98 protein-coding genes, 1 tRNA gene and 2 pseudogenes (1 of these 101 only partly in view) are annotated in these 113,820 nt (G+C 66.5%); 43 read left to right on the forward strand and 58 right to left on the reverse strand.

Translation table 11 applies throughout. The annotated features are described in order from the left end of the window. Window positions 1-412: 412 nt before the first annotated feature. Window positions 413-841: a nuclear transport factor 2 family protein gene (locus HB681_RS11510; protein ID WP_213954965.1), complete on the reverse strand. Its 429-nt coding sequence runs from the start codon at window positions 839-841 to the stop codon at window positions 413-415. 79 nt (window positions 842-920) lie between these two features. Continuing rightward, a complete protein-coding gene (locus tag HB681_RS11515) occupies window positions 921-1,847 on the reverse strand; it encodes an aminotransferase class IV (protein WP_345944660.1) in 927 nt (308 codons plus the stop codon). A gap of 101 nt (window positions 1,848-1,948) precedes the next feature. Here HB681_RS11515 and HB681_RS11520 point away from each other — a divergent pair, with 101 nt between their 5' ends. From HB681_RS11520 to HB681_RS11530, 3 genes are all read left to right on the forward strand, one after another. Then, entirely contained in the window at window positions 1,949-2,743 is a 795-nt protein-coding gene (locus HB681_RS11520; RefSeq protein WP_213954966.1) for a TetR/AcrR family transcriptional regulator, read from the forward strand. A gap of 165 nt (window positions 2,744-2,908) precedes the next feature. After that, a complete protein-coding gene (yccS, locus tag HB681_RS11525; RefSeq protein WP_213954967.1) occupies window positions 2,909-5,065 on the forward strand; it encodes a YccS family putative transporter in 2,157 nt (718 codons plus the stop codon). A gap of 134 nt (window positions 5,066-5,199) precedes the next feature. After that, on the forward strand, window positions 5,200-6,357 hold the full coding sequence (locus HB681_RS11530; protein WP_345944661.1) for an alpha-hydroxy acid oxidase: 1,158 nt from the start codon (window positions 5,200-5,202) through the stop codon (window positions 6,355-6,357). 31 nt (window positions 6,358-6,388) lie between these two features. Here the strand turns inward: HB681_RS11530 and HB681_RS11535 are convergent, their stop codons facing one another. The 3 genes from HB681_RS11535 to HB681_RS11545 form a co-directional block, all read right to left on the reverse strand. Continuing rightward, complete coding sequence (locus HB681_RS11535) at window positions 6,389-6,790, reverse strand: hypothetical protein (RefSeq protein ID WP_213954969.1); 402 nt, start codon at window positions 6,788-6,790, stop codon at window positions 6,389-6,391. A gap of 534 nt (window positions 6,791-7,324) precedes the next feature. Further along, the gene (locus HB681_RS11540; RefSeq protein WP_213954970.1) at window positions 7,325-8,176 is read right to left on the reverse strand and encodes a class I SAM-dependent methyltransferase; all 852 of its coding nucleotides are present in this window, start codon (window positions 8,174-8,176) and stop codon (window positions 7,325-7,327) included. Between the two features lie 157 nt (window positions 8,177-8,333). Further along, window positions 8,334-8,894, reverse strand: coding sequence for a putative glycolipid-binding domain-containing protein (locus HB681_RS11545; protein ID WP_213954971.1), 561 nt, complete (start codon window positions 8,892-8,894; stop codon window positions 8,334-8,336). A 59-nt stretch (window positions 8,895-8,953) separates the two neighbouring features. On the opposite strand from HB681_RS11545, the gene HB681_RS38055 reads away from it, so the two are divergent. From HB681_RS38055 to HB681_RS11555, 3 genes are read left to right on the forward strand one after another with little or no spacing between them, the layout of a single operon-like run. Next, complete coding sequence (locus HB681_RS38055; protein WP_256353892.1) at window positions 8,954-9,088, forward strand: hypothetical protein; 135 nt, start codon at window positions 8,954-8,956, stop codon at window positions 9,086-9,088. Window positions 9,089-9,124: 36 nt separating this feature from the next. Next, the gene (locus HB681_RS11550; protein ID WP_213954972.1) at window positions 9,125-10,390 is read left to right on the forward strand and encodes a DNA polymerase IV; all 1,266 of its coding nucleotides are present in this window, start codon (window positions 9,125-9,127) and stop codon (window positions 10,388-10,390) included. Window positions 10,391-10,397: 7 nt separating this feature from the next. Next, the gene (locus tag HB681_RS11555) at window positions 10,398-11,084 is read left to right on the forward strand and encodes a TIGR02117 family protein (protein WP_213954973.1); all 687 of its coding nucleotides are present in this window, start codon (window positions 10,398-10,400) and stop codon (window positions 11,082-11,084) included. Here the strand turns inward: HB681_RS11555 and HB681_RS11560 are convergent. Next, entirely contained in the window at window positions 11,029-12,192 is a 1,164-nt protein-coding gene (locus tag HB681_RS11560; protein WP_213954974.1) for an acyltransferase, read from the reverse strand. The two genes, HB681_RS11555 and HB681_RS11560, sit on opposite strands and share 56 nt — an antisense overlap. A gap of 175 nt (window positions 12,193-12,367) precedes the next feature. Here HB681_RS11560 and HB681_RS11565 point away from each other — a divergent pair, with 175 nt between their 5' ends. After that, complete coding sequence (locus tag HB681_RS11565) at window positions 12,368-13,519, forward strand: DNA topoisomerase IB (RefSeq protein ID WP_256734918.1); 1,152 nt, start codon at window positions 12,368-12,370, stop codon at window positions 13,517-13,519. On the opposite strand, the gene HB681_RS11570 is transcribed toward HB681_RS11565, so the two are convergent. The 8 genes from HB681_RS11570 to HB681_RS11605 all read right to left on the reverse strand — a co-directional run bounded on the left by HB681_RS11570 (window position 13,465) and on the right by HB681_RS11605 (window position 25,785). Further along, window positions 13,465-14,145 (reverse strand): hypothetical protein, encoded by a 681-nt coding sequence (locus tag HB681_RS11570; protein ID WP_213954975.1) that lies wholly within the window; start codon window positions 14,143-14,145, stop codon window positions 13,465-13,467. The genes HB681_RS11565 and HB681_RS11570 overlap by 55 nt on opposite strands. Continuing rightward, entirely contained in the window at window positions 14,142-14,507 is a 366-nt protein-coding gene (locus HB681_RS11575; RefSeq protein ID WP_345944669.1) for a response regulator, read from the reverse strand. The genes HB681_RS11570 and HB681_RS11575 overlap by 4 nt, the downstream gene beginning before the upstream one ends. 77 nt (window positions 14,508-14,584) lie before the next feature. Then, the gene (gene queF / locus HB681_RS11580) at window positions 14,585-15,442 is read right to left on the reverse strand and encodes an NADPH-dependent 7-cyano-7-deazaguanine reductase QueF (RefSeq protein ID WP_213954977.1); all 858 of its coding nucleotides are present in this window, start codon (window positions 15,440-15,442) and stop codon (window positions 14,585-14,587) included. Further along, complete coding sequence (locus tag HB681_RS11585) at window positions 15,439-16,338, reverse strand: alpha/beta fold hydrolase (protein ID WP_213954978.1); 900 nt, start codon at window positions 16,336-16,338, stop codon at window positions 15,439-15,441. Before HB681_RS11585 ends, queF begins: the two co-directional genes overlap by 4 nt. An 11-nt stretch (window positions 16,339-16,349) precedes the next feature. Next, window positions 16,350-17,195, reverse strand: a complete 846-nt coding sequence (locus HB681_RS11590; RefSeq protein ID WP_213954979.1) for a 2OG-Fe(II) oxygenase — start codon at window positions 17,193-17,195, stop codon at window positions 16,350-16,352. Next, window positions 17,192-17,977 carry a peroxide stress protein YaaA gene (yaaA, locus tag HB681_RS11595; RefSeq protein ID WP_213954980.1) on the reverse strand — a complete coding sequence of 262 codons (786 nt, stop codon included), beginning with the start codon at window positions 17,975-17,977 and terminating at the stop codon, window positions 17,192-17,194. Before yaaA ends, HB681_RS11590 begins: the two co-directional genes overlap by 4 nt. A gap of 153 nt (window positions 17,978-18,130) precedes the next feature. Next, window positions 18,131-24,094 carry an Ig-like domain-containing protein gene (locus HB681_RS11600; protein WP_213954981.1) on the reverse strand — a complete coding sequence of 1,988 codons (5,964 nt, stop codon included), beginning with the start codon at window positions 24,092-24,094 and terminating at the stop codon, window positions 18,131-18,133. Between the two features lie 128 nt (window positions 24,095-24,222). Then, window positions 24,223-25,785 carry a TolC family protein gene (locus tag HB681_RS11605; protein ID WP_213954982.1) on the reverse strand — a complete coding sequence of 521 codons (1,563 nt, stop codon included), beginning with the start codon at window positions 25,783-25,785 and terminating at the stop codon, window positions 24,223-24,225. Window positions 25,786-26,394: 609 nt separating this feature from the next. On the opposite strand from HB681_RS11605, the gene HB681_RS11610 reads away from it, so the two are divergent. Together HB681_RS11610 and galU are read left to right on the forward strand one after the other, a co-directional pair. Next, window positions 26,395-29,280: a valine--tRNA ligase gene (locus tag HB681_RS11610; protein ID WP_213954983.1), complete on the forward strand. Its 2,886-nt coding sequence runs from the start codon at window positions 26,395-26,397 to the stop codon at window positions 29,278-29,280. Between the two features lie 257 nt (window positions 29,281-29,537). After that, the gene (galU, locus tag HB681_RS11615; RefSeq protein ID WP_213954984.1) at window positions 29,538-30,425 is read left to right on the forward strand and encodes a UTP--glucose-1-phosphate uridylyltransferase GalU; all 888 of its coding nucleotides are present in this window, start codon (window positions 29,538-29,540) and stop codon (window positions 30,423-30,425) included. A gap of 39 nt (window positions 30,426-30,464) precedes the next feature. On the opposite strand, the gene HB681_RS11620 is transcribed toward galU, so the two are convergent. From HB681_RS11620 to cysM, 4 genes are all read right to left on the reverse strand, one after another. Next, window positions 30,465-31,547, reverse strand: a complete 1,083-nt coding sequence (locus tag HB681_RS11620; RefSeq protein WP_213954985.1) for an SGNH/GDSL hydrolase family protein — start codon at window positions 31,545-31,547, stop codon at window positions 30,465-30,467. Window positions 31,548-31,616: 69 nt separating this feature from the next. Further along, window positions 31,617-31,844: a sulfurtransferase TusA family protein gene (locus tag HB681_RS11625; RefSeq protein WP_213954986.1), complete on the reverse strand. Its 228-nt coding sequence runs from the start codon at window positions 31,842-31,844 to the stop codon at window positions 31,617-31,619. Between the two features lie 84 nt (window positions 31,845-31,928). After that, complete coding sequence (locus tag HB681_RS11630) at window positions 31,929-32,474, reverse strand: NUDIX hydrolase (RefSeq protein WP_213954987.1); 546 nt, start codon at window positions 32,472-32,474, stop codon at window positions 31,929-31,931. Between the two features lie 5 nt (window positions 32,475-32,479). Then, entirely contained in the window at window positions 32,480-33,382 is a 903-nt protein-coding gene (gene cysM, locus HB681_RS11635; RefSeq protein WP_213954988.1) for a cysteine synthase CysM, read from the reverse strand. A 43-nt stretch (window positions 33,383-33,425) separates the two neighbouring features. Here cysM and HB681_RS11640 point away from each other — a divergent pair. Next, window positions 33,426-33,510, forward strand: a tRNA-Leu gene (locus HB681_RS11640). A gap of 27 nt (window positions 33,511-33,537) precedes the next feature. On the opposite strand, the gene HB681_RS11645 is transcribed toward HB681_RS11640, so the two are convergent. Continuing rightward, window positions 33,538-34,473: an SDR family oxidoreductase gene (locus HB681_RS11645; protein WP_213954989.1), complete on the reverse strand. Its 936-nt coding sequence runs from the start codon at window positions 34,471-34,473 to the stop codon at window positions 33,538-33,540. Window positions 34,474-34,508: 35 nt separating this feature from the next. Between HB681_RS11645 and HB681_RS11650 the strand changes: the two genes are divergently transcribed. Continuing rightward, a complete protein-coding gene (locus HB681_RS11650) occupies window positions 34,509-35,573 on the forward strand; it encodes a CDP-6-deoxy-delta-3,4-glucoseen reductase (protein WP_213954990.1) in 1,065 nt (354 codons plus the stop codon). Between the two features lie 131 nt (window positions 35,574-35,704). After that, window positions 35,705-36,676 (forward strand): tripartite tricarboxylate transporter substrate binding protein, encoded by a 972-nt coding sequence (locus HB681_RS11655; RefSeq protein WP_213954991.1) that lies wholly within the window; start codon window positions 35,705-35,707, stop codon window positions 36,674-36,676. 52 nt (window positions 36,677-36,728) lie between these two features. Here HB681_RS11655 and HB681_RS11660 read toward each other — a convergent pair whose 3' ends face one another. The 5 genes from HB681_RS11660 to HB681_RS11680 form a co-directional block, all read right to left on the reverse strand. Beyond that, window positions 36,729-37,493: an ABC transporter ATP-binding protein gene (locus HB681_RS11660; RefSeq protein WP_213954992.1), complete on the reverse strand. Its 765-nt coding sequence runs from the start codon at window positions 37,491-37,493 to the stop codon at window positions 36,729-36,731. Window position 37,494: 1 nt separating this feature from the next. Further along, window positions 37,495-38,265: an ABC transporter ATP-binding protein gene (locus HB681_RS11665; RefSeq protein WP_213954993.1), complete on the reverse strand. Its 771-nt coding sequence runs from the start codon at window positions 38,263-38,265 to the stop codon at window positions 37,495-37,497. A 19-nt stretch (window positions 38,266-38,284) separates the two neighbouring features. Next, window positions 38,285-39,478 carry an ABC transporter ATP-binding protein gene (locus HB681_RS11670; RefSeq protein WP_213954994.1) on the reverse strand — a complete coding sequence of 398 codons (1,194 nt, stop codon included), beginning with the start codon at window positions 39,476-39,478 and terminating at the stop codon, window positions 38,285-38,287. A gap of 12 nt (window positions 39,479-39,490) precedes the next feature. Continuing rightward, on the reverse strand, window positions 39,491-40,420 hold the full coding sequence (locus HB681_RS11675) for a branched-chain amino acid ABC transporter permease (RefSeq protein ID WP_213954995.1): 930 nt from the start codon (window positions 40,418-40,420) through the stop codon (window positions 39,491-39,493). Between the two features lie 243 nt (window positions 40,421-40,663). After that, the gene (locus HB681_RS11680) at window positions 40,664-41,977 is read right to left on the reverse strand and encodes a replication-associated recombination protein A (protein WP_213954996.1); all 1,314 of its coding nucleotides are present in this window, start codon (window positions 41,975-41,977) and stop codon (window positions 40,664-40,666) included. Between the two features lie 14 nt (window positions 41,978-41,991). Here HB681_RS11680 and HB681_RS11685 point away from each other — a divergent pair, with 14 nt between their 5' ends. Further along, entirely contained in the window at window positions 41,992-42,234 is a 243-nt protein-coding gene (locus tag HB681_RS11685) for a hypothetical protein (RefSeq protein ID WP_213954997.1), read from the forward strand. Window positions 42,235-42,355: 121 nt separating this feature from the next. Here the strand turns inward: HB681_RS11685 and lolA are convergent, their stop codons facing one another. From lolA to HB681_RS11700, 3 genes are all read right to left on the reverse strand, one after another. Next, entirely contained in the window at window positions 42,356-42,991 is a 636-nt protein-coding gene (lolA, locus tag HB681_RS11690; RefSeq protein ID WP_213954998.1) for an outer membrane lipoprotein chaperone LolA, read from the reverse strand. 39 nt (window positions 42,992-43,030) lie between these two features. Then, window positions 43,031-45,424, reverse strand: a complete 2,394-nt coding sequence (locus tag HB681_RS11695) for a DNA translocase FtsK (protein WP_213954999.1) — start codon at window positions 45,422-45,424, stop codon at window positions 43,031-43,033. A gap of 101 nt (window positions 45,425-45,525) precedes the next feature. Further along, window positions 45,526-46,200 carry a Crp/Fnr family transcriptional regulator gene (locus HB681_RS11700; RefSeq protein ID WP_213955000.1) on the reverse strand — a complete coding sequence of 225 codons (675 nt, stop codon included), beginning with the start codon at window positions 46,198-46,200 and terminating at the stop codon, window positions 45,526-45,528. A 162-nt stretch (window positions 46,201-46,362) separates the two neighbouring features. On the opposite strand from HB681_RS11700, the gene trxB reads away from it, so the two are divergent. The 3 genes from trxB to rpmG all read left to right on the forward strand — a co-directional run bounded on the left by trxB (window position 46,363) and on the right by rpmG (window position 48,061). Further along, window positions 46,363-47,313 (forward strand): thioredoxin-disulfide reductase, encoded by a 951-nt coding sequence (gene trxB, locus HB681_RS11705; RefSeq protein WP_213955001.1) that lies wholly within the window; start codon window positions 46,363-46,365, stop codon window positions 47,311-47,313. A gap of 329 nt (window positions 47,314-47,642) precedes the next feature. After that, window positions 47,643-47,876 (forward strand): 50S ribosomal protein L28, encoded by a 234-nt coding sequence (gene rpmB, locus HB681_RS11710; protein WP_007830293.1) that lies wholly within the window; start codon window positions 47,643-47,645, stop codon window positions 47,874-47,876. 11 nt (window positions 47,877-47,887) lie between these two features. Next, on the forward strand, window positions 47,888-48,061 hold the full coding sequence (rpmG, locus tag HB681_RS11715; RefSeq protein ID WP_007830291.1) for a 50S ribosomal protein L33: 174 nt from the start codon (window positions 47,888-47,890) through the stop codon (window positions 48,059-48,061). 294 nt (window positions 48,062-48,355) lie between these two features. Here the strand turns inward: rpmG and HB681_RS11720 are convergent, their stop codons facing one another. The 3 genes from HB681_RS11720 to HB681_RS11730 form a co-directional block, all read right to left on the reverse strand. Continuing rightward, window positions 48,356-49,570 (reverse strand): fatty acid desaturase, encoded by a 1,215-nt coding sequence (locus HB681_RS11720; protein ID WP_213955002.1) that lies wholly within the window; start codon window positions 49,568-49,570, stop codon window positions 48,356-48,358. A gap of 140 nt (window positions 49,571-49,710) precedes the next feature. After that, complete coding sequence (locus tag HB681_RS11725; RefSeq protein ID WP_213955003.1) at window positions 49,711-50,982, reverse strand: RsmB/NOP family class I SAM-dependent RNA methyltransferase; 1,272 nt, start codon at window positions 50,980-50,982, stop codon at window positions 49,711-49,713. 54 nt (window positions 50,983-51,036) lie between these two features. Then, window positions 51,037-52,893 carry a M48 family metallopeptidase gene (locus HB681_RS11730; protein WP_213955004.1) on the reverse strand — a complete coding sequence of 619 codons (1,857 nt, stop codon included), beginning with the start codon at window positions 52,891-52,893 and terminating at the stop codon, window positions 51,037-51,039. A 21-nt stretch (window positions 52,894-52,914) separates the two neighbouring features. Between HB681_RS11730 and HB681_RS11735 the strand changes: the two genes are divergently transcribed. After that, a complete protein-coding gene (locus HB681_RS11735; protein WP_213955005.1) occupies window positions 52,915-53,151 on the forward strand; it encodes a DUF1653 domain-containing protein in 237 nt (78 codons plus the stop codon). Between the two features lie 129 nt (window positions 53,152-53,280). Here the strand turns inward: HB681_RS11735 and purN are convergent, their stop codons facing one another. Then, window positions 53,281-53,865 (reverse strand): phosphoribosylglycinamide formyltransferase, encoded by a 585-nt coding sequence (gene purN, locus HB681_RS11740; RefSeq protein ID WP_213955006.1) that lies wholly within the window; start codon window positions 53,863-53,865, stop codon window positions 53,281-53,283. A 162-nt stretch (window positions 53,866-54,027) separates the two neighbouring features. Between purN and HB681_RS11745 the strand changes: the two genes are divergently transcribed. The 3 genes from HB681_RS11745 (at window position 54,028) to HB681_RS11755 (ending at window position 57,880) form a co-directional block, all read left to right on the forward strand. Next, a complete protein-coding gene (locus tag HB681_RS11745) occupies window positions 54,028-55,209 on the forward strand; it encodes an acyl-CoA dehydrogenase family protein (RefSeq protein ID WP_213955007.1) in 1,182 nt (393 codons plus the stop codon). A gap of 13 nt (window positions 55,210-55,222) precedes the next feature. Then, complete coding sequence (locus HB681_RS11750; RefSeq protein ID WP_213955008.1) at window positions 55,223-56,338, forward strand: acyl-CoA dehydrogenase family protein; 1,116 nt, start codon at window positions 55,223-55,225, stop codon at window positions 56,336-56,338. Window positions 56,339-56,500: 162 nt separating this feature from the next. Continuing rightward, entirely contained in the window at window positions 56,501-57,880 is a 1,380-nt protein-coding gene (locus tag HB681_RS11755; RefSeq protein WP_213955009.1) for an alpha/beta fold hydrolase, read from the forward strand. On the opposite strand, the gene HB681_RS11760 is transcribed toward HB681_RS11755, so the two are convergent. Next, window positions 57,881-58,438: an HNH endonuclease gene (locus HB681_RS11760; RefSeq protein WP_213955010.1), complete on the reverse strand. Its 558-nt coding sequence runs from the start codon at window positions 58,436-58,438 to the stop codon at window positions 57,881-57,883. Between the two features lie 172 nt (window positions 58,439-58,610). Here HB681_RS11760 and HB681_RS11765 point away from each other — a divergent pair, with 172 nt between their 5' ends. The 4 genes from HB681_RS11765 to HB681_RS11780 all read left to right on the forward strand — a co-directional run bounded on the left by HB681_RS11765 (window position 58,611) and on the right by HB681_RS11780 (window position 64,898). Then, window positions 58,611-59,621 carry a bifunctional riboflavin kinase/FAD synthetase gene (locus HB681_RS11765; RefSeq protein ID WP_213955011.1) on the forward strand — a complete coding sequence of 337 codons (1,011 nt, stop codon included), beginning with the start codon at window positions 58,611-58,613 and terminating at the stop codon, window positions 59,619-59,621. Window positions 59,622-59,730: 109 nt separating this feature from the next. Further along, window positions 59,731-62,574 (forward strand): isoleucine--tRNA ligase, encoded by a 2,844-nt coding sequence (gene ileS, locus HB681_RS11770; protein ID WP_213955012.1) that lies wholly within the window; start codon window positions 59,731-59,733, stop codon window positions 62,572-62,574. After that, the gene (gene lspA / locus HB681_RS11775; protein WP_213955013.1) at window positions 62,574-63,083 is read left to right on the forward strand and encodes a signal peptidase II; all 510 of its coding nucleotides are present in this window, start codon (window positions 62,574-62,576) and stop codon (window positions 63,081-63,083) included. The genes ileS and lspA overlap by 1 nt, the downstream gene beginning before the upstream one ends. A 150-nt stretch (window positions 63,084-63,233) precedes the next feature. Further along, a complete protein-coding gene (locus HB681_RS11780) occupies window positions 63,234-64,898 on the forward strand; it encodes a Na/Pi cotransporter family protein (protein WP_213955014.1) in 1,665 nt (554 codons plus the stop codon). Between the two features lie 92 nt (window positions 64,899-64,990). Here HB681_RS11780 and HB681_RS11785 read toward each other — a convergent pair whose 3' ends face one another. The 3 genes from HB681_RS11785 to HB681_RS11795 form a co-directional block, all read right to left on the reverse strand. Continuing rightward, window positions 64,991-66,028, reverse strand: coding sequence for a bile acid:sodium symporter family protein (locus HB681_RS11785; RefSeq protein ID WP_213955015.1), 1,038 nt, complete (start codon window positions 66,026-66,028; stop codon window positions 64,991-64,993). Between the two features lie 71 nt (window positions 66,029-66,099). Further along, window positions 66,100-66,492: a response regulator gene (locus HB681_RS11790; RefSeq protein ID WP_213955016.1), complete on the reverse strand. Its 393-nt coding sequence runs from the start codon at window positions 66,490-66,492 to the stop codon at window positions 66,100-66,102. A 104-nt stretch (window positions 66,493-66,596) separates the two neighbouring features. After that, window positions 66,597-67,583 carry a quinone oxidoreductase gene (locus HB681_RS11795; RefSeq protein ID WP_213955017.1) on the reverse strand — a complete coding sequence of 329 codons (987 nt, stop codon included), beginning with the start codon at window positions 67,581-67,583 and terminating at the stop codon, window positions 66,597-66,599. A gap of 53 nt (window positions 67,584-67,636) precedes the next feature. Here HB681_RS11795 and HB681_RS11800 point away from each other — a divergent pair, with 53 nt between their 5' ends. Together HB681_RS11800 and HB681_RS11805 are read left to right on the forward strand one after the other, a co-directional pair. Beyond that, window positions 67,637-67,816 carry a hypothetical protein gene (locus HB681_RS11800; RefSeq protein ID WP_213955018.1) on the forward strand — a complete coding sequence of 60 codons (180 nt, stop codon included), beginning with the start codon at window positions 67,637-67,639 and terminating at the stop codon, window positions 67,814-67,816. Next, window positions 67,813-68,335: pseudogene (locus HB681_RS11805) on the forward strand (nucleoside/nucleotide kinase family protein); the annotation flags it as partial. The gene HB681_RS11800 and the pseudogene HB681_RS11805, both read left to right, overlap by 4 nt. A 41-nt stretch (window positions 68,336-68,376) precedes the next feature. Here HB681_RS11805 and HB681_RS11810 read toward each other — a convergent pair. Both HB681_RS11810 and HB681_RS11815 read right to left on the reverse strand, forming a co-directional pair. Then, window positions 68,377-68,487 (reverse strand): annotated as a pseudogene (locus tag HB681_RS11810) (AraC family transcriptional regulator); the annotation flags it as partial. 117 nt (window positions 68,488-68,604) lie between these two features. After that, entirely contained in the window at window positions 68,605-69,408 is an 804-nt protein-coding gene (locus HB681_RS11815; protein WP_213955019.1) for an SDR family oxidoreductase, read from the reverse strand. 249 nt (window positions 69,409-69,657) lie between these two features. On the opposite strand from HB681_RS11815, the gene HB681_RS11820 reads away from it, so the two are divergent. The 3 genes from HB681_RS11820 (at window position 69,658) to HB681_RS11830 (ending at window position 76,583) form a co-directional block, all read left to right on the forward strand. Beyond that, complete coding sequence (locus tag HB681_RS11820) at window positions 69,658-75,291, forward strand: discoidin domain-containing protein (RefSeq protein WP_213955020.1); 5,634 nt, start codon at window positions 69,658-69,660, stop codon at window positions 75,289-75,291. Between the two features lie 279 nt (window positions 75,292-75,570). Next, window positions 75,571-76,017 (forward strand): hypothetical protein, encoded by a 447-nt coding sequence (locus HB681_RS11825; protein WP_213955021.1) that lies wholly within the window; start codon window positions 75,571-75,573, stop codon window positions 76,015-76,017. After that, window positions 76,014-76,583: an SCO family protein gene (locus tag HB681_RS11830; RefSeq protein WP_213955022.1), complete on the forward strand. Its 570-nt coding sequence runs from the start codon at window positions 76,014-76,016 to the stop codon at window positions 76,581-76,583. The genes HB681_RS11825 and HB681_RS11830 overlap by 4 nt, the downstream gene beginning before the upstream one ends. 189 nt (window positions 76,584-76,772) lie before the next feature. On the opposite strand, the gene HB681_RS11835 is transcribed toward HB681_RS11830, so the two are convergent. From HB681_RS11835 to HB681_RS11845, 3 genes are all read right to left on the reverse strand, one after another. Further along, window positions 76,773-77,648 carry a DMT family transporter gene (locus HB681_RS11835; protein ID WP_218628198.1) on the reverse strand — a complete coding sequence of 292 codons (876 nt, stop codon included), beginning with the start codon at window positions 77,646-77,648 and terminating at the stop codon, window positions 76,773-76,775. A 128-nt stretch (window positions 77,649-77,776) separates the two neighbouring features. Then, a complete protein-coding gene (locus tag HB681_RS11840) occupies window positions 77,777-79,390 on the reverse strand; it encodes a gamma-glutamyltransferase family protein (protein WP_213955024.1) in 1,614 nt (537 codons plus the stop codon). Window positions 79,391-79,620: 230 nt separating this feature from the next. Continuing rightward, the gene (locus tag HB681_RS11845) at window positions 79,621-80,583 is read right to left on the reverse strand and encodes a tripartite tricarboxylate transporter substrate binding protein (protein ID WP_213955025.1); all 963 of its coding nucleotides are present in this window, start codon (window positions 80,581-80,583) and stop codon (window positions 79,621-79,623) included. A gap of 132 nt (window positions 80,584-80,715) precedes the next feature. Between HB681_RS11845 and HB681_RS11850 the strand changes: the two genes are divergently transcribed. Further along, window positions 80,716-81,618, forward strand: a complete 903-nt coding sequence (locus HB681_RS11850) for a LysR family transcriptional regulator (protein WP_213955026.1) — start codon at window positions 80,716-80,718, stop codon at window positions 81,616-81,618. Window positions 81,619-81,769: 151 nt separating this feature from the next. Here the strand turns inward: HB681_RS11850 and HB681_RS11855 are convergent, their stop codons facing one another. The 5 genes from HB681_RS11855 to HB681_RS11875 form a co-directional block, all read right to left on the reverse strand. Beyond that, window positions 81,770-83,287, reverse strand: a complete 1,518-nt coding sequence (locus tag HB681_RS11855) for a tripartite tricarboxylate transporter permease (protein ID WP_213955027.1) — start codon at window positions 83,285-83,287, stop codon at window positions 81,770-81,772. Between the two features lie 13 nt (window positions 83,288-83,300). Beyond that, window positions 83,301-83,789 (reverse strand): tripartite tricarboxylate transporter TctB family protein, encoded by a 489-nt coding sequence (locus HB681_RS11860; protein WP_213955028.1) that lies wholly within the window; start codon window positions 83,787-83,789, stop codon window positions 83,301-83,303. A 180-nt stretch (window positions 83,790-83,969) separates the two neighbouring features. Then, window positions 83,970-85,772 (reverse strand): GspE/PulE family protein, encoded by a 1,803-nt coding sequence (locus HB681_RS11865; protein ID WP_213955029.1) that lies wholly within the window; start codon window positions 85,770-85,772, stop codon window positions 83,970-83,972. A gap of 112 nt (window positions 85,773-85,884) precedes the next feature. Next, the gene (locus HB681_RS11870) at window positions 85,885-86,640 is read right to left on the reverse strand and encodes a spermidine synthase (protein ID WP_213955030.1); all 756 of its coding nucleotides are present in this window, start codon (window positions 86,638-86,640) and stop codon (window positions 85,885-85,887) included. Next, entirely contained in the window at window positions 86,637-87,182 is a 546-nt protein-coding gene (locus tag HB681_RS11875; protein WP_256353885.1) for a DNA-deoxyinosine glycosylase, read from the reverse strand. The genes HB681_RS11870 and HB681_RS11875 overlap by 4 nt, the downstream gene beginning before the upstream one ends. Before the next feature lie 57 nt (window positions 87,183-87,239). Between HB681_RS11875 and HB681_RS11880 the strand changes: the two genes are divergently transcribed. Continuing rightward, window positions 87,240-88,085 carry a mechanosensitive ion channel family protein gene (locus HB681_RS11880; RefSeq protein WP_213955209.1) on the forward strand — a complete coding sequence of 282 codons (846 nt, stop codon included), beginning with the start codon at window positions 87,240-87,242 and terminating at the stop codon, window positions 88,083-88,085. Window positions 88,086-88,139: 54 nt separating this feature from the next. On the opposite strand, the gene HB681_RS11885 is transcribed toward HB681_RS11880, so the two are convergent. Together HB681_RS11885 and HB681_RS11890 are read right to left on the reverse strand one after the other, a co-directional pair. Next, complete coding sequence (locus tag HB681_RS11885) at window positions 88,140-88,697, reverse strand: hypothetical protein (protein ID WP_213955031.1); 558 nt, start codon at window positions 88,695-88,697, stop codon at window positions 88,140-88,142. Window positions 88,698-88,902: 205 nt separating this feature from the next. Continuing rightward, window positions 88,903-89,742, reverse strand: coding sequence for a TatD family hydrolase (locus tag HB681_RS11890; protein ID WP_213955032.1), 840 nt, complete (start codon window positions 89,740-89,742; stop codon window positions 88,903-88,905). Between the two features lie 88 nt (window positions 89,743-89,830). Here HB681_RS11890 and HB681_RS11895 point away from each other — a divergent pair, with 88 nt between their 5' ends. The 5 genes from HB681_RS11895 to HB681_RS11915 all read left to right on the forward strand — a co-directional run bounded on the left by HB681_RS11895 (window position 89,831) and on the right by HB681_RS11915 (window position 94,951). Then, entirely contained in the window at window positions 89,831-90,817 is a 987-nt protein-coding gene (locus HB681_RS11895; RefSeq protein ID WP_213955033.1) for a trypsin-like peptidase domain-containing protein, read from the forward strand. Window positions 90,818-90,832: 15 nt separating this feature from the next. Next, complete coding sequence (locus tag HB681_RS11900) at window positions 90,833-91,828, forward strand: MoxR family ATPase (protein ID WP_213955034.1); 996 nt, start codon at window positions 90,833-90,835, stop codon at window positions 91,826-91,828. A gap of 100 nt (window positions 91,829-91,928) precedes the next feature. Then, window positions 91,929-92,912, forward strand: a complete 984-nt coding sequence (locus HB681_RS11905) for a DUF58 domain-containing protein (protein ID WP_213955035.1) — start codon at window positions 91,929-91,931, stop codon at window positions 92,910-92,912. Continuing rightward, window positions 92,909-93,952, forward strand: a complete 1,044-nt coding sequence (locus tag HB681_RS11910; RefSeq protein WP_213955036.1) for a VWA domain-containing protein — start codon at window positions 92,909-92,911, stop codon at window positions 93,950-93,952. The genes HB681_RS11905 and HB681_RS11910 overlap by 4 nt, the downstream gene beginning before the upstream one ends. A 240-nt stretch (window positions 93,953-94,192) precedes the next feature. Continuing rightward, window positions 94,193-94,951 carry a glucose 1-dehydrogenase gene (locus HB681_RS11915; RefSeq protein WP_213955037.1) on the forward strand — a complete coding sequence of 253 codons (759 nt, stop codon included), beginning with the start codon at window positions 94,193-94,195 and terminating at the stop codon, window positions 94,949-94,951. An 8-nt stretch (window positions 94,952-94,959) separates the two neighbouring features. On the opposite strand, the gene HB681_RS11920 is transcribed toward HB681_RS11915, so the two are convergent. Next, complete coding sequence (locus HB681_RS11920) at window positions 94,960-95,922, reverse strand: tripartite tricarboxylate transporter substrate binding protein (protein ID WP_213955038.1); 963 nt, start codon at window positions 95,920-95,922, stop codon at window positions 94,960-94,962. A gap of 422 nt (window positions 95,923-96,344) precedes the next feature. Between HB681_RS11920 and yjjJ the strand changes: the two genes are divergently transcribed. Next, a complete protein-coding gene (yjjJ, locus tag HB681_RS11925) occupies window positions 96,345-97,733 on the forward strand; it encodes a type II toxin-antitoxin system HipA family toxin YjjJ (protein WP_213955039.1) in 1,389 nt (462 codons plus the stop codon). Window positions 97,734-97,781: 48 nt separating this feature from the next. Here yjjJ and HB681_RS11930 read toward each other — a convergent pair whose 3' ends face one another. From HB681_RS11930 to HB681_RS11965, 8 genes are all read right to left on the reverse strand, one after another. Continuing rightward, the gene (locus HB681_RS11930) at window positions 97,782-99,239 is read right to left on the reverse strand and encodes a D-aminoacylase (protein WP_213955040.1); all 1,458 of its coding nucleotides are present in this window, start codon (window positions 99,237-99,239) and stop codon (window positions 97,782-97,784) included. After that, window positions 99,236-100,168 carry a MurR/RpiR family transcriptional regulator gene (locus HB681_RS11935; RefSeq protein ID WP_213955041.1) on the reverse strand — a complete coding sequence of 311 codons (933 nt, stop codon included), beginning with the start codon at window positions 100,166-100,168 and terminating at the stop codon, window positions 99,236-99,238. The genes HB681_RS11930 and HB681_RS11935 overlap by 4 nt, the downstream gene beginning before the upstream one ends. Window positions 100,169-100,173: 5 nt before the next feature. Continuing rightward, on the reverse strand, window positions 100,174-101,472 hold the full coding sequence (locus HB681_RS11940; protein WP_213955042.1) for an amino acid deaminase: 1,299 nt from the start codon (window positions 101,470-101,472) through the stop codon (window positions 100,174-100,176). Beyond that, entirely contained in the window at window positions 101,469-102,449 is a 981-nt protein-coding gene (locus tag HB681_RS11945) for an ABC transporter ATP-binding protein (protein WP_213955043.1), read from the reverse strand. The genes HB681_RS11940 and HB681_RS11945 overlap by 4 nt, the downstream gene beginning before the upstream one ends. A gap of 139 nt (window positions 102,450-102,588) precedes the next feature. Beyond that, a complete protein-coding gene (locus HB681_RS11950; protein ID WP_213955044.1) occupies window positions 102,589-103,620 on the reverse strand; it encodes an ABC transporter ATP-binding protein in 1,032 nt (343 codons plus the stop codon). Between the two features lie 403 nt (window positions 103,621-104,023). Then, window positions 104,024-104,863 carry an ABC transporter permease gene (locus tag HB681_RS11955; protein ID WP_213955210.1) on the reverse strand — a complete coding sequence of 280 codons (840 nt, stop codon included), beginning with the start codon at window positions 104,861-104,863 and terminating at the stop codon, window positions 104,024-104,026. 8 nt (window positions 104,864-104,871) lie between these two features. Next, window positions 104,872-105,819 (reverse strand): ABC transporter permease, encoded by a 948-nt coding sequence (locus HB681_RS11960; protein WP_213955045.1) that lies wholly within the window; start codon window positions 105,817-105,819, stop codon window positions 104,872-104,874. Window positions 105,820-105,822: 3 nt separating this feature from the next. After that, window positions 105,823-107,388, reverse strand: coding sequence for an ABC transporter substrate-binding protein (locus HB681_RS11965; RefSeq protein ID WP_213955046.1), 1,566 nt, complete (start codon window positions 107,386-107,388; stop codon window positions 105,823-105,825). Between the two features lie 148 nt (window positions 107,389-107,536). Between HB681_RS11965 and HB681_RS11970 the strand changes: the two genes are divergently transcribed. The 3 genes from HB681_RS11970 to HB681_RS11980 are packed head-to-tail and all read left to right on the forward strand — an operon-like array spanning window position 107,537 to window position 108,677. After that, complete coding sequence (locus HB681_RS11970; RefSeq protein ID WP_213955047.1) at window positions 107,537-107,929, forward strand: RidA family protein; 393 nt, start codon at window positions 107,537-107,539, stop codon at window positions 107,927-107,929. Between the two features lie 17 nt (window positions 107,930-107,946). Further along, on the forward strand, window positions 107,947-108,267 hold the full coding sequence (locus HB681_RS11975; RefSeq protein ID WP_345944662.1) for a type II toxin-antitoxin system prevent-host-death family antitoxin: 321 nt from the start codon (window positions 107,947-107,949) through the stop codon (window positions 108,265-108,267). Beyond that, window positions 108,264-108,677 carry a type II toxin-antitoxin system VapC family toxin gene (locus tag HB681_RS11980; protein WP_256353935.1) on the forward strand — a complete coding sequence of 138 codons (414 nt, stop codon included), beginning with the start codon at window positions 108,264-108,266 and terminating at the stop codon, window positions 108,675-108,677. The genes HB681_RS11975 and HB681_RS11980 overlap by 4 nt, the downstream gene beginning before the upstream one ends. An 8-nt stretch (window positions 108,678-108,685) precedes the next feature. Here the strand turns inward: HB681_RS11980 and lolD are convergent, their stop codons facing one another. Further along, complete coding sequence (gene lolD, locus HB681_RS11985; RefSeq protein ID WP_213955049.1) at window positions 108,686-109,405, reverse strand: lipoprotein-releasing ABC transporter ATP-binding protein LolD; 720 nt, start codon at window positions 109,403-109,405, stop codon at window positions 108,686-108,688. Then, entirely contained in the window at window positions 109,398-110,654 is a 1,257-nt protein-coding gene (locus HB681_RS11990) for a lipoprotein-releasing ABC transporter permease subunit (protein ID WP_213955050.1), read from the reverse strand. Before HB681_RS11990 ends, lolD begins: the two co-directional genes overlap by 8 nt. A 149-nt stretch (window positions 110,655-110,803) precedes the next feature. Here HB681_RS11990 and HB681_RS11995 point away from each other — a divergent pair, with 149 nt between their 5' ends. From HB681_RS11995 to HB681_RS12005, 3 genes are all read left to right on the forward strand, one after another. Then, window positions 110,804-111,775, forward strand: coding sequence for a hypothetical protein (locus HB681_RS11995; RefSeq protein ID WP_213955051.1), 972 nt, complete (start codon window positions 110,804-110,806; stop codon window positions 111,773-111,775). Next, on the forward strand, window positions 111,772-113,529 hold the full coding sequence (gene recJ / locus HB681_RS12000; RefSeq protein ID WP_213955052.1) for a single-stranded-DNA-specific exonuclease RecJ: 1,758 nt from the start codon (window positions 111,772-111,774) through the stop codon (window positions 113,527-113,529). Before HB681_RS11995 ends, recJ begins: the two co-directional genes overlap by 4 nt. 127 nt (window positions 113,530-113,656) lie before the next feature. After that, window positions 113,657-113,820, forward strand: the 5' portion of a protein-coding gene (locus tag HB681_RS12005; protein ID WP_213955053.1) for a Spy/CpxP family protein refolding chaperone. It continues 334 nt past the right edge of the window; the window shows 164 of its 498 coding nt (coding positions 1-164); its start codon is at window positions 113,657-113,659; its stop codon lies off the right edge, out of view.

A 113,820-nucleotide genomic window follows, 5' to 3' on the forward strand; every position in this document is an offset into this window, starting at 1 on the left:
CGCCCCCCCCCCCCCCCCACCCCCCACCCCCACCCCCCCCCCCCCCCCCCCCCCCACCCCCGCCCCCAGCCACCGCGACCGCCACCGCCACGGCCACGGCCACGGCCACGGCCGCAGTCGCAGTCGCAACCACGACGCGGCGCTGTGATCTATCCGCTCACAGGCATCACTGCCCGTTGATCAACCCCGCAGCCCGGCATGCGGTGCGCGACGGATGCCGCCTCTGTGCCGCTGAAGCGCGCAGCGTTTGGCGGACAAGGGCCATGTGCTGTTTGAGCGAAGCGAGTTCACATGGACCCCGCCGAACGCGAGCACTGGAAGGGAGTCGCGAAGCGACCGGCACAGTGAAGGCAGCCGGCGCGCACCGCATGCCGGGCGGACCCCGCAGCGCACCGAACATGAAACTATCGACTCATGAAGCCCGCGCCCAACGAAACTTCCGATCCGCTTCCGCAATCGGCTGGTCGTTGATGCTTGCGTAGCGCTTCGCCATCAGCCCCTGCGCGGTGAACTCCCAGTTCTCGTTGCCGTGACTGCGAAACCACTGCCCCGAGTCGTCATGCCATTCGTACTCGAAGCGCACCGCGATGCGGTTGTCCATGAAGGCCCAGAGCGTCTTCCTGAGCCGATAGTCCAACTCGCGTGCCCATTTGCGCTGCAGGAACTCGACCACCTGCTCGCGACCGTGGATGAATTCCGCGCGGTTGCGCCATTCGGTGTCCGGCGTGTAGGCCAGGCTGACGCGAACCGGATCGCGCGTGTTCCAGGCATCTTCGGCCGCCTGTACCTTTTTCGTGGCGGATTCGAGGGTGAAGGGAGGTAGGGGTGGACGTGATTCCATGATCGGCTTTCGTGGCGGGGTGTGGGCACGCCGGCTGAATGTGCCACACCGCCATGCCCCGTGTCTTGCCCCTGCGCGCTCAAGCCCCGCTGCCGTAGTCCACCGGGTCGTTGTACGCCGGGTCATCGTGCAGCGCCCAATAGCCGTCATGGAGCCGCGTGGTCACGGGCCCGGGGAACGGCGGCAGCGGCTGGCCATCGATCTTGCCGATGGGCAGCACGCCACCACCGCTCGACGTGAGGAACACCTCGTCGGCATTGCGCAGCGCATCGACCGACAGCGGCCCCACATGCAGGGGAATGCCCAGCGTGCCGCACAGTTCCAGCACGGTGCGCCGGGAGATGCCTTCCAGCACGCCCTTGTCCGCCGTGAAGACCTGCCCGTCCTTCACCGCGAAGACGTTGAAGCCCGGCCCCTCGGTGACGTTGCCCTCTGCATCGACCACGCAGCTGGTGTCGTGCCCCCGGTCGTAGGCGTCGAACATCGATTGCACCAGGTCGATCCAGTGGTAGTTCTTGACCGTCGGATCGACCGACGCGGGCGAGATGCGCTGGCGCTCGCTGATGTGCAGGTCGATGCCGGCCAGCTGCTTCTCGCGCGACGCAATCCACACATAGGGCAGCGCATAGGCATAGAAGCGGTTCTGCGCCAGGCGCGGGTCGCGGGCGCCGCGCGGCGGCACGCCGCGCGTGCAGACCATCGCGACGTAGCCGTCCTGCAGGCCGCCCGCGCGCACGCAACCATGCAGGATCTCGCGCAGCTCTGCGCGCGAGTACGGGATGCCCAAGTGCATCTTCTGCAGGCTGTGGAAGAAGCGGTCCATGTGCGCGTCGAGGCGGAAGAAGCTGCCCTTCCACGTCGTGGCGACGTCATAGGTCACGTCGGAACGGGTGAAGCCCCAGTCGAACAGGGAGACTTTTGCCTCCGACAGCGGCGCGTACGCGCCATCGATGAAGACGCAACCGCCGTCGAACTGGCCGACGGGCGGGGTGGCGGGAATGAGCACTTGGAACTCCTCGAAAAAGGGGCGCGGAAGGACGGGTGAAAAATTAATTGTACGTTGTTCAATTAAAATTGAACACCGGACAAGACGCCTAGAATCCGCCGATGCCGAGTCCGCGACCTCCTCCCGCCTCCCGCAAGGCGTCACCACCCGCGCGACCTCGCCCGGGCCGTCCACGCAAGCAGGACGCAGCCAGCGGTGGCAACGCGGCACTGGGACGCGAGCGCATCCTGCAGGCGGCCCTCGACCTGATCGATCGCAAGGGCCTGCCAGCCTTCAATATCCGCCAACTCGCGGCCAACCTCGGCGTGTTTCCGGCCGCGATCTACTGGCACGTTCCGAGCCGCGATGCCTTGGTCTCCGGCGCCATCGCGCTGGCGCTTGCGGAAGTGGCCACCGGCCTGCCCGATGGCACCTGGCAAGTGCGCCTGCGTGCGGTACTGCAGGGGTTTCGGGAGGCGCTGCGCCAGCATCCGCACCTGGCGCCGGCCGTGGCCAGCGAACTGTCCTGCAACGCTGCCTTCGATGCGCCGCTGTTGCAGCATGTGGTCGCCGCGCTGGAGGATGCGCGCTTCGAAGGCGATGCACTGGTCGACGCCTTCAATGTCGTCATTGCCGCGATGTGCGGCTTTGCCACGCTGGAACTGTCGAGCGCGCCCGCGGACGACACGGCCGCCTGGGAAGCCGCCTGCCGCGCGCAGATCGACGCGGTGGATCACGCACGACACCCCCACCTGGGCCGCAACCTCGACGCCTTGCGCAACCGCGCCTTCCTGCTGCGCTGGTCGAGCGGCAAGACGCAGCCGCTCGCCAGCGGCTTCGAAGCCTGGGTGGACGTGGTGCTGCGCGGGCTGGAGTCCCGCAGCCGGGCATTGCGGGCCGCGGAGCGGCGCGGATGAGCGCCGCCCGGCCGCTCCGAAGGCGCTCGCACCGTAGCGCGCAGCGCGAAGGTTACCCGGTGAGCGCCGCCCGGCCGCCCGAAGGCGCTCGCACCGAAGCGCGCGGCGCGAAGGTTACCCAGTGAACGTCGTGGCGCTGCGGCACGATCGTTGCAGCGCAACACCATGTTCTCGCTGAATGTCTCCGCCACGTTGCGCCGCCTGTGGGCGTTCAACAGCTTCGCCTACAGCGTTCGCGTGGGGATTGCGCTCGGGGTGCTCGTGGGCGGCTGCTGGTCGCTCGACCAGATGCCGCTACTGGTGCCCTTGTTGCTTGGCGTGGTGGCCAGCGCGCTGGCGGAGACCGACGACAACTGGCGCGGCCGCGCCCGGGCGCTGCTGCTGACGCTGGCCTGCTTTGCGACGGTGGCGTTCGCGGTGCAGGCCGCGTTCGCCCATCGCGCGGTGTTCGTCGCCGGGCTGGTCGTGGTCACCTTCACGCTCACGATGCTGGGCGCCATCAGCCGGCGCTACCAGGCGATCGGCTATGCCACGCTGATCCTGGCGCTGTACACCGCCATCGGCATGGACCAGCGCGGCGATGCGGGCCAGGCCTTCTGGCTGGAGCCGGCCCTGCTGCTGGCGGGCGCGAGCTGGTACGGCCTGCTGTCGGTACTCTGGTGCGCGCTGTTCGTCCACCAGCCAGTGCAACAGGACCTGGCGCAGGTGATGCGCGAGCTGGAGGCCTACCTGCGGCTCAAGTCCACCCTGTTCGAGCCCGTGCGCGACGACCAGGGCGAGGTGCGGCGCCTGCGGCTCGCGCAGCAGAGCGGCCGCGTGGTGATGGCGCTCAACCAGGCCAAGGAAGGCCTCTTCAACCGCATCGACGCCACGCGCTCCAGCCACCGCATGCAGCAGTACATGGGGCTCTACTTCATCGCGCAGGACATCCATGAGCGGGCCAGTTCGTCGCACTACCCGTACGACGCCCTGATCGATGCCTTCTTCCACAGCGACGTGCTGTTCCGCTGCCAGCGCCTCCTGCGTGTGCAGGGGCGCGCCTGCGGGGAGCTGGGGCGCGCAATCCTGCTGCGCCTGCCCTTCGTCAAGGGGGACGAGAGCACCACGGCGCTGCGCGACCTGCGCAACGCCATCGACTACCTCGACACGCATCGGGATGCGCAGGGGACCGACTTGCTGGCCTCGCTGCAAGCCCTCGCCGGCAACCTGGCCACGCTCGATGCCCAGCTCGCGGGCGCGAGCGATCCAGCCATGCAACTCGGTGCCAACGACGGCGCGCTGTATGACCGCACGCCGCGCTCGTGGCGTGACGCGTGGGGCCGCGTGCGCGAGCAGTTCCGCCTGTCGTCGCCCTTGCTGCGGCACGCCCTGCGCTTGAGCCTCGCGCTGGCGGCCGGCTATGGGCTGATGCGCGCGATCCATGCGCACCAGGGCTACTGGATCCTGCTGACCACCATCTTCGTCTGCCAGCCCAGCTTCAATGCCACGCGGCAACGCATGCTGCAGCGGGTGGCGGGCACCTTCGTCGGCCTCGCCATCGGCTGGGCGCTGTTCGACCTGTTTCCGAACCTGCTGCTGCAAGCCATGTTCACCGTGGTGGCCGGCGTGCTGTTCTTCAGCACGCGCACCACGCGCTACACCATCGCCACGGCCTCGATGACGCTGGTCGTGCTGATGTGCTTCAACCAGACCGGCGACGGGCAGGTGCTGATCGTGCCGCGCATGGTCGACACGTTGATCGGCAGTGCGCTCGCCGGCGCGGCCGTGTTCCTGGTGCTGCCCGACTGGCAGGGCCGCCGGCTCGATGCACTGGCCGGCCGCTGCCTGGCGGCACTGGCGCACTACCTCCGCGAACTGGCCCGGCAGTTCCAAGACGGCCGCGTCGACGACCTGGCCTACCGCCTCGCGCGGCGCAACGCGCACAACGCCGATGCCGCGCTGTCGACGGCCCTGGGCAACCTCATGACCGAGCCCGGCAGCCGCGCCGACGAAGGCGAGCGCGGCCTGCGTTTCCTGGTGCATTCGCACACGGTGCTCAACTACCTTTCCGGCCTTGGCGCGCACCGCGAGGCATTGGCCGCGGGCGAACGCTCGAGCGCGCTGCTGGCGGATGCCGAGCAGGTCGCATCCGTGCTGCAGGCGCTGGGCAGCAGCCTGGCGCAGGGCCGGGCGCCCGCGTCCGGCAACCCCTCCGCGGCTGCGGAGGCCGGCGGCACGAATGCCGCCGACGCCTCGCAAAACCTGGTGGCCGAGCAACTGCGCCTGATCCACGGCCAGCTCGGACCGTTGCAGCAGGCGGCGCGGTCGCTCGTTGCGCACTGAGGACGCATCGAGGAGGCATTGACTCAGGTCCCACACTGCGCGGCCGGAGCGTCCCTGGCGCGTACGTTGCACATGTGCCATCCCCCGTGCCGATAATGCGGCTGCACCGTTTACACCAGCCAGGAGACCGCGAAGTGCCCGACCTTTCCAAGATCACCTGCATCGAAGACCTGCGAGTGATCGCCAAGCGCCGCGTGCCGCGCATGTTCTACGACTACGCCGACTCCGGCGCCTGGACCGAAGGCACCTACCGCGCCAACGAGAGCGACTTCCAGAAGATCAAGCTGCGCCAGCGCGTGGCCGTGAACATGGAAGGCCGCTCCACCCGCACCACCATGATCGGCCAGGAGATCGCGATGCCCGTGGCCATCGCGCCCACCGGCATGACCGGCATGCAGCATGCCGATGGCGAGATCCTCGGCGCCAGGGCAGCCAAGGCCTTCGGCATTCCGTTCACGCTGTCGACCATGAGCATCTGCTCGCTGGAAGACATCGCCGCCGCCACCAACGGCCATCCGTTCTGGTTCCAGCTCTACGTGATGAAGGACCGCGACTTCATCGAGCGCCTGATCGACCGCGCCAAGGCTGCCAACTGCTCGGCCCTGCAGATCACGCTCGACCTGCAAGTGCTGGGGCAGCGCCACAAGGACATCAAGAACGGCCTGACCGCGCCGCCCAAGCCGACCATCGCCAACCTCATCAACCTCGCGACCAAGCCGCGCTGGTGCATGGGCATGCTGGGCACGAAGCGGCGCACCTTCGGCAACATCGTCGGCCATGCGAAGAACGTGGGCGACGTGTCCTCGCTGTCGTCATGGACGGCCGAGCAGTTCGACCCGGCCCTGAGCTGGGCGGATGTCGAATGGATCAAGAAGCGCTGGGGCGGCAAGGTGATCCTCAAGGGCATCATGGACGTGGAGGATGCGCGGCTGGCCGCGTCGAGCGGCGCCGATGCGCTGATCGTGTCGAACCATGGCGGACGCCAGCTGGACGGCGCCCAATCCTCCATCGAGGCGCTGCCGGCCATCGCGGACGCGGTGGGCCGCGAGATCGAGGTCTGGATGGATGGGGGCATCCGCAGCGGACAGGACGTGCTGAAGGCCCGTGCCCTCGGCGCGCGCGGCACGCTGATCGGCCGCACCTTCCTTTATGCGCTGGGGGCGTTCGGCGAGGAAGGTGTGACGCGCGCGCTGCAGATCCTGCACAAGGAGCTCGACATCACCATGGCCTTCTGCGGCCGCACGCAGATCGACCAGGTGGATTCGAGCATCCTCGTTCCAGGTACGTTCTGACCTCCCAGGGCCGGGCCCGGCCCGCCGCCCCTCACTGCTCGCGCTTGTCGTCCCGCGGCGTTGCGGGGAGCGGCTTCAGGTTGGTGAAGCCCATGTACGCCGTCGGCGCATAGCTGTCGGGGGTCGGCTGGTGATCGGGCACGACGAAATCCTGGAAGTCGGTCGGCTCGAAATGGGTGTCGCGCTTGACGGGCACCGGCTTGTGGCGCTCCTTGGCATTCGCGCGCAGCCGCGCCAGGTCGGCCCGGACTTCCTCCAGCGAGCGCATCGGCTTGGCGACGGCGGGCGCTTCGGCGACGGGCTTGGGCGCGGCCGGCTTGGCCACCTGGGGAGCCGGGGCGGGCTTGCTGATCTGCTCGTCCCAGTCAGCCGGGACCACGGAAAGGACGGGCTTGCGCGCAGGCGCTGCCGCCGGCACGGATGCCGATGCCACGGTCATAGGCTCGGCGGCTTGCGCCGCGACCGGTTGCGAGGCAACTGGCGCAACTGGCGCAACCGTCCCAACTGGCGCAATGGGTGCCTTGGGCGCAATGGGTGCGACAGGCGCCACGCTGGCTGGCCGGGCCTGCGGTCCCTGGGACGCCGCGCGTTCCACCGGCATCGCCGTTGGCTCGATCCGCTCGGCTGCCCGCGCCGCGCCGGTGCGCGGCGGCAACGCCGTCGGGCCACCCCCGAAGGACATCACGCGAGACCCGGGCCGCGAAAGCTTGTGCTTTCGCGAGCCTCCCAGGAGGCCACGCAGATAGCGGCGGACGGATCTGATCCAGCGAGAAGCGTTCATCACGATTGGGCCTCGAATGTTCGCCCAATTGTTAACTTACGTTGCAACGAACAGAATGGGTGACAACACCCGATGTCGCGCGAAGTGCACACAAATGCACGAACAGCGCCCCATCGCGATGCGTTCGTGCGGCTTTTGCGTTCGATCGCAGAAAAGGCGGGGCGCCGCAGGCGAATTCGGGGTTGGTCAGACTCGTACGGTCAACATATGCCCCAGCCCGCCGGCCATGAGCTGCTCAGGACGGTCCGGGAAGTACATCGCGTTCAGATCGCTCGGCCCGAGGTCGCTCACGTGCGAGAAATCGAGCGCCCGCAGCGCCTCGACAAGCCCGGCCGGATCGAAGTACGACTTCCACGGCTCGCCCATCCAGGCGAGTTGCACGGTCATCATGCCGATCAGGATCTGGCGCAGGAAGCTCACGCTCTCGACCGGCGCCAGGTAGTCGAACACCACCCCGCTGCCCGCCGGCAAGGACCGGAAGAAGCGCATCATGTCCATGACCACCTCGTGCTCCAGGTACATCGAGACGCCGAGCCAGGAGAAGAAGGCCGGCTTGTCGCGCTCGAATCCGGCAGCGCGCAGTTCCGTCGCCAGGTCCTGATGTTCGAAGTCGCAGCTCACATATCGCAGCGTGGACGGCTCCTGGATGCCGGCCTCGGCCAGGCGCTCGCGCTTCCAGGCCTGCGTGTTCGGGTGGTCGACTTCGAACACGCGCAGCTGCGCCGCCGGATACGGGTTGCGATACGCAAAGGTGTCGAGCCCCGCGCCGAGCACGACGAACTGGCCGACGCCGCGCTCGACCGCCGCGCCGAGTTCAGCCTCCGCGAACCGGGCGCGCGCCACCACGAAGGCCCGCAGCGCGCGCGCAGCATCGTTGTCCAGGAGGCGCCCGCCGAGCGCGATCCGGTCGGCGTCCTCGCGACCGATGATCGGCACCGCGACCGGGTCATCCATGACCACGGGCCGGTCGAGCAGTTGATGGGCCGCACGACTGGCGGCGACGCCGCGTGCTGTGAGACTGGGTCCGGTTCGCTTCATTCGTTTCCGATTTCTGGATTTCTGGTGCTTTGAGCGGCAGGGCATCGTCCGCGAGTGACGAGGGCACCGCGCAAGGTCCGCAAGCGCCGGCGTCGGGCATCCAGGACTTGCGGCGATCCGCCGGGCGCCGGGCGACCGGACGCACAGGGAGTGTGCGCTACCGCTCCGCCATCCACAGCCGCGGGTACTCGCGCACGAAGCCTTCGCTCGTCACGTGCAGCAGGTCGGCGTAGTCGAAGCGCGGCGCCTGGTACCAGTAGCTGTGGTCGTCGCGGCGCTCGTAGCGTTGCGCCAACATGGTCAATCCGCCGTCCTCCACGTCGAGCCAGGCGGCCGGCGCGTCGGCGGCTTCGCCGGGCTGGAGGTTCAGGCGTCGCAACTGGATCAGGTTGGTGGCCGGCGTGAAACCCAGGTCGAGGTCGACGCAATGCGCCAGCTCCGGCACCGCAACGTCGTTGAGCTTCCAGTCGCCATGCGCGCCGCGTGCCACCGAGAAGTCGATCGCGCTGCCGCCCATCCAACCCCGCACCGTGCCCCATTGGGTGTGCCAGTTCTTGTCGCAACGCACCCGGTAGTGCAGTTGCGCGATCCGCCCGTCGGACTGCCGGAACAGGGCCGTTCCGTCCAGTTGCCACGCGTCGCCCTGGCGATCGAGCCGGCAGGCATCGTGGCCCGGGAGGTCGAGGCGGTGCCAGAGCGTGGAGGCAACGGGTTGCATGCGTTGATGATGACCGGAGGGGCCGCGCAGCGCAAGACGCCGGACGCACAATTCCTCCCATGCCGAATCCGCGCGTTCCCGCAGCCATTTCGATGCGCGAGCGCTACGGCGACCATGTGCCGCTGGACGAGCCGGTGATCTCGCCGGTGGCGATGTTCGACTCGCCCCTGCTCGTCACCGTCGAGCAACGCTGACGGCCGCCCTGACGGCGAGCGCGGCATCGCGCGAAAATGCCCGCAGTGCCACCGCCCGATTGCTCCAAGCCGCCCCTTCGCCGCATCGCCCATCTCGACATGGACGCGTTCTTCGCGTCGGTCGAATTGCTGCGCTATCCGCAGTTGAAGGGCCTGCCGATGGTGATCGGCGGCGGGCGGCGCAAGGTGGACGAGATCCTGTCGCGCGACCATGCCGGCCTGCCTTCGCACGAGGTGCCTGTCGCGGCCTTCCCGCTGCTCAGGGACTACGTCGGCCGCGGCGTCATCACCACGGCCACCTATGCCGCGCGCCAGTTCGGCGTGGGTTCGGCGATGGGCATGATGAAGGCCGCCCGGCTGTGTCCGCAAGCCATCGTGCTGCCGGTGGATTTCGACGAGGTGCGGCGGCTGTCGCGCCTGTTCAAGAGCACCATCCGCGAGATCGCGCCGGTCGTGGAAGACCGCGGCGTGGACGAGGTATACATCGACTTCACGGATGTGCCCGGCGGCCAGCGCGAAGGCGGCCGCGTGCTGGCCCGCCTCATCCAGAAATCGATCCTGCAGGCCACAGGCCTGACCTGCTCCATCGGCGTGGCGCCGAACAAGCTCATTGCCAAGCTGGCCAGCGAATTCAACAAGCCGAACGGCATCTCGATCGTCCACGAGAACGACCTCGAATCGAAGATCTGGCCGCTGGCGGCGCGCAAGGTCAACGGCATCGGGCCGAAGGCTGACGAGAAGCTCAAGGGGCTCGGCATCCACACCGTCGGCGATATCGCCGCCAGGGAACGCGACTGGCTGATCGCGCACTTCGGCAAGTCCTCCGGCGCCTGGATGCATGAAATCTCCTGGGGCCGCGACAACCGGCCCGTCGTCACCGAAAGCGAGCCCGTGTCGATGAGTCGGGAGACCACCTTCGAGCGCGACCTGCATGCCGTGCGGGACCGGGCCGAACTCGGCGCGATCTTCACGCACCTTTGCGAGAAGGTCGGCGAGGACCTGCAGCGCAAGGGCTACGTCGGCAAGACGATCGGGATCAAGCTGCGCTATGACGACTTCAAGACCGCCACGCGCGACCACACGATGAGCGTCTTCACTGCCGACGGCAGGACCATCCGCCAGATCGCAGGCCAATGCCTCAAGCGCGTGCCGCTGGAGCGCCCGCTGCGACTGCTGGGCGTGCGCGTGGGCACACTGGTGCGCGCGGACGAAGCGCCTGCCCCGACCAGCGGCGTGGCTGCGCCGGGCAAGCGCCCGCGCGTCGACGCCGAAGCGGCCGCGATCACGCCGTCGCTGTTCTGAAGCCCCCATGTGGCGCCTGCTCCTCTGCGTGGCGATGGTGCCGGTGATCGCCGCGCTGGCGTACGTCGCTATCTCGAGCGCGCTGATGTTCTGGCCGGCCAACGCGACGCCGCCCGCCGAGGATCGCGACATCGACGCGTGGGTGCTGAGCAATGGCGTGCACACCGACATCGTGCTTCCCCTGCGCGGCCGTGGCACGGACTGGTCGCAGACTTTCCCGCCCGCCGATTTCCGCGCCGCACCGCCAGACGCCGACTACATCGCGATCGGCTGGGGCGACCGCGACTTCTACCTGTACACGCCGACCTGGGGCGACCTGACCGTGAAGCGCGCCCTCGGCGCGCTGGCGGGTATCCACAGCGCGGTGCTGCACGTGACCTACCTGCGCCGCGCCGAATTCGAGAAGCTGGCCCATCGCGTGCCGCTCTCGCAGCGCCAGCACGACGTGCTGCGCGACTACGTGCGCGCCTCGTTGCCCCAAGGCCGCGCCACGCCGGTGGCGGGCGTCCACTACGCCCCCAACGACGCCTTCTACGAGGCCGAAGGCCGCTACAGCATGGTCGAGACCTGCAACAACTGGACCGGCCGCGGCCTGCGCCTCGCCGGCGTCACGGTGAGCCGCTGGACGCCGTTCGACTTCAACGTCGTGCGGCACCTGCCGCCTCGTGGGGTCGCGGGGTCGCCAGGACGCTGACCATGTCCGGCGCTTTCGGCTTCGAAGGGGCCCGAGGCGCGAGCCCCTTGAGCAAGGGCCGCTCGATCCATTGGTGAAAGGCGACCGACGCCGCGATGCAACTCGCCAGGATGAGCACGAACGAAACCAGCATGCCGCCCACGCCATGCAGTCCTGCGGCAACGGCCGCCTTGCTCAGCAGCGCAAGCAACGGGAAGTGAATCAGGAACAGCGCGTACGAGGCGTCGCCGACAACCGCGGCGAATCGGTTCCCGAAGCGCCCCGGCTCGCGCTGCTCTGCCTGCACCAGCGCGACGATCAGCATCGCGGCAAACAACCCGTAGCCCAGGTGCACGAGCGGCAGGGGCAAACCTCCATCGAGCGCCTCGGCCACGGCGCCGAATCCGAAGAAGAGAACGCCCGCCACGATAGCCACGGGAACCGGCCGAGGCATGCGCCAATCCTGCGCCACCACCCAGGCAGTCGCCGCGCCGATGCCGAACAGCAACAGCAGGTCATTGGCGAAGAAGCTCCCGGGAAAGGACTCGCTGCCGCCGTGCAGTTGCCAGGCCAGGTTCGCCATGTACATCGCCACCGCGCCGACGAAGAGCCTGCGGTGAAGGATGCCCAATCCCACCACCCCATAGAACACCATCTCGTACTGCAGCGACCAGGCCACGTAGATCACGGGCGCGCCGGTGCCGCCCACCACGGCCGGATCCTGCGGCAACAAAAACAGCGACTTGACGAGCACGCCCAGGCCGGTCGGCAGTCCCTCGCGCAGAGAAGGCACTGCCAGCGACCCCAGGTACACGCACGCGAAGACCAGCACGTAGGTCGGATAGATTCGCGTCGCCCTCCTACACAGGTATGGCAGCAGGCGACCGGGCACGCCGAAATCCTGGCGGTGTATCAAAGTGATGATGAAGCCGCTCAGCACGAAGAAGAACGCCACGCGGGCCTGCCCACCGAGCGCGAAGATCCGCACCAGCACGTCCGCGTCATGGCCGAAGAACTTGTCCTTTGCCAGGTTGTCGGAAAGATGAAAGCACACCAGCAGGATGGCCGCAACGGCCCTGCAGGCCCGCAGCGATCGATACCGCCCTGCGGCTGCATCGGGCGGACTCATCGCTGCGAAGTGGAAAGCGCGCAAGCATGCGCGGGGTGTGACAGTGTTGCCGGCATCGTTCGCTCCCGTGAACTTCTTGATTCGGAAACGGCACGAACCGGTAACTTTTTCCCTTTACCACGTTTCATGCCGACGTCTTCATGACGCCGGAAAAAGTATCGCCGAGCAATGTGACATGCAGCGCCAACCTAGACTTCAGATAGCCGATGGTCTGAGCCTGATCTACGTCAGGCCGGACATGCCGGGCTTCAGTCGGGTGAAGACCGGTACCACATTCCGCTACAGGGATACGAATGGCGAATGGCTCAGCGACGCAAAGGAGATTGCGCGCATCCGCCAACTCGCCATTCCGCCGGCGTACGAGCGCGTATGGATCTGCCCGTTGGCCAATGGGCACCTGCAAGCGACCGGCCAGGACGCGCGCGGACGCACGCAATACCGCTATCACGCTGGCTGGCGCGCGCTGAAGGACCAGACCAAGTTCGACCGGCTCGAGGCTTTCGGCCAGGCGCTGCCGCGCATCCGCGCCCGCGTCGCGCGCGACCTGCAACCGGGCCGCGGTGCGCCACTGAAGCGCACGCTGGTGCTCGCCACGCTCGTGCGCCTGCTCGACACCACCTTCGTGCGCGTGGGCAACGAGGAGTACGCCAGCAGCAACGGCTCCTTCGGGCTGACCACCCTGCGCAATCGCCACGCCCAGGTGCGTGGGAGTGCCTTGATGCTGCGTTTCCGCGGCAAGAGCGGCGTGATGCATGAGGCGAGGGTCGACGACCCGCGCGTGGCGAACGTGGTGCGGCGTTGCCAGCAACTGCCCGGGCAGGAACTGTTCCAGTACCAGGACGAAGACGGCGCCCCCCACACCCTCTCGTCCACCGACGTGAACGACTACCTGCGCGAAGCCGCGCCTGGCGGCCCATTCACGGCCAAGGATTTCCGCACCTGGCATGGCACCGTGCAGGCGCTGGAACTTACGCGGCTGGCCTGCAACGCGCCGTCGTGCGGCACGCCAGGCGGCACGCGCCCGGGCATCAAGGACATCCTGGCCGCGGTGGCCGCGCGACTCGGCAACACGCCGGCGGTCTGCAGGAAAGCGTACGTCCATCCGGCGGTGCTGGCGCTGGGCAGCAGTCTCGCGGCCGATGCCGACGCGATGACCGATATCTGGAAGGAGATCGCGGGCCGCGCGTCCGGCGCACGCCGGCTGCTGGCCGCGGAGACCCGGCTGCTGACGTTCCTGCGGCTGCAGCGACGCCGCGCGTCACGCAACGCGCGTCAGGCTGCCCCGAAATCGAGGACCAAAGTCGAGTCGTCGCGCGTCACGGCGTAGCCGAGGTCGTCCGCCAGGCTCTGCAAGGCGATCGCGTCGATGGCCAGTGCGCGCGGCGCGCGGTGTGCGTCCGCGCTGTCTCGCGGTGCGCTGTCCTGGTCGTGCGTGACGGCAGTCAGGCGCAGCGCACGCGCGCCCTCTGGCGCGATGCGGACAGCGCCAAGGCCCTGGATGCTGTCGTGCAGATGTCCCATGCCGCCCAGCAGCAGGTAGCGCAAGGCTGCCGATTGCGGCCAATGGGTCTCGCCTTCCACAGGCGCCAGCGCGGGGTCGACATCGAGCGAAATGCCCTGCATCTCGTAGGCCGCGCGCATCAGCGAGACACACTGCGCCACCAGCGCCGATCGCGTGATGCCCTCGTCGGCGGTGGCCAGTTCCCAGTCGCGCAGCGAGCGAACGCCGGCAACGAGGGCGCCGACCTGGCTTTCCACCAGTTCAACACGCTGGGCGCAGGTCGAAGCGTCGATCGGGTCCGCCGCGACTTGGCGCTTGAGCATCAGCAGACCCATGCGGATCACCGACACCGGCGCCACCATGTCGTGGCGCAACGCCGGCAGTGCGCGCGTCAGCAACTCGTGCCGAACGCCCGCCGCGATCCAGCTCCTGGCACTCGGCGAAGCCTTCATGCAGAAGCGCGCACGCGCGGCGCCGCGAGGATGCGGTCGAGCGCGTCGAAATCGATCGGCTTCTGCAAATAGTGGTCGAACAGGTCGCGTGCCTTGGCGCCGGTAGCGTCTTGCTCGGAGTAGCCGGAAATCGCCACCAGCAGCACGGGTTGTCCGCCGCTGGTGCTGCGCAGGTGGCGAGCGACTTCGCTGCCTGGAAGGTCTGGCAAGGAAAGGTCGATGAGCGCTGCGTCGAACTGCTCCGACGCCGATGCATCGAGCGCCTGCCGCGCGTTGTAGCAGCAGCGGGCGGTGTGGTCCTGCAACAAGAGCAATTCCTGCAACAGGTCGGCCGCAGACTCGTTGTCGTCAACGATCAACACGTTCAAGGCGCCCTCCGGGGAAATTGTCGAAGCGGTGAGTATGGTCCCGGCCGCGCGCCCTGGCTGTAGGAGCGTGCCTACTGTCGCGCGGTGCGTACGTTGGCTGGCAGCGCCTGCGGCCAGCTGGTACGGAACGGATTGATGTCCAGTCCGCCGCGTCGCGTGTAGCGGGCATACACGGCCAGCTTGGTCGGTTTGCAGCGTTGCAGGATGTCGTTGAAGATGCGCTCGGCGCAGGGCTCGTGGAACTCGTTGTGGTTGCGGAAGCTCACGATGTAGGCCAGCAGGCCGGCTTGGTCGATGGGCGGGCCGCTGTAGCGGATCTGCACGCTGCCCCAGTCGGGCTGGCCGGTGACCAGGCAGTTGCTCTTGAGCAGGCGGCTGGTCAGCGTCTCGTTGACGTGCACTTCGTCCTGGTCGGCATGCAGCAGCTCGGGTGCGGGCTGGTAGTGCGTGCATTCGATGTCGAGCCGGTCAAGGTTGAGGCCGTCCATCTCGTGCACTTGCTCCTGGTCGAAGGCATCGGGCAGCACCAGCCGCACCCCGATGCCGCCGCTGCGGTCGCTGCCGCGCCAGGTGGCTTCGGACAGGTCGGCGCGCAGCCGGTCGCGCACCGCGTCGGCGCTCGCGAACACGGTGCTGTTGAAGCTGTTGAGGTAGAGCTTGAACGACTTGCTCTCGACGATGTTGGGCGTCTCGCACGGGATCGTGAAGTGCACGATGGCCAGTTGCGGCTTGCCGCGCGCGTTGAGCCAGCTCATCTCGAAACCGGTCCAGAGGTCGGCGCCGAAGAAGGGCAATGCGCCTTCGCGGATGCCCATGGCCTCGCGCTGGGTTGCACGCGCAATGGGGAACAGCAGGCTCGCGTCGTACTGGTCGACATAGGCCGAGCGACGGCCGAGCTGCGATTCTTCAGGCGTGTTCGAGAGGCTCATGCGGCGTGGTCCTTGAGGAAGGGCACGATGTGCTCCAGCAGGATGGCGCTCACCTGTGGCGGCAGGTCGTGCCCCATGCCCGGAATCGGCACGAAACGCGCACCCGGAATGCGACGGGCCGAGTCCTGGCCGCATGCCATGGGCACCAGCTTGTCGGCGTCGCCATGCAGCACCAGCGTCGGGCTCTTGATCTTCGACAGCACCGTGGGCCGGTCGCTGTCCGCGCCGATCGCGAGCATCTGGCGCACCACGCCGTCGGGACGGTAGGCGCGCCGGATGCCGGTGCGCACGCGCGTGGCCAATGCGACGGGTTCATAGGGGTACGCCGGGCTCGCGATGAGCTTGATGAAGCCGACGCTGAAGTCGACCAGCGCGTCTTCGTCGTGGCTCCTCGGGCGGCGCATCAGGCCGCTGGCGATCTGTGGATGCGGGCCGGGCAGCCCGCGCGCGCCGCTCGAACTCATGATGCTGGTCAGGCTCAGCACGCGATCCGGCGCGGTGGCGGCGACGCGTTGCGCGATCATGCCGCCCATCGAGGCGCCGATCACATGCGCGCGCTGCACACCCAGCGCATCGAGCACGCCGAGCGCGTCGTTGGCCATGTCCTGCAGCGTGTAGACCGAGTGCACACGCAGGCCGATGCGCTGGCGCAGCGTCTGCCACACCAGGCTGCGCTTGCCCTTGTGCTCGAAGCCTTCGCTCAGGCCGATGTCGCGGTTGTCGTAGCGCACTACCCGAAAACCCGCGTCCACGAGCGGCTGCACGAAGTCGGGCGGCCAGCCGATCAACTGCATGCCCAGGCCCATGATGAGCAGCACCACCGGGCGGTCGCCCTGGCTGCCGTCGGCCCCGCTGTCGTCGACTTCGATCTGGATTCCGTTTGCCTTGAGTTTCATGAGGTGCCTGTTTACTTGAATTCGCGTTCGCGCAGCCATTTGGTCGCCACCCATTTCTCGCCGGCGAGAACAGGTGCGCCGCCATGGAGCGTCTTGGTGGCCGGGTCGGGCCGGTCGTAGCTGAAGAACACGCCGGTGCCGCGCACCGGCCCCACTTCCAGGCCGACGTCGGGGAAGGTGGTCGCCCCGCCCTGCTCCGGCGACTGCAAGTACATGACCAGCGTCGCCACGCGCTGTCCGCCGCGCTTGAGGATGACCGGCGTGCCGGGCTCGACCGGGTCGAAGTAGTCGTAGTGCGGGCGGTACTGCGCGCCGGGGCTGTAGCGCAGGATCTGCAGGCCCTCGCCGAACTCGATCGGCCAGCGCAACAGGGCCGCGAGGCGCGACTCCAGCCGCGCGACGATGGCGTTTTCCCCGCGCTCGAAGAACATGCCGTCGCTGGTGCGATCGATGTTGAGGACTTCGCCACCGGTCTTGGTCTCGACCGTGAGCGAGCGTGCCAGCCGTTCGCGCGCGGCGGCGATCAGGCCCTCGCATTCGTCGTCCGACAGCAGGTTGCCGAACACGATCACGCGCGGGTTCTGCAGGGTCTGCAGCACCTGCACCTTGCGGCCATCGGCATCGATCTCCAAAGGTGCGTTGCTCAGGTCGGGCCCCGGCATCTCGCGCGGGGGCGCCGGGGCCACGCCCGCGCCGGTTGCCAGCGGGCCGAGTTCGGCCAGCGCGGCGCTGGCCACGTCGTCGTGCCAGCCGGCATCGCGCATCGAGGTCTTCAATGCGGGTATCGAATGGCCCGCGGCCAGTTGCGACACGATCCAGGCGCGCAGCTCCGGACTCACTGCCTGTGCTCCGCTCATTGCGTCTTCCTCCGAAAAACGAGTCTGTCGGGCTTCGACGCAGCGGCATCGAAGCGATAGCCCTCCAGGTCGAATTTCTCGAGTGCACGGGGCGTCGTGGCCTGGTGCAGGATGGCCCATCGTGCCATGAGGCCGCGCGCCCGCTTGGCGAAGAAGCTGATGACTTTGTAACGGTCGCCCTTCCATTGCTCGAACACGCATTCGACGATGCGGGCCTTCAGCGCCTTGCGGTCGACCGACCGGAAGTACTCGTTCGACGCCAGGTTGACGACCACCGGCGTGCGGTCGGCCGCGGCGCGCTTGTTGAGGTAGTCCGAGATGCGGCTGCCCCAGAAGTCGTAGAGGTTGTTGCCGTGGCGGTTGGGCAGCGGCGTGCCCATTTCCAGGCGATAGGGCTGCAGCCGGTCGAGCGGCCGCAGCACGCCGTAGAGGCCGCTGAGGATCACGATGTGTTGCTGGGCCCAGTCGAGTTGCGCGGGCTCGAGGGTCTTGGCGTCGAGGCCGCCGTAGACATCGCCATCGAAGGCCAGCGCCGCCTGCTTCGCGTTCCTGGCGGTGCTTCGCTGTGCCCAGGCGGCGTAGCGGCCGACGTTGAGCGCGGAAAGGTTGTCCGACAGGTGCATCAACTCGGCGATCTGCTGCGGTGATTTTTCGCGCAGCAGCGTGATCAGTTCGGATGACGGCCCCTTGGGACCTTCGAACACGGGCTTGGTGGCGGGCAGGTCGGCCGGGACGGGGGTTTCGTAGTCCAGGGACTTGGCGGGCGACAACAGGAAAAGCATCGAGGAATTATCGGGCGGGGCTGCGGAGGCTTATTTCGGGCAAAAAAATACCCGCCGATCGCGCCGTGTGCAGGCGGGCGATCGGCGGGCCAGGGCCGGGTGGTCCAGCCTTGCTTGCAGTCGTTGCTTCTTGTTGTGTTGTTGTCCCTGCGATCAGCCCAGCAGAGCCATCAGCTCGGCATCGACCGAAGCCGGGGCCTTGCTGGCGTGGCCGAGCTGGTCCGCGAAGGTCATCGAAGCCGTCTTGCCGGCGGCCTTGCCCGACTTGCCGGACTTGTCTTTCGTCGATTCGCCGACCTTGCGCATTTCCACCGCGTTCGAATCGATCTCGATCACGTGCGTCTGGGACTGGCCGCTGGCGCGCGCCACCTTGATGCGCAAGGTGAGCACTTCGGCACCGACCGGGCGGTCGATCGCGATGTGGCCGTGGCCGTCGACGCGAATCCAGCTCGGCAGCGCCTTGCCGTCGGCCAGCGTGGCGCTCACGCTCTGGATGGCGGAGTGGCCCGGCGCGGCGAGGTCGCTCACGTCGATCCAGGTCTGCTGGCCGTGCGAGACCAGTTCCAGATGCACGTCTCCGTCCAAGCGCAGCGAGGTGATCGAGCGCGGTTCGACGCTGAAGCCATCGACGGCATTGAGCTGCGTGTGCAGCGTGTTGTCGCTGGCGACATGGCTGACGACGTTGCTGCCTTCGACCGCGCCCAACACGCGCTGCGTGCTCTCGACCGAACTGCCGTGCAGCGAATCCACGCCGTTGACGGCTTGCAGCACCACACCGCGGGCATTAAGTTCCTGCGTGCCGTTCAGGCTTTGCACGCCATTGACGGCATCGACCACCGCACCTTCGACATCCAGGCGCGGTGCGCCTGTCAGCGATTCGAAGGTACCGTCGGCGTTGCGCCATTCGCCCGTGTGGCGGCCGAACAGGTCGTCCGACGGCTCGTACACGAAGGGATAGTCGTGGCGGGCCATGTCGTCGGCCTGCAGGACATGCAGCGTCAGCGTTGCGTTGACCAGGCCGCCCTTGCCGTCGCTCACGGTGTAGACCACCGACAGGTCGCCGCTGTAGTTGCGGTTCGGCGTGAAGCTGTAGCTGCCGTCGGCGTTGATGTTCAAGGTGCCGACGCCGGGGATCTCCACCGGCTTGCCGGCCTCGATCGGGCCCGGCACGCCGGGAACGGTGAACTCCTTGATGGTCAGCGCGTCGCCGTCGACGTCTCGATCGTTGGCCAGCAGGCCATCCTTGGGACCGGCCACGATCGGGTGATCGTTCGTGCCCGTCATTTTTTCGCCGATGACCACCGGCGCGTCGTTCACCGAAGTCACCGTGATGCTGACGTGGCCAGTGTTCTTTCCACCCGACGCGTCGGACACTTCGTAGTTGAAGCCGACCGGGCCGTTGTAGTCGGGCGCCGGGACGAATGTGATCGTGCCGTCGTTGCCGATGTGCACCATGCCGTTCGGCACAGCGATGTCCTGCGCGCCACCGGTGAGCGGCGTGCCGTTGATCGAGGTGATCTTGAGCGCGTCGCCGTCCGCGTCGGTGTCGTTACCGAGCAGGTCGAGCACGACGGGTGTGTCTTCCAGGGTCGTGACCGCGTCGTCGTTGGCGACGGGCGCGTCGTTGACTGGCGTGACAGCCAGGGTCAGCTCGCCCATCGCTTCGCCGCCGTTGCCATCCGTCACCGTGTAGTGGACGCCGGGCACCGGGCCGTTGTAGTCGGGCGCGGGGGTGAAGGTGTAGCCGCCATCGGGATTGATGACGAGCACGCCCACGCCGGGGATGTTCGCGGGCTGGCCGGCCAGGATCGGGCCTGGCACGCCGTCAACCGTGAAGTCCTTGATGGCGAGCGTGTCGCCATCGGGATCGGTGACATTGCTCAGCAGGCCATTCTCCGGCGTGACCACCAGCGGCGTGTCTTCGGTGACGATGGCAGTGCCGTCGTCCGACGCGCCCGGCTTCGGCTGGCCGGGGTTGCCCGGGTTGCCTTCGCCAGGGTTGCCGGGGTTGCCGGGCTTGCCCGACGGGCCATTGATGACGGGCGCGTCGTTCACCGGCGTGACCGCGATGTTCACGGTGCCCGTGCCCTTGGCTCCAGACGGATCGCTCGCCTCGTAAGTGAAGCTGACCGGACCGTTGTAGTCGCGGTTCGGCGTGAAGCTGATCGTGCCGTCGATGGCGACGTTGACCTTGCCGTTCGGCACGTCGATGGTCTGCGCGCCACCAGTCAGCGGCGTGCCGTTGATCGAGGTGATCTTCAATGTGTCACCGTCGACATCGGTGTCGTTGGTGAGCAGGTCGAGCACGAGCGGCGTGTCTTCCTTGACCGTCAGCGTGTCGTCCCCGGCCACCGGGGCATCGTTGACCGCCGTCACCTTCAGGGTGAGTTCGCCCGTGGAGTCGCCACCCTTGCCGTCGGTGATCGTGCAATTGACCTTGGGCACCGGGCCGTTGTAGTCGGTCGCCGGGGTGAAGGTGTAGCCGCCATCGGGATTGATGACGAGCACGCCAACGCCGGGGATGTTCGCGGGCTGGCCGGCCAGGATCGGACCCGCCACGCCGGTGACCGTGAAGTCCCGGATGCTCAGCGTGTCGCCATCCGGGTCGGTGACGTTAGAGAGCAGGCCGTCGTTCGGCTTGACCACCAGGGGCGTGTCTTCGGTGGCGGTGTTGCTTGCCTTGATCGGGGCGCTCGGGTCGCCGGGCGTGCCGTCGGGGTTCTTGACGACAGGCGCGTCGTTCACCGGGGTGATCGTCAGCGTCAGGTCGCTCGTGGATTCGCCGCCCTTGGCCTTCAGGTCGGTCAGCGCGATCGCGGTGTCTTCCTTCGTGACGAAGGTGTCGTCCGTCGCCACCGGCGCGTCGTTCGACGGCTTCATGCCGACCTGGACATTGCCCGTGCTCTCGGCGCCCGAGGTGTCGGCAACCACATAGGTAAAGTTCACCCAACCCGTGACATCCTTGCCCGGCACGAAGACGATCGTGCCGTCCACAGCCACGTTGACCTTGCCGTTGGTCACGTCGATGCTCTGCGCGATGCCGGGCGTGAGCGGCACGCCATTGATCGACACGATGTGCAGCGCGTCGCCATCCGGGTCGGTGTCGTTGGCCAGCGGGTTGATCGTCACCGGCACGTCCTCCTCGGTGAAGTACACGTCTTTCTTTGCCACCGGCGGATCGTTCACCGGCGTCACGTCGACCGCGACATGGCCTGTGGCCCTGGCGTCCGAAGTGTCGGCCACGACGTAGTCGAAGCCGGCCGTGCCGTTGTAGTTCGCGTTCGGCACGAAGGTGAGCGTGCCGTCGATGGCAACGTTGACCTTGCCGTTCGGAACATCGATCGATTGCGCAGTGCCGGGAGTGATGTCCACACCATTGATCGAGACCAGGTGCAGCGTGTCGCCGTCGACATCGGTGTCGTTGCCGATCAGGCTCACGACGACCGGCTTGTCCTCCTGGGTCGAGAAGCTGTCATTCATCGCCACCGGCGGATCGTTCGCCGGCGTGACCGTGATGTTCACGGTGCCCGTGTCGGTCTTGCCGCTGGTGTCCTGCACCACGTAGTCGAAGGTTGCGGAGCCGTTGTAGTTGGCATCCGGCACGAAGCTCATGCTGCCGTCGGCCGCGATCTTGACGGCGCCATGGGGCACAGCGATGGTCTGCGCGCCGCCTGTCAGGGCCGAGCCATTGATCGAGTTGATCTTGAGCGCGTCACCATCGGGGTCGGTGTCGTTGGCCGTCAGGTTCAGGGCGAGCGGCGTGTCTTCGTTCGTGCCGAGCACGTCGTCCGTCGCCATTGGCGGATTGGCCACCTGGCGCATCGCCACGCGGTCGATCAGGTAGTCGTTGGTGGAACCGGTGTTGGGCGTGACGCGGAAGGCCAGGACGTAATTGCCGGTGGTGGGCAGCGTGAAGGTGCCGCTGAAGGTGCGGAACACCTGGCCGTCCGGGGAAGTGCCGCCGCTGGGCAGGCCGGAGATCATGCCTTGGGCCAATACCGGGCCGAAGGTCTTGGTGTCGACGTTGTACATCGACACCTCGTAGCCGTCCATGCCTCCGTGGGTGAAGCGGTCGGCCAGGTCGAAGGTGTATTCGTACTTCGCCGCAGCCAGCGGCTGCTCGAACTTGTAGTAGACGGCCTCGGTCGTGGTATTCAACTCATTGACCACGCTTTGCATGCTGCCGGCAGGGCTGGCACCCACGCCAGGGTTCAGTTCAGCGAACAGGCCGCCCGTCTGGTCCGACTCCCAGCCGCGGGTGCCGTTGCCGTAGCCGTAGGCGTCCCACACGTTGCCCGCCTTGCCGGGCAGCGCACCTGTATACCAACCTGATGCCGTCGAGCCCGAGAAGTTGCCGTTCTTGATGAGGTTGGGGCCGTTCTGGTCACGGTCGAGAATGCCGTCGCCGTTGTCGTCCAGGTCGGTCTTGTTGCCGATGCCGTCGCCGTCCGAATCGAGGTCGACCGAGACCTTGGCGACCACGGTGTTCGACAGGTTCGTGCCGTCCGAGGCCTGCAGGAAGAAGGAGCGGTCGCCCAGGTGGGCGTTGAGTCCGGCCGCGTTCGAATACGTGATCGAGCGGATCAGCGCCGTCATGTCCGCGGGCGGGATCACCGCGCTGCCGCCCGCCGCGTTGGTGATGGTGAACTTGCCGGCAGCGGTCGGGTGGACCAGGAAGGTGGTGCCGCCAACGGTGACGGTGACGTCGGCCGTGGAGCCCAGCGGCACCTTGGCGCCGCCGATAGTCAGCGCTTCGCTGGTGCCGTCGAGCACGCCGCCCGAGGTGATCGTCAGGGACTTGAAGGACGTGACCGAGCCGACCAGGGAAGCCGAGGCGTCCGCCGCGTCTGCCAGGTTCACGCTCTTGAGGGTCGTGCCTGCCAGGTAGATGGATTCGTTGTTGGCATTGTTGGCCCCGCCCCGCGAGTTGTTCGGGTCCAGGTTCAGGCGCGGGTCATTGGGGGCGGCATCCACCCGGAACTGCAGGAAGGAAGCGGCCATCCCGGCCGAGGACATGTTGGGAGCCGACTCGTACACGTTGAATTGAGCGTTCACGAAGCCGGTGAAGCCTGCGGCGGGCGTCAACCTGACGCCACCGTTGGCGCCGGCGAGCAATGCGTTGACTGCCGCGGCCGAGCCTTCGATCCGCAGCGCATTGGTGCCGCTCCCGGTCACGGTGACGCCAGGCGCGCCAGCGCTGTCCATCGTGCCGTCTGACAATGGCTGAATCAGCACCATGAGGTTGTCGTTCGCCATGCCGGGGGTGACCGACAGGCCGGTCAGCATCTGCGATCCGCTGTCCTGGTGGATGGGCACGCTCGTGCCCCCGCCTTTGATGACAGGAGTCGCCAGCAGGTGATCCCAGTCGGCAGCGCGCACCGAAGCCGCTTCGATGGAGCCGACTCTGTCCTCGAGGTCCCAGTCCCCGCCCAGGCGCTCGGCGCCCGTCGGGTCGGTGGAGGCTGCCACGTCGGCGCCGGTGATGTCGGCCAGCAATTCGGCGGCGTGCTCGCCGCTGTCGCCTGCGGCAAAGTCGCAACCGTAGATCAGGATGTCGCCGTCGGCCGAGAGGCTCTTGCCGATGGCGGCCAGTTCGTCGCGGTATTCGCCCTGCATGCTGGCCGCGTTGATCACGGCCGTGCCCAGGTGCAGTTCGCCGGCGCTGCCGTGGCTGAGGATCTGGATCGAGGAGATGTCGGTGCGGCCTTGCAGCACTTGCGCCATCTCGTGCACACCGTCCTGGCCCGCCTCGATGAAGTGCACTTCGGCGTTGGGGCCCAGGTCCTTCACGAGGGTGTCGACGTCGGGCAGCGTGTGGTCGATGAAATAGACGTTCGCCGCAGCGGGTTCGCTTGCGCGCGGCGCGCTGTTGCCGGCTTCTACGGGTGCAGCCGCGACGTTGGCGTGCTCCAGCGCCTGCATCAGTTCAGCATTCGCCGCATCAGGCGCGTGCGCCGACGCGGCCTGCGCGTGGTCAGTCGCCTGGGCCGCAGTCGCAGCCGCTGCGGCGTCCAGCAGGACGCGGGACTCGAGGGCTTGCAGGCGAAGCTGCGGCGCGGCCTTCAGGGCCTTGGACGAGGAGGTTCCGCGCTTCTGATGACGTGATGTTTTGGACATGATGACTTACTGGCTGAACTGAAACTGACGGGGCTGGGAGGTGTTCAAGGCCGGGCGTCCCGATGGCGGGGGGCCCGACGCTGTGGATGCCTGTGGTCTGGGGATGCGACGCTCGACGCGCGCCAGACTCAGGACTTCGAAGGCGAGGCGGCCGTGGCCACTGCGTCCTGGCGCTTGGCCCACATGCCGCGCAGCCTGCCGGCCAGTTCGTTGACTGGTTGCGTGGTGCTCATGTCCTTGTCCACCGGGTCGATGCCCAGTGACGAGTACACGTTGGCGTAGGCGTTCTGCAGGTCTGCAAGGGCCATGTCGTAGCGCACTTCCGACACGAGCGTGTTCATCTGCTCGCGGATCAACGTCTGGCGGCTGAGCTTGTCGGCCTTGAAGCCCGCGTCGATCTGCTTCTCGATCTTTTCCTGCACGCCGTAGTAGCGGCTGGCCGTGTCGAGCTCGCGGATGCGGAATTCATAGCGCGCTCGCGCCACCTCGACCTGCGTGCCCACCGCCATCGTCAGGGCGAGTGCGCGCTGGTCCAGCAACTGGCCCTGCGCCTTCACCTTGGCTTGCGCCGCCGGCAGGCTGAACACGTTCAGCAGGTTCCAGCTGGCTCGTGCGCCGAAGCCCAGCCAGTTGGCGTTGTAGAGGAAGCTGTTGCTGCTGGCGTCCAGGCCCGCGAAGACGCGCAGGCTCGGCAAGGCACGCAGGTAGGCCGCCGTCTCCTCACGGTCGTTGTTGCGCAGCTGGTAGGCCACTTCGCGCAGTTCCGGACGGTTCTCGATGGCCGTCTGCAGCATGTCCTTGCCGGGGAGGCTGAAGGGCTTCCACTGCAGGGTGCGCGTGGGCATGGCGACCTTGAATTGCGTGTCCGGGGGCAGGTTCATGAGTGCTGCGAGTTGCTGCTTGGCCACGCTCAGCTCACGCCCCAGGTTCTGCGCCTCGCGGCGGATGCTCAGCAGTTCGCGCTGGTAGGTCAGCGGCGCCAGCGGGGCGGACAGACCCGCCTTCTCCTGCTTCTCTGCTTGTTCGAGGGCAGACTTGGTGACGACCTCGAGTTCGTTGATCTTGCCCAGCAGGCGCTCGGCAGACACAGCGCGCCAGTAGGCGGTGCGCACGTCCTCGACGATGCGGTTGGCGACCTTGCGCTTGCGCTCTTCGGCGATGTTGACTTCATCGGCAGCCTGCTTGGCACGCACATAGGACAGGCCGAAGTCCAGCACGTCCCAGCTCAGCGTCAGGTCGCTGGCGAGCACGTTGCGGTCCGAGGAGGTCGAGGGCTCCAGCGAGGTGCGCCCGGTGCTGATCGAGCGGCTGATGCCGCCGGAATCGTTGTTGCGCCCGGCGTAGTCCAGCGAGACCACCGCCTTGGGCAGCATGTCGTAGCTCTTGAGGTCGAGCTCGCGCTGGCTCAGCGCCACGGTCATGAGTTCGACGCGCGAGTCGAGGTTGTACTTGAGGGCACGCGCCATGGCTTCGTACAGGTCGATGGCGCCGACGACGGGCTCCTGGTCGGCGGCCACGCGCTGGATCAGGTCCGTGGCGCGGTCCTTGTTCTGCCGGGCCTCGAAGGGCTGCGGGGCGACCGCGCAACCGGTCAGCGCAATGCACAGCAACGCGGCGTGCGCCGGACGCTTGAGGACAGCCTTGCCCAGCCGGAGTGCGGGGGCGCCAAATTTTGCCTTTTGGGTGTTCATATGTTCAATCAACTCTGTGGTCCGACGAGCGACGCGTGCTGCGTTTTTGCCCGAAATATTGTTAAGTCCTCAAGTCTTGCACCGTCTTGACAATTGACCCGTCATTGACGGTTTCAATTAATTCAATTCGGTCAACTTTTCATCAATTGCCTTTGTCACTGCCTTGATCGTGAATTTTTTCCAAAGCAATTAATTCACGCTCCAATTCAGCTCTCGAAAGGATGGCAACCAACGCTTGAGCAAGCCATGGCGGGGGCGACTCCATACAATGAGGCTGTCGCATCCAACCCATCTATTAAAGAACATTCACTTGATAAACGATGTAGGAGGCTCCGACGGAATTCGCAAGACAATTCCCAAACGCCATGCAGAAACTTCCCACTTGCGCCCCCGTGCCCGCTCAATTGACAATTAATTCCGGAAAACCACCCGAATATCAATTCGCACAACGACGGCAGGACGAGCGCCACGCCCGTGCTGGCAGGCGCCACGCAGAAGGCGCGCGGCCCCGAGCGCCTGCTGCGTGGCGGCGTCGAATAAAATCGAGGCCCTTCTCCTACTGTCCCGAACGACTTCCACGCGAAGCGTTCGCGTTCCCCCTGCACCCCCATGAGCGACACCCTGCTTCAACCTGGCCTCGAGAGCCTGTCCAAGTCCTTTGAACCCGCCGCGCTCGAAGCGCACTGGGGCCCGGAGTGGGAGCGCCGCGGCTATGCCAAGGCCGGCTACCGCGGCACGCAGGCGCCGAAGGAAGGTGCCCCGGCCTTCGCCATCCAGTTGCCGCCGCCGAACGTCACCGGCACGCTGCACATGGGCCATGCGTTCAACCACACGATCATGGACAGCCTCACGCGCTACCACCGCATGAAGGGCGACAACACGGTCTGGGTGCCCGGCACCGACCACGCCGGCATCGCCACGCAGATCGTGGTCGAGCGCCAGTTGCAGGAGCAGAAACTCGACCGCCACGAACTCGGCCGCAAGAACTTCGTCGCGCGCGTGTGGGAATGGAAGGAACAATCCGGCAACACCATCACCGGCCAGATGCGCCGGCTGGGCGATACCGTCGACTGGAGCCGCGAGTACTTCACGATGGACGACAAGCTATCGAAGGTCGTCACCGACACCTTCGTCAAGCTCTATGAAGAAGGCCTGATCTACCGCGGCAAGCGCCTCGTCAACTGGGATCCGGTGCTGAAGACCGCTGTGAGCGATCTGGAAGTCGAGAGCGAGGAAGAGAACGGCTTCCTCTGGCACATCGCCTACCCGCTGGAAGACGGATCAGGTTCGCTGACGGTCGCGACCACGCGCCCCGAAACCATGCTCGGCGACACCGCCGTGATGGTCCACCCCGAAGACGAGCGCTACACGCGCCTCATCGGCAAGAACGTCAGGCTGCCGCTGGTCGACCGCCTCATCCCCGTGATCGCCGACGAGTACGTCGACAAGGCCTTCGGCACCGGCGTGGTCAAGGTCACGCCCGCGCACGACAACAACGACTACGCCGTCGGCCAGCGCCACAAGCTGCCGATGATCGGCGTGCTCACGCTGGACGCCACCATCAACGAGAACGCGCCCGAGAAGTACCGCGGCCTCGACCGCTTCGTCGCACGCAAGGCCATCGTGGCCGACCTCGAAGCCGTCGGCGCATTGGTCGACACGGTCAAGCACAAGCTGATGGTCCCGCGCTGCACGCGCACCGGCGCCGTCATCGAGCCGATGCTCACCGACCAATGGTTCGTCGCAATGAGCAAGCCTGACGCGAAGGGCCAATCCATTGCGCAGAAGGCGATCGACGCCGTGCAGTCCGGCGAAGTGCGCTTCGTGCCCGAGAACTGGGTCAACACCTACAACCAGTGGATGAACAACATCCAGGACTGGTGCATCAGCCGCCAGCTCTGGTGGGGCCACCAGATCCCCGCCTGGTACGACGAAGACGGTGCGGTCTACGTGGCGCGCAACGAAGCCGACGCACAAGCCAAGGCGCCGGGCAAGACGCTCACGCGCGACGAGGACGTACTCGACACATGGTACTCGTCGGCATTGGTGCCCTTCTCGACGATGGGCTGGCCCGACGACATCGGCGATTCGTCGACCGCCGACTACAACCTCTACCTGCCCTCGTCCGTGCTGGTGACGGGCTACGACATCATCTTCTTCTGGGTGGCCAGGATGATCATGATGACCAAGCATTTCACCGGCCGCGTGCCCTTCCGGGACGTCTACATCCACGGCGTGGTGCGGGATTCGCACGGTCACAAGATGAGCAAGTCCGAAGGCAACGTGCTCGACCCGGTCGACCTGATCGATGGCATTGCCTTGCCCGAGTTGCTCGACAAGCGCACCCAGGGCCTGCGCCGACCGGAGACCGCGCCGCAGGTTCGCAAGAACACGCAGAAGGAGTTCCCGGAGGGCATCCCGGCCTTCGGCGCCGACGCGATGCGCTTCACTTTCGCGTCGCTGGCTTCGCTCGGCCGCAGCATCAACTTCGACCCGAAGCGCTGCGAGGGCTATCGCAACTTCTGCAACAAGCTCTGGAACGCCACGCGCTTCGTGCTGATGAACTGCGAAGGCCAGGACTGCGGCCTGATGGAGCACACGAAAGAGGAATGCGCCGTCGGCGGCCCGGCCCACGGCTACCTGACCTTCAGCAAGGCCGACTTCTGGATCACCTCGCAGCTGCAACGCGTCGAGGCAACCGTCGCCAAGGGCTTCGAGGAATACCGTCTCGACAACGTCTCGACCGCCATCTACCAGTTCGCCTGGGACGAGTTCTGCGACTGGTATCTCGAGATCGCCAAGGTGCAGATCCAGAACGGTGACGATTCGCAGAAGCGCGCCACGCGCCGCACGCTCATTCGCGTTCTTGAAGCGCTGCTGCGCCTCGCGCATCCGATCGTCCCGTTCATCACGGAAGAGCTGTGGCAGAAGGTCGCGCCCGTCGCCGGACGCGGCGGTGAGTCGATCATGATTGCAGCCTACCCGCAATCGCAACCCGGGAAGATCGACGAAGCCGCAGAGGCCCACGTCGCCAAGCTCAAGCAGCTGGTGGACGCCTGCCGCACGCTGCGTGGCGAAATGAACGTCTCGCCCGCCACGCGCCTACCGCTCTACGCGGTGGCCGATAGCGAAGCCGATGCCAAGTTCATCCGCGACACCGCGCTGGTGCTGCAGGCGCTGGCCAAGCTCAAGGAAGTGAAGCTGTTCGAAGACGCGGCCGCCTGGTCCGCGGCCGCCGAATCGGCACCCGTCGCGGTCGCCGGCGACGTGCGTTTCTGCCTGCACATGGAGATCGACAAGGGCGCGGAAAAGGCACGCATCGGCAAGGAGACGATGCGGATCGAAGGCGAGATCGCGAAGGTGCACGGCAAGCTCGGCAACGAGGCCTTCGTCGCCAAGGCCCCGCCGGCGGTGATCGAGCAGGAGCGCAAGCGCCTGACCGATTTCAGCGCCATGCTGGCCAGGCTGCAGGACCAGCTCGCCCGGTTGGGATGAACGGGCGCGCTCGCAGCAGCGCGCCCAGTGCCAGGCCCGGGAACGGGAAGATGGCGGGGAGGAATACGCGTGCATTCAGGAACGCGCAGGCGCTTCCACGTGCCGCAATTCGGCGATGTCTCGCCTGATGGCTCTCCTCCGACTTTGTTCACATGTCCGAGCGGGCTAAGCACCTTGGCTGACAGGTTCCACGCCGCAAGGCCACTAATATCCAGCTCTTGCCGCTTGTGCACCTTTCTTCTTCATTCAAACACCTCATGTCTTCACCCTCCACCATTCGCAAAGCCGTATTCCCGGTCGCTGGCTTCGGCACCCGCTTCCTGCCCGCCACCAAGGCCCAGCCCAAGGAAATGCTGCCGGTGGTCGACAAGCCGCTGATCCAGTACGCCGTCGAGGAGGCCTATGCCGCAGGCATCCGGGACATGATCTTCGTGACCGGCCGCAACAAGCGCGCCATCGAAGACCACTACGACACCGCCTACGAGCTTGAAAGCCAGCTCGAGGCCAGCAAGAAGTTCGAGCTGTTGAACATTGCGCGCTCGGTCATGCCCGACGACATGACCTGCTCCTACGTGCGCCAGCCGCGCATGCTGGGCCTGGGCCACGCGGTGCTCTGCGCCGAGCACCTGGTCGGCAACGAGCCCTTCGCCGTGTTGCTGGCCGATGACCTGATGGTCGGCCCGTCGGGCGGCGAGCCGGTTCTCGCGCAGATGACGCGCGCTTTCGCAAGGCTGCAAAGTTCCTTGCTCGCGGTGCAGGAAGTGCCGCTCGACCAGGTCCGCCGCTACGGCATCGTGGCCGGCGACGCCGTCGAAGCCGGCCTGACCAAGATCACGCGCATGGTCGAGAAGCCCAAGCCCGAGGATGCGCCTTCGCGCCTTGGCGTGGCCGGCCGCTACATCCTCACACCGGCCGTGTTCGACGAAATCCGCAACCAGCCCACCGGCGCCGGCGGCGAGATCCAGTTGACCGACGGCATCGCTTCGCTGCTGAGGAAGGAATCGGTCTACGCCTACGCCTACCAAGGCACGCGCTACGACTGCGGCAGCAAGGAAGGCTTCCTGCAAGCCACCGTCGAACTGGCCCTGGCCCACCCCGAGGTCGGCAGCGAATTCCGCGCCTACCTCAAGAGCCTGGCGCTCTGACTGAAACGAGCTGGGCGACACGGCCCGGCGACCACCGCCTCAATGCGTGAGGAACTCGATGACTTCCTCGTCGCTGATCGGCGTCAGCTGCGCGCCGGTCAGTTCGCGCAGGCGCTCGACAAGGTGCTGCGCCCACAAGGTGTTCATCGCGGTGCCGGCATGCCCGTCGCCGAGCCACGCGTTCTCGGGTCCATCGCCCGCGGTGTTGGAGATTTGCAGGGGGCCGATCGCGACCGTGCGATAGGCAGGCTCGCCCCCGGGCCCGCGTTCACCCCAGAGCCGCCTGAACCAGGTGCCGAAATCGACATAGGCGACCCTGGCCGGATGGCGTGTCGCAATGCCGCGCAATGCGTCGTCGAAGTTTTTCAAGGCTTTGCCGATGTTGTCCCTCGCCGCGGCGCTGCGGTACTTGTCGAAGGTGCCGGGATCATCGGCGTCACTGGCGGCGCCCACCACCAGGATGCGCGTGTCCGGATGCGAGGCCAGAATCGTGTCGACCGCCCGCTCGATCTGTCCGCTGCAGTAATCGATGGTTGCACGAAGCTCGGGTGCGGCGGGATCGCTCGCCTGGAGATCCAGCAGCCGGTTCCAGTCGTTGGCGCCGACGTTGATCACCACGGCACCCCGGCGCCAGCGCTCGGGCTCCCGATCCATCAGCGCCACCAGCCGCGGAACCTGCCGATAACGCTGCCCGAGGCGGTCGCCCATGATGTTCTTGCAAGCCGCGCCGGTGTTGGCAAAGTTGTAGAGATAGTCTTCCTTCCTCGGTGCGCGCCCGCCCCCCAGGCCCATCTCGTCCCGCAACCAGGCGGCAATGCCGTTGCGCCCCCAGCGCACCCACGGACCCAGGTCGATTTCCGATCCGCGCATGCGCGCAAGCACCTCGGTCCACTGGAAGGTGCGCTCGCGCAGTGCGGCGTCGCGCAGGCCGCCACCTGGCGGAAAGGTGATCTGGTCCTGGTAGGAATGACTCCCCGAATCGCCGATCACCGCCAAGGGCATCGCCGACGTGATCGGCCGATGGCGTGCATCGTCAGGCAGGTTATCCGGCCACAGTACGGCGCCCGCGAGCAAGCCCACCATGCTCGTCACCAGCGCGATCAATATCAGCCTTGCAATCACCTCACAAGCCTCCCCAGGCAGTCTTAACCCATGCTGACCGGCGAAGGCCCGCGGGTTGAGCGGACGGACTCAGCGCCTTCGCAACACGTGAATGAAATCGTCGCCCTGCGTCTGCTGCTCCACCAGGTCATTGCCGGTCTGGCGGGAAAACGCCTGGAAGTCGCGCACCGAGCCGGCGTCGGTCGAAACGACCCTCAGCAACTGGCCGCTCGTGAGTTCGTTGAGCGCCTTCTTGGCCTTGAGGATCGGCAGGGGGCAGTTGAGGCCGCGGGTGTCGAGCTCTTTGTGGATGTGCATGCGAATCCTTGATCAGACCTGGATTCTAGGTTTTGTCGGCGCTGTTCGCTGTGTCGCGAGGCATGCCGCGGCACGCCGAACGACCTATGCAGCCGCAGCGGGATTCGCAGGCCTCGGCCATTCCACGAAGGTCGGTTCATGGCCGCGGGTGCGCAGCCAGTCCGCCAGCGCATAGCCGGTGCCGGCCGGCCAGCAGCGAAGGTCCGGCAGGTCGTAGAGCCGGTAGTCGACCAGTTCCGGCGACAGGCTCACTTCGCCGTCCGCTACCGCGTGGTAGGCGATGATGATCTGGTTCATGCGCTGGAAGTCGTAGACCCCGACCAGGTTGAGTTCGCTCGTATCGAGGTTGGTTTCCTCCTTGATCTCGCGCGCGATGCCTTCCTGCGGGGTTTCGCCGGCCTCCATGAAGCCGGTGATCAACGCGTACATCTTGTGCGGCCATGCGGCATTGCGCGCCAGCAGCACCTGGCCCCGGTACTCGATGATCGCCGCCAGCACCGGGGTCGGGTTGTTCCAGTGCGTGTGGCCACAGGCCGGGCAACGCAGGCGTGACTTCGGTCCGCCATCTTCATGGAGCGCGATCCATTCGAGTGGCGTGGCGCAGGCGGGGCAGAACTTGGGATCGGGCATGGTGTTCAGGCTGGAAAGACGCCGGTGGAAAGATAGCGGTCGCCCCGGTCGCAGACGACAAACACGATCGTCGCGTTTTGCACCGTCTTTGCAATCTCCAATGCGACCCAGAGCGCCCCGGCGGCGGAGATGCCGCCAAAGATGCCCTCTTCGCGCGCCAGGCGCCGGCACATCTCCTCGGCGCTGTCCTGGCTCACGTTGACGACCTGGTCGACACGGCTCGGGTCGTAGATCTTCGGCAGGTAGGCCTCCGGCCACTTGCGGATGCCCGGGATGCGCGAGCCCTCGTCGGGTTGCGCGCCGACGATCTGGATGGACGGATTCTTTTCCTTCAGGAAGCGCGAGACGCCGGTGATGGTGCCCGTCGTACCCATCGCGCTCACGAAGTGCGTGATGCGCCCGCCGGTGTCTTCCCAGATCTCGGGGCCGGTGGTTTCGTAGTGGATGCGCGGGTTGTCGGGGTTGGCGAACTGGTCGAGCACCCTGCCCTTGCCCTGCACCACCATGCGGTCGGCCAGGTCTCGGGCGTACTCCATGCCGCCGCTCTTGGGCGTGAGGATGAGTTCGGCGCCGAAGGCCTTCATGGTCTGCGCACGTTCCACGGAGAGGTCCTCCGGCATGATCAGCACCATGCGATAGCCCTTGATGGCCGCGGCCATCGCGAGCGCGATGCCGGTGTTGCCCGAGGTCGCCTCGATCAGCGTGTCGCCAGGCTTGATCTCGCCACGCTCCTCGGCGCGCTTGATCATCGACAACGCGGGCCGGTCCTTCACCGAGCCGGCGGGGTTGTTGCCTTCGAGCTTGCCAAGGATCACGTTGCCGCGTTTGTCGTTCTCGGCGGCATCGATGCGCCGCAATGCAACCAGCGGCGTCTTGCCGATCGCGTCTTCAATCGTCGGGTAATTCATGGGGAGTCACTGTGCCATAATTTCGGGCTGCACTTCTCCCGATGCCCGGGTGGTGAAATTGGTAGACGCAGGGGACTCAAAATCCCCCACCGAAAGGTGTGCCGGTTCGATTCCGGCCCCGGGCACCAGCCGATCCCAAGCGGTCCGCTGGCAACTCATCCAGACGCTCCCCCGCTTCGCAACCCGCTTTCCACTGTCGGATAGCGCAGTCGCACGCGCAGTTCGCGCTTCATGCGCGTGTTGTCCAGCCGCCGCGATTCGCCCATGAAACTCAGCAATTGCCCCGGCAACTGCTTCTGCGCGTCGTCGCGCGAAATCCGCGGCGGGCGCGCCATGCCGTAGAGGTCGGCCGCCAGGTCGACGTAATCGCCCATCCGGATGTCGCTGTCGTCGCTCACATGGAAGACACGCTGCGGACCGCCGCGCCACAGCGCCGCGACACAGGCCCGCGCGAGATCGTCGGCGTGAACATGGTTCGTGAAGACATCGTCCTCGCGCCGCAACACCGGCGTGCCCTTCTTCAGTCGTTCGCGCGGCGTGCCGCCTTCACGGTCGGGCGCATAGATGCCGGGAATGCGCAGCACGCGCACAGCGGGACCCAGGCGTCCGAACCAGCGCACGGCGCGTTCGGCATCGACGCGACGGTGCGCACGCGGGGTCCCGGGCCTCACCGCCCGCGCCTCGGTCACGCGCGCGCCGCCGCAATCGCCATAGACACCGCTGGTCGAACCGTAGACCAGCGCCGCGGGCAAGGAGCGCACCGCCAGTGCACGCACGAGCGCGGTGGTACGCGCATCGCGCCACCAGGGCGCGCCTTCCCGCACGGGTGGCGCGAGATGCAGCACGCGCGTAGCGATGCCCGCCAGGCGTCGCAGCGTGTCAGGCGCGTCGAGGTCGCCCGTGATCGGCCTCACGCCGGCATCGCGCAACAGCTGCAACCTGGCAGGCGAGGAAGTCAGCGCCATCACCTGCAAACGTCCTCTCATTTCACGCGCGGCGCGCAATCCGACATCGCCGCAACCGACGATCAAGACACGTTCGCGGCGGAAGCGCGCTGGCAGCGCGCCGAGGGGGCTCTGGTTTGAGGGCAAAATCCGGTTCCTTTTCGCGATTCCGAGAATACCCAATGACGAGCGCAGCCCCGCACGAGGCGGGCTTTCACATCACCGTCGAGCCCAGCGGTCGCCACTTCACGGCACACAGCGACGAAACGATCCTTTCGGCCGCGATACGCCTCGGCGTGGGCTTGCCTTATGGCTGCAAGGACGGCGCCTGTGGCTCGTGCAAATGCAAGAAGCTTTCGGGCGAGGTCACCCTCGACGCGCACCAGAGCAAGGCTCTGAGCGCCGAGGAAGAGCTCAAGGGCTACATCCTGACCTGCCGCGCCCACGCGAAGACCGACGTCGTGCTGGAGTCCCGCCAGGTCACCGAGGCCGGCGCGCATCCGATCCGCAAGATGCCGGCCCGCGTCTTGGCCCTGCAGAAGAAATCGCACGACGTGGTGCTGCTGCGACTTCAGTTGCCGGCCGGCGAGCCGCTTCAGTTCCATGCGGGGCAGTACGTCGAGTTCATCTTGCGCGATGGCGCGCGCCGCAGCTACTCGATGGCCAACGCACCGCACACCCTGGCCACGCCCGGAACCGGGCTCGAACTGCATATCCGCCACCTGCCCGGTGGCAAGTTCACCGACCACGTCTTCGGCGCCATGAAGGAGAAGGAGATCCTCCGCATCGAGGGGCCCTACGGCAGCTTCTTCCTGCGCGAGGATTCCCCCAAGCCGATCGTGCTGCTGGCCTCCGGCACTGGCTTCGCGCCGATCAAGGCGCTGCTCGAGCACATGAAGTTCAAGGGCGTCGATCGGCCGGCCACGCTCTACTGGGGCGGCCGCCGCCCCGAAGACCTCTACATGGACGACTGGGTGCGCGACCATCTGGCCGAGTTGCCGAACCTGCGCTATGTGCCGGTGGTGTCCAATGCCGTGCCCGAGGACAACTGGACCGGCCGCACCGGCTTCGTCCACCGCGCCGTGCTGGAAGACATCAAGGATCTCTCGGGCTATCAGGTCTACGCATGCGGCGCACCCATCGTGGTGGATTCGGCCAAGCATGACTATGTGGCAGAGGCCGGCTTGCCTGAGGAAGAGTTCTTTGCCGACGCATTTACCACCGAAGCCGACAAGGCCCTCCCCTAGAAGTGGTGAATAAACCTACTGCGCGACCCGATCTCGCGCCTGCGGTGCTCACCGTACGTGAGTGCGGTTCCGCTCCTCGACGCGACCTCGGGTCGCTCGCTACGGTTTCTTCGCCACTTCTGCCGCCGCTTATGAAAACCAGACAGATTCTTCTTTCGACATTTGCCGCCTTCGCTTTGCTCGGCGGCGGGCACGCCTTGGCGCAGCAGAAGCCGATACGGCTGATCGTCCCTTACGCGGCGGGTGGTCCCATCGACGTCACGGCGCGTGCGCTCGCGGAGCGCGTGCACGATTCGCTGGGCACGGTGATCATCGACAACAAGCCGGGCGCGGGCGGCAACATCGGGGCCGACATGGTTGCCAAGGCGGCGCCGGACGGATTGACGATCGGCATTGCGGCCACCGCCACCAACGCAGTCAATCCGTGGCTCTACAAGAAGATGCCGTTCAACGCGGCGACCGACTTCGCGCCCATCACGCAGATGGTCCGCGTGCCCAATGTGCTCGTGATGAACGCGCAAACAGCCGAGCGCCTGAACATCCACAACCTGCCCGAGCTGATCGCCTACGCGAAGAAGAATCCCGGCAAGCTCAACTACGGCAGCGGCGGCAACGGCAGCGCCGGCCACCTGGCAGGCGAAATGTTCAAGAAGGAAGCCGGCATCTTCGCGCTGCACATCCCGTACAACGGCGGCAATCCGGCGCAGCTTGCGCTGCTGTCGGGCCAGGTGGATTTCAACTTCGACAACCTCGCCACCGCCGCGCCGAACATCCGATCCGGCAAGCTGAAGGCGATTGCCGTGACCACCGTGCAGCGCAACGCCGCGCTGCCGGACGTGCCGCCCATGGCCGACACGCTCAAGGGATTTTCGATCGACACCTGGTGGGGCCTGGTCGCACCCGCGGGCACGCCACGCGAGGTGGTCATGAAGCTGAATCAGGCCTTCGTGGCCGCACTCAACGCGCCGGAGACCAAGACCCGTTTCGCAGTCCTGCTGGCAGAGCCGGTGCCCACCACGCCTGAACAGTTCGGCGCTTTCATGAAGAGCGAACTCGGCAAGTACGAAAAGGTCGTCAAGGCCACCGGCGCCCAAGTCGACTGACCAGAAGGCGTGAGGAGCGGCACGAAGTGCCGCAGAACCTGGTGACGAGCCTCTATTCCCCGAGGTACGCCGCGCGAACCTTGGGGTCGGTCAGCATGACCCGCGCGTTGCCGTTCATCGAGATCACGCCCGACTCCATCACATAGCCCCAGTCGGCCAGTTGCAAGGCGCGGTTCGCGTTCTGTTCCACCAGCATGATGGTCACGCCTTGCGCCGCCACCGTCTGCACCACCTCGAAGATCTTGTCGCACATGATCGGCGACAGGCCCATGGTCGGCTCGTCCAGCAGCAGGACCTTGGGTCGCGCCATCAGCGCGCGGCCCATGGCCAGCATCTGCTGCTCGCCGCCGGACATCGTGCCCGACAGTTGATCCTTGCGTTCACGCAGGCGCGGGAAGGTCACGAAGACCTGCTCCATGTCCTCGGCAATGGCCGCCTTGTCGCTGCGCAGGTAGGCGCCGATCTGCAGGTTCTCGGTGATCGTCATGCGCGTGAACACGCCACGGCCTTCCGGCACCATGACCAGGCCTTCGCCCACCAGGTCCCACGCGCCACGGCCCTTGATGCTGCGGCCGAGGAATTCGATCTCGCCGGCCACGGCAGGCTGCGTGCCGGTGACGGCCTTCATGGTGGTCGTCTTGCCGGCGCCGTTGGAGCCGATCAACGAGACCAGCTCTCCTTCGCGCACTTCGAAATCCACGCCCTTGACGGCCTGGATCCCGCCATAGGCCACCTTCAGGCCCTTGACCTGCAGCAGTACCTTGCCGGTGCTGCGAGCGGGGGTGGCCGTCGGCGCTGTCATTTCTGCGGTCGTCATCTCAATGCCCTCCGGTGCCGAGGTAAGCCTCGATCACCTTTTCATTCTTCTGCACGTCGGCGGGTACGCCTTCTGCAATCTGCTTGCCGTAGTCGAGCACCGTGAGGCGGTCGCACAGGCCCATGACGAGCTTCACGTCGTGCTCGATGATCAGCACCGTGCGGTTGTCGGCGCGGATGCGGCTGATCAATTCGCGCAGCTGCAGCTTCTCGGTCTGGTTCATGCCCGCGGCCGGCTCGTCCAGCGCGATGAGCTGCGGGTCGGTGGCCAGCGCGCGCGCAATCTCGAGGCGGCGCTGGTCGCCGTAGCTCAGCGTGCGCGCCTTGAAGTCGGCGTACTTGCCCACGCCCACATAGTCGAGCAGTTCCTGCGCGCGCTTCTTGATCGCGGCCTCCTCGGCCTTGAACGCACCCGTGCGCAGGATCGCGCCGACCACACCCGAATGCGTGCGGATGTGGCGCCCGACCATGACGTTCTCGAGCGCCGTCATGTCCTGGAAGAGGCGGATGTTCTGGAACGTGCGCGCGATGCCAGCCTTGGCAACCTCGTGCACCGCCGTCGGACGGTAGGGCTTGCCGGCCAGTTCGAAGGTGCCGCTGTCGGGCGTGTAGAGCCCGGTGATGACGTTGAAGAAGGTGGTCTTGCCGGCGCCGTTCGGCCCGATCAGGCCATACACCTGGCCGCGCTTGATGGTGATGCCGACGTCCGAAAGCGCCTGCAGGCCGCCGAAGCGCTTGGAGATGCCGCGGACATCGAGGATGGTGTCTGTCATAAGTGTTTTCTCGTGCCGCTCAAGGGTTGATCGACATCGGACGGCCGGGTTCGCCCGGCACCTCGTCGGCGGGTGCGTCCAGGATCACGCCGGCGTGGTGATGGGCCGGTGGTGGGGCCGCGCCGCCGCCGCCATTGCCGTTCTTGCGCACCTTGCCATGCTCCGGCGAGGGCCAGAGGCCGCGCGGGCGGACCAGCATGATCACGATCATCGCCAGCGCGATGAACAGCTGCCGCAGGATCGACGAATCGAGCCGCCCGCCGGTCATTTGCTGCAACGGTCCCGCCACGTAGCGCAGTACTTCCGGCAGGGCCGACAGCAGCACGGCGCCCAGGATCACGCCCGGCAAGTGCCCGATGCCGCCAAGCACGACCATCGCGACGATCATCACCGACTCCATCAGGCTGAAGGACTCCGGCGAGACGAAGTTCTGGAACGACGCGAACATCGCACCCGACACGCCGCCAAAGCTCGCGCCCATGCCGAAGGCCAGCAACTTCATGTTGCGCGTGTTGATACCCATCGCCTTGGCTGCGATTTCATCCTCGCGAATCGCCATCCAGGCGCGGCCCACGCGCGACAATTGCAGGCGATGCGAGATGATCACCGTGAAGATCACGAGGATCAGGAACAGGTAGTAGTAGAGCGACACCGACGAGATCGAGAAGTCGCCGAACAGCTTGTGCGGCTTGCCGAAGCTGAAGCCCAGGATGCCCACCGGATCGATCGCGTCGATGCCCTTGGGACCGTTGGTCACATTGACTGGATTGTCCAGCGTGTTCAGGAACACACGGATGATTTCACCGAAGCCGAGCGTCACGATGGCCAGGTAGTCGCCGCGCAGGCGCAAGGTCGGCGCACCGAGCAGCACCCCGAACAAGGCGGCCAGCACCAGCGCCATCGGTATCACGGCAAACAACGAGACGTGCAACCCGCCAGGGAACATGGCCTTGATGGCCGGGAAGGTATCGGTCAGGTGCGGCGAAGCCAGCAGCGCGTACATGTAGGCACCGATGGCGAAGAAGGCCACGTACCCCAGGTCGAGCAGGCCGGCATAGCCCACCACGATGTTGAGGCCCAGCGACAGCAACACGTACAGCAGCGCGATGTCGACGATGCGGACCCAGGCATTGCCCTGCGTCTGCAGCAGCAAAGGCAGGATCAGCAGGCCGAGCCCAGCGACCAGGAACCAGATGAAGTTCTTGTTTTTCATGATGGCGGCTCCTTATGCGCGGTCCGCCACACGTTCGCCAAGCAGGCCAGCAGGCCGCACGGTGAGCGTCAGGATCAGGATGACAAAGGCAAAGATGTCGCTGTGCTGGCTGCCCAGCACGCCGCCGGTGACGGTACCGAGATAGCCGGCGCCGATGGCTTCGATGAGGCCGAGCAGGATGCCGCCCACCACCGCACCGGCGAGGTTGCCGATGCCGCCGAACACCGCGGCCGTGAAGGCCTTGAGGCCGGGGCCGAAGCCCATGGCATGCTGCGCAATGCCGTAGTTGGACGCATACATCACGCCGGCGAGCGCAGCCAGCACGGCGCCGATGATGAAGGTCGCGGAGATCACCATGTCGGGCCGGATGCCCATCAGCGATGCCACGCGGGGGTTCTCGGCAGTGGCGCGCATCGCGCGGCCCAGCTTGGTGTAGTTGACCAGCCAGGTCAGGATCGCCAGCGAGATCGCGGTGAGCACCAGGATCATGATCTGCGTCGGCGATATCGAGGCGCCGCCGATGATGATCGGGTCGCTCGGCAGCAAGGTCGGGTAGGCCTTGTTGGTCGGCCGCCAGACGATCATCGCGATCGTCTGCAGCAGGATCGACATGCCGATGGCCGTGATCAGCGGCGCCAGCTTGGGGCTGTTGCGCAGCGGCCGGTAGGCCACCTTTTCGATCACGAAGTTGAGCGTGGCGGCGACCACGCAGGCAATGATCAGCGCGATGAGCAAGATCAGCCAACCCGGCATTCCGGGCGTGGCGTCTCGGATCAGGCCAATGATCGTCCAACTCGTCAACGCACCAACCATCAGCACTTCGCCGTGGGCGAAATTGATGAGGTTGATGATGCCGTACACCATCGTATAGCCCAGGGCTATCAAGGCGTACATGCTGCCGAGAACCAGACCGTTGATGATCTGCTGCAGCAATATTTCCATAAAGAATCCCTTTTTTAAAGCGCCTGTTGTCAGCGCCGCTCGTATTGCGCTGCACCGATCAGGTGCCATGCACGACTAGCAAAAAGTCAGCCAGCCTAATGAGTTGGCGACGGAGTGGGCGGGATTTTAGTCACGCTCATTCCCCGAATCGGTGCGCGCTTACCCGCGGATGTCCCTGCACCTTGGTCGGGATTTACTTCGCAATCTGCGCGCGGCGCTGGAAGACGGCCATCCGGTCAGCTTTCAATCAGCCTGGCCGTCGTTGAGACGGCGCAATTCGCGCAGCTTCTCGCCAATCCGAATCTCAAGCCCGCGCTCGACGGGCTCGTAGAAACGCTGGCCTTGCAATCCCTCGGGCAGGTAGCGCTCACCGGCCGCGAAACCGCCCTCCTCGTCATGGGCATAGCGGTATCCCTTGCCGTAGTCGAGCTGCTTCATGAGCTTGGTCGGCGCATTGCGCAGGTGCATGGGCACCGGCCGTGTGGTGTCTTGCTTGATCAACGCGCGCACCGCGTTGTAGGCCTTGTAGACCGCATTCGACTTGGGCGCCATCGCGAGATAGATGACGCATTCGGCCAGCGCCAGTTCGCCTTCCGGCGTGCCAAGTCGCTCATAGACCTCGGCGGCATCCAGCGCCAGCCGCAGCGCTCGCGGATCGGCCAGCCCGATGTCCTCGCTCGCCATGCGCACGAGCCGGCGCGCCATGTAGCGCGGATCCGCACCGCCATCGAGCATGCGCACGAACCAGTACAGCGATGCATCCGGGTCGCTGCCGCGCACCGACTTGTGCAGCGCGCTGATGGTGTCGTAGAACTGCTCGCCACCCTTGTCATAGCGGCGCATGCGCTCGCCGAGCACGCGCAAGAGCCATTCATCGCTGATCTGCGCCATCTTCTCGGCGGACGCCGCCACAGCCAGGGTTTCGAGCGTGTTGAGCAGGCGCCGCGCATCACCGTCGGCGTAGGCCACGAGCCGATCGATCGCCGTGTCGTCGATGCCCGGCACCGCATTGATCTGCTGCGCCCGCGCAATGATCTGCTTCAGGTCGTTGTCGTTGAGCGGCTGCAGCACGTAGACAGCGGCACGCGAGAGCAGCGCCGAATTCACCTCGAAGGACGGGTTCTCCGTCGTCGCGCCGATGAAGGTGAACAGCCCCGACTCCACATGCGGCAGGAAGGCATCCTGCTGGCTCTTGTTGAAACGGTGTACTTCGTCGACGAAGACGATGGTGCGTTGCTGCTCCAGTCCGTCGCGGGCGGCAACGGCGCGCTCGACGGCCTCGCGAATGTCCTTCACGCCGCCGAGCACCGCGCTGATGCTGAGGAATTGGGCGTCGAAGGCATCGGCCATGAGCCGGGCGATCGTGGTCTTGCCGGTGCCCGGCGGCCCCCAGAGGATGCAGGAATGCGGTTGCCCCGACTCGAATGCAATGCGCAGCGACATGCCCGGGCCGAGCAGATGCTGCTGGCCGATCACCGCGCCCAGGGTTTTCGGGCGCAGGCGCTCGGCGAGAGGTTGATGCGATGCCGCAGCAGCGGCTCTGGAATTGACGGCCATGGGATCATTTTGCGATGCCGCGCTACAAGAACCTCGAAGGAACTTCCGGCGTCGTCGCGTACGAATGCGCGCCGGGTGCGATCGCGGTCCGCTTCACCGATGGCGATGTCTACATCTACACGGATGCGAGCACGGGTCGCGCCACAGTGGAACAGATGCAGGCGCTGGCGCGAAGAGGTCGCGGCCTCAGCACCTTCATCTCGCGCTACGTGCGCGAACGCTACTTCGAGAAGGTGCCGCGCGAGGAAGGCGGCTGATACAACTTCGCGATCAAGCGCAGAACAAGGCGCAGCGCCGCAGACAGTGCTGTAGCACGGCAAGGCGATCCAGCGCAGTTGTGCGTTTGATTGCGAAGTCGTGTGAGACCGATAGCGCGGACTACTGCTTCAGCACGTCCGCGCCTTTGGGCACCTTGAAGTTGAAGGTGTCGGCGCTCAATGCCGGATTGACTTCGACCTTGCTGAACTTCAGCACCGAGCGCTGACCGAAGCTGTCAAGGATCTCCAGCGCCGAGAGGCTTTGCCCATCGAAACCGACGATCACGCTCTGCAACTGGCCATCCTTGTTCTTTGGCGTGGCCTTGACCCATTCAAGCCCGTCATGTGCAGGCGCGCCTTCGAGCATGAAGTCCGCCTGCAATGCGCGAAGGTCCGGTGCAGCCGCGATCACGGCCGCGGGTGTCGAACCCAGCGCCTGGGCCTGCGCCCGCTGCGTCACCTGGTTCAAGTCGGCGTCGTAGAGCCACAGCGTCTTGCCATCGGCCACGATCAATTGCGCAAAGGGCTTCTGGTAATCGAACTTGAATTTGCCGGGACGCTGGAATTCGAAAGTCCCGGTCGAGGTCTTGCTGCGCGGGGCCGCGCCGTCCTTGGACGGTGAAGTCACGGTCTGCGTGAACTCGGCGCGGCCGGACTTCACGCCCTTCACGAACGCTTCGAGGCTTTCCATGCCGCCGGCCCACGCGGCGCCTGCCGCCAACATCCAGCCCAACGCCACTGCCAACTGTTTCTTCATTCGACTTTCCTGTTCGCCAACTCGGCGATCAATCGGCGATCACTCGGCGCGCGCCGGCACCAGGATCTCGCGCTGGCCGGCGCCGCTCATCGCGCTCACCAAGCCGGCCTTTTCCATGTCCTCGACCAGGCGCGCGGCGCGGTTGTAGCCGATCTTCAGGTGGCGCTGCACCAGCGAAATGCTGGCCTTGCGGTTCTTGAGCACGACCTCGACCGCCTGGTCGTACATCGGGTCCTTCTCCGCATCGCCGCCGCCCTCGCCCATGAAACCGTCCTCGCCATCGACGGTTCCGCCTTCCAGCACGCCATCGATGTAGTCCGGCTCACCCTGCGACTTCAGGTAGGCCACCACGCGGTGCACTTCCTCGTCGCTCACGAACGCACCATGCACGCGAATTGGCAAGCCCGTACCACTCGGCATGTAAAGCATGTCACCCATGCCCAGCAGGGCCTCGGCACCCATCTGGTCGAGGATGGTGCGCGAGTCGATCTTGCTCGACACCTGGAACGCGATACGCGTCGGGATGTTGGCCTTGATCAGGCCGGTGATCACGTCCACGCTGGGACGTTGCGTCGCCAGGATCAAGTGGATGCCGGCCGCACGCGCCTTCTGCGCCAGGCGGGCGATCAACTCCTCGATCTTCTTGCCGACCACCATCATCAGGTCGGCGAGTTCGTCGATGACCACCACGATGTGCGGCTCGCGCTGCAGTGGCTCCGGCGATTCGGGTGTCAGGCTGAACGGGTTGTAGACGAACTCCTCGCGCGCCTTGGCCTCGTCGATCTTGGTGTTGTAGCCTGCAAGATTGCGCACGCCCAGCTTGCTCATGAGCTTGTAGCGGCGCTCCATCTCGGCCACGCACCAGTTCAGGCCGTGCGCTGCCTGCCGCATGTCGGTCACCACGGGCGCGAGCAGATGCGGAATGCCTTCGTAGACCGACATTTCAAGCATCTTCGGGTCGATCATCAGCAGGCGCACGTCGCGCGCCTCAGCCTTGTAGAGCAGGCTCAGGATCATCGCGTTGATACCCACCGACTTGCCCGAACCGGTGGTACCGGCCACCAGCACGTGCGGCATCTTGGCCAGGTCGGCCACCACCGGATTGCCGATGATGTCCTTGCCCAGACCCATGGTCAGGAAGGACTTGCCGTCGTTGTAGATCTGTGAGCCCAGGATCTCGCTGAGCTTGATCGACTGGCGCTTGGCGTTCGGCAATTCGAGCGCCATGTAGTTCTTGCCCGGAATCGTCTCGACCACACGGATCGAGATCAGCGACAGCGATCGCGCCAGGTCCTTCGCCAACCCGACGATCTGCGAACCTTTTACGCCCGTCGCCGGTTCGATTTCGTAGCGCGTGATCACCGGCCCCGGCGAGGCCAGCACGACGCGCACCTCCACGCCAAAGTCCTTCAACTTCTTCTCGATCATGCGCGAGGTCATCTCCAGCGTGTCGGCCGAGACAGTCTCCTGGCGCACCAGCGCCGCGTCGAGCAGATCGACCTGCGGCAGCTTGCTGTCAGGCAGTTCGCGAAACAGGGGCTTCTGGCGCTCCTTGGCCACGCGATCGCTCTTGGGGACGTCGGCTACGGCCGGCTCGATCTTCACCGGTGGCGACGCCGCCCGGCGCTTCGGTCTCGGCTCGATCCGCAATTCCTCGTCGGGCGCTTCCACGCCATCGGGTTGTAGCGCGCGCTCGTCGGACGTCAGTTCGCGCCGCTCGCGCACGGCCTTCTTGCCCAGTGCGATGTCTTCGGCAATCTCGCGCTTTTCGCGGCGCGATTCAAAGAGTGAGTAGACCCTCGCGCCGATGCGTTCGGCCAACTGGCTCCACGAGAAGCGGAACACGAGCGCCGTGCCGATCACGAGCACGGCGATCGCGATCAGCGCCGAACCCGTGAAGCCGACCCACTTGACGAAGAACGGCCCCAGTACGGTGCCCAGCACGCCACCGCCGTGGCCGCCCGGCAGCCGGAATTCCTGCGAGTACAGGCGCGACCATTCGAGCACCGCGCTGGCCGCCAGCAGGAGCACCAAGCCCACCCAGAAGGCGATGCGGCTGCGATTGAAACGCCCCGGCGGCGGTGCATCGGGCGCCCCCGCCTCGCCGCCGCGCAGCCAGGAGGCCAGCGACGAAAGCCAGACGCGTACCCCGGCGGCAAAGCACCACCAGATGGTGAAGCCCGCAAGGAAATAGCTGCCGTCGGCCAGCCACGCGCCGAAGCGGCCGCCCCAGTTCTTGATGTCGCCACCCGTGCCCGATGTGGACCAGGCCGCATCGGACGAGGTGTAGCTGAACATCGACAGCAACCAGAACAGCAGGACGGCAAAGCCGGCGATCAGGCTGATTTCTTGCGCGAAGCGCATGGCGCGCAGGCGAACCGGCTGGCTGTCGGCCGCCGACGAAGAGTGGAGTGTGTTCAACGAATAGGTCATGCAGTAGAGAGCGCCTGCGCCGCACCAGCACGCAGGCAGCAACCCATGACGATAACGGAAACTGGCGCGGCTGCGTTGTCAGTCCGGCGCCCGCAACACCATCAGGTGAGCGAAGAGAGACGGTCCTTGACGATCATCGAGCCATCTGGCTGTGTCTGGACGAAGCCCCGCTCTTCCAGATCCTTCATGACGCGGCTGACCATCTCGCGCGACGCGCCGACCATCTTGGCCAAGTCCTGGCGCGAGATCTTGTCGCGCACCTTCAGGTTGCCGGCACCGTCGTCGACTGCGAACTCCAGCAAGGAGCGGGCGACACGGCCGTAGACGTCCATCAGCGCCAGGGATTCGATCTTGCGGTCCGCATGGCGCAGCCGCCCGACCAGGCCGCGCATGATGTTGTATGACATCGAGGCGTTTTCCGGGAGGCAACGCGAGAAGGCCTCACGTCCCAGCGTGAGCACGTCGGTTTGCACTTCAGTGCGCACGGTCGCGGAATGGGGCTCGTCGTCGATCAGGCTCATTTCGCCGATATAGTCGCCCGGGTGCAAGGTGGCCAGGATCACTTCACGGCCACGGCTGTCGGTGCTCATGACCCGTGCCCTGCCGGTAAGGATGATGTAGAGCGCATCGGATTTCTTGCCCTGCTCCACTACCACCTCGGCACGCTTGAAGCGCTTCTTGATGATCGCATCCGCAATGCTTGCCGATTGCGTGGGCGTGAGCGCGGCGAAAAGCGGCACTCGCCTCAACAATTCAAGATTCGAAAGCATCGACATTCATTAACCCCCGTAGGCCCGCGTCGCATCCCCAATTCCATGGATTCATACAATCGCGCGCATTGAAAACACCATCCCGCGCGGTGAGTCCGAACGGTGGTACTTTTGTTTATCACCCCAAAATGTACACGCTAAGACCGTGTAATTCATAGGCTTTCTATCATGTCTTCCACTCAACACGCCAAGGTCCTGATCCTTGGCTCCGGCCCTGCCGGCTACACAGCGGCCGTCTACGCGGCCCGCGCCAACCTGCAGCCCATGCTGATCACGGGCATCGCACAGGGCGGACAACTCATGACCACCACCGAGGTCGACAACTGGCCCGCCGACGTGCACGGCGTGCAAGGCCCGGAACTCATGCAGCGCTTCCTGGAACATGCGGAGCGCTTCAAGACGCAGGTGGTGTTCGACCACATCAACAAGGTCGATTTCAGCAAGCGCCCGTTCACCCTGACCGGCGATAGCGGCACCTACACCTGCGACGCGCTCATCATCGCCACCGGCGCGTCCGCCAAGTACCTGGGCCTGCCCTCGGAAGAGACGTTCATGGGCCGAGGCGTTTCGGGTTGCGCCACCTGCGACGGCTTCTTCTACCGCGAACAGGAAGTCTGCGTGGTCGGTGGTGGCAACACCGCCGTCGAGGAAGCGCTCTACCTCTCCAACATCGCGAGCAAGGTCACGCTGGTCCACCGCCGCGACAAGTTCAAGGCCGAGCCGATCCTGGTCGACAAACTCAACGAGAAAGTCGCCGAGGGCAAGATCGAGCTCAAGGTGCACAACACCCTCGACGAGGTGCTGGGTGATGCCTCCGGCGTGACCGGCATCCGCGTGAAGAGCACGCTGAGCGGCGCCACCGAGGACATCGACCTCAAGGGCTGCTTCATCGCGATCGGCCACCATCCGAACACCGACATCTTCGAAGGCCAACTCGACATGAAAGGTGGCTACATCGTGACGCGTTCCGGACTGCAGGGCTTTGCCACGATGACCAGCGTGCCCGGCGTGTTTGCGGCGGGCGACGTGCAGGACAACATCTACCGCCAGGCCATCACGAGTGCCGGCACGGGCTGCATGGCGGCGCTGGACGCGCAACGCTTTCTCGAACAAGAGTAATTGCGCGCCCCGCCAGGACTGCGCGTCACTTCGCTACGCGTCTCCCACCCCTATCGTGGGCAATACCAGCAGCCCGGCATAGTTCTGCGGTGTTTCCGGCAAATTCGCGGGCCCGCGGAAGGCACGAGGCCTGCGAGCGCCCAGCATCGCCGGGGGTTTCGCGCTATAATCTTTGGCTTTGCTGAATTTGACGCCTTGGCGTCGTTGCGGCAAGCCGGGGTACCGCCACCCGATTCTTGGCGAGGTCAAGCTGCAAAACACCCCGCGACGCCCTGTTGCGAGAGCCTCCCGGTTCATTGGGTGCCAGCTGTTCATGAAAGAGTGTCCACATGGCACGCGTATGTGACGTAACGGGCAAGGGCCCGATGGTCGGGAACAACGTTTCCCACGCCAACAACAAAACCAAGCGCCGGTTCCTGCCGAACCTGCAATACCGTCGTTTCTGGGTCGAAACGGAAAACCGCTGGGTTCGCCTGCGTGTTTCGAGCGCTGCCCTGCGCCTGATCGACAAGAACGGCATCGACGCCGTGCTCGCAGACCTGCGCGCACGCGGCCAAGCTTAAGGAGCTGAATCATGGCAACGAGCAAAGGCGGACGCGAAAAGATCAAGCTGGAATCCACCGCGGGTACCGGCCACTTCTACACGACCAGCAAGAACAAGAAGACGATGCCTGAAAAGATGTCGATCATGAAGTTCGACCCCAAGGCGCGCAAGCACGTCGAATACAAGGAAATCAAGCTGAAGTAATTCGGCCTGTTTGTTTCCCAAAAGCCCGCTGTGATCCAGCGGGTTTTTTGTTGCCCAGGCCTTTTCGCCGTCCCATGAAGCAACGCTCGACTTTCTTGACTCCAGCTCCGGTCGACAAGGCATTGCCTTGTCGACTTGTTCGCTTGATTGCTTGATCCGCGGAGCGACTGGGGCCGGGGCCGGGCCGCGGCTTGAAAGCAAGGTAAATGGCGCGCAGCAAAAAGCCGGCGCTGGGCCGGCTTTTCTGGGCAAGGGCAGCGGTCGTGCCGCTTCGCTTGCGTGTCTTCTCGCCTGTCAGCCGCGCGCAGCGCGCAGGCGAATCGAGAACTCGCGCAGGGCAGCGATGCCACTGGCTTCCGCACGGCGGCACCAGCCTGCCAGGTCAGCCGCGAGTTGCTCACGAGACTGCGTGGTGTTGAGCCAGAGCTGGCGCAACTCTTCGCGCATCGTGACCATCTTGTCGATCACCGGAGACGCGGCACGGGCCTGCACCAGGTTCGGACGGGCATCCGCCGGCACCTTGTCGTCGTCGCGATGCAGCCAGCGATTGGCCGCCTTCAGCACCGACAGGTCGGCGCCCTTGGCCTTGAGCTGGGCCAGTTCATCGTTGACGGTACGACGCATCTGGCTGGCATAGCCGGCCATGACTTCGTATCGGTTGGCGATGACTGCCTCAAGCGTCTTCTCGTCGGCCACGGGCTGGATGTCGCCAATCAGCATCTTCGGCGGAACCTTCTTGACCTTGGCCCAGCCGATCTTCTGCATCATCTGGATGTAGACCCAGCCGATGTCGAACTCGTACTTCTTGACCGAGAACTTGGCCGAGGTCGGGTAGGTGTGATGGTTGTTATGCAGCTCTTCGCCGCCGATCAGCAAGCCCCATGGCGAGATGTTACGGCTGGCGTCAGGCGCCTCGAAGTTGCGATAGCCCCAATAGTGGCCGATGCCGTTGATGACGCCGGCGGCCGTGACCGGGATCCAGAGCATCTGGACCGCCCACACCGCCATGCCGAGCGCACCGAAGAGCGCCAGGTTGAGCACCAGCATCAGGCCGACGCCCTGCCAGCTGTAGCGGCTGTAGAGGTTGCGCTCGATCCAGTCGTCCGGCGTGCCATGGCCATAACGGTCGATGGTTTCCTTGTTCTTCGATTCCGCGCGATACAGTTCGGCGCCGCGCCAGAACACTTCGTCGATGCCCTTGACTTGCGGGCTGTGCGGATCGTCCACGGTTTCGCATTTGGCGTGGTGCTTGCGGTGGATGGCGACCCATTCCTTGGTCACCATGCCGGTGCCGATCCACAGCCAGAAGCGGAAGAAGTGCGACGGGATCGGACCCAGATCCATGGCGCGATGGGTTTGCGTGCGATGCAGGAAGATGGTGACCGCGGCAATGGTGATGTGCGTGGTGGCGAGCGTGTACAACACGATTTGCCACCATGTGAGGTCCCACAATCCGTGTCCGAGCCAGTCGATGGCCGCGCTCAGAACGGCAGAGTCAGGAAGCATCATTGATTTAATTACTCCGTAGCCACACGAAGGTGCGGCTTGCTTGGTAGCCTCCTATTTTAAGGGTTTGTGCCCAAAAAAGGGGCTAAATCCTTGATCTGTCAGACGTTTCCCGCGTCTTTGGGGTTACTTCCCTAACACGGCTACTTGCGCTCCCACACCGCCGCAAAGAAGCCGTCCGTCGAATGAACGTGCGGCCAAAGGCGCAGGTAACGCAGGCCGGAGTCGCCACCTGAGCACAGGTTGGCCGCGTTTTCCACCTTGAGGCCGGCGAGCAGTTCACCTGCCTCCTGCACCATGAAATCCGGGTTGGCCGCGGAGAACGCCTCGGCGATGGCCTCGTTTTCCTCCGGCAGTACGCTGCAGGTGGCATAGATCAGCCGGCCGCCAGGTTTGAGCAGTCGGGATGCGCTTTGCAGGATCGCTGTCTGCTTGGCCGTCAATTCAGCCACCGACTTGACCGATTGACGCCATTTGAGGTCGGGATTGCGACGCAGGGTTCCAAGCCCGGAACACGGCGCATCGACCAACACGCGATCGATCTTGCCGGCGAGGCGCTTGATCCGATCGTCGCGCTCGTGCGCGATCGCTGCCGGGTGGACGTTCGACAGCTTGCTGCGTGCCAGCCGCGGCTTGAGCGCGTCGAGACGGTGGGCCGAGGTGTCAAAGGCATAGAGGCGACCGGTGTTGCGCATGGAGGCGCCGATGGCCAGCGTCTTGCCACCGGCGCCAGCGCAGAAATCCACGACCATCTCGCCGCGGTGCGCGTCGAGCAGCAGGGCGAGCAACTGGGAACCTTCGTCCTGCACCTCGATGGCGCCGCGGGCAAAAGCGTCGATCTTGTTGATGGCCGGCTTGCCGTCGATGCGCAGGCCCCAGGGGGAAAAGTGCGTGGGCTTCGCGGCAATGCCAGCCAGCTTGAGTTCCTTCTGCACATCGGCGCGCTTGTCGTTGAGCATGTTGACGCGCAGGTCCAGCGGCGCAGGTTGCTGGAGGCTTTGCACCAACGGCCAGAAGCCGTCGCCGAGTTGCGCTTTCAGCGGGTTCACGAGCCATTCCGGCAGGTTGTGACGATGGCGCTCGAGCAGGTCCGCCTCGTTGACCGCGTCGCAGTTGTCGAGCCAGCGCTTCTCGGTGTCGTTGAGCGCGCTTTTCAGGAAATCGCGCGGTCCATGAAAGCCGAGGATGGCCATGCGGCGCTCCTTGGCGCCACTGCCCGAAGGCGACAGGTGGTCGAACAGAAGCTTCTTGCGCAGCACGGTGTAGACGGTTTCGGCCAGTGTGGCGCGCTCGCGCGGACCAAACTCCCGGTGCTCGCGAAAGAAGCGCGAGACGACAGCGTCAGCGGGATGATCGAACTTGAGGACGAGGCCGACCAGATCGGCGGTCGCCTCCAACAGGGCTTTGGGATGCATGGGGCGATTGTCCCATTGCGACCCGTTCGCCCCGCTTTCCGCGGATGGGTGATGTCAGAGGCCGCGGGCCCAGACAGGTTCGAAGGCCTGGCGCTCGATCTCGTCGAGCGTGGGCGAGTGGCCGGCCCAGAGCACCAGCGCCGTTCCGGGAAGGCTGGCCGTGCGTTCGAGGGAGCGGCACAGGTCGTAGCGATCGCTGTCGTCCATCTCTTCGGGCAGTTGGAGGAACACGATGTAGCAGCGCCGCCAGGGGAACTCGCGCAGGTTCTTGCGCACCACCCATGCCGTCTGGATCGGTTTGCAGCGCACGAAGTCGGCGCGCAGCTCTCCCAGCTCGAAATCGCTGAGGTCGTGCCGCGCGATCTGGCTGAAGTACTGCGTATCGACGACCTCTTCCCACGCGCGCGTCTCGGCATCTTCCGCATCCTTGCGGCGGGCGCGCCAATGCTTCAGCGCGATGGCATCGTGCGGCCCACCGTCGGGGTTCTCCAGCAGGCCGACCGCGTGTTGCGCGGCCCACCAGCGGCTGGGCGCGTCGGCGGCATGCAGTTCCTCGAGCAGCCGCAGGCCGCCTTCCCGGTCATGCACCGGCAGAAGCTGGATCAGCCCGCGCAGCGCGCCGGCATGGTTGGGCGTGAGGGCCAGTGCGCGTTCGTAGCGGTCGCGCACCGGTGCGTTGCGGTCGAGCCGGCGTTCCAGGTCGGCCCATTCGACCATCTCGTCGGCGCTGTGACGTGCCGCACCGGCGGCCAGCACCGCGACGCGCTCGCGGATGCGACCCAGCCAGGCGCGGTGCTGCTTCCAGTCTTCTGCATGGCGCAGGCACCATTGGCGATCGAAATGGGCGATCCAGCGTTCCGGGTCCGCAAGCAGGTGCAGCGCGGACTTGGCCGACCACGACGGCAGTTCCGGCCGCCGGTCGAAGGCTTCCAGGCGGTCGCGCAGTGCCGGGTGCGTGTCGTCGATGTCGCTCACGCGGCTCAATACATTGCGCAGGGCCTGGCTCGCAAAAGCGGGCGCCGGCGCCCCGGCCATGCGCTCGCGCAGCGCGACGAAGGGTCCGACCACGACGTCGTCCTTCGCAGCGCGTGCCCAGTGCTCGGCCCAGAAGTGATCGGCATACCACTGGCCCTTGATGGCGATCTCCGTCAGCGCATAGGCCGCGACCTTGCTGCCCAGCAGCCAGGAGGAGATGCGGTCGGCTTCATACTCGTCCTGGCGGGCGAGCGCGAAGGTGCGCGCCGCAAAGCGCGGGAAGTACCAGCGGAAAAAGGCCTGCGATGCCAGCGCCATCACGCCTTCGTCGCGTTGCAGGCTGGCGTCGAGTTTCAGCCACGACAGGCGCGTTCGGTAGATCCACGCGCTGAGGCGACCGTGGTTGCCGCGCAGGTGGCCGTATTCGTGGGCCAGCACCGACAGCACCCGGCGCCGGTCCAGCGCCATCAGCAGCGGCAACCCGACGCACAGGCAGTTGACCGCGCCGCCAAAGATCCCGTAGCGCGGCGTCTGGCGGATGCTGGCGTTGAACTGGTCGTCGACGTAGACCTCGTGGATCGGCGGGCCGCCGATCTTGTGGCGGATGCGATCGAGCGCCTCGAACAAGCCTGGGGCATCCGCGCGTTCGAGTCGCATTCCGTCCGGCGCGTCGAAACGCACCCACAGCGCACGCAAGGTGACCCAGAACAGGCCCGCGCCAAACGCCAGCGCCCACAGTCGGCCGACGTGGAATCTTCCATGGACCACCGAGCCGAGCGCCCAGGCGAACACGGCCAAGGCGAGCACCAGGCAGGCGATGACCCACAGGTAGCCGAGCGCCGCGAACAGCGCCACGCCGCGCCGGTAGCGCACACTGTCTTCCGCGCTGGCATGCTCGCTCAGCCGGACGAGGTGAATGAAATCTGCCCGTTCCACAAACCACTTTCACGAAGCTACATGCAAGACGCCGACCTGCCGCCGTTCATTGAAACCCCGCCCGGCCGCTACCGCCACTACAAGGGCGGCGAATACGAGGTCCTCGGCACCGTGCGCCACAGCGAGACGCTGGAGCCCATGACGCTCTACCGCGCCCTCTACGGCAGCCATGGCCTCTGGGTGCGACCGGCGGCGATGTTCGGCGAGACGGTCGAAATCAACGGCGTCGCGCAAGCGCGCTTCGCCAGGATCCCGTGAAGGCGCGGCCGGGACGCCCGTCGGTGCAGGCGAATCCGGCCATGATCTTCCAGGGATGCGATCTCGATGTTTCCCGGTCAACACCCGGTGAGCCCAGTCGGCCCACCGTAGTTGAAACATTTTGTCACATTACCGGGTAGCGAGCCATCCCTCGATCGCGTGAGGGTAGATGCGGTGCTCCTGGGTGAGCACGCGCGCGGCCAGTGTCGCGGCATCGTCGTCTGGCAGGACGGGCACCACCGCCTGCGCGAGGATCGGTCCGTGGTCCAGTTCCGTCGTCACCTGGTGCACCGTCACGCCGGCCACCTTGCAGCCAGCCTCGAGGGCGCGCCGATGCGTGTGCAGGCCGGGAAACGCCGGCAGCAAGGACGGATGGATGTTGATGAGTCGTCCGGCGTAGTGGTTGACGAAGCCCGGCGTGAGAATCCGCATGAAGCCCGCGAGCACGACGAGCGCCGGTGCGTGCTGGTCGATTTCCCTGGAGAGCGCGGCGTCGAAATCCTCGCGCGCTGCGAAGCCACGATGGTCCACCGCTGCAGTGACGACGCCCAGGTCTTTTGCGAACTGCAAGCCGCCGGCCGCCGGCTTGTTGCTGATCACCGCCGCCACGCGCGCATCGAATCGCTCAGCCCAGCGACCCCGAGTGGCCGCGCGCACGATGGCCGCCATGTTGGAGCCGCCGCCGGAAATCAGGATCACGATGTTCTTCTGCATTGGGCCCGGATTATCCCGGCACGGCCTCGGGCGAAGCCCCGGCCTAAACTGCCGGTCCTTGTCGCCGCGCGGACACCTCGCATTCGCACGCTCGTGCTAAAACGCTGGCCGGCACGGAGACAGCCGCCCTTCGGCGGCACCGGACAAATTGGAGAGGCAAGCATGGATTTGAGCTTCACGCCCGAAGAACAGAAGTTCCGCGAAGAGATTCGCGCCTGGGTCAAGGAAAACCTTCCGAAGGAGACCGCCCACAAGGTCCACAACGCGTTGGAATTGACGCGCGACGATCTGCAGAACTGGGCCAAGATCCTTGGCAAGAAGGGCTGGCTGGGCTACGGCTGGCCCGCCAAGTTCGGCGGCCCGGGCTGGACCGCGGTGCAACGGCACTTGTTCGAGGAAGAGTGCGCGCTGGCTGGCGCGCCCCGCATCATTCCCTTCGGCCCGGTCATGGTCGCGCCGGTGATCCAGGCTTTCGGCAATGAGGAGCAGCAAAAACGCTTCCTGCCCGGCATCGCCAGCGGCGAAGTCTGGTGGAGCCAGGGCTACAGCGAACCGGGCTCCGGTTCCGACCTGGCATCCGTCAAGACCAAGGCCGAGCGCAAGGGCGACAAGTACATCGTCAACGGCCAGAAGACCTGGACCACCCTCGGCCAGCATGGCGACTGGATGTTCAACCTCGTGCGCACCAGCAGCGAAGGCAAGCCGCAGACCGGCATCAGCTTCCTGCTGCTCGACATGAAGTCGCCCGGCGTGACGGTGCGCCCGATCAAGCTGATCGACGGCAGCGTCGAAGTGAACGAAGTGTTCTTCGACAACGTCGAAGTGCCGGTCGAGAACCTGATCGGCGAGGAGAACAAGGGCTGGACCTATGCCAAGCACCTGCTCTCGCACGAGCGCACCAACATCGCCGACGTGAACCGCGCCAAGCGCGAGCTGGAGCGCCTCAAGCGCATCGCGAAGCAGGAAGGCGTGTGGGAAGACCAGCGCTTCCGCGACGAGGTCGCCAAGCTCGAAATCGACGTCGTCGCGCTCGAGATGATGGTGCTGCGCGTGCTGTCGGCCGCAACCTCCGGCAAGAACTCGCTCGACGTGGCTGGCCTGCTGAAGATCCGTGGCAGCGAGATCCAGCAGCGCTACAGCGAACTCATGATGCTCGCCGGCGGCCCGTACTCGCTGCCGCTCATCCGCGAAGCGATGGAAGCCGGCTGGCAAGGCAACTTCCCGGGCGGCCATCCAAACCTGGCGCCGCTGGCATCGACCTTCTTCAACATGCGCAAGACCACCATCTACGGTGGCAGCAACGAAGTGCAGCGCAACATCGTGGCGCAAACCGTCCTGGGCTGAGGAGACCAAAACAATGGATTTCAATTTTTCTGACGACCAGGAACAACTGCGCGACGCCGTTCGCAAGTGGGTCGACAAGGGCTACGATTTCGCACGCCGCAGTGCCACCGAAGCAGCGGGCGGCTTCTCCCGCGAAGCCTACGAGGAACTGGCCGGCCTCGGGTTGGCCGGCCTCTACATTCCCGAAGACGATGGTGGCATGGGCATGGGTCCGGTCGAAGGCATGGTCGTGATGGAAGAACTGGGCCGCGGCATCGTGCTTGAGCCCCTGGCCCAGGCGCTGATTTCCGGCGCGGTGCTGGCCGCCCACGGCGACGAAGCCCTGAAGGAAAACTGGTTGCCGCGCATCGCCGGCGGCCAGGCCATCGTGGTGCTCGCCTACCAGGAGCGCAAGGCCCGCTACAAGCTCGACCAGTGCGCCGCCCAGGCCACTGCGGCCGGCAGCGGCTACACGGTGACCGGCGAGAAGAGCATCGTGCCGGTCGGCGACGAAGCCGACGCGTACCTCGTGCCCGCGCAACTCGACGGCAAGATCGCCCTCTTCCTGGTCGAGCGCTCGGCCAGCGGCGTCGAGGCACGCGGCTACGGATTGCAGGACGGCAGCCGTGGCGCTGAAGTCGTGTTCGACAAGGCGGCAGCCACCCTGATCACCAGGGACGGCCTCGCGGCCCTCGAACACGCCGTGGACGTCGGCATCGCCGCCACCTGCGCCGAAGCGGTCGGCGTGCTGGACAAGACGATGGACATCACCGTCGAATACCTGAACCAGCGCAAGCAGTTCGGGGTGACGATCGGCAGCTTCCAGGCCCTGCGCCACCGCGTCGCGGACATGAAGATGCAGCTGGAACTGGCGCGCTCGATGAGCTACTACGCCACGCTCAAGCTCAACGCCCCCACGGCCGAACGCCGCCAGGCGATGGCGCGGGCGAAGTACCAGCTTGGCGTGGCCATGCGCTTCGTCGGCGCCAACTCGGTTCAGTTGCACGGCGGCATCGGGGTGACGGACGAGTACATCGGCAGCCACTACTTCCGCAAGCTGACGCAAATGGAGATGACCTTCGGCGATTCGATGCATCACCTGGGCGAGGTGTCGGCACGCATGAACGACACCGCTGGCGTCTTCGCCTGAGGCCTTTGATCGCCCCGAGGATCGCGGTATTGCGTGCCGCTTTCGCTCCTCGGGAAGGGCAAGACCAGCGCGCCGGCAAACCGGTTCCGCTGCACCGTCAAAATGAATCAACGCCCGTTGGCAAATGCTGACGGGCGTTGTTGTTTGCACTTGAGGAACACCATGCACACTCGCCGTCACATCCTCGCCACCGGCCTGGTCACGTCCTTGCTTGCCGCCTGCTCCACCATGCCTTCGTCCGCTGACCGACCGCCCATCGTCTTCGTCCACGGCAACGGCGATTCAGCGGCGCTGTGGCAGACGACGATCTGGCGCTTTGAAACAAATGGCTGGCCGCGCGACCGGCTCATCGCGCTCGACCAGCCGATGCCGCTGGCGCGCGACAACGACAACGTGCCGCAGGCGGGTCGCTCTTCGCCAGCCGAGTCGATGGCTTTCCTGCAGGGCGAAGTCGATCGCGTGCTGAAGGCAACCGGCGCCAGCAAGGTCATCCTGATCGGCAATTCGCGCGGCGGCAACACGATCCGCAACTATGTGCAGAACGGTGGCGGCGCGAGCAAGGTGAGCCAGGTCGTGCTGGGCGGCAACCCGGCGCATGGCATCTGGGCGATCCCGGGCTTCAACGAACAAAGCGAGTTTTCTTCGCTGTCGACGTTCATCCTGCGACTTAACGCTCCGAAGGGCCCGAACGGGGACGAGGTCACGCCCGGCGTGAAATGGCTGACGCTGCGCTCCGACAACAACGACAAGTTCGCGCAGCCCGACGGTGTCTGGATCGGCGCACCGGGCAAGCCGACCAACGTGCCCTACGACGGCCCCGCTCTGAAGGGCGCGACCAACCAGGTGCTGCAGCGCGTGGACCACCGCGAGACCTCCTTCTCGCCGGCCGCCTTCGCCGCGACCTGGCAGTTCCTCACGGGCGCGCCACCGAAGTCCATGGACATCGCGCCGGAATCCGCCCTGACGCTCGACGGGCGCGTGACCGGCTTCGGCCTTTCCAGCACTGACCCGGCCAGCGGCCAGTTCACGAACAACCTGCCGCTGGTCGGCGCACAGGTCGCGGTCTACGCCACCGACCCGATCACGGGCGTGCGCCGAGGTGATGCCGTGCATCGCAAGACCGTCGGCACGGATGGCCGGTGGGGGCCGTTCGCGTCACAGCCCGGCACGGCCTACGAATTCGAGGTCATCGCCCCCGGCTATGCCACGACGCACATCTACCGCAGCCCGTTCCCCCGCAGCAGCAGCGTAGTCAATCTGCGCCCGGACCGCATCCTGCCCGCGGACCGCGACGCCCAGGCCATCGTCATCCTGACCCGCCCGCGCGGCTACTTTGACGCGCAGCGCGACACCATGCGCTTCGACGGACAGACTGTGCTTCCCGGCGTGCCGCCCAGGGGCGCAGGCGTCTCCAGTTCAAAGATCAAGCTCGACAACGGCGCGCAACGCGCCATCAAAGGCGAGTTCAACGGCGAGCGCGTCACGGGCCTGACGTGGCCAGCAGCGCAAGGTCACATGACGCTTTTGGAGCTGACCTACTGACTACCCGTGCAGGCGCGAAGACTGCGGCAAGTGCGCCATGAGAAATTCCATCTGGTCCGCCAGGATGCGGCGGTTGCGCAGGATGAAGTCTTCCCACAGGCTGGGCACATAAGGCGCGTAGAGAAGCGGCATGTTGGCCTGCTCGGGCGTGCGGCTGCTCTTGCGATGGTTGCAGGGCTTGCAGGCCGTGACCACGTTCATCCACACGTCGACGCCGTTCTGGGCGAAGGGAATGATGTGCTCGCGCGTCAGGTCGTCTTCATGGAAGTGGCCGCCGCAGTACGCACAGATGTTGCGGTCGCGGGCGAAGAGCTTGCTGTTGGTGAGGCCCGGGCGCTGCTTGAAGGGATTGATGCGCGGCACGCCCTTGGTGCCGATGATGCTGTTGATGACGATCTGCGACTGCTTCCCCGTGACGGCGTTGTGCCCGCCGCGGAACAACGCGATCTCGCCGCCGGCTTCCCAGCGCACTTCGTCGGCGGCGTAGTGCGTCACCGCCTGTTCGAGCGAAATCCACGATTGGGGCAGCCCTTGGGCCGACAGCTTCAAGACCTTCACCACACACGCCTCCAGAAAGACGAACCACGGAGAGACCAGAGAGACCGGTGCAAGGAACGGGCCGCGACAGCCCGCTTTCGTTGCACTGCGTCACAATATACCGGCTTTATGACAATATGCCCCGTGTGTGCCCATTCCGCGGGCGCAGCGTGCTATCAAAAAGATACCAACCATGCAGGTTTTCCGCGGGTTCCGGCATCCCGGCATCGCGCCGGCATGCGCCCTTACCATCGGCAATTTCGACGGCGTCCACCGTGGCCACCAGGCCATGCTGGCGCTGCTCGACACCGAGGCGCGTCATCGCGGCCTGCCCAGTTGCGTGCTGACCTTCGAACCCCATCCGCGCGACTACTTTGCCGCGATCATGAAAAAGCCGGACCTGGCGCCGGCCCGCGTCGGCACGCTGCGCGACAAGCTCACCGAGCTGGCCGCCTGCGGCGTGGCGCAGACCGTGGTGCTGCCCTTCGATGCCCGCCTGGCCGGCCAGACGCCAGACGAGTTCGTCGACCGCGTGCTGGTCAAGGGCCTGGGTGCGCGCTATGTGCTGGTGGGAGACGATTTCCGCTTCGGCGCCAAGCGGGCCGGTGACTACGGGACGCTCGATACGGCCGGCGACCTCCGGGGCTTCGACGTGGCGCGCATGCAGAGCTACGAGGTGCACGGCATGCGCGTGTCGAGTTCCGCGGTTCGGGAAGCGTTGGGCAAGGGCCGCATGGCCGAGGTTCAATCGCTGCTGGGCCGGCCCTACAGCATCAGCGGCCATGTCGTGCATGGGCGCAAGCTGGGCCGTACCCTCGGTTTTCCCACGCTCAACTTGCGCTTCAAGCACTGGAAGCCAGCCGCCAACGGGATCTTCGCGGTGCTGGTGCACGGGCTGGTCGACCGGCCGATCCAGGGCGTGGCCAACCTGGGCGTGCGTCCTTCGCTCGACGCCAACGACGTGAACGCCGGCCGGGTGCTGCTGGAGACACATTGCCTCGAATGGCCCGCAGAGCTCGCTGCTGAACTTGGCAGCCAGGGGGCCTACGGTAAAATCGTCCGCGTGGAACTGCTGCACAAACTGCACGACGAATTGCGCTATCCCAGCCTCGAGGCCCTGATGTCGGGCATCGCCAAGGATGGCGACGATGCGCGCGCGTTCTTCGCCTCCACCCATCGCCAGACCACGCGCGACCGAATTTAAAGCGGAACCTTCGCTTCCGCCGCGTGCGGCGCGCGCCTTGATCAGACGCGCCTCACGCCCCATCGATTCTTCGAGCGTTGCATGTGCAGCGCAGATTTCTGGAACCCCCATGTCCGACAACAAAACCGCTGGCGCCACCGACTACCGCGCCACCCTCAACCTGCCCGACACCCCCTTCCCGATGCGCGGCGACATGGCCAAGCGCGAGCCGGGCTGGGTCAAGCAATGGGAAGACGAAGGCCGCTACCACCGCCTGCGCGACGCACGCGTCGGCGCGCCCAAGTTCATCCTGCACGACGGCCCGCCGTACGCCAACGGACAGATCCACATGGGCCATGCGGTCAACAAGATCCTGAAGGACATGATCACCAAGGAGCGGCAACTCGAAGGCTTCGACGCGCTCTACGTGCCGGGCTGGGACTGCCACGGCCTGCCGATCGAGAACGCGATCGAGAAGAAGTACGGCCGCAACCTGAGCCGCGACGACATGCAGGCCAAGAGCCGTGCCTTTGCGACCGAGCAGATCGCGCAGCAGATGGTCGACTTCAAGCGCCTGGGCGTGCTGGGCGAATGGGACCATCCGTACAAGACGATGGACTTCGCCAACGAGGCCGGCGAACTGCGTGCGTTCAAGCGCGTGATCGAGCGCGGATTCGTGTATCGCGGGTTGAAGCCGGTGTATTGGTGCTTCGATTGCGGCTCGTCGCTGGCCGAGTTCGAGATCGAGTATGCGGACAAGAAGTCGCAGACCGTCGACGTGGCCTTCAAGGCGCATGACCCCGCGAAGCTGGCAGCCGCTTTCGACCTGCCCGCGCTGACCAAGGACGCCTTCGCGGTCATCTGGACGACGACGGCATGGACGATCCCCGCCAATCAGGCGATCAACCTGAACCCCGAGTTGGACTACGCGCTGGTCGACACCTCGCGCGGCCTGCTGGTGCTGGCCGCCTCGCTGGTCGAGATGTGCATGAACCGCTGGGCGCTCGACGGCGAGGTGCTGGCGACCGTCAAGGGCGAGAAGCTCGGTGGGCTCGAGTTCGAGCATCCGCTGTACGACGTCGATGCCGGCTACAGGCGCCTGTCGCCGGTTTACCTGGCCGACTACGCCACCGCCGACGACGGCACCGGCCTGGTTCACTCCTCGCCGGCCTATGGCGTGGATGACTTCAACTCCTGCATCGCACATGGCGTTGCCTATGACGACATCCTGAATCCGGTGCAAGGCAACGGCAGCTACGCGCCCGACTTCCCGCTGTTCGGCGGGCAGCACATCTGGAAGGCCGTGCCGGTCATCATCCAGGCACTGCGCGATGCGGATCGCCTGATGTCGACCGAGACCATCAGCCACAGCTACCCGCACTGCTGGCGCCACAAGACGCCGGTGATCTACCGCGCGGCGGCGCAATGGTTCGTGCGCATGGACGAGGGCGAAGGCGTGTTCACCAAGGACAAGGCGCCCAAGACCCTTCGCCAGACCGCACTCGAAGCCATCGAGCAGACCAGCTTCTACCCCGAGAACGGCAAGGCGCGCCTGCACGACATGATCGCCAACCGGCCCGACTGGTGCATCTCGCGCCAGCGCAGCTGGGGCGTGCCGATCCCCTTCTTCCTGCACAAGGATTCGGGCGAGCTGCATCCGCGCACGATGGAGATCCTCGACCAGGCCGCCGACATCGTGGAAGAAGGCGGCATCGAGGCCTGGAGCCGCGTGACGACCGAGGAGATCCTCGGCGCCGAGGACGCGCCCCACTACACGAAGAGCACCGACATCCTCGAAGTGTGGTTCGACTCCGGCTCGACCTTCTGGCACGTGCTGCGCGGCACGCATCCGACGGTGCATCACGCGACGGGCCCCGAAGCCGACCTGTACCTCGAAGGGCATGACCAGCATCGCGGCTGGTTCCATTCCTCGCTCTTGATCGCCTGCGCATTGGAAGATCGCGCGCCCTACCGCGGCCTGCTGACGCACGGCTTCACCGTCGACAGCCAGGGCCGCAAGATGAGCAAGTCGCTCGGCAACGGCATCGACCCGCAGGAGGTCAGCAAGAAGCTGGGCGCGGAAATCATCCGACTGTGGGTCGCAGCCAGCGACTATTCGGGCGACATCGCCGGCGACGACAAGATCCTCGCGCGGGTGGTCGATGCGTATCGGCGCATCCGCAACACGCTGCGCTTCCTGCTGGCGAACACCAGCGACTTCGACATCGTGAAGGATGCCGTGCCGCTCGACCAGTTGCTGGAGATCGACCGCTATGCCTTGAGCCGCGCCGCGCAGTTCCAGGCCGAGATCCTGGCGCACTACAAGGTCTACGAGTTCCATCCGGTCGTGGCCAAGCTGCAGGTGTACTGCTCGGAAGACCTGGGTGCGTTCTACCTCGACATCCTGAAGGACCGCCTCTACACGACTGCCGCCGGCTCGCATGCGCGACGCAGCGCGCAGACCGCGCTGTGGCACATCTCGCAAGCCATGCTGCGCTGGATGGCGCCGTTCCTGAGCTTCACGGCCGAAGAGGCCTGGGCGCTGGTGGGCGACGGCAAGTCGATCTTCGCGCAGGTGTTCAGCCGCTTCGACGCGCCCGACGAAGCGCTGCTGGCCAAGTGGAACCGCCTCCGCGAGATCCGCGACGACGTCAACAAGCAGATCGAGGCAGTGCGGGCCGACGGCAAGGTCGGTTCGTCCTTGCAGGCCAACATCGAACTCACCGCGGGGCCGGAAGACCATGCGCTGCTGGCGAGCCTGGGCGATGACCTAAAGTTCGTGTTCATCACCTCGGCCATCACGCTGGTGGCGGGCAGCGCCGTGCTGACGAAGGTGATGGTCAGCACCGACACCAAGTGCGAGCGCTGCTGGCACTACCGCGCCGACGTCGGCCACGATGCGGCCTACCCGACGATCTGCGGCCGCTGCACCAGCAACCTGCATGGCGCCGGCGAAGCACGGAGCTATGCCTGATGGCCGGTAAGCGTTCTACTTCCTCCGCCTCCGCCTTCGGCGCCGGCGTCTGGCCCTGGCTGGGACTGGCCGCGATCATCCTGATCGTCGACCAGTTCACCAAGACGCTGATCCTCGGCTACTACCAGTACGGCGGCGTGACCGAGGTCACGGGCTTCTTCAACATCGTTCGGGCGCACAACACGGGCGCTGCGTTCTCGTTCCTGGCCGATGCGGCGGGCTGGCAGCGATGGATGTTCACCGCCATCGGGGTGGCGGCCGCCGTGTTCATTTTCTGGATGCTCAAGAAGCACGCGGGCCAGAAGCTGTTCTCCTTTGCGATGGCCTGCATCCTCGGCGGCGCCATCGGCAATGTGATCGACCGCATGATGCACGGCTACGTGGTCGACTTCCTCGACTTCCACCTGGGCGGCAAGCACTTCCCCGCCTTCAACGTGGCCGACAGCGCGATCACCATCGGCGCGGTGTGCCTGGTGCTGGACGAATTGCGGCGCGTCAGGAAGACCTGAGCCCGAGAGGCCGGGCCAGGCCCGGCCCGCTCCCGCCCGCGCAGGCCACGCCGAAGCGTTGTCGCCAGGCCACTTGCAGCATCGCGTCAGGCGCCCGGGGGCGGCAAGACGCGAGCACGGGGCAGGCGTGCCCTATAGTGGCCCTGCTACATGAAACATTTGTTGAACTTGTTGGCAGCGGTTGCGCTGCTGGTCTGGGGGACCCAACTCGTTCGCACCGGCGTGCTGCGGGTGTTCGGGGCCAACCTGCGCAAGTTCCTCGCGCGCAGCATGCGCAACCGCTTCACTTCCGCCTTGTCGGGCATCGCGGTCACGGCGCTGGTGCAGTCGAGCACGGCCACTTCACTGATGACATCGTCCTTCGTCGGGCAGGGGCTGGTGACACTGCCCGCCGCGCTGGCCGTGATGCGTGGCGCCGATGTCGGCACGGCCTTGATGGCGGTGCTGTTCTCCACCGACCTGTCGTGGCTGTCGCCGCTGTTCATCTTCGTGGGCGTGGTGCTGTTCATCACCCGATCGGCCAGCGCGGCGGGGCGCATCGGGCGTGTGCTGATCGGGCTCGGCTTGATGCTGCTGGCGCTGCAACTGGTGGTGCAGGCCACGGGTCCGCTGTTCTCCGCGCCCGCGGTGCGTGCACTGCTCGCCTCGCTCAACAGCGACGTGCTGCTGGAGATCACCATCGGCGCGGCGTTCGCGGTGGTGGCCTATTCGAGCCTGGCGGTGGTGTTGCTGGTCGCGGCCATGGCCAGTTCGAACCTGGTGCCGCTCGACGTCGCGCTGGGGCTCGTGCTCGGCGCCAATCTCGGCAGCGGCATTCTGGCGGTGCTGACGACGGCGAAGTCCAGCGTTCCGGTCCGGCACGTGACCGTCGGCAACCTGATGTTCAAGCTGCTCGGCGTGGCTGTCGCGGCGCCGTTTGTCGGGTTGTATCTCAAGCACGTGCGGCCCTATGTGTCGGACGCGACGCACCTGGTGGTGCTGTACCACCTGGCCTTCAACGTGGTGGTGAGCATCGGCTTCATCGGGCTGACAAGCCGCGTGGCCACGCTGGTGACGCGGCTGATGCCGGTGCCGGTGGAGTCCGTCGCCAGGCAGCGGCAGCACCACCTGGACCCTTCCGCGCTGTCGACGCCCAGCCTCGCCATCTCGAACGCGGCGCGCGAGGCGCTGCACCAGGCCGACATCGTCGAGACCATGCTTATCGGCATGCTCAACGTGATCCGGCACAACGACCTGCAACTGGCGCAGGAGCTGCGCAAGCTCGACGACACGGTGGACGAGCTGTATTCGTCCATCAAGTACTACATGACGAAGATCTCGCGCGAGGCGCTCGGCGAGGACGAGAGCCGGCGCTGGACCGACATCATCAGCTTCACGATCAACATGGAGCAGATCGGCGACATCATCGAGCGCGTGATCATCGACATCGAGGACAAGAAGATCAAGCCGCAGCGCAATTTCTCCGAGGCCGGGATGGCCGAGATCGCGGAGCTGCACCAGCGGCTGGTGGCCAACCTGCGGCTGGGCATGAGCGTGTTCCTGAACGGCAATGTGCGCGACGCGCAGAAGCTGCTGCAGGAAAAGGCGCGCTTCCGCGACCTGGAGCGCGCCTATGCGTCCACCCACCTGGACCGGCTGTCGGAACAGACCGCGCTGAGCATCGAGACCAGTTCGCTGCACATCGACCTGATCAGCGATCTCAAGCGCATCAACTCGCACATCTGCTCGATCGCCTATCCCATCCTCGATCTGGTCGGGGCGCTGACGCCGAGCCGGCTGCGGACGTCGCGGCTGGGCGAGCTGGAGGAGTCCTGAGGGGCGCGGAATTTTCGCGATGCCTTCGCCGGTGACACCGACCGGGATTTCGTGCGAGTGGCCGAGGGCCTATGTCACGCCATCAATGGGCCTTAATCAGCCGTGGCCTCTTCAGCCGCTTCCGCCGGGCTGACAAGCGGCGCCGCTGAACCAGCCGCCGGCTCGACACGCCGGGCATAGCGCTGCGCCAGCACCGCGCACACCATCAGCTGGATCTGGTGGAACAGCATCAGCGGCAGCACGATGGCGCCGACCGCGTGCGACGCGAACAGCACCTTGGCCATGGGGACGCCGCTGGCCAGGCTCTTCTTGGACCCGCAGAAAACGATGGTGATCTCGTCGGCCTTGTCGAAGCCGAGCTTGCGTGCGATCCAGGTGGTGCTGGCGAGCACCACCGCGAGCAGCACCGCGCACACGACGACCAGGCCGGCCAGTGCGCTCAGGGGCACCTGCTTCCACAGGCCTTCGATCACGGCCGCGCTGAACGCGGTGTAGACCACCAGCAGGATCGAACCCTGGTCGACGAACTTGAGCACGTGTGCATGCTTCTTGGTGAAGCCGCCGATCCATGGACGCGCGAAATGGCCGACCGCAAAAGGCAGCATCAGTTGCAGCAGGATGCGGCCGATGGCGTCGAGCGCGCCGCCGGCACCACCGCCGCCGTGCGGAACGACGAGCAGGTTGACCAGGATCGGCGTGACGAACACGCCCAGCAGCGTGGACGCCGAAGCGCTGCACACAGCCGCCGGGATGTTGCCGCGCGCCATCGACGTGAAGGCGATGGCCGACTGCACCGTGGCCGGCAAGACGCAGAGGAACAGCACGCCGGTGTAGATCTCGGGCGTGACCAGCGGGGACAGCACCGGCTTGAGCGCAAAGCCGAGGAGCGGGAACAGCGCGAAGGTGCAGGCGAACACCAGCAGGTGCAGCCGCCAGTGCGCGATGCCAGCCAGGATGGCCTCGCGCGACAACTTGGCGCCGTGCAGGAAGAACAGCAGGCCGATCGCGAAGGTGGTCAGTCCTTCGAAGAAGCTGGCCGTCGCCCCGCTGGCCGGCAGCAGGCTGGCAAGCACCACCGTGGTCACCAGGGCGAGCGTGAAGTTGTCGGGGAGGAAGCGTGATCGGGCCATGGGCGCAATTGGAAACGCGCGCCATTCAAAAGTGAAATGGATTTATCTGATAGATATATTTATCGCCCGCATCAATAGGCGCTTTGCGGCTCCTCACGGCGGCGCAGGCAGAAGTCGATGAGGTCGTCGAGTTCGCTGGCCTTGTCGAACACGGCGTCGGCGCCGAGTTGGGCGCACTTGCGGCGCATGTCGGTCGAGGCGTGGTTGCTCAGCACGACGATCTTTTGCGCCGGATCGCGGTCGCGGCAGGCCTCGAGGATGCGCAGGCCGGTGCCTTGTTTCAGGAACAGGTCCACGATGGCCAAGTCCCACTCGTCAGCGTGCGCTAGGAGCCAGCGCGCGCCGTCCTCCTCCGAATCGGCCGTGCCGACGGGGTCGACATGCGCCACCACGCGCAGCGTCTCGACGAGGTGATGACGAATCGTCGCGTTGTCCTCGACGATGAATGCTCTGACTGCAGCCATGGGTCTCCTTATCGGGCGGGAGGCTATGACTCGGTCGCACAGCGATACGCCGTCCCTGCGCGCTACCGAAAGTAGGAGAACTCCCCGTGCTCGAGACTACGCTGTCAAAGTGTCAGTACGGTGCAACCGGTGGTCTTGCGCGCTTCGAGGTCGCGATGCGCCTGCTGCACATCCGCCAGCGGGTAGCGTTGCTCGACCGGAATCTTCACGGCTCCGCTCTCGACCACGGCGAACAGGTCGTCCGCCATGGCTTGCGTGGTCTCGCGCGTGGCAATGTGGGTGAAAAGCGTCGGCCGCGTTACATAAAGCGATCCCTTGGACGCCAGCAGGCCCAGGCTGACTGGCGGCACCGGCCCGGACCCGTTGCCGAACACAGCCAGCAGGCCGAACGGTCGCAGGCAGTCGATCGAGCCCTCGAAAGTGTCCTTGCCGACCGAGTCATAGACCACCTTCACGCCCTTGCCGCCGGTGACCTCCCTGACCTGCTCGGCAAAGTTGCCGGTGCTGTAGTTGATCGCATGGGCGGCGCCATGGTCCAGCGCCAGCTTGCACTTGGCGTCGGTGCCGGCGGTGCCGATGAGTTTCAGCCCGAGCGCCCTCGCCCACTGGCAGGCAATCAGGCCCACGCCGCCTGCGGCCGCGTGGAAGAGGATGTGGTCTCCGGCCTGCAATCCTTCCGCGGGCAAGGTCTTCTTCAGCAGGTATTGCGCGGTCAGGCCCTTCAGCATCATGGCCGCGCCAGTCTCGAAGGAGATGCTGTCGGGCAACTTGCAGACGCTCTTGGCCGGCATCACGCGTAGCTCGCAATACGCGCCCGGGGGCTGGCTCGCGTAGGCGGCGCGGTCGCCCGCCTTCAGGTGCGTGACGCCCTCGCCCACCGCCTCGACCACGCCGGAAGCCTCCATGCCCAGCAGCAGCGGCATCTGGAACGGATAGAGCCCGCTGCGTTGGTAGGTATCGATGAAGTTCAGGCCCACCGCCTTGTGGCGAATGCGGATCTGGCCTGGGCCCGGATCGCCCACATCGACCTCGACGATCTTCAGTTCTTCCGGGCCGCCATGGCGGTCGATACGGACGGCTTTGCTCTGCATGTGCGGGAGTCCTCGCAGTGGTCAGGTGAACGGGGGATGGATCGTGCCACGAAATGAAAACCAATGTCGCAGCAGCGAGACAGGCCTGCGGGAAAGTCCTTGCTTCCGCCACGGCGGCGCACGGCCACGCGCCCCGTCCGTACAAGAGCTTCACGGCGCGCGCACAAAAAGCGAAGAACGACGGCGATTTCGGCGAAGCCTGCCGCGGCGCAGCCTGTACGCTGCGTCGATGAACACCCTGCCGACCCTGCCCTCCGTTCCCGCGGATGCCCTGCTGCGCCTGGACACCCTGCTGGCCAGCGGCCAGCGCAAATTGCTGGGCTTGATCGGCGCACCGGGCTCGGGGCAAGTCCACGTTGGCGGCGGCACTGCTCCAGGCGGTCGGAACGGACCGGGCCCAGGTCGTGCCGATGGATGGCTTCCACCTCGCGAACGTCGAACTCCAGCGCCTCGGCCGCGCCGGGCGCAAGGGCGCGCCTGACAGCGGCGCCATCGCAGTGCTGCCTTCCACGCAACTGGTCATCACCGAAGGCAACTACCTGCTGCATGACGTGGGGCCCTGGACGGGTGCGGCGCGCCTTCTCGACGAGACCTGGTATGTCGACATCGACGACGCCGTTCGCGAACAGCGCCTGGTGAGCCGCCATCGACAGTTCGGCCGCAGCGCCTAGGCCGCACTGGCCTTGGTGGCCAGTACCGACGCGCCGAACGCCCGGCTCATCGTCGCCACGAAGTCGCGCGCCGACCACGTGCCGCATGGTCCTGAGCCTCGTTCTCCCCGCCTGCAAGCGCGTCAGCGATCGCCGCCGAACTTCTTGCGAAACGCGGAAGGCGTCATGCCCTTCACGTCGAGGAAGCGGCGATTGAAGTTGGCGACGTTGTTGAATCCGACATCGCAGCAGATCGTCGGAGAGGGTTGGCGTGAGGGCATGCGGCGCTTGAATGGTGACGCCGCCGCGCCCTCATCCCAACCTTCTCCCGGAGGGAGAAGGAGCAAGACACGGAGCGCAGTCGCAGGCGTTCAGTACGTCCCGGGATACGCCCCGCCATCCGTCAGCACGTTCTGGCCGGTGATGTATGCGGCCTGCATGCTGCAGAGGAAGGCGCAAGTCGCCCCAAACTCCTCCGCGGTACCGAAGCGACCCGCCGGAATGGTCCGGGCCCGGGCGGCGCGGATGGTGTCGATGTCCTGGCCGGTCTTCTTCGCGGTGCCTTGCATCGTGCCCTTCAGGCGGTCGGTGTCGAAGGCGCCCGGTAGCAGGTTGTTGATGGTCACGCCCTTGGCGGCGATGGAGGTGCGCGCCACGCCGGCGACGAAGCCTGTGAGCCCGCAGCGCGCGCCGTTCGACAGGCCGAGGATGTCGATCGGCGACTTCACCGAACTGGAAGTGATGTTGACGATGCGCCCATAGCCGCGCGCGGCCATGCCGTCGACCGTGGCCTTGATGAGTTCGATCGGCGTGAGCATGTTGGCGTCCACGGCCTTGATCCACGCGTCGCGGTCCCAATCGCGGAAGTCACCCGGCGGCGGTCCGCCCGCGTTCGTGACGACGATGTCGTAGTCGGCATGCGCGGCGAAGGCTGCGGCGCGTCCTTCGACCGTGGTGATGTCGGCCGCCACATGCTTGACGAAGGGCGCGGCGGCGCCCGTCCCGGCGGCTCGCAGCGCGGACAGTTGCGCCGCTGCCGCCTGCAACGCGTCGGCGCCGCGCGCCACGATCACCACGTTCACGCCCTCGCGCACCAGCGCTTGCGCGCATCCCAGGCCCAGGCCCTTGCTCGCGCCACACACCAGGGCCGTCTTGCCCGCAATCCCGAAATCCATTGTTGAAATCCTCTTGCTCGTTGAAGGGAATAGTTCCGCGCGCCGAAGCCTTGGACACGCAAAAGAGCGGTGATGATCGTCCTAACGTGGTTCTGTGTCGACACTCAATCGATGAACACCGCAATACGTGCGAAACGTATTGGTTGTCCGCGCATTGATTCGATAGCATGTGAAATTAGTCACGAATCGCGGCCTTTGATTGAACAGGCCCGCCGGTTTGGTGCTAACTAAAAGACTCAGGGAGAAAGCGTGAATTTGCGATGGGTAGGCTTGGGCGCCGGCGTGGCCGCGGCATTGTTGTTGGGCTCCTGCGGGGGCTCGTCGGACCGGGAGAGCGGCCAGTTCGGCGGAATCACCGGGCAGCCGGCTTCCGCGGATTTTGCCGCGACCTTCGAGAAGCAGCGCGAACTCCGCCGCAAGATCGCCGCCCCTGCGCAGGCCCAGTGGTCCGCCGTGACCGACCTCTCCCTGGTGCCAGCCTCGGCCTCCGCCCTGCCCGACGGCAAGGTCTTGCTGTGGGCCGGTGAAAGCCGCTTCGCCGTGTCGAGCGACAGCAGCCGCACCTATTCGACCCTGTTCGATCCGGTCGCCATGACCGCGACCGACCGCCTGGTCAGCGAGACCGGGCACAACATGTTCTGCTCGGGCACGACCACCCTGGCCGACGGCAGCCTGCTCGTGGCCGGCGGCAGCGGCGAATCGAACACCAGCATCTACAACCCCGGCACCGCCCAGTGGACCACCGGCCCGGCACTGAAGATCAGCCGCGCCTACAACGCCAACACGATCCTGTCGGACGGCTCCGTGCTGACCATCGGCGGCTCCTGGGACCTCGGCAACGCCGGCGGCAAGGATGGCGAGGTGTGGAACGCGGCCACCGGATGGCGCAAGGTTCCAGGGCTGAAGATCGATTCCATGCTTTCGCCCGGCGGCGCGGAATACTGGGTGTCCGACAGCCACTTCTGGCTGCACCCGGCCGGCAACGGCAAGGTGTTTCATGCCGGTCCGGGCCGGCAGATGCACTGGCTCGACACGCGTGGCGAGGGCTCCGTCGAAGCCGTCGGCCCGCGCGCCGACGATGCGTTCAGCATCACCGGCAGCGCGGTCATGTACGACACCGGCAGGATCCTGAAGGCCGGCGGCGTCGACATGGCCACGACGGACAAGTCCAGCAACCAGAGTTACGTGATCGACCTCAACGCCGGCGTGTCGGTGCGCAAGATCAATCCGATGGCCTACCCGCGCGCCTACCACAACGCGGTGGTGCTGCCGAACGGGCAAGTGGTCGTGATCGGCGGCCAGACCATCGCGCTCGGCTTCAGCGACAGCAATGCGGTGATGGTGCCGGAACTGTTCGATCCGATCACCGAGACCTTCACGCCCATGCCCGCGATGTCGGTGCCGCGCAACTACCACAGCGTCGCGGTGCTGCTGCAGGACGGCCGCGTGATGTCCGCCGGCGGCGGCGTGTGCGGCGAAGGCTGCGCGGCCAACCACGCCGACCTCCAGATCCTCTCCCCGCCCTACCTGTTCAATGCGGACGGCAGCACCGCCACCCGCCCGGTGCTGCTGGGCGCCCCCGCACGCGCCGTGTACGGCAGCACGGTGAACGTGAGCACCGACAGCCCGGTCGCGGCGTTCTCGCTGGTGCGCATGTCCTCGACCACCCACACGGTCAACAACGACCAGCGCCGGCTGTCGCTGGCCTTCACCAGCCTCGGCGCCAACAACTACAGGATCGACGTGCCGAGCAATCCCGGCTGGGCGCTTCCGGGCGTCTACATGCTGTTTGCGATGAACGCGAACGGGACGCCTTCGGTGGCGAAGATGGTCACCATCGACGGCAGTGGTGCACCGCAACTGGCCGCGCCCGACGATCAACTGAGCGCGGTCGGCTCGACCCTGACCCTGCCGGTTCGCGCGACGAATCCCGGCGGCGCGCCCATCAGCTACAGCGCCGACGGCTTGCCCGACGGCCTGCACATCGACGCCGCCACGGGCGTCATCAGCGGCAGCCCGGGCCGCATCGGCACCTACGTGGTCAAGGTGGCGGCAGCCGCCTCCGGCAGCACGGTGAGCTGGCAGTTCCAATGGGTCGTCAACGATTCCAATCCAGCGTCGCGCTACGTCAAGCTGGTGTCGAACAGTTCTTTCAACGACAGCCCGCTGGCCTCGATCGCCGACCTCGATCTGTTGAACGAGGAAGGCGCCGTCCTGCCCCGCGGCCTCTGGAAGGCCACCGCCAGCAGTGCCGAGACCCGCGGCGAATACGCGCCCGCGGCATTCGCGATCGATGGGAACCCCGATTCCTACTGGCTCTCGCAATGGTCCGATCCGCTGGCGGTGCAGCCGCATTCCTTCGTGATCGACATGGGCTCGATGCAGCGCATCGGCGGATTCGCCTATCGACCGCGCCAGAACAGCGACAACTCGACGATCGCCCGCTACGACTTCTACGTGAGCGCCGACGGCGTGAACTGGGGCCCGCCCGTCTCGCAAGGGGACCTCCGCGACTACGGACCGAACCCCGGGCGCAAGACGGTGCACTTCAACAACGTCGCACGCGGCAGGCCGGCCAGCGCGTCGTCCGAACAGGCAGGCGGCGCCGCCACGCGCGCCGTCGACGGCGTGAACGACGGCAACTGGGCTTCCGGCTCCACCACCCAGACCGGGAGCAGCGCAAACCCGTGGTGGGAAGTGGACCTCGGCGCCGACTTCCGCATCCACGCGTTGCGACTGTGGAACCGCACCGATTGCTGTGCCGACCAACTGGGCAACTTCCAGGTGATGGTCTCGTCTGCGCCGATGTCCGGCAGGAGCTACGAGGCATTGATGGCCGACGACAGCGTGGGCAAGACGCTGGTGCCGGGCACTGCCGAACGCCTGACCACCTTGACCCCCGGCGCGACCGGGCGCTATGTGCGCGTGCAGCTTGCCGGCACTGGCGCCCTGAGCCTTGCGGAGGTCGAGGTGTTCGGCGTACCGGCGGCCAATCGACCGCCATCGCTGGGCGCGGTGGCTCCCCCCGCCACGCACCAGGGCGAGCAAGCCGCCTTCGCACTCGCCGCCAGCGACCCCGATGGCGACCCGCTCGCCTTCGAAGTGAGCGGCCTCCCCGCTGGCGTCAACTACGACGCCGCCAGCGGCATGATCGCCGGCTACCCATCGCAGAGCGGAAACTTCAGCGTGACCGCCACCGTCAGCGACGGCCACGGCGGCACCGCCTCCAGCCGTTTCGACTGGCGCATCCTGAACCCGCTGCCGGTGATCGAGCCCATTGCCGCACCCGCGGTGGGCGCGGGCCGAAGCGCAAGCTACACGGCCAGCGCGGGCGCTGACGGCAGCCTCCAATACAGCTGGGTGTTCGGCGATGGCAGCCCTTCCACAGGCTGGATCGCCGACGGCGGCGCCGACACGACCCATGCCTTCGCGGCGCCGGGGGTCTACAACGTCACCGTCTCGGCCCGCAGCGCGGACGGCACGGTCGTGACACGCAGCTTCATGCAGGCCGTCATCGGCAGGGAAGGCCCACCGGCGGGCGCGCCGGGGGGCCCACCCGCCGGCACCGGCGCCACCAGCGCCATTGCCAGTTCCATCCTGGCGGTGGAGCCACGCGCGGGCGCCAGCGAGCGCGTCTGGGTGCTCAACCAGGATGCGGACACCGTATCCGTCTTCGACTCCAGCGACGGCTATCTGGTGGCCGAGATCGCGGTCGGGGTCCAGCCGCGCAGCGTGAGCCTCGGCAAAGGCATTGCCGTCGTTGCCAACAAGGGAGCGGCCAGCCTCAGCGTGCTGGGCACCGGCACGCTGAAGGCAGTGCGAACGGTGGACTTGCCGCGCGGGTCGCAGCCGTACGGCGTGCTCGTCGCGCCCGACGGCAGCACCTATGTGGCGCTCGAAGCTACCGGTCGCCTGCTCAAGTTCGACAATGCCTGGACCCAGACTGCCGACGTGGCCGCCCCCGGCGTGCGCCACCTCGCCCTGTCAGCTGACGGCAAGCGCCTGCTGGCCACGCGCTTCATCACCGCACCACAGCCCGGCGAAGGCACGGCCAGCGTGCGCGGCGACGTCGACGGCATGAAGACCGGCGGCGAGGTCACCGAATTCGACCCCGCCACGCTGGCCGTGGTCCGCCGCTTCGTGCTGCAGCACAGCGACAAGGCGGACGGCTCGGTGCAGGCGCGCGGCGTGCCCAACTACCTCGGCGCGCCCGCCATCGCACCCGACGGCCAGAGCGCGTGGATCCCGTCCAAGCAGGACAACATCCGGCGCGGCGGCCTGCGCGACGGCCAGCCACTGAGCTTCGAGAGCACCGTGCGTGCCATTTCCTCCCGCCTGGACCTGGCGACGAACACCGAGGACTATCCCGGCCGCGTCGACCACGACAACAGCGGCGTGGCCAGCGCCGCCGTCTACCACCCCAACGGCGCCTACATTTTCGTGGCGCTCGAAAGCTCGCGAGAAGTCGCTGTGCTCGACGCCGCCGGCAAGCGCGAGCTGATGCGCCTGGCGGTGGGCCGGGCGCCGCAGGGCGTGGCAGTGTCGACCGACGGCATGCGCCTCTACGTCAGCAACTTCATGGACCGCACGGTCGGCGCCTACGACCTGGGTCGGCTGCTGCAATACGGCGAGCCCACCATCGGCCTGATCGGCGCCGTGCCTGGCACGACCACCGAAAGGCTGGCGCCCGAGGTCCTGCGCGGCAAGCAGTTCTTCTACGACGCCAGGGACCCGCGCCTGGCCCGCGACGCCTACCTGAGTTGCGCAAGCTGCCACAACGACGCGAGCCATGACGGCCGCACCTGGGACTTCACCAGCCTTGGGGAAGGCCTGCGCAACACGATCTCGCTGCGCGGCCGGGCCGGCGGCCAGGGCCGGCTGCACTGGAGCGGCAACTTCGACGAGCCACAGGACTTCGAAGGCCAGATCCGCAACCTCGCCCGCGGCACCGGGCTCATGACCGATGCCGCATTCAACGCCGGCACCCGCAGCCAGCCGCTGGGCGACCCGAAGGAGGGTCAAAGCGCGGACCTGGATGCGCTGGCGGCCTACCTGCGCTCGCTCAACGCATTCAGCGCGAGCCCGCTGCGCAGTGCAGACGGCAGCCTCACCGCGCAGGCCGTCAATGGCAAGACAGTGTTCGCCGCGCAGTGCGCCACATGCCACGGCGGCCCCGCCTTCACCGACAGCGCGACCAATCGCCTGCACAACGTCGGGACCCTCAAGCCGGGCAGCGGCAAGCGCCTCGGGGCACCACTCAACGGGCTCGACACGCCCACGCTGCGCGACGTCTGGGCCACCGCGCCGTACCTGCACGATGGCACGGCGGCCACTGTCGAGGACGCCGTGCGCGCCCACGCAAACCTGAGCCTGAGCGACGCGGACCTGCTCGCCGTCAGCGCCTTCGTCAAGCAGATCGGCAACGAGGAGACCCGCGCGCCCCACGTCCCGGGCAGCGGCACCGGGCTGTTGGGCAGCTACTTCAACAACATCACGTTGAGCGGGCAGCCGGCGCTCGTGCGCGTCGAACCGGTGGACTTCGACTGGGGCCTGGGCTCGCCCGGCGCGCCGATCGGCGTCGACTTCTTCTCGGCACGCTGGACCGGCATGATCGAGGCGCCCGCCACGGGCAGCTACCAGTTCCGTACGCTGCTGGACGACGGCGTGCGGCTGTGGATCGACGACAAGCTGATGATCGACCACTGGACGTACCACCCGGACTACGACACCACCGCGCCGCTGAACCTGGTGGCCGGTCGCCTCTACCGCATACGCGTCGAGTACTTCGAATGGACGCACGGCGCGTCGATGCGCCTGGAATGGAAGCCGCCCGGCGCGGGCGCGTTTTCGACGACGCCTGCCGAACGCCTTTATCCAGGCTGAGCACCGCGCGGTGAGACTGCCGGGGCGAGATCCTTCGTGCCCCGGCCCAAGTTCGTCACGCAAGTCGCACCGCCAGTCGGTGGCAGCCCTGCAGGTCTTGTTACGATGAAAAGTCATCCTTTCGTTTGCCGCGCGTTGCATCGGCCAGCGATGCCGAAGGTGGGATGAACAAGAAAATCAGGGAGAGGAAGAAGTGAAGCTACGTTCAATTGGCAGGGGGCGGGTGTGGCCTTGCGCAGTGACAGGGCTTGTCCGGCACGGCGTCGACGGGCATCCGTCATGAAGCGCGGCCTGATCCTCCCGGTCGTGGTGCTGGCGATGATCGCCGTGGCGAGCGGACTGTCGTCAGGAGCCGATGCGCCGTTGCCATCCGGTGTCGCCACCGCGGGGCGCAGCGCATTCGTCGGCGAAAAGCCGCTGGTGGCGCGCCTGCCGGGCCACACCTTCGACCTGCCGGCAGAAGCCGTGCGATGCATCAACTGCCACGCGCCCTCCACCGGCACCACCGGGCAGACGGCATTCGCACCGCTCCTCACCTCCAGGTATCTCAATGAGTTGCGCTCCCGGCGCGGCGGCCCCGGCAGCCGCTATGACCCCGCCTCGTTCTGCCGGCTGCTGCGCGAGGGCCTCGACCCGGCCGGCGTGATGGTCAACACCGCCATGCCGCGCTACGACATCTCGCCCCAGGGATGCGACGACTTGTGGGCGCACCTGAGTTCGCAATGAAGCGCCGCGCCATCCTGCGCGCCAGCATGGCCGCGCTCCCCGCGCTGTGCTTCGGGACGGCGCGCGCGCACAACGCGGCCGGCGAAGTGCGCCCGCCGCTGCCGGCGCCCGACATCCAGGTGACATCGAATGGCGGCAGCAAGTCGCAGCTGCGGGACCTGCTCGCAGGCCGGGCCACTGCGCTGCAATTGATGTTCACGGGTTGCAGTTCGGTGTGTCCGATCCAGGGCGCGTTGTTCGCGCAAGTGCAAGCCGCATTGCCGCGCGGCGATGCGCCGCTGCAATTGCTGTCGGCCAGCATCGACCCGCTGGGCGACGACCCCAGGGCATTGACCGCATGGCTGGGCCGCTTCGGGGCGGGTCCGCGCTGGAGCGCTTTTTCGCCCGCGCCCGCGTCGCTCGACCGCTGGCTGGACTTCCTGGCCGGCCGCAGCGTGGGCCCCGACAAGCACACGGCCCAGGTCTACTTCTTCGATCGCCAGGCCCGGCTGGTGCTGCGCACCGTTGATTTCCCCAGGCCCGCCGAGGTCGCGCGCCTGCTGGCCCAGTTGGTCGCACTGAAATGACCAACGTGCCAAGAAGGTGCGAAGATTTCGTAGCGAGGGCGCCGAGCTCGGGTTGAGGAGCGGAACCGTACTCAGGTACGGTGACAACGAAGTTGCGGCAAAGGCTAACAATTGCGCGAAGCGCTTGTTATGCCGGAGTCAACACCGGAGGCCCGGGATCGGTGGCCGCAGTAGAAAGATTCGTACCGTCTAGCGACCGGTGCGCGTGAACACGAAGATGCCAGCGATCACCAGCACCGTGCCCGCCGCGATCCAGACGGTGAAGGGCTCGCCCAGGATGACGATGCCCATCAGGATGGTCGACATCGGCCCGATCATGCCGGTCTGTGCCGCCACCGCGGCGCCGATGCGTTCGACGGCCATCATCACCATCAGCACCGGCACCGCGGTGCAAGCGGTGGCGTTGAGCACCGACAGCCAGATCACCTCGGGCGCCACCGCAAAGGCCGCGCTCACCGGCCGCAACACGGCGAACTGCGCGATGCAGAAGAGGCACGCCACGCTGGTCGCCAGGCCCACCAGGCGCAGCGACGCCAGCCGCTTGACGAATTCGCCGCTGTACACGAGGTAGCCGGCATAGCTCACCGCACTGAGGAAGCAAAGGAACGCGCCCCACGCCGCCGTTCCGCCGCCCGCGCCCGTGCCGCCCCAGATCTCGTGGCCGAACACCAGCGCGACACCGGTGTAGCTGATGGCCATGCCGACGAGTTGCGCGCGCGATGCGCGGCGCCGGTACAGCACCCAGCCGAACAGCAGGACCAGCGTCGGATTGAGATACAGGATGAGCCGCTCGAAGCCGGCGCTGATGTACGCGAGCCCCGCAAAGTCGAGGAAGCTGGCGAGGTAGTAGCCGGAGAAGCCAAGGCCCAGCACGCCGAGCCAGTCGCGCGTCGTGAGCGCGGGCTTGCCGCGCCCCGCCCACCAGGCCATGAGCGCGAACAGCGGCAGTGCGAACAGCATGCGCAGCATGATCAGCGTGACCGCGTCCACCCCATGGCGGTACGCGAGCTTGACGATGATCGCCTTGCCGCTGAACGCGATCGCGCCCACTGTCGCAAGCACCAGGCCGGCTGCGCGGCCGGCGCTCCTGGGCTGTGCGGGGAACGCAAGGCCGACTGCGTCAGTCTGCGGGTGTGGCCCCCTCGAAGGGCTTTGGGGGAGCGACACGAAGGGCGCGGATCCTGTGGGTGGGCCTAGTAACCGGCGGCGAGGCCGTCGCGCCGCGGGTCGCTGGCCGCCACATACCCTTCAACGCCGGGATCGCCCTTGCGCCAGATGAACTGGCCGGCGCCGAAGTCCTGGTACGAATCGTTGATCACGTCCATCTCGTGCCCGAGGTTGCTCAGGCCCTGGATGGTCTGCGCGTTCATCGCGGACTCGACGTTGATGTTGAGGCCCGCATTGAAGCGCCAGCGCGGTGCGTCGCATGCCGCCTGCAGGTTCTGCCTGTAGTCGATCATGCGCACCAGGGTCTGCATGTGCCCTTGCGGCTGCATGTTGCCGCCCATCACGCCGAAGCTCATCACCGGCTGGCCGTCCTTCGTGAGGAAGGCCGGGATGATCGTGTGGAACGGCCGCTTGCCCGGCGCCACGACGTTGGGGCTGTCCGCCTTGAGGCTGAAGCCGTGGCCGCGGTTCTGCAGGCTGATGCCGAACTCCGGCTCCACGCAACCCGAGCCGAAGCCCATGTAGTTGCTCTGGATGAAGCTGACCATCATGCCGCTCTCGTCCGCCGCGGTGAGGTAGATGGTGCCGCCCTTGACAGGGTTGCCCGCCTTGAAGTCCTGTGCCTTGTTCACGTCGATCAGTCTGGCACGCGAAGCCAGGTACGCGTCATCGAGCATTTGCGCGGGGGTCACCGTCATCGACGATGGCTCCGACACATAGCGGTAGACATCGGCGAAGGCCAGTTTCATCGCCTCGATCTGCAGGTGCTGCGACGCGACCGAGTCGACCGGCAGCGAGGCGATGTCGAACTTCTCGAGGATGCCGAGCGCGATCAACGCCGCGATTCCCTGGCCGTTGGGCGGGATCTCATGCAGCGTGTAGCCGCGGTAGTCGCGCGAGATCGGCGTGACCCATTCGGGCTGGTAGGCCGCGAGGTCGGCCACGGTGAGTGCGCCGCCGTGCTCCCTGGAAAACCTGGCGATGGCCTCGGCGATTTCGCCGCTGTAGTAGGCCTCGCCCTTGGTTCGCGCAATCGCCTTGAGGGCGCGCGCGGCGGCGGCAAAGCGGAACAGTTCGCCCACTTCGGGCGCGCGGCCCCACGGCAGGAAAGCCTGCGCGAAGCCGGGCTGCGATTGCAGCAGTGGCGTGGCGGCCGCCCACTTCTGCTGCACCACGGGCGGCATCAGGTAGCCGCGCTCGGCGATGTCGATGGCCGGCGCCATCAGGTCGGCAAACGGCAGCTTGCCGAAGCGGTCGCTCATCGCGACCCAGCCCCGCACCGCGCCCGGCACCGTCACCGAGTCGATGCCGCGCTGCGGCGGCGCGGTCTTGTCGGTGCCGTACTTGTTGATGAAGTAGTCGGGTGTCCAGGCCTTGGGCGCGGGGCCGGAGGCGTTGAGGCCATGCAACTGCTGGCCGTCCCAGAGGATGCAGAAGGCGTCGCTGCCCAGGCCATTGCTCACCGGCTCGACCAGCGTCATCACGGCGGCTGCGGCGATCGCCGCGTCCACCGCATTGCCGCCCTGGTAGAGGATGCGCAGGCCGGCCTGCGCGGCGAGCGGATGCGAAGTCGACACCACGTTGCGCGCGAACACCGGGATGCGGGTGGAAGGATACGGATTGGCGTAGTCGAATTTCATGCAGGGCCTCGTCGATGAGCAACTGATTATTCGGGAAACACCGTAGAACCGGCTTTGCCGGGCCACCGGTGTTGCCCCCGGTGGGGGGTGGGCGGCCTACACGAAGTGAGGCCAACCTGGGGAGGAGCAACTGTTCTTACCGCGGAACCGGCTTCGCTGAGCCGCTGGGGTTGCCCCCGGTCGGGGTGGGAGTCGCGCACGCAGTGCGCAGCGACCTGGGGCGAGCCTACTTATTCGCTCGTGATCTTGCGTTCGACAATGATCTTCTTCCACTTGGCTGTGTCGTCGGCCATGGTCTTGGCCAGTTGCGCCGGCGTGCTGGTGACCGGTTCGATGCCCAGGCGCGAGAGCTTGTCCTTCATGTCGGGATCCGCCAGCGCCGCGTTGGCAGCGGCGTTGATGCGCGCCACCATCTCGGGCGGCATGCCCTTGGGACCGTACAGGCCGAACACGGTGTTGGACTCGTAGCCGGGCAGCGTGTCGGCCACCGCCGGCAGGTCAGGCGCGAGCGGACTGCGCTTGAGCGACGTGACGCCCAGCGCGCGAATGCGCCCGTCGCGCACATAAGGCAGGCCGGTGGGCAATGAATCGAACAGCAGGTCGATCTTTCCGCTCATCAGGTCGGGCATGGCGAGTGCGGTGCCCTTGTACGGGATGTGCGTGACCTGCACGCCGGCCTGCGCCTTGAACAGCTCTGCCGAGAGCTGCACGATGGTGCCGGGGCCGCTGGACGCGTAGTTGAGCTTGTCGGGGTTCTTCTTCGCGTAGTCGATGAATTCCTTCACCGTCTTCGCGGGCGAGCTGGTTGGCACCAGCATGATGCTCGGCGCATTGCCGACGTGGGCGATGGGCGTGAAGTCGGCCACCGTGTCGTAGGGCAGCTTGTTGGGCAGCGCGGGACCGATGGCATGCGTGCTGGTGGTGGCCAGCAGCAGCGTGTAGCCGTCGGCCGGCGCCTTGGCGGCAGCGTCGGATCCGATGGCGCCGCCGGCGCCCGGCTTGTTGTCGATGACGAAGGTGGCGCCCAGCTTCTCGCCCATCTTGTGGGTCAGCGTGCGCGCGAACAGGTCGGTGGCGCCGGCCGCCGGGAAGGGCACGATCAGGCGAATCGGCCTCGACGGATAGTTCTGCGCCCATGCGGGCAGGGTCGACATGAGCAGCGTGGCCGCCAGCGCGAAGCTTCTACGTTTCATTGGAATCGGTTCTTTCATGGACATCTGGAGGGCATGGCGCGCTCGCCTCCCCGCGAGCCGCAGGCTCCGATTGGACACGCCGCCGATTCAAACGGGAAATGGATTTATCTGATAGATATATGATCGTCCCGCATGAATGTGACGCTGCGCCAACTTCGGGTTTTCCTGGCCGTGGCCGAGACCCGCAACTTCAGCCGCGCGGGTGACCAGATCGGCTTGACGCAGCCTGCGGTCAGCCGGTCGATCCTGGAATTCGAAGCGCAGTTCGGTCTCAAGCTGCTGGATCGCACCACGCGTGAAGTCTCGCTCACCGAGGCTGGGCAAACACTGGCGGCGCGGCTCGACCGGGTGCTCGACGAACTGGAGCAAACCCTGCTCGACGTGCAGGGCATGTCGAACGCACGCCGCGGCAAGGTGCGCGTGGCCAGCAGCCCGACGCTGTCGGCCAACCTCATGCCGGCCTGCATTGCGGCCTGTGCGCGCATGGAGCCGGACATCGAACTCGTGCTGCTCGACCGCATCCAGCAGGATGTGCTCGACAGCGTGCGCGCCGGCGAGGTCGACTTCGGCGTGGTCATCGAGCCCGCCTCACAGGACGATCTCCAGTGCGAGACCATCCTGTCCGACCCCTTCTGCCTCGTCGTGCCGCCCGGCCATCGGCATGCGGAGCGCAAGCAACTGCGCTGGTCGGCGCTCGACGGCGAGGCGCTGGTACTGCTCGACCATGCCTCTGGCAGCCGCCGCCTGATCGACCAGGCGTTGCTGCGTCACGGCGCCAATTGCACGGTGCGCCAGCAGGTCGGCCATCCGACGACCGCCTTCCGCATGATCGAGGCCGGCCTCGGCATCAGCGTGATGCCATCGCTGGCGGTGCCGCCCGCGGGCTTTCGCAACCTGCAGGTGGTGCAACTCATCCCGCGCGTCGAGCGCGCCGTGATGCTGGTCCACCGCCGCAACCGTGCCCCCGCCCCGCTGGCGCAACGCGTGTGGAGCCTGATCCGGGACACCGCCGCCGAGACCCGCCCCGCCCCATAGAAAACGGCGCCAAAGGCGCCGCCGTATTCATCCAGAGGTCACGAGCCCATTCCAGAAACACCGTGGAACCGGCTTTGCCGGGCCACTGGTGTTGCCCCCGGTAGGGGGTGGGAGTCGCGACACGAAGTGGCGCAGCGACCTGGGGGCGAGCTTAGTCCTCTTCTTCGTGGAACGCCTCTTCGCGCTTCGCCTTGATCGACGGCATCAGCACGATGATCAGCAGCAGCGCGGCAGCAGCCAGCAGCACCGCCGAGATCGGACGCAGCACGAACACGCTCCAGTCGCCGCGCGACAGCAGCAGCGCGCGGCGCAGGTTCTCTTCCATCATCGGCCCGAGGATGAAGCCCAGCAACAGAGGCGCAGGCTCGCAACCCAGCTTGTAGAACAGGTAGCCGATGAAGCCGAAGCCGCCCACCATCCAGATGTCGAAGGTGTTGTTGTTGGTCGAGTACACGCCGATCGCGCAGAACAGCACGATCGCCGGGAACAGGAACTTGTAGGGCACCGACAGCAGCTTGATCCACATGCCGATCAGCGGCAGGTTCAGGATGATCAGCATCGCGTTGCCGATCCACATCGAGGCGATCAGGCCCCAGAACAGCTCCGGGTTGCTGGTCATCACCTGCGGGCCAGGCTGGATGTTGTGGATGGTCATCGCACCCACCATCAGCGCCATCACGGCGTTGGGCGGAATGCCCAGCGTCAGCAGCGGGATGAACGAGGTTTGTGCGCCGGCGTTGTTGGCCGCTTCCGGCGCCGCCACGCCACGGATGTTGCCCTTGCCGAACGGCACTTCGCCCGGTTGCAGCTTGGTCTTCTTCTCGATCGTGTAGGCCGCGAAAGCCGCCAGCAGCGCACCGCCGCCGGGCAGGATGCCCAGGGCCGCACCCAATGCCGTGCCGCGCAAGACCGCAGGCGTCATGCGCTTGAAGTCTTCGGCGGTCGGCATCAGGCCCGACACCTTGGCGGTGAACACCTCGCGCTCATGCTCCGGACGCGAGAGGTTGGCAATGATTTCGCCGTAGCCGAACACGCCCATCGCGATGGCGACGAAGCCGATGCCGTCGGTCAGTTCAGGGATGTCGAAGCTGAAGCGCGCCACGCCCGAATTCACGTCGGTGCCGACCAGGCCCAGGCACAAGCCCAACACGATCATCGCAATGGCCTTGAGCAGCGAGCCTGAAGCCAGCACCACCGCGCCGATCAGGCCCAGGATCATCAGCGAGAAGTATTCGGCCGGGCCGAACTTGAAGGCCAGTTCGGTCAGCGGCGGCGCAAAGGCGGCCAGGATCAAGGTGCCCACGCAGCCCGCGAAGAAGGAGCCCAGGCCGGCGGCAGCCAGCGCTGGCCCGGCCCGCCCCTTTCGCGCCATCTGGTAGCCGTCGATCACGGTCACCACCGATGACGATTCCCCCGGCAGGTTGACCAGGATGGCGGTGGTGGAGCCGCCGTATTGCGCCCCGTAGTAGATGCCGGCCAGCATGATCAGCGCCGACACGGGTGGCAATGCATAGGTGGCGGGCAGCAGCATCGCGATGGTCGCGACGGGGCCGATGCCCGGCAGCACGCCGATCAGCGTGCCCAGGATGCAACCAACCAGGCAATACAGCAGGTTGGTGAAAGTGAACGCGACGCCGAAGCCCAGCGACAGGTTGTTGATCAAATCCATGGTCTGCTTTCTCTCAACCCGTGATGAAGGTCGGCCAGACCTGGATCTGGAGCTTGAGCGCCCAGATGAATGCGATGTAGCTGCCGATGGCGAGCACGGTGGCCAGCACGAGGACCTTCTTCAGGTCGAACTCGTGGCCGGCCAGGCTGGCGATGATGACCAGCGCATAGATCGCGACGATCATGCCCATCGCCGGGATGCCGATGCTCGGCAGGCCGCCGAGCAGCACGCCGAACGCGAGGTTGGCGCCGATGATGAAGACGATCTGCCGCCAGGCCCATGACCCGATGGGATCGCCGTCCTCGGTCTCGGCCGTCATGCTGGTGAACATGATCACGAGGCCGATCAGCCCCATGACGATGCCCAGCATCAGCGGAAAGTAGCCTGGCCCCATGCGCGCGCCGTTGCCGACGTTGTAGGTGCTGGCCCCCCATGCGAATGCCGCACCCATCACGGCAAACATCAGCCCAGAGAAAAAGTCTTTTTGACTCTTGATTTTCACGAACGGTCTCCTCGAATGAATCGAGCAGACATTGTCCGGTCAGCTTCCGGTCAGCTTGATGTGGATTTCACTAACCGACAGGCTAGGGATTACCCGAGACGCGCAGGGCGCGCAGAAGGTGTGAAAAGTTCGCAGCGCAGGCCCGAGGTCGGTGGCCGCAGTGGAAAGATTCGCAGCCTCTCACTCGAGCGGCGGTGTCGCGGCCAATACTTCCTCGATGGTGGTCACGCCTTCGGCCACGCGCAGCGCGCCGGCCAGTCGCAAGGGCCGCATGCCGTCGGCCACCGCCTGGCGGCGCAGGCCCTGCAGGTTGGGCTCCTTGTTGACCAGACCCTTGAAGGTCTCGCTGACGGAGAGCAGTTCGTAGAGGCCCATGCGCCCCATGTAGCCGGTCATGCGGCAATCGACGCAGCCGACCGCCTTGCAGGGGCGCATCGAGCCGCTGATCTGCCAGGGCGCGACGAACTCGGCGAGCTTCTCGCGCGTCATCTCCTCGTCGGGCTTCTTGCAATGCGGGCACAGCGTGCGCACCAGCCGCTGCGCCAGCACGCCGAGCATCACCGCGTTGATGAGGTACGAGGGCACGCCCAGCTCCATGAGGCGTGTGATGGCGCTGGGTGCATCGTTGGTGTGCAGCGTGCTGAACACCAGGTGGCCGGTGAGCGCGGCCTGCACGGCCATGTCGGCGGTGGGCAGGTCGCGGATCTCGCCGACCATGATGATGTCCGGGTCCTGCCGCATCAGGGCGCGCAGGCCCTCGGTGAAGCCGAAGTCGAGTTGCGGCTGCACCTGGGTCTGGTTGAACGAGGGCTCGATCATTTCGATCGGGTCCTCGATGGTGCTGACGTTGACCTCCTCGGTCGCCACGCGCTTGAGCGTCGAATAGAGCGTGGTGGTCTTGCCCGAGCCGGTCGGCCCCGTCACCAGGATGATGCCGTGCGGCCGCGTCACCAGTTGCTGCCAGCGTTGCGCATCGTGCTGCGCGAAGCCGAGCGCGTCGAGGTCCTTGACCGCGGTGTCGGGATCGAAGATCCGCATCACCATCTTCTCGCCGAAGGCGGTCGGCAAGGTGGACAGGCGCATTTCGACTTCATCGCCGCGCATGTTGCGGGTCTTGATGCGGCCGTCCAGCGGGCGCCGCTTCTCGACCACGTCCATGCGGCCGAGCAGCTTGATGCGCGCGACCATCGCGTTCATCACGCCCATCGGCATCTGGTAGGCCGGATGCAGCACGCCGTCGATGCGGAAGCGGATCACGCCCTGCTCGCGGCGCGGCTCCAGGTGGATGTCGCTGGCACGCTGGTCGAAGGCGTATTGCCAGAGCCAGTCCACCACCTGCACCACGCTCTGGTCGTTCGCGTCGAGCTGCTTGTTGCTCTTGCCCAGTTCCACCAGTTGCTCGAAGCTGGCGCTCGCGCTGGCGCCGCCGCTGCCGGCCTTCTGCGCGGCCCGCACCGACTTGGCCAGCGCGAAGAACTCGGCCCGGAAGCGCTGGATGTCGGCCGGGTTGGCCACCACGCGGCGCACCTTGCGGCGGGCCTGGCGCTCGACCTCGGGAACCCAGTCGGTGATGAAGGGCTCCGCCGTGGCGACCACCAGCTCGGTGGGCGAGACCTGCACCGGCAACACCTTGTGCCGCTCGGCATAGGCTGCGCTCATGGTGTCGGCCACCTTGCCCACGTCGACCTTGAGCGGATCGATGCGCAGGTAGGCGAGGCCCGCGCGACCGGCCAGCCACTGCGTCAGCATTTCAAGATCGAGCGGCTTGCCGTCCTGCTCGCGCGTCATCGCGACATTGGCGAGCCGCACGATGGGCGCCTGCTTGCTCTCGGCCTGGGCGCAGCGTGCGATGGTGCGCTTGGCCTCCTCGCGCGAGATGACGCCGTCCAGCGCCAGCCATTCGATGAGCTGGCGCAGTTCGAGCGGACCCTCGTGCGGGACCGACGCGGGATTCGTGGGATGCAACGGCGTGACTGCGCTCATTGGAAAACCTTCATGCTGCGCACTGCGATACGAGTGACTCGGGCGGCCTGGCGGCGCTCATTGGACAACCTCCGCGCTACGGTGCGAGCGCCTTCGGGCGGCCGGGCGACGCTCATGGATTCAGGGGTTTGAACACCCGCAGCCACTTGGGCGCGGGCAGGCTCCAGCGAGTCTGGATGGTTTGTGCCCGCTCGGCAAGCAGCGGGCGCTTCGGACGTTGCGGCGTGCGATGCGCGAGCACCACGGTGTTGCCTTCGCGCGTCGGCTTGAAGGTCCAGACTGCATCGGCGCCGAAGGCACCGACGATCTGCTCCAGGCTGCGCGCGTAGCTCGACGAGCGGCCGAACAGGTTGACCGTCATCGCGCCGTCTTCGGTGAGGAGGTGGCGGCAATCGGCGTAGAAGGCTTCGCTGTCGAGCACCGGCGCGGCGGCTTCATGGTCGTACAGGTCGACCTGCAGGGCATCCACCGTGCCGAGCCACTGCGGCTTGCGGATCTCGGCGCCGGCTTCGGCGATGACGACGCTCAGCTTCAGGTCGTCGGCCGGCAGCTTGAACCAGCCGCGGCAGGCCGCGACCACCTGCGGGTTGAGCTCGATCGCCGTGGTGCGCATGCGCAGGGTCTTGCGGCTGAACTTGGTGAGCGTCGCGGCGCCGAGGCCGAGCTGCATCGCATGCCGGTTCATCACGCTGGATGGCTCGACGAACAGCAGCCAGGCCATCATGCGCTGCACGTACTCGAGCTCGATCTCGAAGGGCGCGTCGAGCTTCATCGAGCCCTGGACCCATTCGGTGCCCAGGTGCAGGTAGCGGATGTCGCCCCAGTCAGAGAAATTGACCTCGGGGAGTTCGATGGGTTTGGTTTTCATGAAGATGGTGGCGCTATGCCATGGTGCACGAACACCTCGCGCCAGGCATCGAGCTTGCGCTGGAAGCTCCAGCTCGCATTGGCCGGGCTGGTGGACGGCAGCTTGTAGACGGGCACGCCGAGTTGCGACGTGTGGCGGGAATGACGGAAGCTCTCGCCGCCGTTATGGACGATGGCCGCGAGCCTGGGCAATTCGAGGCTGGCGATGTCGTTGACGACCGCATCGCGGATCGCAGTGTCGAGGCTGCCTTCGCGGCGGCATGCGGCGTAGACGTCCCAGAGGCCGAGGCCGCGATCGAGCAGCCATGCCCCGCGCGCTGCATAGCCATCGGCGCCGTCCGGCAGCGGATGGGCGGGCCACACGGCTTGCAGGATCTTCCAGAAATGGTTCTGCGGGTGCGCATAGTACTGCTGACGCGCTATTGACCGCGCACCGGGAAAGCTGCCTAAGATGAGGACGGCGGTGTCGCTCGAGACGAGCGGCGCCAGCCCCGTGAGCATGGCGCCGGTTTCGTCGTTGCGTCGTGGTGCCAGCTTGTTCATAACGCCTGCCGGTCAGTCGGCTTTGGCGCCCTCAAGGAAACGGACATGAAGGACATGATGAATTCGGAAGCGATCTGGGTGTTCCTGACGACGCAAGGGGTGGATTTTGGCCTGAAAGTCATCGGTGCCATCGTTGCCTGGGGCATCGGGCGCTGGCTGATCCAGCTGGCCCAACGGCTGCTCGGCAAGGCGCTGGAGCGGGGCAAGCGCATGGATGCCACGCTGAGCAACTACATCGTCTCGATTGTCGGCGTGATGCTGAACATCCTGCTGATCCTCTCGATCCTGGACATGTTCGGCATCAAGACCACGTCCTTCGCCGTGCTTCTTGCAGGCGCGGGCCTGGCCATCGGCACGGCGTGGGGCGGCTTGCTCACGCACTTCGCGGCCGGCGTGTTCCTGCAGGTTTTGCGGCCCTACGGCGTGGGCGACTTCGTGACCATCGGCGGGGTCACCGGCACGGTCAGCGAACTGGGCCTGTTCGGCACCACCGTGATCACGCCCGACAACACCATTTGCGTGATCGGCAACAACAAGGTGCTGTCCGATACCGTGCAGAACTTCAGCCGCCTCAAGTTCCGCCGCGTGGACGTGACGGCCAAGATCGCCAACGGCGTGGACGTGAACCAGGCCATCGAATTGCTGAAGGCGGCGGTCGGCAAGATTCCCAACATCTCTCCGGACCAGGTGCCGGATGTCGAGATCCTGCAGTTCACGCCCGAAGGGCCACTGCTGGCAGTGCGGCCCTACACGCACACCGACCACTACTGGCAGGTCTACTTCGACACGCACCGCGCCATCGTGCAGACCTTCGGCGCGGCGGGCTATCCGACACCGGAAACGCCCATCGTGCGGCGCAGCATCGTGCCGCCGGTGCCGCCCGCGGAGCTCAAAGCCCAGTAACGACAAGACCCGCCGGCGGCGGGTCTTGTCCGTTCGCTGCGCCGAGGCGGAAGCTCAGGGCTTTTGCGCCGGAAGCTCCGAACCGATCTTGTCGCCGACCTTGCGGGTGGCGTCCGCGGCCGAGGTACCGGCGTTGCTCACAGCCTTCCCGGTGGCGCTCGCTGCGTTGCCGGTCGCGTCCACGGCCTTGCTGGTGCCAGACTTCGTCGCATCCCAGCCCTTTTCGGTCGTCTTCTTGGTGGCGTCCCAGCCCGAGGCCGTGGTCTTCTTGGTCTTGTTCCAGGCCTTCTTGCTGCCCGTCTTCGTGGAGTCGTAGGCTTTGACCGTGCCTTCCTTGGTGGCGTCGTATGCCTTCACGGTGCCTTCCTTGGTCGCGTCATAGGCCTTGACCGTGCCCTTCTTCGTCGCGTCGTATGCCTTGACGGTGCCTTCCTTGGTCGCGTCGTAGGCCTTGACCGTGCCTTCCTTGGTCGAGTCGTAGGCCTTCTTGCTGGCGTCTTCGACCTTCTCAGTGGTGCTCGGGGCAGCCGTCTGCGCAACGGCCGGCACGCACACCGATGCCACGGCGATGACCAGTGCAGCAGGCAGCAGGCGGATGGAGGTGGTGTTCATTTCAAAAGCTCCTTCGATGTTGGATCGTGCATTCACGTGACGGTTGCCACACGGCAGCAACGGTCTCCGAGAACCCGAGGATGACACCAAAAACATGCCTTGTAACCCGCCTGTGGCAAATCGGGTACTCGGCCTACCCGGCCGTCAGCGCAAGCCTACGAACTGGGGGCTGTTCACACTACCAACGGAGTCACTGGTCGTTTGATCAGCCTCTGGTCAGCGTTTGCAGACGAGGTAGCGCGTCGAGCGCATTGCGGGTCGTCGCCAGCGCCAGCGCCTCGGGCTCGATGTCACGCAGCGCGGCCATGACGCCGGCGATGCGAGGCAATTCGGCCGGCTCGTTGCGGCCCTGGGCCCGGCCGGAGTCACGCTCGGACTGGGTCCGGTAGAGCCAGTGCGGCGGAATGTCGGGTGCATCCGTCTCCAGCACTATTGACTCCAGGGGCAAGGTGCCCGCCAGCCGCCGCAACTGCAGCGCCCGCTCGAAGGTCACCGCCCCGCCGAAGCCGAGTTTCAGGCCCAGCGCGATGCAGGCGCGTGCCTGCTGTTCGCTGCCGTTGAAGGCATGCGCGATGCCGCGCCAGCGCCCATCGGGGCCGCCCACCTGCCGCAGATGCTTCAGCACCTGGTCGACAGAGCGCCGGACATGGATGACCACCGGCAGTTCATGCTGGCGCGCCAACTGCAACTGGGTGTGAAAGAAGTGCGCCTGCTTTTCAGGGTCGAGGCCGGCGACGAAGAAGTCGAGGCCGATCTCGCCGACGGCCACCAGCCGCGGATCATCATGGCGTGCCTGCAACGCATCGGCCAGCGTCTGCAGGTCGGCCTCGGACGCCTGGCCGGTGCACAGCGGATGGATGCCCAGCGCGTAGGCGTCGCCCTGCCGGTGTGCCAGATCGCGCACTGTGTCGAAATTGAATGGGGCCACGGCCGGGATGACACACATTCCCACCCCCGCACGCGCAGCCCGGGCGCGCACGGCCGGCATCTCCGTGCCGAACTCAGCCGCGTCGAGGTGGCAGTGGGTGTCGATGTAGGCGGGCATCGCGGCACGATACCCGAAGGGATGCACGACGGCACAAAGCGTGCTACCGTGAAACCTTCCACGCGTCATCTTTGCCGGAGGTGTACCGATGCGCAGGCCCGCTCTCTACAGCAGTTCGCCCCGTGCGCCCCAATCTGCAGGCGAGCCCCCCGCTGCCGATGCACCCGGCGCCGACGCGCAGCCGACCGCGACGGCCGTCGCAGCGCCACCCAAGCCCCGCTGGCAACCCGGCGCGCGCAGTTTCGCAGTGCTGGTGTTGTTGAGCGCTGGCCTGGTCAGCGGGTCCTACCTGTACGGCGTGCGCCACACCCCGCAGAAGCTGACGCAGAAGGACATCGATTCGGCGGTACTGCGCACCTTGCAGACCAACACCCTGCCCTCCGCCTCCGCCAAGGCGGCCGAGATCATCCGGCCGTCGGTGGTGCGCGTGGTCGGCTACGGCCCCGAGAAGGCGACGCCAGAGGCCAAGACCGAGAAGCGCGGCCGCAACCTGGCCAAGGGCAAGCCACCGGAAGCGCCGGACCCGCCGGGCGAGGTGGAGCGCGGCGTGGGAACCGGCGTGGTGATCGTCGACAAGGGCCTGATCCTGACCAACCTGCACGTGGTCGCCGGCTCGGAGAAGATCAAGGTCACCTTCTACGACGGGCTCGAGGCCGAGGCCACCGTCGTCAGCGTGCAGCCCGAGAACGACCTCGCGGTGTTGCAGGCCAAGAAGATCCCGGACGACCTGATTCCCGCCACGATGCGTTCCACCGACGACCTGCAGTCCGGCGACCAGGTGGTGGCGGTCGGCTTTCCCTTCGGCATCGGGCCCTCGGTGTCCGCGGGCGTGGTGTCCGGCCTGAAACGCGCATTCCGCTCGCCGGAGGGCAAGCAGGAACTAAGCAACCTGATCCAGTTCGACGCCGCGGCCAACCCCGGCAATTCGGGCGGGCCGCTGGTCAACATGGACGGCGAGGTCCTCGGCATCGTCACCGCCATCCTGAACCCGACCCAGGCGCGCACCTTCATCGGCATCGGCTTCGCGGTGCCCATCGAGAACGCGGCCTCGGCCGTGGGCACTTCACCCTTCTGAAAGGCGAGCAACAGCATGAGCACAGAGAGCAATACCGCCGAGTTGATGGAACAGATCCTCTACCAGGTCAAGCGCGTGGTGGTCGGGCAGGACCGCTTCCTGGAACGCGTGATGGTCGGGATGCTCGCGGGCGGGCACTTGCTGGTGGAGGGCGTGCCGGGCCTGGCCAAGACGCTCACCGTGAAGACGCTGGCCGACACGGTGCAGGGCCAGTTCAAGCGCATCCAGTTCACGCCCGACCTGGTGCCGGCGGACCTGGTGGGCACGCGCATCTACAACCAGAAGACCGGCGACTTCAGCACCTCCCTGGGGCCGGTGTTCACCAATCTGCTGCTGGCCGACGAAATCAACCGCGCGCCGGCCAAGGTGCAGAGCGCGCTGCTCGAGGTGATGCAGGAGCGGCAGGTGACCATCGCCGGCGAGACGCACAAGGTGCCCAGCCCCTTCCTTGTGATGGCGACGCAGAACCCGATCGAGACCGAAGGAACCTATCCGCTGCCCGAGGCGCAGGTCGACCGCTTCATGATGAAGGTGCTGGTCGACTACCCGAGCGATGAAGAGGAATTCGTGATCGTGGAGCGTGTGATCGGCCCGCCGGTAACGGCCCAGCCGGTGGCCACCACCGAGCAGTTGGCGATGCTCCAGGCCGAGGCGCGCCGCGTGTACGTGGATCCTTCACTGATTTCCTATGCGGTGAAGCTCGTGTCGGCCACGCGCAACCCGGAAAAGCACGGCCTGAAGGACATCCGCCGCTTCATCACCTTCGGCGCCAGCCCGCGCGCAAGCATCAACCTCACCGAGGGCGCGCGCGCATTGGCGCTGCTGCGCGGCCGCAGCTACGCCCTGCCCGAGGACATGACCGCGCTGGTGCCCGACGTGCTGCGCCATCGCGTCACGCTGTCTTACGAAGGCTTGTCGGAAGGCATGACGCCGGACAGCCTGGTCGACAAGATCATGCGGGCCGTGCCCGCGCCGCCCAAGCCGCTCGAACATGAAAAGCTGGTGGCGTGAATGAAGCCCAGGCCCGAACGCGCCTGCGGCGCCTCCCCCTCGCCGTGCTCGGCGGGATTTCATGCGTCGCCGGCGGCGGGCAACGCCATGGAACACTGAAATGAAGAGTTGGTGGCGCAAGCAGGAACCCACCACGCAGGCGGCCAACGACGGGCCGCCCGCGATGGGGGTCGAGCGTGCGCTCCGGCGGCTGGAATGGACGGTCATCCGCAGGCTCGACGGCCTGCTGCAAGGCGACTACCGCACGCTGATGCGCGGCACCGGACTCGACCTGGCCGACCTGCGCGAGTACCAGCACCATGACGACGTGCGCCACATCGACTGGAACGTCACGGCACGGCTGCAGGTGCCGCATGTGCGGGTGTTCACGGAAGACCGCGAGATGGCCGCGTGGTTCATCCTGGACCTGAGCCGCTCGGTCGACTTCGGCTCGGGCGAGAAGGCCAAGCGCGAGATTTCCGCCGGCTTCGTCGGCGTGCTCGCGCGCTTGCTGACGCGGCATGGCAACCGCGTCGGCGCGCTGCTCTATGGCAACGACCTGGAAGCCGTGATCCCGCCGCGCAGCGGGCGCCGCCATGTGCTGCACCTGCTGCATTCGATGGAACGGCGCGCGGCCGAACTGCGCAAGGACAAGGGCATGACGCGGCTGGCCGAGATGCTGAAGTCGGCGGCGACGCTGATGCCGCGCCGCTCCACGGTGTTCGTGGTGTCGGACTTCCTCAGCGAGCCCGGCTGGGAGAAACCGCTCGGCCATCTCGCGCAGCGGCACGAGGTGCTGGCGGTGCGCCTGTACGACCCGCTGGAACTCAACCTGCCCGACCTCGGCCTGGTGCCCCTCACCGATGCCGAGACCGGCGAGCAGTTGTGGGTGGACACGCATGACGCGGGTTTTCGCAAGCGCTTTGCGCGCATCGCGGCCGAGCGCGAGGCCACGCTGCGCGCCTCGCTGGCCAAGGCTGGCGTCGATGCGCTGGAGTTGTCGACGGCGGATGACCTGGTCGAATCGATCGTGCGCTTTGCCGATATGCGCAAGCGCCGTGTGCGCAGTGGTGGCGCAGGTAACGTGAAGGTGGTGGCGGCATGACTTTCCTATGGCCACAGTTCCTCTGGTTGCTGGCCGCTGTGCCGGTGCTGGTGCTGCTCTATGTCTGGCTGATGCGGCGCAAGAAGAAGCTCGCGATCCGCTATGCGAGCCTGTCGATCGTGCGCGAGGCGATGGGCGCGGGGCAGAGCATCAAGCGCCACGTGCCGCCTTTCCTTTTCCTGCTGGCGATGGTGGCGCTGCTGGTCGCGGCGGCGCGGCCGCTGGCGGTGGTGATGCTGCCGACCAACCAGCAGACCATCATCCTGGCGATGGACGTCTCGGGCAGCATGCGCGCCACCGACGTGCTGCCCAACCGGCTGGTAGCCGCGCAGGAAGCGGCCAAGGGCTTCATCAAGGACCTGCCGCGCAACGTGAAGGTCGGCATCGTGGCCTTCGCCGGCAGCGCGCAGGTGGCGCAGTTGCCGACCGTCAATCGCGAAGACCTGGTGACCGCCATCGACGCCTTCCAGTTGCAGCGGGCCACGGCCACGGGCAATGCGATCGTGGTCTCGCTGGCCACGCTGTTCCCGGATGCGGGCATCGACGTTTCGCAATTCGGCCCGCAGAGCAAGGCGCGCGGCAATTCCCTCGACCAGGCCGGCAAGGAAGGCGGCCCCAAGCCCTTTACGCCGGTGGCGCCGGGCTCCTACACCTCGGCCGCCATCATCATGCTCACCGACGGCCAGCGCACCACCGGCGTCGACCCGCTCGACGCGGCCAAGGCCGCGGCCGATCGCGGCGTGCGTGTGTACACGGTGGGCGTGGGCACGGTGGACGGCGAGACGATCGGCTTCGAAGGCTGGTCGATGCGCGTGCGGCTGGACGAGGAAACGCTCAAGGCCGTGGCCAACAAGACCTCCGCCGACTACTTCTATGCCGGCACGGCGGCGGACCTGAAGAAGGTCTACGACACGCTGAGCACGCGGCTGACGGTGGAGAAGCGAGAGACGGAAATCTCCGCCCTGTTCGCGATGGCGGCCGCGGCGCTGGCGCTGCTGTCGGCGGGGTTGTCGCTGTTCTGGTTCAACCGGATCCTGTAGTGCTTCAGAGGCCGCTGAATTCGGACTTCCGGACGCAGAGGACGCGAAGGTTCCGCGAAGGACGCGAAGGAAGACAGAACGAGCCAACACGAGCGGCCACCGGGACGGCGGGCAGTGCTGGGCACTGACCCTCTCAAGATTGTTCCTGGTATTCCTTTCGCGTCCTTCGCGTAACCTTCGCGTCCTCTGCGTACGGCTGTCCGCTCCCGCATTTCTTTTCATTGACTCGGAGACCATCGGATGTTTGATCTGGCAGGCAAGGTCGCGCTCGTCACGGGCGGCAACGGGGGCATCGGCCTCGGCATGGCGAAGGGGCTGGCGCAGGCCGGTGCGCGCGTGGTGATCGCGGCGCGCAACACGCAGAAGTCGGCCGCGGCCGTCGAAGCGCTGAAGGCGCTGGGCAGCGATGCGTTGGCGCTCGCTGCGGACGTGAAGGACGAGGCTTCGGTGGCTGCGCTGTTCGCGCAAGTCGCCGAGCGCTGCGGCCGGCTCGACATCCTGGTCAACAACGCGGGCACCAACATCCGCAAGCCCGTCGAGCAGATGGCGCTGGCCGAATGGAACCAGGTGATGGACACCAACCTCACCAGCGCCTTCCTCTGCAGCCGCGCGGCGTATCCGCATTTCAAGGCTGCGGGTGGCGGCAAGATCATCAACATCGGTTCGATGATGTCGATCTTCGGCGCGTCCTTCGCACCGGCCTATGCGGCAAGCAAGGGCGGCATCGTGCAGCTCACCAAGTCCCTGGCCGCCTCCTGGGCGCTCGACGGGATCCAGGTGAATGCGGTGCTGCCGGGATGGATCGAGACCGAGTTGACCGAGGGCGCGCGAGCGCAGGTGGCAGGGCTGCACGAACGCGTGGTGGCGCGCACGCCGGTCGGTCGATGGGGCCAGCCGCAGCACCTCGCGGGCGTCGCGGTGTTCCTGGCGAGTGCGGCCTCGGACTTCGTCACCGGCACCGCGATACCGGTGGATGGCGGGTATTCGATCGCCGGTTGAGCGGGGCGCTATTCGATCGTCGCGCCGGAGGCCTTCACGATGTCGCGCCATTCCAGGTAGTCGGTCTTCAGCAGCTTGTCGAACTGCTCCGTCGTCATGGCCTGCGGCTCCGCGCCCTGGGCGATGATCGCGTCCTTCATGTCGGGCAAGGCCAGCAGCTTGTTGACTTCCGCGTTGACGGTGGCAACGATTTCCTTCGGCGTGCCGGCCGGCATGAAGAGGCCGTACCAGGTGCTGACGTCGAAGCCCTTGTAGCCCAGCTCGGCAACGGTCGGCACATCGGGCAGCGAGCTGCTGCGCCGGGCCGAGGTCACGGCCAGTGCACGCAGCTTGCCGGACTTGATCTGGCTCATGGCCGAGGGAATCGACGACACCATCAGGTCCACGTTGCCGGCCAGCACGTCCATCATGGCCGGGTTCGAGCCCTTGTACGGCACGTGGCGCAGCTTGACCTCGGCGGCGCGGCCGAAGATCTCGCCCGCGAGGTGGATGGTGGTGCCGTTGCCGGGCGAACCGTAGGTGATGCTGTCGGGCGTGGCGCGCGCGGCGGCGACCACGTCCTTGAGTGTCTTGAACTTCGATTCGTTGCGGGTCACGATGACCACGGGCGTGTAGGCCACGTGGGCCACGGCGACGAGATCCTTGGTGGGGTCGTAGCCGAGGTTCTTGTAGAGCCAGGGCGCGACGACCATGTTGTCCTTTTGCCCCATCACCATCTCGTAGCCGGTGTGCGGTGCACGCGCGGCCTCCGTGATGCCGATGGTGCCGCCCGCGCCGGCGCGGTTGTCGGGCACCACGGTCCACTTGCTCACCTCGGTGAGCTTGGTGGCGACCAGGCGCGACAGGATGTCGGTGCCGCCACCCGGCGGGAAAGGGACGATCAGGTGGATGGGCTTGGCCGGAAAGGGCTGGGCCTGCGCGGCGGTGAAGGCGAGCGCGAGGGCGACGGCGCCGAATAGCTTGCGGATCATGGGGTGTCTCTCTTGTCGTGAGTGAGGCTGGGTCGCGGCATGAAGCGGCACCCGTCGCGAAGGGCGAAGCTCGGGGCCGACCTTGAGAAGGGGCGGATTATCGGGCGTCGCGGGCGGGCCGCGCCGCCTTGAATGGCGAGGAGGCTCATCGGGAATGGAGAACGGGGCGAACGCCTGCGCAGGAAAACGCGATGCCGGCCCACGTGCGCGCAATGGCCGGTGCGGAGTGGGCCACCGCCTGCTGGCGGCCGCTGGCTTGAGGGGCGCCGGCTTGAGGGGCGCCGGGACGCCTTCTGCCCCGAGTTTGCGGCCTTGGCATTCAAGGAATAAAATCGTTTCAAGAATCGTTTCATGAATAGCTCGTAGATCATGAAGTTTCACCCTTCAACCTGGTAAATTCATCGCCGAAAGATCGTTTCACCATGCCCGCTGACTTGATCGCCGTTCTGCGTGCGAACGGCCCGCTGGCCGCCAGCGCGCTCGTGGAACGCATGGGGGCGAGCCGACCCACGCTGAGCCGGGCCGTGCGGGCGGCCGAAGGTGCGCTCATCGTGCGCGGACGGGCTCGCCGCACCCGGTACGCTGCCCGGCGGGCACTGCGCGGTTCGCTGGAGCCCCTGCCCCTTTTTCGCATCGACAGGGAAGGAGCGCCGCACCAGATTGCCGAAATGGAACTGGTCTACCCCGACGGCACCGCGCTCGCGTACGAGGGTGAATTCGGATGGCCGCTCGAAGACCAGATGCTGGACGGCTGGTTCGAAGGCTTGCCCTATCCGATGCAGGACATGCGGCCGCAAGGCTTCCTGGGGCGCAACTTCGCGCGCCAGCACGCCGCGGTCCTCCAGGTGCAGGAAGACCCAGCGAGTTGGTCGGATGACGATGCGCTGTACGCGCTGTCGATCCTTGGCGACGACGTCCCGGGCGACCTGCTGGTCGGCGCGCCGGCTTGCCGCCGGTGGCTGGAGCATGTGCAGCGGGTGGCATCCGGAGAAGCGTCTGCAGGATTGGCGGACTCGCAATTGGCCAGCGAGTACCCGAAGCTGGCGTCCCAAGCATTGGCCGCGGGAGTCGCTGGCTCCTCGGCGGGCGGCGAGTTCCCGAAGTTCACGACCTTGCGTCAGCTAGCCGACGGCTCGCAGCAGCATGTGCTGGTCAAGTTCTCTGGTTCGGACGATTCGCCGGGCACGCAGCGCTGGGCGGACCTGCTCGTGTGCGAGCACCTGGCGGGACGAGCGCTCGAGGCGCATGCCGGCATCGCCACGGCGCGCTCCCGCGTCCGCGCGCATGCGGGACGCACCTTCCTCGAGGTCGACCGGTTCGACCGCCACGGCGCGCTGGGCCGCTCTCCGATGGTGTCGTGGGCTGCCTTGAACAACGCTTTCATCGGCAGCGCCGGGCGCCCTTGGGCGGAGGCCGTGCAGCCGCTGGTGCAGAAGGGTTGGCTGGAGGACGAGGACCTTGCCCGTACCCTGCGCGTCTGGCTGTTCGGCCAACTCATCGCCAACACGGACATGCATGACGGCAACCTGTCGTTCCTGCCAGCCCGGCAGGGCGATGTGAACATGCTGCGGTTGGCGCCCATCTACGACATGCTGCCGATGGCCTACGCGCCGGTGCGCGGGGTCGAACTGCCGCCTCGCAACTTCACGCCGCGCTTGCCGCTTCCGGCCGAAGCAGCCGCGTGGCAGGACGCTGCACGCGCTGCGCTTGGCTTCTGGGAGATGGCTGCAGCCGACGAGCGGATCAGCGCCGGATTTCGCCAGGTCTGCGCAGACAACGCAGGGCTGCTCGGCAAGTTGTGTTCGCGCTGAGGGCGCAAGTCCTTGTCCGTATCGCCTGGCGACCGTCGGCACTGCCCATCAGGCAGCCCGCGTCAACATCCGCCCCGCCCGCGCCAGCACCCGCGCCTCATCCCCGCGATACGCACACACGCCGTTCACGAACACCTGCGCGATGCCTTCGCTCACGCCATGCGGCTTGTCGTAGGTGGCGGTGTCGCGGATGGTCTGCGGATCGAACACCACCACGTCGGCCATCCGTCCCACGCGCAGCAAGCCGCGTTCGGCGATGCGCATGTTGCGCGCCGTCAGCCCGGTCATCTTGTGCACCGCCTGCTCCAGCGAGAACAGGCGCCGCTCGCGCCAGTAGCGGGCGAACACGCGGGGAAAGGCGCCCCACAGGCGCGGGTGCGGATGGCGGTCGTGCGGCAGGCCATCGCTGCCGATCATGGTGCGCGGGTGCGCGATCACGCGTTCGACGTCTTCCTCCTTCATCTGGAAGTAGCAGGCGCCGCCGGGCTTCAGGCGCAGGCAGGCCTCCTGCTGCGTCACGCCCCACTCCTTCGCGACGTCGGACAGCATGCGGCCGGTGACTTCCGGGTGCGGATCGGACCAGGTCAGCATGACGTCGATGACGCCGTCGACCAGGTCTTCGCGCAACACGGTCGAGCCGGCGACGTAGGGGTACACGTCCATCGAAATCTCCTGGCGCCGGGCCAGTGCATCGACCAGCGGCAGCGTCTCCAGCGTGCGGTCCCAGTTGGCCGGGCCGGCGCACTTGTGGTGCGAGATCACGAGCGGCACGCCGGCGCTGAAGGCCGTGTCCCCGGCCTCGTGCATGGCCTCCAGGATGGCGGCCATTTCGCTGCGCAGGTGCGTGGCATACACGCCGCCGTGCCGCGCGACGATGCGTGCCAGCGCTGTGACTTCCTCGGCCGGCGCCGGGAAGGCTTCCTCGTAGAACAGGCCGGAAGACATGCCATGCGCGCCCTCGGCCATCGAGGCATCGAGCAGTCGGGCCATGTGTGCGGCCTCGTCGGCATTGGCCGGGCGATCGAGCGCTTGCATCGCCGCGAAGCGCAGCGTGGTGTGGCCGACGAGGGCGGCGACGTTCAAGGCCGGGCGGGCTTCGGTCACTGCGTCGCGATACGACGCCATCGACGCATGGCGGAACGACTCCGCGCCCAGCAGCGTCAGCGGCGGTTTCGCCTGCGGCACCTTGTACGGCGCCAGCGAGATACCGCAGTTGCCGGTCACCACCGTGGTGATGCCCTGCGATATCTTGGGCAGGCACTCGGGGTCGTGCAGCACGATCGCGTCGTCGTGCGTGTGCACGTCGATGAAGCCGGGCGCGATGACCTTGCCGCGGCAGTCGACCACCTCGATGTCTTCGAGCGCCATGCCTTGCGGCAACCGCGTGCGCAGGCCCTCGCCCAGGGCGACGATGCGGTCGCCCGACAGCAGCACGTCGCCCGGCCAGGACGGGCCGCCCGAGCCGTCGATGACCAGTCCCGATTCCAGCAATACCGGCTTGCTCATGGTGCGGCTCCCGTGTCGTTGGCTGCGTTCTTGTTGACGCCGATGCCGCCGCCGTCCCAGCTTTGCAGCGGGTGTGTGGCGGCGTCAATGCCATGGCGCTGGAAGGCCTCGCGCGCGCGTTGCAGGCGTTGCATGGCCGGGTCGCCGAGGCGCTGCGCGACCAGCACCGTGATGATCTCGATCACGGTGAGGTGCGTGAGGTAGGCGTCGATGCCGACATGCATAACCGCATCGTCGGGCACGGTCAGGCCGAGCAGGAAGTCGGCCTTGGCCGCGAGCGCGGTGCCGGGCCGCGTCAGCGCGACGACCCTGGCGCCCTGGGCGCGCGCGATGTCGACCGCGTCGAGCAGCGAGGGCATGCCTCCGACGTGCGACATCGCGATGACCACGCCGCCCGGTCGCTGCGCCGCGCCGGCTACTTGCTGCAGGTGATAGTCGGACCAGGCGTTGGCCGAGAGGCCCAGCCGGAACAGCCGCGCCTGCAGGTCGCTGGCCATGAACCACGAGGTGGCGCCCGCCCCATAGAGGTCGATGTGCGGCGCGGCGGCAATGGCTTGCACTGCGCCGTCGAGCACGTCCATGTCGAGCTGGTTGCGCACGCCCGACACGGTCGCCGCGGCGCTGCGCGAGATCTTGGCCACGACGTCAGTGGCCGCGTCCTCGATGCTCACGCGCCGGTGCAGGGGCGAGCCGCCGACGGCCAGTTCCTGCGCCAACGCAAGCTTGAATTCGCGCAGGCCCGCGAAGCCCAGGTCGCGCACGGTGCGCATGATGGTGGGCACCGAACTGCGCGAGCGTTCCGCCAGCGACTCGAAGCTTTCTTCGAGCACGCGGTCGGGGTCTTCCAGCATCAGGTCGAGGATGGCGCGGCGGGTGGTCGGGGCGCTGCCCCGGATCTCCGCGACGCGCTGAAGAAGGGTCGAGGTCATGCTGTTCAGAAGTGCATCAACACCGCATCAGTGACGCGGTAATCGTTCTCGACTACCGGCATCCAGTGCCACTTGTCGAAGGTCGTGCAGGGGTGCGAGATGCCGAAGGCGATGCGCTCGCCGACCACCGGGGCCAGCGCCGCGTCCGCATCGCTCCAGCGCAGGTAGCCGTGCTGGTCGTTCAGCGCGGTGATCTCCCAGCTCGCGGGAACGCCAGAGGGCACCATCGCCCCGCGCGCCGCCCGTGCGATGGGCGTGGGCATCGACAGGTCGAAGGAGATGTCGCGCTTGCCCATGGCCACGATGGCCAGGTTGGGCTCGTTGCAGGACTGCACCGTGGCCCAGATCTCCATCGCCGGCCGCAGGCTCTCGCCAGGCGCGCAACCCAGGCGCGCATCGAGCGGCCTCTGGAAGCGCTGGTACGTCCCATGATCGTGTGTGAGGTAGCAGCCCGAGCGCAGCAGCCCACGCACCGGCATGCCGAGCGAGGGCTTCAGGCGCAGCGCCACCAGGTCGTAGATGGCCGAGCCGCCGGCCGACACCAGCACCTCATCGGTCTCGAACAGGCCGCGCGTGACGCAATGGCGCGCGACAGCGTCGACGCGGTCCATCAGGATGTTGGTGTAGTCGGTATCGGGGCCGCTCTCCCCGGTCGCGCCCTGCCCTTCGTAGGTCTCGATGCCGACCAGCTTCGCGGCCTTGCCGGCGCGCACGCGTTCGGCCAGGGCGATCGCCTGTTCATGCGTGCGAACGCCGGTGCGGCCGTTGTCGACGCCGATCTCGATCATCACTTGGAAGGGCAGGCTGTCGGGATGCCGCGCCGACCAGGCTTCGATCAGGTCGAGCTGCGCCAGCGAATCGACGAGGAACACCACGCGCAGGTCGACGTGCTCGTGCAGCAGTTGCTGGATGCCCGCCAGGTCCTGGTCGCTCACGACCTGGTTCGCGATCAAGCCGCGACGCGCACCGGCAGACACTGCCACGGCCAGTTGCGTGACGGTCGCCACGGTCATGCCCCAGGCGCCCGCGTCGAGCTGGCGGGCGAAGAGCTGCGGCGACATCGTGGTCTTGCCGTGCGGCGCGAGGTCGATGCCCCAGCGGCGCACCTGCCCCTGCATCCATGCGAGGTTGTGCTCGATCGCCTCGCGCTTGAGCACCGCGAGCGGCAGTGGCAGGTCGCCGGCGAGCACGTTCCATCCCGCCTTGGCCACCTCACTGCGACGCATCGGCGCCTGCGTACGGGGAAAGCCCTTGAAGCCGTTGTCCAGCAACGGGTCGGTCAGCGTGTCCAGGAGTTTCGTCATGACTTTTGCGGGGTAAGCAGATCCTTGCGGATGCAGGCGGAAAAATGGCCGGGCGACAGTTCCTCGAGCGGCGGCACGGTCTTCGAGCAAGCGTCGATCGCATGCGGGCAACGGGTGCGGAACACGCAACCCGAAGGCGGCGCGATCGGGCTGGGGATGTCGCCCTTCAATGCGATGGCCTCGGTGGCTTGCAGCGGGTCCGGCTTCGGGCTGGCTGCCAGCAGCGCCTGAGTGTACGGATGCAGCGGGCGCTCGAACAACTCGGCCGTGGTCGCCACCTCCATCACCTTGCCCAGGTACAGCACCACGACGCGGTCGCAGAGGTACTCGACGACATCGAGGTCGTGCGAGATGAAGAGCATCGTCAGCGACAGGCGCTCGCGCAGGTCGGCCAGCAGGTTGATGACCTGCGCCTGGATAGACACGTCGAGCGCCGACAGCGGCTCATCCGCGACGATGAATTCGGGCTCCACCGCGAGTGCACGCGCCACGCCGATGCGCTGACGTTGCCCGCCCGAGAACTCGTGCGGGAAGCGGCTCGCGTGCTCCGCGCGCAGGCCCACGGTTTCGAGCAGTTCGGCGATGCGCTTCTCGCGCTCGCCCGGGCCCTTGCACAGGCCGTGGGTGGAGAGCGCCTCGTGCAGGATGGCGCTGATGCGCATCTTCGGATTCAGGCTCGCGTACGGATCCTGGAAGATGATCTGCAGCTTGCTGCGCAGCTTGCGCATGTGCTCGCCGGAGGCCTTGCCGAGGTCTTCGCCGCGGTACATCACGGCGCCGTCGGTGCGTTCGAGCAGGCGCAGCACGGTGCGGCCGATGGTGCTCTTGCCCGAGCCCGATTCGCCGACCAGGCCCAGCGTCTCGCCCTTGCGGATGGAGAAGGACACATCGTCCACCGCGCGCACCGGACGCGCGCCGGAGCCGAAGTACTTCTTGAGGTTGCGCACCTCGATGAGGGGGGTGTCGGTGGTGGTCATCGTGAGGTTCTTGTATTGGCTCCTTCTCCCGCTTGCGGGAGAAGGCGGGGGATGAGGGCGGGGGTTTGGCGCAGCGCCCTCACCCCGGCCCTCTCCCGCGCGCGGGAGAGGGAGAGGGACGGGGAGAGGGAGTAGTCGGTCATGCGGCTTGCTCCAGGGCGAGGTTTTCTGCGACCCGGATGCAGCGCGCCTGGCGGCCGGGAAGGTTGGTGAGCAAGGGCGGCATCGCGACGCTGCACCCGGCGATGGCCCGGTCGCAACGCGGCTCGAACGCGCAGCCCGGCGGCGGCGCCAGCGGACTCGACACCTGCCCGCGAATCGCGAACAGGCGCTTCGGCTTGGGCTGGCCGGGCGTATGCGATGCCTTGCCCGGCAGGCAGGCCAGCAGGCCCTGCGTGTAGGGATGCTCCGGCTGCGCGAACATCGGCCGCACGGGAGCGCTCTCGACCACGCGCCCCGCATACATCACCACCACGTCGTCGGCATGGTGCGCGACCACGCCGAGGTTGTGCGTGATGAACAGGATGCTCATGCCGGTCTCCGCCTGCAGGCGGCGCATCAGCATCAGGATCTGCGCCTGGATGGTCACGTCGAGCGCGGTGGTCGGCTCGTCGGCGATCAGCAAGGTCGGGTCGCAGGCCATGGCCAGCGCGATCATCACCCGCTGCCGCATGCCGCCCGAAAGCTGGTGCGGATACTCGTGGACGCGTTGCGCGGCAGCCGGGATCTCGACCAGTTCGAGCATGCGCAGCGCCTGCGCCATCGCTGCCTTTTTGTCGACGCCCTTGTGCAGGCGCACGCTCTCGGCGATCTGCTCGCCGATGCGGAAGACAGGGTTGAGGCTGGTCATCGGCTCCTGGAAGATCATCGACAGCTCGTTGCCGCGCAGCCGCCGCATGTCCTGCGTGCCGAGCGACAGCAGGTCGACCGTGCTGCCGTTGCGCGTGACGAAGGCGGTCTTGCCGCTGACCTGCGCATTGGCGGTCTTCGGCAGCAGGCCCATGAGCGTGAGGCTGGTGACCGACTTGCCCGAGCCCGATTCGCCCACCAGCGCGGTGGTCTTGCCCGGCATGATCGAGAAGCTCACGTCGGCGACCGAGCGCACCAGGCCGTCTTCGGTGGGGAAGGCGGTGCTGAGGTTGTTGACGGTGAGTCGAGGTGCGGTTGTCATTTCAGTGGCTCCAATGCGCGTTGGTTGCGAGGTGCGTGTTGGTTCCGAGGGGCGTGGGAGGCGCGATGGTCCGGGGTGCGCGCAGAGGCCACTGGGTATCCCCTTCCGCGAATGTCCCCCGGCTTCGCCTCCTCCTTTATTTCGCTGCAGGGGACACCCAGCGCCCTCTGCACGGGTGACGCCGCGCCGTGCCACCGCCCGAATTCCCGCCTGAACAACGACCGCGCGTCTGGATCACGTCGATGGTGTGCTCCACGCAGCGAAATAAAGGAGAAGCCGGCGGCCGCAGGCTGACGGCGGGGGACATTCGCGGAGTGGAGTACGCCGTCGGCGTGATCTCGCCACGAACGCCTCACCAACCTCAGTCCGGACACGCCGCTTGAACAGGCAAACAAGTGCTTCATCACGCTGCCTTCTTGAGTTTGGGATCGAGCAGGTCGCGCACGCCGTCGCCCAGCAGCTGCAGCGACAACGCCGTGAAGATGATCGCCAGCCCCGGGAACAACACGACCCAGAAGGCCTTGTCCGCATACTGCTGGCTGCCCGCGACCATCGTGCCCCAGGTCGGGATCTCGGGCGGCACGCCGACGCCGAGGAAGGACAGCCCCGCCTCGGCCAGGATGGCGTACGCAAAGATGAACGACACCTGCACCAGGATCGGCGACATCAGGTTCGGCAGGATGTGCCGCCACAGGATGCGCGAGGTGCGCACGCCCAGCGCGCGCACCGCCTCGACGAACAGCAGCTCACGCACCACCAGCGTCGATGCGCGCACCACCCGTGCCACGCGCGGCGTGTAGACCAGCACCAGCGCCAGCACCACGTTGCCCAGCGAGGCGCCGAGGATGGCCACCAGCGCGATCGCCAGCAGGATGTCGGGGAAGGACATCATCGCGTCGACCACGCGCATCAGCGGCGCATCGAGCTTGCGGAAGAAGCCCGCGACCAGGCCGAGGATCGTGCCGAAGACCACCGCGCCGAGCGCGGTGAGCGCCGCGATGCTCAGCGAATAGCGCGCGCCGTGCACGATGCGCGCATACATGTCGCGGCCGAGTTCGTCGGTGCCGAGCAGGTGCTCGGCGCTCGGCGCCTTCAGCCGTTCGAGCACAGCGGTGTCGTTCGGGTCGGCCGATGCAAAGATCGGCGCGCCGATGGCGAGCACCGCGATGATGAGCAGCACCACGGCCGACACCATCACGATGCGACGGTGCATCAACTGGCGCACCATGCGGGGAAGCTTGATGGACATGGTCAGACTTTCACGCGCGGATCGACCACGGCATACAGCAGGTCGATCGAGAAGTTGATGAGCACGTAGATGGCCGCGATGACAAGCAGCGCGCCCTGGATGACGGGATAGTCGCGGCGCAGCACCGCATTCACCACCAGGCTGCCGACGCCCGGCAGGCCGAACACCGTCTCCGTGACGACGGCGCCGCCGATCATCAGCGCCACCGTGAGACCCAGCACCGTGACGATCGGCACCAGCGCATTGCGCAACGCATGCTTGAGCACGACGGTGCTTTCCGACAGGCCCTTGGAACGCGCCGTTCGCACATAGTCTTCACCCAGCACGTCGAGCATCGAGGCCCGCGTGAAGCGGATGATCAGCGCCGAGTTGAGGATGCCCAGCACCGTGGCCGGCAGGATCAGCGCATGGATGCGCTCGGCGAAGGGCGCATCCGGCGCGCCGTAGCCCGACACCGGGAACCACCCCAGCGACACCGCGAAGATCTGGATCAGCACGATGCCGAACCAGAAGCTCGGGATGCTCGCGCCCAGCATCGCGATGCCGGTGAAGAACTGGTCGATCGCCTTGCCGCGGAACACCGCGGAGATGATCCCGCACGGCAGCCCGATCAGCGCCGCGATGGCCACCGCCATCAGCGACAGCAGCGTGGTCGGTTCGGCCCGCTCGGCCAGCGCCTGCGTCACCGGCCGCTGCAGGAAGATCGACTGGCCGAGGTTGCCCTGGAGCACCTCGCGGATCCAGTAGCCGAACTGCACGGGCAAGGGCTTGTCCAGGCCGTATTCCTTCTGCACGCGGGCGATGTCGGCGGCGGTGGCCTGGTCGCCCAGCAGCACCGACACCGGATCGCCCGAGGCGGCGCGCGTGAGCACGAAGACGAGCACCGCGACGATGGCCAGCACGATGGCCATGCCGGCCGCGCGCGAGGCGATGAAACGAAGGGCGTTCATTGCTTACTTGATCTTTGCGTTCCAGAAGAACGGCCAGGTCGCGGGCTGGTAGTTGTCCAACGCCGGGCTCTTGGCTGACAGGCCGTTGAACTTGCCGACGTTGATGTAGGGCACCTCGGCATAGACCACTTCCTGCACCTTGCCCCAGAGCGCGCCGCGCTTGGCCGGATCGCTTTGCGTGTTGAAGGCGTTGAGCGCCGCCTTCTTGGCCGGCGTGTCCCACCAGCCCGGCGCGCCGTCGCCGAGTTGCGGCGGCGACAGCATCGGCTCCGGGAACTGGCCCGAATGGGTCACGTAGATGTCCCACAGCTTCGGGTCATTGCGGCGTTGCACCAGCGTGGCCCAGTCGACCACGTTCATCTCCACCTTGAAGCCGGCGCGCTTGAGTTGCTCCTGCATCAGCAGCGCCATGTTGTAGTGGAAGTCGTACTGGCGGCTGGTGAGGATGCGGATCGGCTCGCCCTTGTAGCCGGCCTTGGCCGCGGCTTCCTTGGCCTTGGGTGCGTTGCGCTGGTTGTACTGGTCGGCGCCGGTCGTCGAGAAGAAGGGCGAGCCCTTGGGAAAGTGGTTCGGCTCGACGGCGAAGAAGCGCTGGTCGCCAAAGCCCGCGGCCAGCATCTCGCCCTCGCCGAGCGCAGTCTGGATCGCCTGGCGCACGCCGAGGTTGGCGGCCACGCCCTCCTTGGTGTTGAGAACCAGGTACGGGAAGCCGAAGGCCGGCGTCATGATCGGCACGGTCTTGCCGGCGGCCTTCTCCAGGCGCGGCAGCGCTTCCACCGGCAGCAGGTCGGCGAAGTCGTACTGGCCGGCCAGCGAGCCTTCGACGCGCGTGCTCGCATTGGGCACCGGCACGAAGCGCAGTTCCTCGATCAGCGCCTCGCGCTTGCCGCCGTAGCCATTGGCCGGCTCCTTGCGCGGGCTGTACTTGTCGAAGCGCGACAGCAGCACGAACTGGTCGGGCTTGCGTTCCTTGAACTTGTAGGGGCCGGTGCCGACGAAGTCCTTCAGCGGCGTGGCGATCGAGTCCTTGGCCATGATCGCGGCCATGCCGCTGGGCAGCGCGAGTTGCGACACCAGCGGCGCATAGGGCTCCTTCAGCACGATCTCGACGCCCTGCGGGCCCTTGGCCTTGATGCTGTCGATCTCCTTGCTCACCGCCTTGCCGCGCGGCGACTGCTCCATCCAGCGCTGCAGGCTGGCCACCACGTCGTCGGCGTTGAGTTCGCGGCCGTTGTGCAGCATGACGCCCTTGCGCAGCGTGATCGAGTAGCTCTTGCCGTCGGCCGAGACCTTGGGCAGCGACTCGGCCAGCATCGGCACCACGTTCCACTTGGCATCGAAGGTGTAGAGCGTTTCGTAGACGTGCTGCATGATGGTGCCCACCAAGTCGGCGGTCGATGCCATGGGGTCGAGCGTCTGCGGCTCCGCGACCATCGCGAGCGTCGCGTAGTTGCGCGGCGCCTGGGCTTTTGCAGGCATCGCGACACAGAGGGCCGCGAGCAGGGACGCACCGACAAAGGCGCGCTTGGTGGGCGCGTGCACTGCACGCAGAAGGCTGGCATCGAACATCGGGAACTCCTTGGTGGGGGCTGTCGTTCTGAAAAAAACTTTCACGACGCAGACTTTGATGCATCATCCGTGCCAAATCATGCGGATTTACCCTATGTTCGCACGATATTTCTGAAATAGAATTTCAAATCATCCACTGGAGACTCCCATGCCCCTCGAATTCCTGGGCGGTTCGCCCACCGCCTCCGACCGCCAGGTCCGCCCGCTCTCCCCCGCCGTGCGCGCGGGCGATTTCATCTATGTGTCGGGCCAGGTGCCTGTCAATGCAGACGGCGAGATCGTGGTCGGCGGCATCGAGGCGCAGACGCGCCAGGTGATGGAGAACCTGAAGGCCGCGCTCGCGCTCGGCGGCGCCACGCTCGACGACGTCTGCAAGACCACCTGCTGGCTGCACGACGCACGCGACTTCGGCGCCTTCAACCGCGTCTACATGAGCTATTTCAAGGGCGAAGGCCGCCCTGCCCGCTCGACCACCGAGGCGCGCCTGATGGTGGATGCAAAGGTCGAGATCGATTGCATTGCGTACAAGCCGAAGGGCTGAGCCTTTCGCCCCCTTGGTTGCGCGCAGCCATTCAATGTCATAACATACAGACATTGTTGATTTCAGGGGGCCTCATGTCAACTCCTCATACCTTTTCGAGCCGCGATTTCACACGCGATGTGGGCGCGGCAAAGCGCGCGGCTTCCGAGGGCCCCGTCTTCATCACTGATCGCGGCCGACCGGCGTTTGCGCTGTTGCGGATCGAGGAGTACTACAGACTCGCCGGCAAGCGCGAAATGTCCCTTCTTGAATTGATGGACAGCCTGCCCGGCACCGAAGGCATCGAGTTCGAAGCCCCGCGCGCCGACATCCAACTGAAGGCGGCAGAGTTCGACTGATGTTCGTGCTCGATACGAACGTTCTCTCCGAACTGCGACCCGGCCAGCCCAATGCTTCACCCAGCGTACGGGCCTGGGCGGCAAGCATTCCGGAAAGTCAGTTCTTTCTCTCGGCTGTGACCGTCCTGGAACACGAGAAAGGCATCTTGCAGTTGGAGCGCAAGACACCGCCAGCGGGTGCCGCGCTGCGGGCGTGGTTCGATGCCATGCGCCGCGCTTTCGAAGGACGCATCCTGCCGTTTACAGAGGACGCTGCGATCAGATGCGCGCGCATGCACGTGCCAGATCCGAAGAGCTATCGGGATTCGATGATCGCGGCCACCGCGCTTGCGCACGGCTTCACTGTTGTCACTCGCAATGTCGGCGACTTCGCCGGCACCGGCGTAAGCTTGTTGAATCCTTGGGAATAGCGAGGCGGCTACGCCAGCCGGCCCTGCACCAGTCGAAGCACCCTGTCGCAGCGCTTCGCCAGCGACTCATCGTGCGTGACCATCACGAACGCAGTGCCGTGCCGGCGCGCCAGGTCGAGCATCAACGCGAACACGCCATCGGCCGTGCCCCGGTCCAGGTTGCCGGTCGGCTCATCGGCCAGCACGCAATCGGGTTGCGTGACGAGGGCACGTGCAATCGCAACGCGTTGGCGCTCGCCGCCGGACAGCTCCGCCGGCCGATGCTGCACACGCTCCGCCAACCCCACCGCCGCCAGCATCTTCGACGCGGATTCATACGCCGCCGATGGCGCCATGCGCCGGATGCGCAGCGGCATCGCAACGTTGTCGAGCGCACTGAACTCCGGAAGCAGGTGATGGAACTGGTAGACGAAGCCCAGGTGCTGGTTGCGCAATCGCCCCTGCTCGGCGGGATCGACCTTCGCGATGTCCTTGCCATGCAGTTCCACGCTGCCATCGGTGGGCGCATCGAGCCCGCCCATCAGGTGTAGCAGCGTGCTCTTGCCGGAACCGGAGGCGCCGACGATGGCCAGCGTCTCGCCCGCGCGCACGTCCAGGTTGACCCCATGCAGCACGGTCAGGTCGATGCGGCCTTCATGGAAGCGCTTGGTCAGCCCGCGCACCTGCAGCACCGGGCGGATGTAGGGATGGCTCGTGCCGGACAGCACGACCTTCGGTGTCTCACTCATAGCGCAGCGCCTCGGCAGGGTTGACGCGGCTCGCGCGCCAGCTCGGGTACAGCGTCGCCGCGAACGCGAGGATCAGCGAGATGATGGTGATCGGCAGGATGTCGCTGCGCTGCGGGTCGCTCGGCATCTTGCTGATGAGGTAGATGTCCTTCGGCAGGAAGCTCGCGTGGAACAGATGCTCCAGCCACGGCACGATCACGTCGATGTTGTAGGCAATGCCCAGGCCCAGCAGCAGCCCGCCGAGCGTGCCCATCACGCCCACCATCGCACCCTGCACCACGAAGATGCCCATGATGCTGCGCGGGCTCGAACCCAAGGTGCGCAGGATGGCGATGTCGGCGCGCTTGTCGGTCACGGTCATGACCAGCGTCGACACCAGGTTGAACGCGGCCACCGCGACGATCAGCGTGAGGATGATGAACATCATGCGTTTCTCGACCTGCACCGCCGCGAACCACGTCTTGTTCTGCCGCGTCCAGTCGCGCACCAGGAAGCTGCCCGGCAAGGTGGCCGCAAGCTCGTCGGCCACGTCGCGCGCCTTGTTCAGGTCCTTCAGCTTGATGCGGATGCCGGTTGGGCCTTCGAGCCGGAACACGCGTTGCGCATCCTGCTCGTGGATCATGGCCAGCGCCGAGTCGTATTCGTAGTGGCCCGAATCGAAGGTGCCGACCACCGTGAACTGCTTGAGCCGCGGCACCACGCCCGCGGGCGTGACCTGGCCACCGGGCGCCACCAGCGTGACCTGGTCGCCTTCGCGCACGAACAAGGAACGCGCCAGTTCACCGCCGAGCACGATGCCGAATTCGCCGGGCACCAGCTTGTCGAGCACGCCCTGTTGGGCGGTGGTCGCGAAGTCGGTGACCTGCGGCTCCAGCTTCGGCTCGATGCCGCGCACCAGCGTGCCCTTCATGTCCTCGCCACGTGCGACGAGCGCCTGCGTCGCGATGAAGGGTGCAACGCCGATCACCTCGGGGTTCTTGCGCGCGGCCTCCATGATCTGGTCGATGCCCTGCAGGCCCTGGCCGTCGCGCGACAGGATCTCGATGTGCGACACCACGCCGAGCATGCGATCGCGCACCTCCTTCTGGAAGCCGTTCATCACCGACAGCACGATGATCAGCGCGGCCACGCCCAGCCCGATGCCGAGCATCGACACGCCGGAGATGAAGGAAATGAAACCGTTGCGCCGCGTCGCCCGGCCAGCGCGCGTGTAGCGCCAGCCGAGTTGCAGTTCGTAGGGAAGACTCATATCGGTTGTGTTGCGCCGGGCGTTACACGCAATGCCCGGCGTGGGGATGGATGATCGTGGAATTGTGGCATCCCGGATGAGGCGCCCCTGTCATCCATGGCCCTGCAGGCGCATCGGGATGGGTGTCGATTCAGCGGGACAATGCAGGCATGGTCGAAACCACTCCAGCGCGTCACTTGTTGATTCCCTTTGCCGGCCGCGGTTCCCCCGCCTGCCGTGCAGCATTGCCCGGCCTCCGCCTGCCCAGGCTCGAAGCCCTGCTCGCGCGACTCGCGCCGGCCGGCACCGACACGCAGGACGACACCACTTTTTCACCACCGCACGAACGCGCCCTGGCCGCCGCACTGGGCCTGCAGGCCGCGGACGGCTGCATCCCATGGGCCGCGCAAGACGCACGACGGCTCGGCCTGCCGGGCAGCGAAGGCGATACCGCCTGGGGCTGGATCGACCTCTGCAACTGGCAGGTCGATGTCAGCGACGTGGTGCTGGGCGATCCTGCCCACACGCAACTGGAGGCGGCCGAATCGCAGGCCCTGCTCGACGCGGCCCGTCCGCTGTTCGAGGAGGACGGCATCGGCCTGCATGCCACGCCGGCGCCGGGCCGATGGCTCGCCAGCGGCGAACTGTTCCGCGCCTTGCCGACCGCTTCGCTCGACCGCGCCATCGGCCACTCGATCGCGCAGTGGTCGCACATCACCGATGCCGGCCGGCCGCTGCGCCGCCTGCAGAACGAGATCCAGATGCTGCTCTACACCGAGCGCGTCAACGACCAGCGGACCGCACGTGGACTGCCGCCCATCAATTCCTTCTGGCTGAGCGGTACGGGCGCGTTGCCGGCGTCGGTGCAGCCGGACGGCGCCGAACCGACCATCGTCGCTGCCTTGCGCGACGCCGCCCTGCGTGACGACGGCGACGCCTTGGCCGCAGCCTGGCAGGCTGTCGATGCCGGGCCGGTCGCCGAACTGCTGGCCACTTGCGAAAGCGGCGCCGACGTGGCCCTCACGCTGTGCGGCGACTCGGCGGCGCAGCGCTTCTCTGTGCAGCAGCGTGGCTTCTCTGGCTGGGTCAAGCGCACCTTCGGCAGCCGTCCACGCGCGGCCGCGGTGCTCGAGGCGCTATGAAGATCATTGCCCGCGACATCCCGCCGCGCAGTGTCTGGGCGCTCGAGCAGGCCGGCGTGCATCCGTTGCTGGCGCGCCTCTACGCGTCGCGCGGCGTGCTCGGGAAGGACGAGCTCGACGACGGCCTCGCACGCCTGCTGCCGCCCGCCACGCTGCGCGGCACGCAGGAGGCGGCCGTGCTGCTGGCCGACGCCATCCGCGACAACAAGCGCCTGTGCATCGTGGCCGACTACGACTGCGACGGCGCGACCGCCTGCGCCGTGGCCGTGCGCGGCCTGCGGCTGCTGGGCGCGGCCCATGTGAGCTACCTCGTGCCCGATCGCGTGGTGGACGGCTACGGCCTCACGCCGCCGATCGCCGAGCGCGTGGCAGCCACCGGCGCCGACATGCTGATCACGGTCGACAACGGCATCGCCAGCGTGGAGGGCGTGGCGGCGGCCAAGGCGCGCGGCCTGGCCGTGCTCGTCACCGACCATCACCTGCCCGGCCCGGAACTGCCCGCCGCCGACGTGCTGGTCAATCCCAACCAGCCCGGCTGCGCCTTCGAGAGCAAGAGCATCGCGGGCGTCGGCGTGATGTTCTACGTGCTGCTGGCCCTGCGCGCCGAATTGCGGGCGCGTGGCGTGTTCGATGCGGCGCCCGGCGCCGGGCCGGCCCAGGGTGCAGCCGCGGCACCCGCCGTGCCCCAGCCCAAGCTCGACGTGCTGCTGCCGCTGGTGGCCCTGGGCACCGTGGCCGACGTCGTCAAGCTCGATGCCAACAACCGCCGCCTCGTCGCCCAAGGCCTGCGCCGCATCCGGGGCGGACAGATGCCGGTGGGGCTGGCCGCGCTGTTCAAGGCCGCCGGCCGGGCCTCCGCCGTGGCCACGGCCTTCGACTTCGGCTTTGCGCTGGGCCCCCGCATCAACGCGGCCGGCCGACTGGCCGACATGACGCTCGGCATCGAATGCCTGCTCACCGACGACGCCGGCCGCGCCGACGCGCTGGCCCGCACGCTCGACGGCATCAACCGCCAGCGGCGCGACATCGAAGGCGACATGCGCGACCAGGCGCTGCGCCTGGCCGAGTCGCTGATCGACGAGGGCGCCCTGCCGCCCGCGGCCATCAGCGTCTTCGATGCCGGTTTCCACGAAGGCGTGGTCGGCATCGTGGCGTCGCGCCTCAAGGACCGCTTCCACCGGCCGACCTTCGTCTTCGCAGCCAGCGCGGCCGATGGCAAGTCACATGAACTCAAGGGCTCCGGCCGCTCGATCCCGGGCTTTCATCTGCGCGACGCGCTCGACCTCGTGGCCAAGCGGCATCCGGGCGTGCTGCTGCGCTTCGGCGGCCACGCGATGGCGGCCGGTTGCACCATCGCGCGGGAGCACTTCGGCACCTTCGAGCAAGGCATGGCGCAGGTCGCACGCGAGTGGCTCGCCGCCGCCGCGCTCACCCGGCAGATCGAGACCGACGGTCCGCTGGCGCGCGAGTACATGCGCGTGGACCTGGTCGACACCCTGCACCGCGAGGTCTGGGGTCAGGGATTCGCGCCGCCGACCTTCAGCGAAGAGGTGGAAGTGATCTCGCAGCGGCTGGTGGGCGAGAAGCACCTGGCGTTGAAGCTGCGGCACCAGGGCCAGCCGGTCGACGGCATGTGGTTCAGCCATACCGAGCCGCTGCCCTCGCGGGTGAAGCTGGCCTTTCGCCTGGATGCCGACGAATGGCAGGGCGTGCGCCGCGTGCGCTTCCTGGTGGAGGGCGCCGAGGTCGATTGATACGACCTCGGCCGCGGGGGATGAAGCCGGGCTGGCCGACCTGGCAAGCCCTTGGCGCAAGGGCTTTACCGCGCCTTTACCGCCGCGCAACCGGCGCGATCATTTCGCGCTCTCCAATCGCCGGACGATGAAGAACTTCCAGAAATCGATCGGCATTGCACTCTTGCTGGCCGCATTGGGTGGCCAGGCGCTGGCGCAGTATGGCGGCATGGGCGGCGGTGGCATGGGTGGTGGTGGCGGCGGCCGCCGCGGCCACGGCGCCGACACCACCGGCACTTCGCGCACCGGCGA

Source organism: Variovorax sp. dw_954 (assembly GCF_018449755.1).
In the GTDB taxonomy this organism is placed as follows: domain Bacteria; phylum Pseudomonadota; class Gammaproteobacteria; order Burkholderiales; family Burkholderiaceae_C; genus Variovorax.

Excerpts from the sequence above, each read along its gene's own strand:
- HB681_RS11830 (WP_213955022.1), top strand. The coding sequence starts at position 76,014 with ATGAAGCGCCGCGCCATCCTGCGCGCCAGCATGGCCGCGCTCCCCGCG.
- HB681_RS11790 (WP_213955016.1), bottom strand. The coding sequence starts at position 66,492 with ATGGCTGCAGTCAGAGCATTCATCGTCGAGGACAACGCGACGATTCGT.
- HB681_RS11670 (WP_213954994.1), bottom strand. The coding sequence starts at position 39,478 with ATGAAAAACAAGAACTTCATCTGGTTCCTGGTCGCTGGGCTCGGCCTG.
- HB681_RS11940 (WP_213955042.1), bottom strand. The coding sequence starts at position 101,472 with ATGACGAAACTCCTGGACACGCTGACCGACCCGTTGCTGGACAACGGC.
- HB681_RS11995 (WP_213955051.1), top strand. The coding sequence starts at position 110,804 with ATGGTCGAAACCACTCCAGCGCGTCACTTGTTGATTCCCTTTGCCGGC.
- HB681_RS11585 (WP_213954978.1), bottom strand. The coding sequence starts at position 16,338 with ATGAAACTCAAGGCAAACGGAATCCAGATCGAAGTCGACGACAGCGGG.
- HB681_RS11905 (WP_213955035.1), top strand. The coding sequence starts at position 91,929 with ATGAAGAGTTGGTGGCGCAAGCAGGAACCCACCACGCAGGCGGCCAAC.
- HB681_RS11540 (WP_213954970.1), bottom strand. The coding sequence starts at position 8,176 with ATGAAGCGAACCGGACCCAGTCTCACAGCACGCGGCGTCGCCGCCAGT.
- HB681_RS11650 (WP_213954990.1), top strand. The coding sequence starts at position 34,509 with ATGACGAGCGCAGCCCCGCACGAGGCGGGCTTTCACATCACCGTCGAG.
- HB681_RS11660 (WP_213954992.1), bottom strand. The coding sequence starts at position 37,493 with ATGACGACCGCAGAAATGACAGCGCCGACGGCCACCCCCGCTCGCAGC.
- HB681_RS11960 (WP_213955045.1), bottom strand. The coding sequence starts at position 105,819 with ATGAACGCCCTTCGTTTCATCGCCTCGCGCGCGGCCGGCATGGCCATC.
- HB681_RS11565 (WP_256734918.1), top strand. The coding sequence starts at position 12,368 with ATGCAGCGCCAACCTAGACTTCAGATAGCCGATGGTCTGAGCCTGATC.
- HB681_RS38055 (WP_256353892.1), top strand. The coding sequence starts at position 8,954 with ATGCCGAATCCGCGCGTTCCCGCAGCCATTTCGATGCGCGAGCGCTAC.
- HB681_RS11880 (WP_213955209.1), top strand. The coding sequence starts at position 87,240 with ATGAATTCGGAAGCGATCTGGGTGTTCCTGACGACGCAAGGGGTGGAT.
- HB681_RS11570 (WP_213954975.1), bottom strand. The coding sequence starts at position 14,145 with ATGAAGGCTTCGCCGAGTGCCAGGAGCTGGATCGCGGCGGGCGTTCGG.
- HB681_RS11600 (WP_213954981.1), bottom strand. The coding sequence starts at position 24,094 with ATGTCCAAAACATCACGTCATCAGAAGCGCGGAACCTCCTCGTCCAAG.
- cysM (WP_213954988.1), bottom strand. The coding sequence starts at position 33,382 with ATGAATTACCCGACGATTGAAGACGCGATCGGCAAGACGCCGCTGGTT.
- HB681_RS11800 (WP_213955018.1), top strand. The coding sequence starts at position 67,637 with ATGAAAACCAATGTCGCAGCAGCGAGACAGGCCTGCGGGAAAGTCCTT.
- HB681_RS11780 (WP_213955014.1), top strand. The coding sequence starts at position 63,234 with ATGAAACATTTGTTGAACTTGTTGGCAGCGGTTGCGCTGCTGGTCTGG.
- HB681_RS11555 (WP_213954973.1), top strand. The coding sequence starts at position 10,398 with ATGTGGCGCCTGCTCCTCTGCGTGGCGATGGTGCCGGTGATCGCCGCG.
- HB681_RS11755 (WP_213955009.1), top strand. The coding sequence starts at position 56,501 with ATGCACACTCGCCGTCACATCCTCGCCACCGGCCTGGTCACGTCCTTG.
- HB681_RS11625 (WP_213954986.1), bottom strand. The coding sequence starts at position 31,844 with ATGCACATCCACAAAGAGCTCGACACCCGCGGCCTCAACTGCCCCCTG.
- galU (WP_213954984.1), top strand. The coding sequence starts at position 29,538 with ATGTCTTCACCCTCCACCATTCGCAAAGCCGTATTCCCGGTCGCTGGC.
- HB681_RS11590 (WP_213954979.1), bottom strand. The coding sequence starts at position 17,195 with ATGAGCGGAGCACAGGCAGTGAGTCCGGAGCTGCGCGCCTGGATCGTG.
- lspA (WP_213955013.1), top strand. The coding sequence starts at position 62,574 with ATGGCCGGTAAGCGTTCTACTTCCTCCGCCTCCGCCTTCGGCGCCGGC.
- HB681_RS11895 (WP_213955033.1), top strand. The coding sequence starts at position 89,831 with ATGCGCAGGCCCGCTCTCTACAGCAGTTCGCCCCGTGCGCCCCAATCT.
- purN (WP_213955006.1), bottom strand. The coding sequence starts at position 53,865 with ATGCAGAAGAACATCGTGATCCTGATTTCCGGCGGCGGCTCCAACATG.
- HB681_RS11610 (WP_213954983.1), top strand. The coding sequence starts at position 26,395 with ATGAGCGACACCCTGCTTCAACCTGGCCTCGAGAGCCTGTCCAAGTCC.
- HB681_RS11950 (WP_213955044.1), bottom strand. The coding sequence starts at position 103,620 with ATGACAACCGCACCTCGACTCACCGTCAACAACCTCAGCACCGCCTTC.
- HB681_RS11890 (WP_213955032.1), bottom strand. The coding sequence starts at position 89,742 with ATGCCCGCCTACATCGACACCCACTGCCACCTCGACGCGGCTGAGTTC.
- HB681_RS11885 (WP_213955031.1), bottom strand. The coding sequence starts at position 88,697 with ATGAACACCACCTCCATCCGCCTGCTGCCTGCTGCACTGGTCATCGCC.
- HB681_RS11970 (WP_213955047.1), top strand. The coding sequence starts at position 107,537 with ATGCCCCTCGAATTCCTGGGCGGTTCGCCCACCGCCTCCGACCGCCAG.
- HB681_RS11875 (WP_256353885.1), bottom strand. The coding sequence starts at position 87,182 with ATGAACAAGCTGGCACCACGACGCAACGACGAAACCGGCGCCATGCTC.
- trxB (WP_213955001.1), top strand. The coding sequence starts at position 46,363 with ATGTCTTCCACTCAACACGCCAAGGTCCTGATCCTTGGCTCCGGCCCT.
- HB681_RS11840 (WP_213955024.1), bottom strand. The coding sequence starts at position 79,390 with ATGAAATTCGACTACGCCAATCCGTATCCTTCCACCCGCATCCCGGTG.
- HB681_RS11815 (WP_213955019.1), bottom strand. The coding sequence starts at position 69,408 with ATGGATTTCGGGATTGCGGGCAAGACGGCCCTGGTGTGTGGCGCGAGC.
- HB681_RS11605 (WP_213954982.1), bottom strand. The coding sequence starts at position 25,785 with ATGAACACCCAAAAGGCAAAATTTGGCGCCCCCGCACTCCGGCTGGGC.
- HB681_RS11545 (WP_213954971.1), bottom strand. The coding sequence starts at position 8,894 with ATGCAACCCGTTGCCTCCACGCTCTGGCACCGCCTCGACCTCCCGGGC.
- yccS (WP_213954967.1), top strand. The coding sequence starts at position 2,909 with ATGTTCTCGCTGAATGTCTCCGCCACGTTGCGCCGCCTGTGGGCGTTC.
- HB681_RS11655 (WP_213954991.1), top strand. The coding sequence starts at position 35,705 with ATGAAAACCAGACAGATTCTTCTTTCGACATTTGCCGCCTTCGCTTTG.
- queF (WP_213954977.1), bottom strand. The coding sequence starts at position 15,442 with ATGAGCCTCTCGAACACGCCTGAAGAATCGCAGCTCGGCCGTCGCTCG.
- HB681_RS11725 (WP_213955003.1), bottom strand. The coding sequence starts at position 50,982 with ATGCATCCCAAAGCCCTGTTGGAGGCGACCGCCGATCTGGTCGGCCTC.
- HB681_RS11695 (WP_213954999.1), bottom strand. The coding sequence starts at position 45,424 with ATGACCTATTCGTTGAACACACTCCACTCTTCGTCGGCGGCCGACAGC.
- HB681_RS11920 (WP_213955038.1), bottom strand. The coding sequence starts at position 95,922 with ATGATCCGCAAGCTATTCGGCGCCGTCGCCCTCGCGCTCGCCTTCACC.
- HB681_RS11870 (WP_213955030.1), bottom strand. The coding sequence starts at position 86,640 with ATGAAAACCAAACCCATCGAACTCCCCGAGGTCAATTTCTCTGACTGG.
- HB681_RS11825 (WP_213955021.1), top strand. The coding sequence starts at position 75,571 with ATGAAGCGCGGCCTGATCCTCCCGGTCGTGGTGCTGGCGATGATCGCC.
- HB681_RS11510 (WP_213954965.1), bottom strand. The coding sequence starts at position 841 with ATGGAATCACGTCCACCCCTACCTCCCTTCACCCTCGAATCCGCCACG.
- rpmB (WP_007830293.1), top strand. The coding sequence starts at position 47,643 with ATGGCACGCGTATGTGACGTAACGGGCAAGGGCCCGATGGTCGGGAAC.
- HB681_RS11945 (WP_213955043.1), bottom strand. The coding sequence starts at position 102,449 with ATGACCACCACCGACACCCCCCTCATCGAGGTGCGCAACCTCAAGAAG.
- HB681_RS11675 (WP_213954995.1), bottom strand. The coding sequence starts at position 40,420 with ATGGAAATATTGCTGCAGCAGATCATCAACGGTCTGGTTCTCGGCAGC.
- HB681_RS11630 (WP_213954987.1), bottom strand. The coding sequence starts at position 32,474 with ATGCCCGATCCCAAGTTCTGCCCCGCCTGCGCCACGCCACTCGAATGG.
- HB681_RS11915 (WP_213955037.1), top strand. The coding sequence starts at position 94,193 with ATGTTTGATCTGGCAGGCAAGGTCGCGCTCGTCACGGGCGGCAACGGG.
- HB681_RS11750 (WP_213955008.1), top strand. The coding sequence starts at position 55,223 with ATGGATTTCAATTTTTCTGACGACCAGGAACAACTGCGCGACGCCGTT.
- HB681_RS11685 (WP_213954997.1), top strand. The coding sequence starts at position 41,992 with ATGCCGCGCTACAAGAACCTCGAAGGAACTTCCGGCGTCGTCGCGTAC.
- ileS (WP_213955012.1), top strand. The coding sequence starts at position 59,731 with ATGTCCGACAACAAAACCGCTGGCGCCACCGACTACCGCGCCACCCTC.
- HB681_RS11665 (WP_213954993.1), bottom strand. The coding sequence starts at position 38,265 with ATGACAGACACCATCCTCGATGTCCGCGGCATCTCCAAGCGCTTCGGC.
- yaaA (WP_213954980.1), bottom strand. The coding sequence starts at position 17,977 with ATGCTTTTCCTGTTGTCGCCCGCCAAGTCCCTGGACTACGAAACCCCC.
- HB681_RS11680 (WP_213954996.1), bottom strand. The coding sequence starts at position 41,977 with ATGGCCGTCAATTCCAGAGCCGCTGCTGCGGCATCGCATCAACCTCTC.
- HB681_RS11795 (WP_213955017.1), bottom strand. The coding sequence starts at position 67,583 with ATGCAGAGCAAAGCCGTCCGTATCGACCGCCATGGCGGCCCGGAAGAA.
- HB681_RS11560 (WP_213954974.1), bottom strand. The coding sequence starts at position 12,192 with ATGAGTCCGCCCGATGCAGCCGCAGGGCGGTATCGATCGCTGCGGGCC.
- HB681_RS11900 (WP_213955034.1), top strand. The coding sequence starts at position 90,833 with ATGAGCACAGAGAGCAATACCGCCGAGTTGATGGAACAGATCCTCTAC.
- HB681_RS11785 (WP_213955015.1), bottom strand. The coding sequence starts at position 66,028 with ATGGCCCGATCACGCTTCCTCCCCGACAACTTCACGCTCGCCCTGGTG.
- HB681_RS11745 (WP_213955007.1), top strand. The coding sequence starts at position 54,028 with ATGGATTTGAGCTTCACGCCCGAAGAACAGAAGTTCCGCGAAGAGATT.
- HB681_RS11720 (WP_213955002.1), bottom strand. The coding sequence starts at position 49,570 with ATGATGCTTCCTGACTCTGCCGTTCTGAGCGCGGCCATCGACTGGCTC.
- HB681_RS11855 (WP_213955027.1), bottom strand. The coding sequence starts at position 83,287 with ATGGATTTGATCAACAACCTGTCGCTGGGCTTCGGCGTCGCGTTCACT.
- HB681_RS11965 (WP_213955046.1), bottom strand. The coding sequence starts at position 107,388 with ATGTTCGATGCCAGCCTTCTGCGTGCAGTGCACGCGCCCACCAAGCGC.
- HB681_RS11910 (WP_213955036.1), top strand. The coding sequence starts at position 92,909 with ATGACTTTCCTATGGCCACAGTTCCTCTGGTTGCTGGCCGCTGTGCCG.
- HB681_RS11735 (WP_213955005.1), top strand. The coding sequence starts at position 52,915 with ATGCAAGACGCCGACCTGCCGCCGTTCATTGAAACCCCGCCCGGCCGC.
- recJ (WP_213955052.1), top strand. The coding sequence starts at position 111,772 with ATGAAGATCATTGCCCGCGACATCCCGCCGCGCAGTGTCTGGGCGCTC.
- HB681_RS11930 (WP_213955040.1), bottom strand. The coding sequence starts at position 99,239 with ATGAGCAAGCCGGTATTGCTGGAATCGGGACTGGTCATCGACGGCTCG.
- HB681_RS11935 (WP_213955041.1), bottom strand. The coding sequence starts at position 100,168 with ATGACCTCGACCCTTCTTCAGCGCGTCGCGGAGATCCGGGGCAGCGCC.
- lolA (WP_213954998.1), bottom strand. The coding sequence starts at position 42,991 with ATGAAGAAACAGTTGGCAGTGGCGTTGGGCTGGATGTTGGCGGCAGGC.
- HB681_RS11520 (WP_213954966.1), top strand. The coding sequence starts at position 1,949 with ATGCCGAGTCCGCGACCTCCTCCCGCCTCCCGCAAGGCGTCACCACCC.
- lolD (WP_213955049.1), bottom strand. The coding sequence starts at position 109,405 with ATGAGTGAGACACCGAAGGTCGTGCTGTCCGGCACGAGCCATCCCTAC.
- HB681_RS11990 (WP_213955050.1), bottom strand. The coding sequence starts at position 110,654 with ATGAGTCTTCCCTACGAACTGCAACTCGGCTGGCGCTACACGCGCGCT.
- HB681_RS11850 (WP_213955026.1), top strand. The coding sequence starts at position 80,716 with ATGAATGTGACGCTGCGCCAACTTCGGGTTTTCCTGGCCGTGGCCGAG.
- HB681_RS11765 (WP_213955011.1), top strand. The coding sequence starts at position 58,611 with ATGCAGGTTTTCCGCGGGTTCCGGCATCCCGGCATCGCGCCGGCATGC.
- HB681_RS11700 (WP_213955000.1), bottom strand. The coding sequence starts at position 46,200 with ATGTCGATGCTTTCGAATCTTGAATTGTTGAGGCGAGTGCCGCTTTTC.
- yjjJ (WP_213955039.1), top strand. The coding sequence starts at position 96,345 with ATGCCCGCTGACTTGATCGCCGTTCTGCGTGCGAACGGCCCGCTGGCC.
- HB681_RS11865 (WP_213955029.1), bottom strand. The coding sequence starts at position 85,772 with ATGAGCGCAGTCACGCCGTTGCATCCCACGAATCCCGCGTCGGTCCCG.
- HB681_RS11845 (WP_213955025.1), bottom strand. The coding sequence starts at position 80,583 with ATGAAACGTAGAAGCTTCGCGCTGGCGGCCACGCTGCTCATGTCGACC.
- rpmG (WP_007830291.1), top strand. The coding sequence starts at position 47,888 with ATGGCAACGAGCAAAGGCGGACGCGAAAAGATCAAGCTGGAATCCACC.
- HB681_RS11550 (WP_213954972.1), top strand. The coding sequence starts at position 9,125 with ATGCCCGCAGTGCCACCGCCCGATTGCTCCAAGCCGCCCCTTCGCCGC.